This window comes from Spiribacter salilacus, assembly GCF_009649225.1.
Classification (GTDB): Bacteria; Pseudomonadota; Gammaproteobacteria; order Nitrococcales; family Nitrococcaceae; genus Spiribacter; species Spiribacter salilacus.
The window spans coordinates 109,545-223,557 of record NZ_WJPP01000004.1; the positions used below are offsets into that span (position 1 = coordinate 109,545).

The following is a 114,013-nucleotide window of genomic DNA, read 5'->3' on the forward strand; positions in this document are numbered from 1 at the left end:
GCGACGCTGGTAAACGTGCCCTAATGGGCGAGGTGGCATCGCGCTTGGCGGATCAGGTTGTCGTGACCAATGATAATCCGCGCAGCGAGCCTCCAGAGGCGATTGTCGAAGAGATCTGTGCCGGGATTTCTGATCCAGCCGGCGTACGTGTCGAATTAGATCGTGCTAGCGCCATTGCTAATGTGATTAAGCAAGCAAATGCCAAAGATGTGGTGCTTGTAGCAGGCAAAGGCCATGAGAGTGTGCAATGGCTTGGTCAACAAGCGGTGCCGTTTTCGGATCGTGAGCAGGTTGAACAGCAATTGCTACGGAGGGCTGGCTGATGGATGCCGTTGCACTCCAATCATTAGCGGCAGAGTTAGGCGGACGCTGCATTGGCCCGCGGGTTGTCGTCTCAGGCGTTGGTATCGATAGCCGGTCCTTAACCGCAGGCGATCTATTTATAGCGCTGCCGGGCAGTCAAGCGGATGGGCATGATTTTGTTTCGGCTGCTGCCGCCGCCGGTGCTGCAGCAGTCATGGTCACTCGTGAGGTAGACACAGATCTAACGCAATGGGTGGTCGAGGATACGCGCCGCTCACTGGTTGAGCTGGCGTGTTGGATTCGTTCGCAAAGCCAGGCGCTAACGATTGGCATTACCGGCAGTAATGGCAAAACAACAGTCAAAGAGATGGTTTCGGCGATCCTTAAACAGGTGGGATCGACCCATGCAAGCCAAGGGAATTTTAATAACGAGCTGGGTGTGCCGTTAACGCTTTGTGGCCTTAAGGCTGAACATCAATATGCCGTGGTTGAAATGGGTTGTGCACGGCCCGGCGATATTGGTTTGCTAGCGAGTTGGGCACGCCCCCGAGTCGGCTTAGTCAATAACGTGGGGCCGGCTCACCTAGCCGGTTTTGGCAGCGTCTCTGCGATTGCGGCAGGCAAAGGCGAGTTATTCGAAGCGCTGCCGGCTGAGGGTTGCGCCATTATTAACGCAGATGATCCGTTTGCGAGCTTTTGGGAGCAACAGGCCGCGCATTGCCACATCCTGCGTTTTTCCTTAGAGGGGCTGCCAGCCGATGTGGTGGGCTCGATTAGTGAAGACAATCAGCTACAGATTCAGTTACCGGGCCAGTCAGAACCTTTTTCGGTGCACGTTCCATTGGCGGGCCGACACAACAAGCTCAATGCCCTTGCTGCTGCCAGTGTTGCCGCCGCGATGGATATACCTGTCGATGCCATCGTTCGGGGCCTAGAGGGTGTATCTGCGGTGGCAGGCCGTTTAGTTGCACGCCCGGGAATTGCCGGGTCGGAGCTGATTGATGACACCTATAACGCGAATCCGGCTTCGCTAACGGCGGCAATGGAGACGGTGACCGCGCAATACGACGGTCCGGTTTGGCTGGTTTTAGGCGATATGGCGGAGCTTGGCCCTGATGCGGAAGCGCTGCATGCCGCCGCGGGCCGTGAAGCACGCACCTTAGGATTTGAGCGGCTATACGCATTGGGGCCGTTAAGTGCGCATGCGGCCGAGGCATTTGGATCGCAAGCGACGTGTTTTAGTGATCAAGAAGCCTTGATTAACGCCGTTGCCAACGCGTTGGAAGACGGAGTGCGGGTGCTGGTGAAAGGGTCTCGCTCGGCACGAATGGAACGAGTCATAGAGGCATTAGGGCAGTCATGTTGATCCTACTAACCGAATGGCTTACCGCGCACTTCACCGTTTTTAATGTGGTGCAGTATCAGACCTTTCGCGCCATTTTGGGCACCTTAACCGCTTTAGGTATCGGGCTGTTAGTGGGGCCTTGGTTAATTCGAACACTTGAGCGGCGTCAGGTTGGCCAGCATGTCCGCCAGGAAGGGCCAGTCAGTCATTATTCAAAAGCAGGCACGCCCACAATGGGTGGTGCGTTGATCTTGGTTGGTATTTCCGTTTCCACACTGCTTTGGGGTGATTTGAGCAATCGATTTGTTTGGGTTGTGTTACTGACGACGCTGGCGTTCGGCGCGATTGGTGGGTACGACGATTGGCTGAAAATTAGAGAAAAAAGAAGCGAAGGCTTAAGTGCAAAAATGAAGTTTGCGGCCCAATCGGTGGTGGGGCTTTTTGCTGGGCTCGTTCTTTATTTGAGCGCTGTCGCACCCGTTGAAACGGCGTTAATCGTGCCATTTTTTAAAGAATTGGTGATCCCGCTGGGGTGGTGGTTTATTCCGCTGACATGGCTGGTTGTGGTGGGCGCTTCCAACGCGGTGAACTTGACCGATGGCCTTGATGGGCTAGCAGTTATGCCAACGGTGCTGGTTGGTGGAGGCCTTGGTATTTTTGCCTACGCTAGCGGTAATGCGCTGTTTTCTGACTATTTGGGTATTCCCTTCGTGGCGGGTGCGGGGGAGTTGATTGTCTTTGTTGGTGCACTGATTGGCGCTGGGCTGGCGTTCTTATGGTTTAACACCTACCCCGCGCAGGTCTTTATGGGCGACATTGGTGCCCTTTCGCTTGGCGCTGCACTTGGCATGGTGGCCGTCGTTGTACGCCAAGAGCTCGTGCTATTCATTATGGGCGGCGTGTTCGTTGTAGAAACGCTGTCGGTCATGCTGCAGGTGTTTTGGTACCAGCGAACGGGTCGGCGCATCTTTCGGATGGCGCCTTTACACCATCATTTTGAGTTAAAGGGTTGGCCTGAGCCCAGAGTGATTGTGCGCTTTTGGATAGCCACGGTCATTTTGGTGTTGGTTGGCCTAGCGACGTTGAAGTTGCGGTGATGGAGGTGGCAGTGGTCGAAAAGCCGGCATACGACGCAGTCATCTTAGGGCTTGGACAGTCAGGAATGGCCTGTGCTCGGTATTTGCTCGCCGGAGGCCGAGATTTTGCCGTGATGGATACGCGCCCTAATCCCCCCGGCTTGGCAGAGCTACAATCGCGTAGCGCCGATGTGCCTATTGTTACTGGACGATTCGATGCGCAGATGTTGGCCAATGCTGAGCAAATAATATTGAGCCCCGGTGTTGACCCCCGGCAACCGGAGGTCCAAGCGGCAGCTCAGCGCGGCCAGTCTATTGTGGGTGAAATCGAGCTTTTCGCTCAGGCAGTCTCTGCACCGGTTATTGCGATTACCGGCTCTAATGGGAAAAGCACGGTCACCTCGATCGTTGGCGAGATGGCCAGATGTGCAGGTAAAGCCGTTGCTGTAGGCGGCAATTTAAGTCCGCCAGCGCTTGATTTGTTAATGACACAGCCCGATGCAGATCTCTATGTGCTCGAGCTGTCGAGTTTTCAGCTGGAAACCACCGCCTCGTTGGCACCCTTGGTGGGTGCGGTGCTTAATCTAACGGCTGATCACTTAGATCGATACGATGCGATGCGTGACTATGCCGCGGCAAAGGCACGCATTTTGACTCATGCGCAGCATGCGGTGCTTAACGCGCAAGATCTGGCGGTAACCGCGATGGCGCCTGCGGAATTGCCGATTACCTGGTTTGGTGAGCAAACCGGAGATTACCATCTGCTGACGCTTGAGGATGGCGACTGGCTTTGTCGAGGGGCAACACCCTTGGTGGCGGCTTCAAGCCTTCCATTGGTCGGCCGGCACAACCTGCAAAACGCGCTGGCTGCATTGGCGATTGGTTCAGCAGCCGGATGGCCTGATGCCGCCATGATCTCAGCTTTAAAAACCTTCCGTGGTCTGCCACATCGCAGCGAGAGTTTGGGCTGGCATGCCGATCGATTGTGGATTAATGACTCCAAGGCAACCAATGTGGGTGCGGCAGTTGCCGGCATTCAGGGGCTCGGTCGTCCCATGGTGTTACTGGCAGGTGGAGACGGGAAGGGGCAGGACTTTAGGCCTTTAGCGGCTGGTTTACCGTCTGAGACGCGAGCGGCTGTTGTCTATGGTGCAGCCGCCGGTGTGCTGGTGCAGGCACTTGCGCCGCATGTGGTCGTGCAGCGGGTGGAATCATTAGCCGATGCGGTAGTTGCGGCACTACGCCTTTCTGAGCGTGGCGATGTGATTGCGTTGGCGCCTGCGTGCGCAAGTTTGGATCAATTTGCCGATTATCAAGACCGCGGACGACAGTTCAGCGCCCTGGTTGAGCAGGTGGGTCAAAATGGCTGAGGCCATGCGTTATCCACGGTTAGAGGCCTTATTAGGCCGTCGGACACCATTCGGTGCCGATCATGATCGCCTTTTGATCCTCGCCATTGGGCTGTTGCTCGGCATTGGCATCGTCATGATGGGCTCGGCTTCGCTTGCCATTGGAGAAGAGGAGGCCAATCAGGCCACTTATTTTCTGGTTCGCCAGCTGTTGTTTTTATTGCCAGCCGGGTTAGCGCTAACTGCTGCGTTGTTAATGCCGTTGGATAGATTGCGGCAATGGGCGCCAGTGATATTGCTGGGGTCAATATTTTTATTGGTGTTGGTGCTGTTGCCGGGCGTTGGCAGAGAGATTAACGGGGCAACGCGCTGGTTACCCGTTGGCATCATTAATTTGCAAGTTTCAGAAGTGGCGAGAGTCGGGTTCATCGTCTATCTGGCCGCGCATTTAGTGCGTCAGGGAGAAAAAGGCGCGCTATCGGTCGGGGCATTAGTGGCTCCCGCAGTGGTAATAACAATGGCCGGAGTTCTATTGCTCGCACAGCCTGACTTTGGCGCACTGGTTGTGCTGGCCGTCACGTTGGGCAGCATGTTGTTTGTGGCTGGCGTTTCGTTAGGCGTTTTCTTGTTGTTGGCGATTGTTGTGGTTGCGCTTGGCTCGGTATTGGTGGTTTCTGCACCGTATCGTCTAGAGCGTTTGACCGCTTTCCGCGATCCTTGGGCCGATCCTTTTGATACCGGCTTTCAGTTATCGCAGTCGCTAATTGCGGTGGGCCGAGGAGAATGGTTGGGAGTGGGTCTCGGCAATAGCGTGCAAAAGCTTTTTTATCTTCCAGAGGCGCATACCGACTTTTTGTTTGCCGTGCTGGCCGAGGAATTCGGTTTGCTTGGCATGCTTGTGGTGATTGGGCTTTATGCCTTTTTGGTGGTGCGTATTTGTGCCATTGGTTCGGCCAGCTTTCAAGCAGAGCGTCCGTTTGGCGGCCTGCTTGCCTATGGGGTGGCTGTTAGTTTGGGCTTCCAAGCCTTCGTCAATATGGGCGTTAACTTGGGTTTGCTGCCAACCAAAGGCCTAACGCTCCCGCTGATGAGTTACGGGGGCAGTAGTTTGGTCATGACTGCTGCGGCCTTGGGTCTGGTTTTGCGTGTGGATTACGAGCGACGAGTCAGTCAGCGGGCGGCAAGTACTTTGAGCCGCCGGAGGTCGAGATGAACGCCCGGCCTGTCATGATTGCAGCCGGCGGCACGGGTGGCCATGTCTACCCTGGGCTGGCAGTGGCTGATGCGCTTAAAGCGCGGGACATACCCGTGATCTGGGTCGGTACGCCGTATGGCCTAGAAGCACGCGTGATACCGGAGGCCGGCGTGCCATTCGCGCCGCTAGCGATTCGGGGTTTACGGGGTAATGGTTTGTTGGGGTGGCTAATGGCGCCGTGGCGGATATCACGCGCACTGCTCGGTGCAATGCTGTTGCTTCGCCGCTATCAACCCCGTGTTGTTTTGGGATTGGGCGGCTATGTGGCAGGCCCGGTAGGTTTGGCCGCATGGTTGCTGCGCCGGCCGCTTGTGATTCATGAGCAAAATGCAATTGCAGGAATGACCAATCGCTGGTTATCACGCTTAGCTGTGCGCGTTCTAACGGGTTTAGGCGCCGAGTTTCCGAAGGCTCGTGATGTGTTGGATACCGGCAATCCAATTCGGCGTGAGTTAACACAAGATGATGACCCAGCTGTGCGCTATGCCGCTCGTAATGACCTATCGCCGCGGGTGCTGGTTTTAGGCGGCAGCCTTGGCGCGCGCAGCTTAAATCAGGTGATGCCCGCTGCGTTTGCCAAATGGCCGGCCGATCAGCGCCCTGAGATTATTCATCAAGCCGGCGAAAGAACGATTGGCGACGCACGCACGGCTTATGCAGAGGCTGGTGTAAACGCCGATGTGCGCGTGTTTATTGCAGATATGCAGACCGTTTATGCCTGGGCTGATTTGGTGGTTTGTCGCGCTGGGGCACTGACGGTCTCAGAACTGGCGGCGGTGGGCGTGCCTGCCTTGCTTGTGCCTTTCCCTTACGCGGTAGACGATCATCAAACCGCGAATGCGCAGTTTTTGGTGAATGCAAAGGCGGCGGAATTAATGCCAGATGCTGAGCTTGAGCCCGAGGCCGTGTTTAACCGGTTGCAGCCGTTGTTAGCTGATCGAAGCCAGTTAGCGGAAATGGCTGGTCGGGCAAAGCGCTTGGCGCAGCCAGCGGCGGCTGATCAGGTTGTTGAGCAATGTTTGGCGGTGGCGGCATGAAGGCGCCAATGTCTTATCAGGTTGAGCAGGGCGCCCCTGGTGCGATGGGCCAGGTGCGGCGCCTGCACTTTGTGGGTATTGGTGGTGCCGGCATGGGTGGAATTGCTGAGGTGTTATTAAACCTTGGCTACACAGTATCTGGCAGTGACCTTAAAGAAAACGCGGTGACTGAGCGGCTCAGTGAGCTAGGCGCCAAGGTATTTATTGGTCATGATGCCGCGCAGCTGGAAGGCGCAGATGCCCTTGTGATTTCTACCGCTGTGGGTGATGAAAACCCTGAAGTGGCCGCGGCGCGGGCGCAGCGAATTCCTGTGGTTCGGCGTGCTGAGATGCTGGCAGAGCTTATGCGCTTCCGCTTTGGCATTGCAGTGGCGGGCACGCATGGCAAAACGACAACAACCAGTTTAATCGCCAGCATTTTGGGTGAGGCTGATTTAGACCCCACCTTTGTTATTGGGGGCCGGCTCAATAGTGCGGCGAGTCACGCACGCCTCGGCAGCGGGCGTTATTTGGTGGCAGAGGCTGATGAAAGCGACGCCTCTTTCCTGCATCTCAACCCCATGATGGCCGTGATCACCAATGTGGATGCAGATCACCTCGATACCTATGGCGGAGACTTTGATCGCTTGCGCGCCACCTTTGTGGAATTTATTCATCACCTGCCATTTTATGGACTGGCAGTGGTGTGTGAAGACGATCCTGTCCTAAAAGCCATGCTGGGTGAGTTAGCCCGCCCCACGACAACCTATGGGTTTAGTGCTGATGCGGATATTCAAGCTACGGCGTTGAGCGCCAAAGGCTCGCAAACCCAGTTTATTGTGGTCAGCGAAGGCTATGCCGATCTGTCTGTGACGCTGAATCTGCCAGGTCGGCATAACGTGCTCAATGCATTGGCGGCGATCGGTATTGCGCGTGCGCTGGGTGTTGATGATGCACCGATCCAGCGCGCGTTAGAGTCCTTTTCGGGAATTGGCCGGCGTTTTCAGCCCATTGGCGATCTGCCTGTTGCCGGTGGGCATGCGGCTTTGCTTGATGACTACGCTCATCATCCACGCGAAATTGCCGCTGTGATTGAAGCGGTACGAAGCGGATGGCCGGGGCAGCGCTTAGTGGTTGCTTTCCAGCCCCATCGGTATACCCGCACGCGCGACTTATTTGATGATTTTGTGCGGGTGTTAAGCGATACCGATTTGCTATTGGTGACCGATGTGTATTCGGCCGGCGAGGCACCCATTCCTGGTGCGGATACGCCCGCTTTATGCCGTGCGATTCGGCAGCGCGGGCAAGTAGACCCCGTTTTAGTGCGAGGTATTGATGAGCTGCGCAGCGTGATGCCGGGCTTATTGCGCGCGAACGATATTGTGTTGTCACTGGGGGCCGGCAGCATTGGCCAGGCCTTGCCTGCTTTGCTGGCTGATTCGGAGGCGTCGCCATGACTGCTTTACGCGGCCGTTTGCAGCGCAACGTAAGCCTAGACCGGCTAACTAGCTGGCGCGTGGGTGGCCTTGCCGAACGGGTCTATGAGCCGGCTGATGTGGATGATTTAAGTGCATTCCTAATGAGCACAGAGGCGGTTGACCCATTGCTGTGGCTGGGGCTCGGCAGCAATGTCCTCATTCGTGATGGCGGCTTTCATGGATCAGTCATTCGTTTACACCGTGGCTTGGCGAATATCGTTGACCTCGGCAATGGTCGGATAAGAGTGGACGCCGGAGTGCCCTGCGCGCGCGTGGCCAAATGGTGTGGTCAGCAAGGATTGATTGGCGCGGAGTTTATGGCTGGCATTCCTGGCACCGTTGGTGGTGCGTTGGCGATGAATGCAGGTGCCTGGGGTGGTGAGACATGGCCGCTGGTTGAATCGGTGGAGGTGATGAATCGAGGCGGGCAGCGCCAGGAGCGCTTGCCGCAAGACTACCAGGTGGGCTATCGCGAGGTGACCGGTTACGACAACGAATGGTTTACCGCGGCCACGCTGCGATTAACCCCGGGTGGCGACCCCGACGCGTTACAGGCAAAAGTTCGGGGTCTGCTCGCAGAGCGGGCGGAGCGACAGCCTACCGGCATTGCTAGCGGCGGTTCTGTTTTCCGTAACCCACCTGGTGATTATGCCGCGCGGCTGATTGAGGCGGTTGGCCTAAAGGGTACCGCGCGGGGCGGTGCGCGCATTTCAGAAAAACACGCCAACTTTATCGTGAATGAAGGGCAAGCATCAGCGGCTGATATCGAGGCGCTGATTGCATTGGCGAAGCAGGCCGTCAAAGCGCAGTTTGATATTGAGCTTGAGCCAGAGGTTCGAATTATCGGGGAGGTTGGTTATGTCCATTAATTTACCAACCGACACACCCACACCGGCAGAGATGGGTCGGGTTGCCGTGCTCATGGGCGGACATTCTGCTGAGCGAGAAATCTCCTTGGCGAGTGGTCAAGCTTGCTTGCATGCCCTACATGAAAAAGGGGTGATCGCGGAAGCTTTCGATCCATCGCAGCGCGCGCTAGAAGAAATCAAAGCATTTGATCGGGCGTTTATTGCCCTGCATGGCCCGGGTGGAGAAGACGGTGCGATTCAAGGTGCGCTAGAGAGCCTTGGTGTGCCGTATACCGGCAGCGGTGTTCTTGGCTCTGCGCTTGGCATGGATAAATTGCGCAGCAAACAAATATGGCGCGCTATTGGGTTGCCGACACCTGCTTGGTATGTGCTCCGTTCACGTGATGAATTTCAGCTTGCCGTTGAGGGGTTGGGTTTTCCGCTTTTCGTGAAACCGCTCAAAGAGGGCTCTAGCTTGGGTACCCAAAGAGTCAACTCTATGGATGCGCTGGATAGTGCGTGGGCGGGAGCGAGCGCGTTTGGCGATGAGGTACTGGTTGAACGTTGCATTGAGGGCGCCGAATACACAGTAAGCATTCTTGAGGGTCAGGCATTACCGAGTATTCGAATTGAGGTGACCAGTCAGTTCTATGATTTTGCTGCGAAATATCGGGATGACAGCACCCGCATGCATATCCCAAGTGGGCTGAGTGCAGAGCGGGAGCAAACCATCAGCCAATTAGCGCTAGCTGCTTTTAATGCGATTGATGCGAGCGGTTGGGGTCGAGTGGATGTCATGGCAGATGCTGCAGGCCAGTTTTGGCTACTCGAAGTCAATACAGTCCCGGGTATGACTGATCACTCGCTGGTGCCGGCAGCGGCACAGGCTCAAGGAATAAGCATGTCAGAGCTGGTATGGCGGATATTGCTGACGAGTGGGAGGCATGATTTCAAATGATAGGCAGACTTTCATTGGGTGTGATGCTGTTCGGTCTGCTGGCCGGAGGCTACTGGCTGAGTACGCAGTGGGCCGAGTCTCCGCCGCTGCCAATTCAAACCGTCCGCTTCGATGGCGAGCTTGCACATCTGCGTCAAGAGGATTTGCGCGCTGCCGTTCTGCCCAATTTAGGGGGCGGCCTGCTGGGTTCAGACGTGCTCTCCATACGTCAGTCCTTAGAGGCCCTAGCTTGGGTACAGCAAGCGTCTGTTCGACGCGTGTGGCCGGATGCATTGGAAGTTCACATTGTCGAGCAACGCCCCATTGCGCAATGGGGCGAGGGTGCTTTGCTAAACGCGCAGGCGCGGGTGTTTCGGCCCCGCCGTTTGCCCGAGGGTCTGCCCGCCCTAGCTGGCCCGCCCAGCAGCGCCGAGCGGGTGTTAACGCGGTTTCAGGAAATACGCGCGTTACTGCAGCCGGTGGACATACAAGTCATTGGCCTGAAGTTAGACGAACGACGGGCTTGGACGGTGGTTTTAGACAACGGTGGCTTGATTCGGCTGGGCCGGCAAGACACCGAAGAGCGGTTAGCGCGCTTTATCGCAGCCTGGCCACAAGTCGAAGATTTGCCCGAGCAGATGTTGTCTGTGGCGGATCTTCGTTACCCCAATGGATTTGCTCTGCTTTGGCAGCCCGAGGAAACAGTCGATGACACGTAAACCTGAGCGCAACCTGCTGGTTGGATTGGATATTGGCACTTCAAAGGTAGTTGCCATTGTTGGTGAACTGCAAAGCGACGGTACGGTTGAGATTATCGGTATTGGTTCCAACCCATCGCGCGGCTTAAAAAAAGGGGTGGTGGTCAATATTGAGTCGACGGTCCAGTCAATTCAGCGCGCCGTTGAAGAGGCAGAGCTGATGGCAGGTTGCCAAATTCATTCGGTGTATGCGGGCATTGCCGGCAGTCACGTTCGCTCTTTGAACTCGCACGGCATCGTGGCTATTCGTGATAAAGAAGTGGCCCAGGGCGATGTGGATCGCGTGTTAGATGCGGCGCGGGCAGTGGCAATACCGGCTGATCAGAAGATCCTGCATCTCCTGCCTCAGGAATACATCATCGATAGCCAGGAAGGGATTCGCGAGCCAATTGGCATGTCAGGCGTTCGGCTTGAGGCGCGGGTTCACATGGTGACTGGCGCGGTCAGCGCGGCTCAGAACATTATTAAGTGCATTCGCCGCTGCGGGCTTGAAGTGGATGACGTCATTCTCGAGCAGCTGGCCTCTAGCCATGCCGTCTTAACCGATGATGAGAAAGAACTGGGCGTTTGCCTGGTCGATATCGGTGGCGGCACAACCGATATTGCGGTCTTTACCGAAGGCGCCATTCGACATACCGCCGTCATCCCGATTGCGGGCGATCAGGTAACCAATGACATTGCGGTTGCTCTGCGCACGCCAACGCAGCATGCCGAAGAAATTAAAATGCGTTACGCCTGTGCGCTATCGCAACTTGCCGGTACCGAAGAAACGATCGAGGTGCCGTCGGTTGGTGAGCGTGCAGCGCGAAGGCTGTCTCGCCAAACACTCGCGGAAGTCGTCGAACCCCGTTACGAGGAGCTCATGACGCTGGTGCAAGCGGAGCTTCGGCGCAGCGGTTTTGAAGACTTAACGGCGGCCGGAATCGTTCTAACGGGTGGTAGCTCCAAGATGGAAGGCGCCATTGAGCTAGCCGAAGAGATTTTCCACATGCCCGTGCGGCTGGGCATTCCGCAAAACATGACCGGGCTAACCGATGTGGTTCGTAATCCCATTTATGCCACTGGCGTGGGGTTATTGCACTTTAGTCGGTTGCACGGCAGTGAGCCGCATCAGGAATTAACGGCATCAGAGAAAAGTTTCAATGCGTTATGGGGACGCATGCGTGATTGGTTTAAAGGTAATTTTTAGGGTCTCTTGAGGAGGTTTGACAATGTTTGAGCTAATGGATTCATTCAACCAAAATGCGGTGATTAAGGTCATTGGTGTAGGCGGTGGCGGCGGTAATGCCGTTCAGCACATGGTGGCTGCCGATATCGATGGGGTCGATTTCATCTGTGCAAACACAGATGCACAGGCCCTCAAAAACAGCGCTGCTCGCACGGCGTTGCAGTTGGGTCAGGAGATCACCAAAGGGCTCGGTGCAGGCGCCAACCCTGAGGTAGGACGCGACGCGGCAGAGGACGACCGTGAGCGGATTGCCGAAGTGCTGCAAGGGGCCGATATGGTCTTTATAACAGCGGGTATGGGCGGTGGCACGGGCACTGGAGCGGCCCCTGTTGTGGCGCAGATTGCCAAGGAGCTCGGCATTCTGACTGTTGCCGTCGTCACCAAGCCATTCCCGTTTGAGGGAAGTCGACGGATGAATATCGCCGAAGAAGGTATTCGTGAACTGGCTCGGGATGTGGATTCGCTGATTACGATTCCTAACGAGAAGTTGTTGGCAGTGCTAGGGAGTGAGCTAACGCTTTTAAATGCGTTTAAGTCTGCCAACGATGTGCTGCTTGGCGCGGTTAAGGGTATTGCTGAGCTGATCACTCGGCCTGGTTTGATTAACGTCGACTTTGCTGACGTCAGAACGGTCATGTCTGAAATGGGCATGGCTGTGATGGGATCGGGTGAAGCAAGTGGTCAGAACCGTGCGCGTGACGCGGCGGAACGTGCCATCGCTTGCCCACTGCTGGAAGATGCCAACATTGCTGGTGCGCGTGGCGTGTTGGTGAATGTTACTGCCGGGCTTGATCTGTCGATTGGTGAGTTTGATGAGGTTGGCAACGCGGTGAAGGACTTTGCATCAGAAGATGCCACGGTTGTTGTCGGTACCGTTATTGATCCAGAGCTTGAAGGTGAGTTGAGGGTGACTGTTGTTGCAACCGGGCTGCCTTCAGCGCAGGCGGCGGCTGCACCGTCAGAGTCTGTGCGTACGCCACGTTTGGTGAGTCGGGGGAACCCCGCGCCCGCACCGGCTGCTGAGAGTGAGCCACGTCGGCAAGTTGCTGCGGGTGGGGCAGCGCCGGCCGTTGACAATGACATGGAATATCTGGATATTCCGGCGTTTTTGCGGCGGCAGGCAGACTAAAGGATTGTCTGCTAAACTATGGAAAGAAATGATTCGACAACGCACATTAAAGAATAGCATCCGGGCAACCGGGGTCGGCTTGCACACGGGGGAAAAGGTCTACCTAACCCTAAGGCCTGCTCCCCCAAACACCGGCATCCGGTTCTGCCGGGTCGATTTAGACCCGGTGGTAGAAATACCCGCGCATCCTGACAATGTGGGTGACACGGTGCTATCAACGTGCTTGAGTAAAGACGGTGTTCGGGTTGCAACGGTAGAGCATCTGCTCTCTGCCATGGCAGGCCTGGGCATCGATAATGCGTATGTCGATTTATCCGCACCAGAAGTACCCATCATGGATGGTAGCGCGGGGCCGTTTGTATTTTTGATTCGCTCTGCCGGTACGCTTGAGCAAGACGCGCCAAAGCGATTTGTTCGCATCATTAAGCCGTTAAAGATTGAAGATGCCGACGGTAAGTCGGTGGCTCTAGAGCCGCATGATGGGTTCAAAGTCAGCTATACGCTAGATTTTGACCACCCGGTATTTAAGTCAGGGGCACGTACGGCCGAGGTCGATTTCTCCTCAACTTCTTTTGTTAAAGAGGTTAGCCGGGCGCGCACCTTTGGTTTTATGCGAGATATTGAATATCTTCGGGCAAACAACCTTGCCTTAGGGGGTAGTCTTGATAACGCCATTGTTGTCGATGATTATCGGGTTCTAAACGAAGATGGCCTGCGTTATCAAGATGAATTTGCCAAACATAAAATCTTAGACGCCATTGGTGATCTCTATCAGCTTAATCGCAGTTTGATTGGTGCTTTTCATGGCTATAAATCCGGTCATGAAATGAACAATCGAATTTTGCTTGAGCTACTGAAACGTCAAGATGCGTGGGAAGAAGTCACCTTTGAGGATGATGAAGCGGAAGTGCCAATCGCTTACGATCAGCCGGTGCCTGCGGTTTAATTCTCTTCTCTAAAGCGTCGCCCATGTGCGGCAAGTTTACTGAGTGCTTCTTGTAACCGCGGGTCAGCCATGCCATTGGCGGCCGTCTCTAAGTAATCAATGGTTGCATCACTCATTTGCGGGGCGCTGCCTTTTGTCTGCTGGGCAGACGGCGCAACAATACGTAGCTTAAATGATTGGGGTTTTTGGCCGATAAGTGCCTCTGCCGCATTCAGTAAATTGCGTTGATGTCCGCGCAATAGGGTTCCCCATGCCGCACTGGTTGTAACGACTACGAGCTGTTGTTGGTTGAGGGCCGCTAGCGACCATTGAGACTGCAGCCGTGCGGGTAAAACGCTCTGCAGATGCTGTTCAGCTTTTTGTAGCGTGCGGGCTTGAGCCGTGATTTGTTGTAAACGATCAGGCGCTTGATCAAGAATTCGGTGCACGCGCTTTGGGTGTCCGCTCATTTTTTCTGTCATCTCGTTGCCTGCTGAATTCGTTCTGATGCGTTATAGTAACGCGTCTTCTTAATGTGGAATGCCAACCGGATCTCATCATGCTAAATGCAATTGGAAAAAAGATCTTTGGTAGCCGTAATGACCGGCTGGTAAAGAAGCTACAACGCCAGGTTTCGCGAATTAACGAGTTAGAGCCAGATCTTCAGGCTTTGTCCGATGACGCGTTTCCCGATAAAACTGCCGAGCTTCGGTCTCGTGTTGCTGCCGGTGAAACCCTAGATTCATTGCTGCCTGAAGCGTTCGCATTGGTTCGTGAGGCAGCACAGCGCACGCTAGGCATGCGCCATTTTGATGTGCAAATGATTGGCGGCATGGTGTTGCACCAAGGCCGTATTGCCGAAATGAAAACGGGTGAGGGAAAAACGCTGGTGGCAACGCTAGCGGCCTATCTCAATGCGCTGCCCGGTGAGGGTGTCCATGTTATTACCGTTAACGACTATCTGGCCCGCCGTGATGCCGAATGGATGGGGCAGGTTTATCGATTTCTTGGGTTAGAGGTGGGTGTTGTTGTGCCGGGCATGGATGGCCCGAGTAAGCGCGCTGCCTATCAGGCCGATATTACTTACGGTACCAATAATGAATTTGGTTTCGACTACTTGCGCGACAACATGGCGCTGCGTGCTGGTGATCGAATGCAACGGGGGCGGTACTTTGCCATTGTGGATGAGGTGGACTCCATCCTGATTGATGAGGCCAGAACACCACTGATTATTTCTGGGCGCGCCGAGCAATCGAGCGAGCTGTATTTGAAGATGAACCAATTAGTGCCGAAGCTGGTGGCGCAGGAAGAAGAAGAGGGGCCCGGTGATTATCATCTTGATGAAAAAGCTCGTCAGGCCTTTTTGACAGAGGATGGGCAAGAGCGTGCCGAAGACTTGCTGCGGCAGGCTGGCATGCTGGGTGAGGATGAATCCTTATACGACACGCGTAATATCGCAATGGTGCATCATCTCAATGCCGCACTGCGCGCGCATACGCTGTATCAGCGAGATGTGCATTATTTGGTGCGGGATAACCAGATCGTCATCGTCGATGAATTTACCGGTCGTGCGATGCCAGGGCGGCGCTGGTCTGAGGGTTTGCATCAGGCCATTGAGGCTAAGGAAGGCGTTGAGATTCAGGCAGAAAATCAAACGCTAGCCTCGATTACCTTCCAGAACTATTTTCGGATGTACAACAAGCTAGCGGGGATGACCGGTACCGCCGATACCGAAGCCTATGAGTTTCAGCATATCTATGGCCTGGAAGTGGCGGTAATTCCTACCCATCGTCCGATGGTGCGCGCCGATCATCACGATTTGGTCTTTTTAAATCAGGAAGATAAATACGCCGCTATCATTGAAGACATTCAAGACTGTAATAAACGCGGCCAGCCGGTGCTGGTCGGTACAACGTCTATTGAAAGCTCGGAGCGTATTTCCTCGGCGTTAACCAAAGCCAAAATTGCCCATGAAGTGCTGAATGCTAAACAGCATGAGCGCGAGGCAGGCATCATTGCAGACGCCGGCAAGCCCGGGGCGGTAACAATTGCAACCAATATGGCCGGCCGTGGCACCGATATCGTGTTGGGTGGTAATGCAGAAGGCGATGAGGAAGGTTGGCAGGCACGTCATGACGCGGTTATCGAAGCGGGTGGCTTGCACGTTATTGGTACCGAGCGGCATGAATCGCGGCGCATTGATAATCAGCTGCGGGGGCGCTCGGGGCGGCAGGGCGATCCAGGTTCTACCCGATTTTTCCTCTCCCTCGATGATAGCCTTTTGCGGATTTTTGCCTCAGATCGTGTATCAGGAATGATGCAGCGGCTGGGGATGCAACCGGGAGAAGCTATCGAAAGTGGCATGGTCTCTCGTGTAATTGAAAATGCGCAGCGTAAAGTGGAAGCGCATAACTTTGATATTCGTAAACACCTGTTGGACTTTGATGATGTCGCCAACGATCAGCGGCGGGTAATTTATGCCCAGCGTGATGAGCTGCTGGAGTCAGAGGATATCTCCGGCACCGTGGTGGATATGCAAAACGATGTGCTTGAAGCTTTAGTTGCTGAGCACATGCCGCCCGGTACGATTGAGGATCAATGGGATGTGCCGGCACTTGAAGAGTCGCTACAAGGCCAATTTGGCATAGCCCTACCGGTGGCACAATGGCTTGAAGAAGATGATGAGCTGGATCGAGATGGTGTTACTGAGCGACTCGAAACAGAAGTTGCAGCACGCTACACCGCAAAAGAAGAAGAAGTGTCTGCTATTGGTGTGAATATGCGAGAGGTTGAGAAAAGCTTCCTCTTACAAGTGCTCGATAATCAGTGGAAAGAGCATTTGGCGGCAATGGATTTCCTGCGTCAAGGCATTGGTTTGCGTGGAATGGCGCAACGTAATCCGAAGCAAGAATTTAAAAAAGAAGCGTTTGAGATGTTTAGCGAGATGCTAGATGGCATTAAGCGGGAAACCATTCGCATCTTGTTTAATGTCAATGTGCGCGGTCCGGAAGACACGCAGGCGGCTGAAGCAGAAAGAGCCGCGCAACAGGCGCGTTCGATGCAGTTCCAACATGCCTCTAGCGATGCGCTGGCACAAGATGAAAGCGCGTCGTCGCCGGCTGCAGGGGGTGGCAAGGAGCGTCAGCCATTTATTCGGGGCCAGCGAAAAGTTGGCCGCAATGAGCCTTGCCCTTGCGGATCCGGTAAAAAGTATAAAGCTTGTCATGGGCGTCTCGATGGCGGTGGGTGAATCACCGCTGCCACCGCTACATCCGGTGGCGGGGGTGCGTCTTGCAACGGTAATGGCTGGCATCCGCCGCGCTGAAGAGCCAGATTTAGTGCTAATTGAATTAGCGAAAGACTCGAGTGTGGCGGCCGTATTTACGCGCAATCGTTTCCGAGCTGCGCCCGTGCGGTTGGCAGAAACCCATTTACAGAATTCGCCAAGCCGCTACTTAGTGATTAATACCGGTAATGCTAACGCGGGCACAGGCGCAGCGGGCAATCAAGCCGCTCTAAAAACCTGTCAGGCCGTCGCAGATGTTGCGGGATGTGAGCCAGAGCAGGTCCTGCCCTATTCAACGGGTGTAATTGGTGAGCTCTTGCCTGTTACCCCCCTAATTGAGGCGCTGCCCGATGCTTATCAGAAGTTAGCCGATGATGGGTGGGCAGCGGCTGCCGATGGCATCCGTACCACCGATTTGCGCCCGAAAGGGCGTAGCGTACAAGTGGATCTTTCAGCGGGCCCCGTAACTATCACGGGTATTGCGAAGGGCTCGGGCATGATTCGGCCTGATATGGCCACGATGCTGGCTTTTGTGGCTACCGATGCAGCGGTTGAGGGCTCGCTATTGCGTCAGTTATTAACCACTGCGGTTGGTAAAAGCTTTAATCGAATTACGGTGGATGGTGATACTTCCACCAATGACGCCTGCACGTTAATGGCTACAGGCGCCTCGGGTATCGCTTTGGACTCTGCCTCGCCAGATCTGGGTTCATTTGCCGCCGCACTGAATCAACTATGTATTGAGCTGGCTCAAGAAGTTGTGGCAGATGGCGAGGGTGCAACCAAGTTAGTGAGCATTCTTGTGTCAGGGGCGCGCTCTGAGGCAGAGGCTGAGGCTGTGGGATTTGTGGTGGCAGAGTCGCCCTTGGTTAAAACTGCGTTATTTGCGAGCGATCCAAATTGGGGTCGAATTCTTGCGGCGGTGGGTCGAGCGCCTATTGATAACTTGGATGTTGGCCGAGTTGCCATTTCGATTAGTGGTTACCCAATTGCGATTGCAGGGGGGCTTGCTGATACCTACGAAGAACCCGTAGTGGCCAGGGCTATGCAAGAAGACCACCTCACCGTTGAGATCAACCTAGGCCGTGGCGATGCACAAGCGACGGTGTGGACGTGTGACCTTTCTTATGAGTATGTCCGCATTAATGCGGAGTACCGTAGCTGATAATGTCATCGCTTCCGCACTGGCTGGTTGCCGTGGGGGTGCTGCAGGATAAAACCGGCGCGGTACTCATTACCCAACGCGACCTAAAGCGACACCAAGGTGGGCGCTGGGAGTTTCCCGGTGGAAAGGTAGAGCCCGGCGAATCTGTTTTAGATGGCCTTGCCCGAGAGCTCAATGAAGAATTGGGTATTACTATTGGTCAAACCCAGCCTTTGATACGAATCCCTTTTGAATACCCTGAGTGTCGGGTCACCTTGGCGGTTATCAGGGTGCAAGAATGGCAGGGTCAGGCGCATGGTCGAGAAAATCAGCCCCTGCGGTGGTGCCCGATATCAGAACTGGATGTGCAAGCATTTCCAGCTGCTAACTCGCCCATCATTACAGCGCTAAAATTGCCGCCCTTTTACGTCATTACGCCAGATTGTGGTTCGCGTGCCGAGTGGCCAGCCTGGCTGGAGCGGTTAGAGCGTGTGCTTGCTAACGGCGCTAAGCTCATTCAGTTGCGCGTCTCTTTGCCCCCCAGTGAGCAGGCCGCATTAGCCCGTCTAGCCCTTGAATGCTGCCATCGGGCAAATGCAGAGTTGTTAATTAATCGAAATGCCGAGTTGGCGGAGCAGATTGGGGCGGACGGCGTGCATTTATCCGCAGCTCAGCTAAACACGCTGTCGCAGCGGCCGCTGCCTGATGCGGCATGGGTGGCTGCGTCTTGTCATAATACAGATGAATTGGCTGCCGCAGCAAAGCTGGGCGTGGATTTTGGTGTGCTCAGTCCTGTGCGCCCGACAAGCAGTCATCCTCATGCTCAGCCGATTGGCTGGGCCGGTTTTGGTCGATTGGCAGCTAAAGCGCCGTTTCCACTGTATGCGCTGGGCGGAATGAGCCCGAACGATCTTGCGAGTGCGAGGCAATTGGGTGGGCAGGGGGTGGCCGGTATTAGCGGCTTTGGATAACGCAGCGCTCTAGAATAAAGGGCACATCGTGGTCGACTTGTTTGGGTCGTTCTCCATGCGAGGGCTGATGTAAAAATCGAATCGTGCAAAAGTGACGGCTGCCGCTGATTTCAGGGAAGCATTGGGTCGTACGATCCATGCGCACCCGTAGCATCTGTATAGCGGTGTTGGGATCTAACTTGGCGTTATAGCTACCACCGGCGGCAACTTCATCAATAGGATCGGCACTTTGCCTTAATACTCGAAGGACCAGAGCAGAGCCTTCAGAAATAGCCTCAAAGCCACTAAGCCATTCTTTTATTAGCGCCTGCCGTTCGGTAACTGGCGACTGTAGCCAAAGATGATAGCCGGGTAGATCAAACGCACAGGTTCCACCCAGTACCCCCGCTCGCTGGCTGATTGCCGTTAGAAAGGCATTGTCACGCATCGAGGCAGGTAGCCCGGGAGGCGCCTCGCGAAGCGCTTTGCTCACACGATCTGCTTGTTCGAGCACCGTTTGCAGCTGTTGACCTTTAACACCGGGCAGACCGCGCAGTTGCGAAAGGGTTGAGCGTTGGCGCTCTAGCTCTTTTTGCAATTCGGCGCGAACATCACTGCGGGTTAGTAGATCAATAATATCAAGCAGCGCATCGACGGCCGTGCGCGCATGCCATTCGCTGTTGCCAGTTTTGCCAAACTCCACGCGCTCGAAGAGAAAATTTAGGCGCAGCAGGGTTCGAATCCGCTCGTTGAGTGGGTATTCATAGGTAATTAAATCTTTGGTCGGATTACCTGCCATAGTCTGCATTGTCACTCAGGCCTATGCCGTGAGCAAATTCCGGTTAGGTTGTAGTGAGACTCAGGTACTTGTTATGCAGCGCTAAAATCTCATTGTCTAAACTTTCTAGAGCAGCATCGTTATGGATAACGTCATCGGCTTTGGTCAGTCGGCTTGATCGGTCTGCCTGGCTGTTAATTATCGCTTGCGCTTTTTCAGCAGAAATGCCGTCGCGCTGCATTAAGCGGGCCTTTTGCGTGCTTTCGGGTGCATCAATAACCAAAACCCGATCGACAAGCCGATCCCAGCCTTTTTCAATTAACAAGGGCACTACCAAGACTACATACTTTGCGTCAGCCGCGGCAATTCGGTTAAGTGCTAAGTCACGGATGGCAGGATGAGTGATTGCTTCGAGATCAGCGCGCGCTTGAGCGTCTTCAAAAATAAGATTACGCAATGCACGGCGGTTTAATTGCCCGGTAGCGTCTAACACAGAGTTGCCAAAGCGCGCTTTAATAGCATTAAGGGCGGGCATCCCGGGCGCAACGACTTCGCGGGCAATCGCATCAGTATCGATAACAGGAACGCCGAGTTGTGAAAAACCCTCAGCGACCGAGCTCTTTCCGCTTGCGATCCCACCGGTTAGTCCAATGACAAGGGGCTTACCCATACGCTCAATTAACTCCATGAAAACGGAAAGACTAACGCGATCCAGCCGGCGCCGGCTAGCCAAGGTCCAAACGGCATTGGGTCTTTTCGGCCAGCCTTACCAAGCGCCATCCGCATAATCGCAAATAGGGCGCCTCCGCTTGCGGCTAACATAAGCACAAACGGCAACGCCCCAGCGCCTAGCCATGCCCCTAGCATGGCAAGCAGTTTAAAGTCGCCATTTCCCATACCGAATTCACCCGTTAGCAGATGGTGTAGGGCATTCATTGACCATAAAATCAGATACCCGATAGCACTGCCAAGAATGGCTTCTGTGGGTGTTAGTGAGCCTGGTCCCACTGCAAACAGCAGGCCCGCCCATAAGCCAGTTAGCGTTAAGCAGTCTGGCAAAATAAAATGCGCCTGATCAATGGCCGCTAGGGTAATTAACCCGGCGCTAACTGCCATGAGGCAGACCCCGATGATGTCAGCGTCTAATTGCCAAGCAACGATGCCAAAGCTTGTGGCGGTGAGCAGTTCAACGAATGGATAGCGCAAAGAAATTGAGCCATGGCAGCTATGACAGCGACCGTGGCGCTTTATCCATCCAATTACGGGCAGGTTGTCATGCCAACGCAGGCGATCTTTGCACTGTGGGCAGTGGGAGGCTGGCCAGAGAATGCCGGGTGGGGCATCTTTATTATCACCGCCGGCCCATTGATGTTGCAGTTGGGCGGGTAGTCGATAGATAACAACATTTAAAAAGCTGCCAATCAGTAACCCTAAAATAAAGCTGACAACGCTGCTCAAAATACCCCTCCCATCTGAAAAACGGGCAGGTACATCGCCAACACCAGCCCGCCAACAACCACACCAAGAAAAACCATGAGTAACGGTTCGATCATGGCGCCAAGAGAATCAACGGTGGCCTCTACGGCTGCTTCTTCCTGACTTGCAACGCGTTCGAGCATTTCACCAAGTGCGCCGGTTTCCTCACCAACGGCAATCATTTGAGTTACGTGAATTGGGAAGGCGTGGGTGTCTGCCAAAGCAGTGGCTAGACCCTGGCCGCCGGTAATTTGCGCTTGCACCTGTTCGGTGATTTTTAAGAAGTAGCGATTGCTGGTTGCGTCGGCAGCGCCCGGAAGCGCTTCTGAAAGAGGCATTCCGGCCTGCAACATTAGCCCAAGCGTGCGGGTGAGGCGGGCGATCAGGGCCCGTTGTTGAAAGGCACCAAAAAGCGGAATACGCAGCTTAAGCTTATCGATAACTAAAGAGAGTCCGGGCAGGTGTTTGCCTAAGCGCAAACTGAGCATGAAACAGAGTCCAATGCCAATGCCGAGCTGCCAGCCTCCCGATTTAAGCCACTCTGAGGCACTAAGCACCCGGGCGGTAACCATTGGGAGCTCTGCGCCAAAATCGCCAAACATCTCAGCAAAACGCGGTACCACAAATAGCAGCAATGCAAGGCTGACCGCACTGGCAACGGCCAAAACCAGTAAGGGGTAGCGCATGGCGCGGCTAACCTTTTGTCGCAGCAGAGCTTGTTGTTCTGCATGATGTGCCACGCGGCTGAGCAGCGGTTCTAGCGCGCTTGCCTGCTCGCCGGCGTCAATCAGATTGCAGGTAATTGCATCAAAGAGCCGGGGGTGGGCGCGCAGGCTAACGGCCAGTGGTTGACCTGAGGCAATCTGGGCAATTACCTCGTCCATTGCTTGAGCTAATCCCCGATGCTGTGTCGTACTGCGAATAATTGCCAGTGCTTGTACCAGTGGGATTGCGGCGTTGCTTAGGGTGGCAAGTTGTCGCAGCATTTGAGGGACCTGCTTGCTGCCACCCGATTCGGCATTGGCTTTAGCGAATCGTCCGAAAGCTTCAGGAATGCGTAATTGTCGATAAGGAATGACACGCGCGTTGATTAATTGGGCGCGCAGCTGATGCCCATCAGTAGCCCAATTGAGGCCGTATCGCAACTTGCCATGTTGATCGATGCCGTACCAAAGGAAATAGCAACGCATCTTTAAGACTCGTTCGTGATTCGCAGAACTTCGGAATGGTTTGTGAGTCCCTCGCTTACTTTTCGATTGCCCGCGCTACGTAGGTCTTCTGCGGGTACAGGCGCTGTGCCCGCTAAAATTGCCTGGCATGCACTCGCATCCATTGGTAAGAGTTGGTAGATCCCAATCCGACCCCGATACCCCCCGGTGCACTGAGCACAACCTGCATGCTCGGGGCCGCAGGCAGGGCAAAGCCGGCGGACGAGCCGCTGAGCGATAATTAGGTTGACCGAGGCCACGATATTCCAGGGCTCAATGCCCATGTTTAATAGGCGTGTAATGGCACTGGGGGCGTCGTTGGTATGCAAGGTTGATAGAACAAGATGCCCGGTTTGCGCTGCCTTGATGGCAATGTCTGCCGTTTCTCGATCACGAATTTCTCCTACCATAATCACGTCAGGATCTTGGCGCAGGAAAGCCCGCAACGTGCGTGGAAAATCAAGCCCTGCTTTGGGGTTAATACCGACTTGATTTACGCCGGGCAGATTAATTTCCACAGGATCTTCGACGGTCAGGATGTTGCGCTCAGAACTGTTAAGGCGCCTTAATCCGCTATAAAGCGTGACTGTCTTGCCAGAGCCAGTGGGTCCAGTCACTAAAATCATGCCATGCGGGCGATCTATAGCGGTGATGTAGGTAGCAAGTTGCTCAGGATCCAGCCCCAGAGAGTCGAGCGCAGGGGCGTTATCAGCCGTTGAAAGCAGCCTTAAAACCAGCTTTTCTCCATAAAGGGTGGGGCATATGCTAACCCGAAAGTCCACATTGTCTCCCGCATCATTTTGTAATCGCAGGCGACCATCTTGAGGCAGTCTGCGCTCAGCAATATCAAGCCTCGCCATTACCTTAATGCGGGCGGCAATACGGCCTGCCATGGTGATCGGCGGTGTTGCAACCTCGTGCAAAATGCCATCCTGACGAAAGCGGATACGGCAGACGCCCTCAAATGGTTCGATGTGAATATCAGACGCAACATCATCAATGGCCTGCTGTAGTAAGCGATTTACAAAGCGAATAACCGGCGTGTCGTCATCGCGATCATCATGAACTTCTGTTGCGATGCTGGGCGTACTGGTTTCAAAGCCATGATCAACGCGACCCAGTGCAGCGGCAATCTGTGCGCTCAGGGCGTCATCAGCCACGATCATCGGCTCAGTGGGTACGCCGGTCTGAAAGCTAATTTCGTCTAATGACGCGAGTTCGGTTGGGTCAGAGATCGCAACCTGCAGACTGCCATCAGTTTGCGTTAATGGAAGAACATGCAAGCGCCGAATGAGCGCGGGATCAACCTGATTGACTGCCTTCTGCTGGGCTTGCCATTGATATCCCGATAGTAGTGGGAGATCAAATTCTTCAGCAATGAGGCGGGCTAATGGCGCGGGTGGCAGTAATGCTTCATCAAGCAGGTAGCGGATGAAAGAGCTGCTATTGCGCTCGGCGGTAGCAAGTGCCTCGTCACAACTCGCTGCATCTAAAAGACCAGCAGCGATAAGTCGCGTGGCAAGCTGGGGGCGTTCTGGTTTTGGCATGCGCCCAGCAAAACATGCTGAGGCTATCGTTACTGTGGACTGGTTCGCAGTCTAAAGCGGGCATTCACCCATAATGAGCCACCGATGATGGCGCCACCGAGTGCTAAGCGGAGCAGATCGACGTCGCGATTCCAAATGACTAAATTCACGATCAAGCCAGCGGGAACTAAGGCATTGTTCATTACGGCAAGTGTACCCGCGTCAACTCGACGCGCGCCCTGATTCCAAAAATACAATCCGGCCCCAGAGGCGGCGATGCCGAGCCATAGCAGCACACCCCACTGAGTCAGGGTGGTTGGCATCATCTGCGTATTTCCGAAAATAAAAAAGCTGGGCCCTGCAATCAGGAGGGCGCCGATATAAAAGTAAAAAAAGTGGTGGTAGGCCGGGCCCGTGTTGGGGTGTTTTCTGAGCAAATGCTTGTAGCCCACCTGACCTGCTGCAAACGCAAAATTTGCTAATTGAATTAACACAAACCCAATAAAAAAGTCTTCGGTGATACCGTCGTAGCGAATAACCGCTGCGCCGCCCACCGCAATGAGCGCTGCCAGAAGAGAGACAGGCGAGAAACGGCGGAACAAAGAGTCGTCAATTAACGCCACATAAATGGGCGTAGTGATGGTAAATAACAAGATTTCTGGCACGCTCAAATACCCAAATGCGCGGTATAGGCAGAGGTAAGTCACGCCAAACTGCAGCACACCAACCAGTGTGACACCGCTGATGAGGGTACGCGGAAGCCCACGGAATTTGGTGAGGGGTAAAAAGAGCAGCCCTGCCAGAATAACCCGGCTCAGTACGGCAAAGTCACTATCGACATGGCCTGCTAAGTATTCCCCAATTAAGCTGAAGGAAAACGCCCAAAGCAGGGTGACAAAGATCAAGTAATTCATAAGCAGCGGTCCTCACCGACGGGCGAATAACTCTCTTGCGGCTGTTTCGCCGGCTGGTTTTAATCTCAGCAGGTTACCATTTTTTTCAATGAGGGCTTGCTCAAGCGCGCGTTTGATAACGGCATTGGCGTGAGGTTGAGGCCAGTTTAAATGTTGAGTTAGCGCAGCTTGGGTGTTCTCTTCGTCAACTTGAGCCGTATTCTGATGAGTTAGAAGGTGTGCAAGCATGACCCGGCAGTCATGCTCAAGTCGCGCTTTTCTTCGACGTAACAACTGCGCTAGCAAGCCTTGTTGCGGGGCAAGCAATAATGTGGCTGCAAACCATACCCCGGTCATGCTGGCCATCATGCCGGCAATCGAAACATTCCAGTAGACCGCCAGTGCATAGCCTGAGACGCAGGCAGCAGTGGAAAGCCCGATCGCTAGGCAAACCATTAACCACAGGCGTCGTGTAAGGAGATAAGCCGTGGCGGGTGGCACGATGACAAAGGCTACAAATAAAATAGCGCCGACGGCATCAAAGGCAGCCACCGCGGTAACGCTGGTTAAGGTCATTAATGCGTAGTAAAGGGTGCTGGGGAATAATCCAAGCGCTGCGGCGAGCGCGGGATCAAAGGTGGCAAGCTTGAGTGAATGCCAGAAAATGCCCACAAACAGCAAATTGGCAATTAATACAAGACTCAGTGTGATGATCGATAGGGGAATTTCCCAACCGGCCAGTGGAACAGTGTTTAACCAAACAAATCCAATCTCACCCAGCAAAATCGTATCGGTATGGATATGAACCTCGCGTGCGTATAACGCGATTAATAAAACACCAGCGGCAAAGAGGGCTGGAAAGACAAGACCAATGGCTGCATCCATCCTGACTAGTTGCGACTGCGCTAGCCACTGCGTTAATAAAACCGTTAGTACGCCTGCGAGTGCAGCACCTAGTATAGGGATAGGCCCAGATACCTGGCGTGTTACCAGCCAGACTAAAATAATGCCTAAAACAATCGAGTGACTAATAGCATCTGACATCATAGCGCTGCCGCGGAGCACTAAAAATGTGCCAAGCAGAGCCGCGGAGGCCGATGCGAGCACGCCCGTTAGGATAATGCTGGCCGTGATCATCCGCGTTTGACTCCGCGAATTGGAAATTTTCGGCGCTTTGCGTCATGCGGCACTGTCACCGCAGGCAGCCTTTTGGTGAGTCGACGTCGGGCCCGTGCTTGCCAGAGAATGCCGCGTTGCGGTGCGATGAGCAAAGAGATCAGCACAATGCCGGTAATGATCAAAACAACAACAGGCCCAGTAGCAAGCCCACGGCCTGTTGCGCTCACCAACGCCCCTCCAGCGCCTGCCACCGCGCCAAGCAGGCCAGCCAGCATCACCATGCTGCTTAAGGATCGGGTCCATTGCCGAGCGGCGGCGGCTGGTGCGATGAGGAGTGCCACCATCAGAATAACGCCCACCAACTGCAACCCAAGGACAACGGCAATTGCAACGATCAGGGTTAACGCGCCCTCAAGGGCCAATACAGGCAAACCCAACACCTGAGCTGATGCCGGATCGAAGCTAACTAACTTAAATTCTTTCCAAAACAGTAATACCACCCCCAGCAATAGGGTGCCGGTACCAATCATCAAGGAAATATCCCCTTTGGTGATAGCAGCGGCTTGGCCAAATAAGAAACTGCTTAACCCAGCGCTACCGACACTGCCTTGTGCCTGAATCAGGGTGAGGAGCACGGTGCCAATCGCAAAAAACACACTCAGTGCGATGCCTAGTGCAGCATCGGTTTTGAGTCGAGTGCGTTTAGTGATGAGCATGACGCTTAGGGCAGCCAGCGTTCCGGTGACTAGAGCGCCGGGTAATAGCAGGCTTAACTGCCGCTCCCCTGCAATGAGATACCCAATGCACACGCCCGGTAGGGCGGCATGACTTAAGGTGTCGCCAAGCAGGCTTTGTTGGCGCAGAACAGCAAAGCTGCCAAGAATCCCGCTCATTGCACCAAGTAGCGCGGCCCCTAAGACCACAAGCTGCACAATTTGGCTGCCCAGTAAATCTTGCAGAAAACTCATGGGCTCAAGCGACGGCCATAGGTGGCGCGGAGGTTTTCTTCAGTAAATATTTCATTAAGCGGGCCTTGAGCGACAACCTGAACATTAAGCATTACTAGCCAGTCGAAATGGGCCTGCACATTTGTTAAGTCGTGATGCACAACAATCAGTGTTTTGCCGCGATCACGCAGTCGCTTCATCAGCTCAAGAATAATATTTTCAGTGGTAACATCAACGCCCGCGGTGGGTTCATCCAAAATAATGATCGGCGTGTTTTGCACCAAAGCACGCGCAATAAAAACCCGTTGCTGCTGGCCGCCCGAAAGCTCGCTAATTTGGCGTTCAGCAAATGCCTCCATGCCTACTTCTTGTAGCGCTGCCAACGCGCGCGCGCGGTGTTCACGGTTGGGGCGTTTAAACCAGCCAAGTTCGCCATATAGGCCCATTTCTACAACATCCCCCGCTGTGGTGGGGAAATCCCAATCCACACTTTGACGTTGCGGCGAGTAAGCAATCGCTTGACGCATTTCGCTCAAAGGCCGGCCTAGGAAACGAATATGCCCCGCTACCGGTTTGAGCAAACCAAGGACGGCTTTTAACAGGGTCGATTTACCCGCCCCATTGGGGCCGATAACCGCAGCCATAACGCCCGGTGGGATATCCATATCGATATCCCAGAGAACAGGCGTTGCACCATAGGTGACCGTTAGATCCTCTACGTGCAGCGCAAACCCGGGCTCGTGTGTATCTACTTGTTCCAACGTGTTGCCCATTCAGTGAGTTCTGACGGCCAAGGGGCAAGAGTGCCGCCAAGAGCGACCGTAATTTGTTGAGTATTAGCGCGGAGCATGCCGATGTAGGTGCCTTCGGCGCTATTTGATTCACCTAATGAATCTGAGAAAAGCGTGCCGCCAATCACTACCTCATGTCCCATGGCGGTAGCTTCGGCGACTAGCGCTTCAATGGTGCGTGGGCTAATCGTGCTTTCCACAAAAACAGCCGGCACTGCATTGTCTACAACAAATTGAGCGACGGCACGAATATCGCCAATACTCGCCTCTGACTCTGTGCTAATACCTTCTATGGCCTCGCTAGCAGTAATGGAGTACGCCTCGGCATAGTAGTAAAACGCATCGTGGGCAGTCACAAGCATTCTTTGCTTCTCTGGGATGCTGCCAATGGAGGTTTTGATCCAGTCATCTAGGGCAGCGAGTTGCGTTTGGTAAGTGATGGCATTTGCCATCATCGTTTCTGCGCAATCAGGCCGCTGCTCAGCAATTGCCTCGGCGATAACCGGTGCAATTTGACCCCAGCGGTTCGCATCCATCCATAAATGGGGATCGAGTGTGCCCGGTGCTTCTAATAACAAATCTGTTGAATCGTAAGTGGCTCTGGCCAGCCCTACCGTGGGTGTGCGTCTTGAGAAATTTTCTAGAATCCCACCCAAACGCTCTTCCAGTGTTTTGTCGACGTAAAAGATGAGTTCTGCGGTATCCAGAGCTCTAACCGCGCGGGGTGTTGCCTCATAATAATGCGGGTCGGTGCCGGGTGGGAGCAATGTTTCAACTGCTGCGCAATCACCGGCGACTTGTTGTGCGATATCGCCGATCATGCCCACTGTGGCTAGGACGCGTAGTGGACGATTTTCGGTGGCTGTTGAAGTCAGGCTGAAACCCAAAAGCCCGATAACGATCGCAATAGTAAACGACAAGCGCCAAGCAGCCGCATGCATGGAGAAATCCTATAAGCTATAAAGTTAGTTTAAGCTAACTCAGTTTGCATGGGATGACAATAGTCGCTACGCTTAATTTTATGACACAGGAAAAAGTCTCTCTGCCAGATGCTCAGGCGCATGCGGCGCAATACGCTTCTGTTCGCCGCGCCCATGAAACGGAACTCATGGAAGACTATGTCGAGCTAATCAGTGAATTGCTCGAGACCATGGGGGAGGCGCGATCAGTCGATGTCGCAACGCGTATGGGTGTGAGTAAGGCGACGGTGGCTAACATGATTAAGCGTCTTATTGAGCGGGGATTGGTGGAAGCCGTCCCTTATCGATCGCTGTTCTTAACGGATGCTGGCTGGGCAATGGCTAAGCATTCGCGGGAGCGTCATGCTGTAGTATTCGGATTTTTACGCACGTTGGGCGTTAGTGAAAAAGTGGCACGTTTAGATGCAGAGGGCATTGAGCATCATGTTAGCGAGGAGACACTAGCCCTAATGCGCGAGTTTATTGCGCGGTAGCTGGATGTCATGGTTCCGTAACCTCATTGTCTTTATACTGCAAGGCGGTGGTATTGTCGTGTGAAAAGGGAGCAATTCGGTGGCAACCATTTTGCTGGTAGAAGATGAATCTGCGATTCGGGAGATGGTCGCGATGGCGCTCGAGCGCGCGGGGCATCGTGTTAGGCATGCAGAATCATCAGAAGACGCAGACGCCGCGATTCGTTTAAGCAAGCCAGACCTCATCTTGCTCGACTGGATGTTGCCAGGGGAAAGCGGTATCGATTTTGCGCGTCGCCTAAAACGTGAGCCCAACCGGCGTGAGATCCCGATCATTCTCTTAACTGCTCGTGGCGAAGAATCTGATCGCATTAAAGGGCTTGATTCTGGTGCTGACGACTACGTCGCAAAGCCATTCTCACCACGTGAACTTGTTGCTAGGGTTAAAGCGGTTTTGCGTCGCGTTCAGCCAACCACCGCTGAGGAGCCTATCGCCGTACGTGGCCTCGTACTTGACCCAGTCAGTCACCGTGTTAGCGGCAATCAAGAAAAAGTGGTGATGGGGCCTACCGAATTCCGCCTTTTGCATTTTTTTATGACGCATCCAGATCGTGTGTTCAATCGTGCTCAACTTCTCGATAATGTATGGGGTGCGAATGTTTATGTTGAGGAGCGTACGGTTGATGTTCACGTTCGTCGTTTGCGAAAGGCGCTCTCCCCAACAGGGCATGATGATCTCGTGCAAACAGTGCGCGGCGCAGGTTATCGCTTCTCTGCTAGTTAAGAGACAGATGACATGCTAATTAGTAATCCTTGGCCGGCTGTCATTGCGCGCAGTGCCGGCGGGGCAATGCTTTTTTTACTGATCGGGTTGGTAACTGGAAAGCTCCTTTGGGCAGTCGCGATCGGTGCCGTAACCCTGCTTGCCTATAATTTGCTTCAGCTCTATCGCCTTGAGTCGTGGCTGCGTTTGTCTCGCAAGCGAAGACCGCCGAGGGCAGGTGGACTTTGGGGTAATATTTTTGATGGCCTCGATCGACGCCATCAGCGCCAGCGTGAGCGTCGTTATCGGTTGGTTCGTCTGCTGCGGCGTTTCCGTGAGAGTGTGGATGCGATGCCGGATGGCACGATCGTGCTGACCGGTGCCGGCGAGATGGAATGGTGGAACCATCTCGCATCGGGCTATTTAGGTTTGCAATGGCCGCAAGACCGCGGTCAGCGAATTGCCAATTTGATTCGGCACCCCGACTTTGCCAGCTATTTGGAAAGTGGAGACTCAAGCGCGGCCGTTAAAATTCCATCGCCACAGGATTCTCGGCGGACGCTGGAAATTCGAATTGTGCCGTATGGCCAAGATCAGCAGCTGTTGTTGGCGCGGGATATCTCAGAGCTGCATCGGCTTGAGACCATGCGCCAAGATTTTGTTGCCAATATCAGTCATGAGCTACGTACGCCGTTAACCGTGCTGCGCGGGATGTCTGAGCAGCTCAGTGAGATGGACGACCTTGGGCCAGAGGATCTAGAGCGTCCGCTTGTACTCATGGAGCAGCAGATTGAGCGTATGACGCGTTTGGTAGACGATCTGCTCCTGCTTTCGCGGCTTGAGACTGAGGCTCCTTCAACACCCCGATCCTTAATTAATTTTAATGACATGCTCGAAGATTTGGTGGAAGAAGCCCGCGCGATGAGCAGTGGGGCGCATGTGATTACACTGACAGTCGATCATGGACTGACTGTGGCGGGTGATGAGGAAGAGCTGCGAAGCGCATTTTCTAATTTATTGGGCAATGCGGTGAAATACACCGAAAGTGGTGGCCGCATTGATGTGCGGTGGTTTGAAGCAGCAGGCGGTGCTTGTTTAACGGTGGCAGACACGGGTCGGGGGATTCCGTTGCATCATTTGCCACGCCTGACAGAGCGTTTTTATCGGGTTGACAGTGGTCGCGCCTCCCGTAACGGGGGGACGGGCTTGGGGCTTGCCATTGTTAAGCATGTGCTTTCACGTCATTCAGCTCGTCTTGAAGTAACGAGTGAGGTGGGCGAGGGGAGTACTTTCTCGGCAATTTTCCCGGTTTACGAACGCTTGGATGAAGCCTCCGGGGTAATGAAAACCGGTCAGCACTAATCCTCACGGTTTGGGTCATCGTCTTGTCATATTTCTCCTCTAGTCTTCGTCGAGCATTAACCTTAAAGCATTAACGAGGAGTTACCTCATGAAGACTTGGAAGACATCCGCCCTTGCCGTTGCAGCGGCTGTTGGCATGACCGCCGTCACCGCCGTTGAAGCGCGTGATCAAATTCGTATTGTTGGCTCCAGCACGGTTTATCCGTTTGCCAGCTATGTTGTTGAAGAGTTTGGTGCTACCACCAACTTCCAGACCCCTGTTATCGAGTCCACCGGTTCTGGCGGTGGTTTGCGTCTTTTCTGTGAAGGCGTTGGTGTTAACACCCCAGACATTTCAAACGCTTCACGTCGGATGAAGCCAAGCGAGTTTGATCGCTGCATGGAAAATGGTGTCACGGATATCACCGAAGCGAAAATTGGTTCTGATGGCATCGTTATTGCCCAGAGTGCTGACAACGAGAAGCTTGATCTGACTCTAGAGCACGTCCTGAAGGCCGTGGCGGCTCAGGTTCCACAGAACGGTGAAATGGTTGATAACCCCTACACCAACTGGAATCAGATTGACGCCAGCCTGCCTGATCGTCGAATTGAGATTCTTGGCCCGCCAACCACCTCTGGTACGCGTGACGCGTTTGAAGAGCTGGCAATGGAAAAAGTATCTGCCAAGTACGGCTTTCCAGAAGAGTACACCGACATTCGTGCCGACGGCGTTTACGTGGATTCTGGTGAGAACGATAACCTGATCGTGCAGCGGATTCGTGAAAACAAAGATGCGATGGGTGTCTTCGGTTACAGTTTCTTAGCTGAGAACGCCGATACGCTGAACGCTGCTTCCCTTGATGGCGTTGAGCCAACGGTGGAGAACATCTCCAGGGGCGACTATCCCGTAGCCCGTAGCCTGTGGTTCTACATTAAAGAAGCCCACGAAGGTGTGGTACCAGGCATTGATGAGTACGTCAGCCTGTTTATGGACGACATCATGATTGGGTCAGATGGCCTACTGATTGATGAGGGCTTGATTCCCCTGCCGGCCGCTGAGGCTGCCGAGTGGCGTGACCGGGTCGCAAACCGCGTTAACGTAGAGCGCAGCGACCTAGAGTAAGGCGTTGCAATCCTCACCCTGTTCGGTGACGATTCGCCTTTAATCGATAGCCGTCTCCCATGTGGAGGCGGCTATTCCTGAATTAAGAAAGTCAGAGACATCGAGGTAGCCTAGTGGGAATTGGACTCACAACGTTATTGCTGCTTGCCGCACTTATACCGCTAGGTCTGCTGGCGTATAGGCTGGGTCGAGGCAAAGCGCTAGCGACGATGGCCTCTGGCATTGCCATGCATTCTCGGCCTCAGCAGTACGGTTGGTACTCGGTGGTGTGGATGGGGCTCCCAGCGCTAGGTGTGGCTATTGCAGCGGCATTACTCAGCGTTTTCGGTTTGATTGCGCCATCCCGCGAGCTGGTTTTAATTGTTTCTCTTGCCGTTGCAGCCATCGGGCTGGCGCATGGACTGCGTGCGATTCGCCCTGAAGTTCGGGCGCGCAATGCATTGGATCGGGTAATTCGCCTGCTGCTATTGGGCGCGGCGTTAATTTCTATTATTACAACGGTCTCAATCGTTTTATCCGTGGTTTTTGAAGCGATGCGCTTCTTCCGCGAGGTGAGTGTTTGGGAATTTGTGACCGGTACGGTTTGGTCCCCTGGTGATACCTTTTTAGAAGCTGCCGGCCGGGGTGATGAAGTTGGCGAGGGTACGTCGTTCTTTGGCTCGGTACCGTTATTTGCGGGCACGTTTATGGTAACGGCCATTGCGATGGCAACCGCACTGCCCATTGGACTGTTATCCGCCATATTTATGTCGGAATATGCCACCCATCGCCAACGCGGCATGGCAAAGCCTATTCTGGAAATTTTGGCCGGTATTCCAACGGTGGTTTATGGGTTCTTTGCCGCCATTACGGTAACTCCCATCGTGGTGGATATTGCCAATTTCTTCGGCCTCGATGCCTCTTATAGCAATATCCTTTCGCCTGGGATTGTTATGGGTATCATGATCATCCCCTTTATCTCGTCACTGTCAGATGACGTCATTAATAGTATTCCGCAGACACTGCGCGAAGGCGCCTATGCGCTCGGCACAACAAAGTCTGAAACCATTCGGCAAGTGATTTTGCCGGCGGCGTTGCCAGGCGTGATTTCCGCCTTTCTGTTAGGGGTCTCGCGAGCCCTAGGAGAGACGATGATTGTGGTGATGGCCGCCGGCGTGCGACCCAACCTGACATGGAACCCGCTAGAGGATATGACAACGGTTACCGTGAGTATTGTTTACTCGCTAACCGGCGATTTGGCCTTTGATAGCCCCCAGACACTTTCGGCATTTGCTTTGGGTCTGGTGCTCTTTACCGTTACGTTAATGCTGAACTTGGTGTCCACCTATTTGGTGCGCCGATTCAAGCAGCGCTACGACTAAATGGGACGCGAAGATATGCAGCGACGACTGACTGGATCTGCTAACGACCCGCGCATTAAGGCGCGCTATCGTGGCGAGAAACGCTTTAAGGCCTATACCGTCACGGCGTTGTTTGTGGCGTTTGCCATTATTATTGCGTTTTTTACCGACATTATCAGCCAAGGCTACACGGCCTTTTGGCGCACCGAGGTTAATGTCACCATCGATTACAACGAGCGGGCTGAGCGCATCGGCCGTTTTGCGCTTGCCGAGGACATGCGTGAGATTGTCTCGCGGGGTGCAGTGCGCTCAATTCCGCTTGATATACGAAATAACCCTGAGTTAGCGGGGACGACACGCCAAGAATGGGTGCCCACGTACAGCCGCATTGATCAATATTTTAAAGGTAATGAAGAGTTGCCTCCTGAGATGGCGGCTCAAGTTGAAGAGCTGATGGAAGCCGGCGTTATTCGTACCACCTTTAACTGGGCGTTTTTTACTGCGGGTGATTCCAAGCTGCCAGAACTTGCGGGCATATTTTCGGCGGTGGTGGGCTCAATTTTTGTTTTGTTTGTCACTCTAATTTTTGCTTTCCCGATTGGGGTTATGTCGGCGATCTACTTAGAGGAATTTGCGCCTGACAACAAGCTGACGCAGCTTATTGAGGTCAATATCAATAATCTTGCGGCGGTGCCGTCTATTATCTTCGGTCTGCTCGGTTTAGCGGTGTTTATTAATACCTTTGGAGCGCCGCGCTCTTCGGCATTGGTTGGTGGCCTTACGTTGGGCTTGATGACACTGCCAATTATCATCATCAGCACGCGTGCCGCATTGCGTGCGGTGCCCGATCCGATTCGCTTAGGTGCTTTTGCGATGGGCTGTTCACGCTGGCAGGTGGTGCGAGATCATGTGTTGCCGCTGTCTCTGCCGGGCATATTGACTGGAACGATTATCGGTCTGGCGCAGGCGATGGGTGAGACAGCGCCATTGATCATCGTTGGTATGATCGCCTACATTCCCGAGGCGCCCGGCAGTATTTTTGAGTCGGCAACCGTGTTGCCAGCACAGATCTTTACGTGGGCCAGTGAGCCGCGAAAAGCCTTTGTAGAGAAAACCGCTGCGGGTATCATCGTATTACTCGCCGTGCTTCTTACACTTAACGCAGCTGCGGTATTCCTGCGGCGCAAGTTTGAACGTCGCTGGTAGCGGCGGGCGAGGGATTCATGGAAACTGAAGTCAAAACAAAAACGGCAACAGGGGCGCACACCATGGCCCAAAATGCGGATGGCAGCCCAATGACGGCAGAGCAAAAACAGCCCACAGTCAAGATGAGCGCGCGTGACCTCAACCTTTGGTACGGCGATACGCAAGCGCTGTATGACATCAATCTTGATTGTTATTCACGTGAGGTAACGGCGCTCATCGGGCCATCCGGTTGTGGTAAATCCACATTTCTGCGCTGCCTGAATCGAATGAATGATCTTATCCCGCAGGTCCGCCTGCAGGGGGATGTCACCTTAGATGGTGAGGATATTTATGATCATTCCGTCGATGTGGTTCAGTTACGGACTTTTATCGGGATGGTATTCCAAAAGCCCAATCCCTTTCCAAAGAGCATTTACGAGAATATTGCTTACGCGCCTCGTTTGCATGGTACAGGTACCTCTCGCTCTGAGCTTGATGACTTGGTGGAGTCGTCACTCAAACGCGCGGGGCTATGGAATGAGGTAGCGGATCGTTTGGATACGCCAGGCACAGAACTCTCTGGCGGTCAGCAGCAGCGCTTGTGCATTGCGCGTGCTATCGCGGTGAATCCAGAAGTGATTTTGATGGATGAGCCGGCCTCAGCGCTTGATCCGTTGGCAACCGCGACGGTTGAAGCACTGATTCATGAATTAAAAGACAACTACACCATTGTGATCGTAACGCATAACCTGCAGCAGGCAGCGCGTGTGGCGGGATACACGGCATTTTTCCACATGGGTAAAGTGGTGGAGTTTAACGATACCGATACGCTGTTCACTAACCCCAAAGAACAGCGCACTGAAGACTACATCACCGGCCGATTCGGCTAAGCTGTCAGGAGCGACAAGCGCCATGGATAAAAAAGGGTTCTCGCAACACATTTCGCGCCAGTACAACGAAGATCTCGAGCAGATCATCACGGGTGTGATGACCATGGGTGGCTTGGTTGAGCAGCAGCTAGAAGCGGCGCTTGATGCCCTAGTTAATGGCGATCAGGCGCAGGGCGAGAAAGTGGTTACGTCCGACTACCGAATCAATGCCATGGAAGTGGAGCTGGATGAGGCCTGCACCAATGTGCTAGCCCGACGTCAGCCAGCCGCAAGTGATCTTCGGTTAATTGTTGCAGTCATTAAGGCTATTACTGATTTAGAACGCATTGGTGATGAGGCCGAGCGTGTGGGGCGCATGGCGTTGCATCTGTTAGAAGAAGATCGCCAGCGCAGCCCCATGGCGGAAATTGCCGCGTTGGGGGATCAGGTTAAGACCATGCTACGTGGCGCCTTGGATGCGTTTACGCGAATGGATGCTGAACAAGCGGTTCGAGTGGCTCAAGAAGATATTAAAGCGGATGCTCAATACGACTCGATTATTCGGCATTTAATGAAATATCTAGAAGATAACCCCAAGTCTGTGCCGCCAGTATTGGATATCGTTTGGGCAACACGGTCGCTTGAGCGGATTGGTGATCGCTCACGTAATATTTGCGAGTACGTGATCTACTTTGTACGTGGCAAAGACGTGCGGCATACCAGTTTTGAGCAGATGGCTGCTGAAGCCACGGGTGACCGTCGCTAAGTTAGGAATATGGTCGGGGTGAGAGGATTCGAACCTCCGGCCCCTGCCTCCCGAAGACAGTGCTCTACCAAGCTGAGCTACACCCCGCATCTCAGAGGGAGCGAGTATAGGCAATCGCCTAGCTCTGCGCAATTAAACTAACGGTTAGTAGCTCCGGGTAACGGAGAACGTCGCCAGCGAAGCCAGTGCGGTGCTAAAACCGTTTTCTGGCAGCTTCTCCAGCGCTTGTGTGGCCAGCGCGGCCTCTTGTTCTGCGAGACCCCTCACGTACTCAATCGAACGAGTCGCAGCCAGCGCATCAGCCACACGATCAGAATAATCTTGGCCGCCGGTTTCAATGGCTTGACGTAACATTTCACGCGTTGTTACGTCACTATGCTGTAAGCAGTGGATCAGTGGCAGCGTGGGTTTGCCCTCGGCAAGGTCATCACCAATATTTTTGCCGATGGCTTGCGCATTGCCGTCGTAGTCGAGCGCGTCATCAGCAAGCTGAAAAGCGGTGCCAAGATGCCGGCCATACGCGGCCGCTGCTTGGGTGGCCTGTTGCGCTTCAGACCCCAAGGCCAGGCGCGCAGCAAGTTCGCAGCCGGCCTCAAACAGGACGGCTGTCTTTCGGTAAATCACTTCACGGTAGCGGTCTTCTGATACATCCGGGTCATGAACATGCATGAGCTGCATGACTTCACCTTCTGCAATGCGGTTTGTGGTGCGGGAGAACGTGGCCATTGTGGGCATATCATCTAATGCCACCATCATTTCGAATGCACGTGTGTAGAGAAAATCACCGACTAAAACACTCGCCTCATTGCCCCAGAGCGCATTGGCCGTTTGTCGACCTCGCCGGACCTCGGATTCGTCAACCACATCATCGTGAAGCAACGTGGCGGTATGAATCATCTCTACGATGGCGCCCAACAAGGCATGCTGATCGCTGCCTGCCGGATGGCCGCAGGCCCGCGCCATAATAAGCACCACCATGGGGCGTAACCGTTTGCCGCCGCCGCCAACAATGTAGTTACCCAATTGATTAATAAGGGCAACGTCTGATTCTAGGCGCTTACGAATGATACGATCGACAATAGCCATGTCGTCGGCAACGAGTGCGCGAAGCGGAGCGATATCCATGCCGAGTGTCTCGTCGATGGGTGAAAGCGGCATGCTAGGAACCCGTTGCTGGCATGTCAAGGTAATTTGATCGAATTACATTGACGTAAAGGGCCTATCCGGCTAGACTTTCGCGGCTTTGGATAAACCGTTTGGAGTCTTAATTAGATGTACGCAGTAATTAAAACAGGTGGCAAGCAGTATCGGGTTGCCGAAGGGGACCTACTGCGTATCGAAAAATTACCTGCCGAGGCGGGTGAAACGGTCAAATTTGACGATGTGCTCTTGGTGGCAGACGGAGATGACGTTAAAGTCGGCACGCCGCGCCTAGAGGGCAGCAGCGTATCTGCTGAGGTGGTCGCCCAAGGGCGCGCGCGCAAGGTAGAGATTATCAAGTTCAAGCGGCGTAAAGATTATCAGCGCCATCACGGGCATCGGCAGACGTTCACTGAGGTGCGCATCACCGGTATCCAGGCAAGCTGAGCTTAGGCGTTAACGGAGGCAGAACTCATGGCACATAAAAAGGCAGGCGGCAGTACTCGTAACGGTCGCGACTCGCAATCCAAGCGCCTAGGCGTTAAACGCTTTGGTGGGCAATCGGTAATCGCGGGCAACATTATTATTCGCCAACGCGGCACGCACTTCCATCCCGGCGAAAACGTAGGTATGGGCACTGACCACACCTTGTTTGCTAAGATTGATGGGCAGGTTGTGTTTCGGCGCAAGGGTCCAAATAATCGGCGCTATGTGAGCATTCAGCCAGCGGGCTGATCAACGCTCAGGCGTCTACCCCAGCCCCGCCTAGAGCGGGGTTTTTTATTTAGGCAGGCCATAAGCCATGAAATTCGTCGATGAGGCAAGCATTCGAGTCACTGCAGGTGATGGCGGTAATGGCTGTGTGAGTTTTCGTCGCGAAAAATTCATTCCCCGTGGCGGCCCCGATGGGGGAGATGGTGGCGATGGTGGCAGTGTTTGGCTAGAGGCAGACTCCGGTCTAAATACACTGGTTGATTTTCGTCATCGGCGCCGTTTTGCTGCCGAGCGTGGTCATGGGGGGCAGGGGCGACAAATGGCTGGCCGCGCGGGCGAAGATATTGTTGTGCAGGTCCCGATTGGCACGGTTATTCGTAACCTAGAAACAGGTGAAACGCTGGGCGATCTCACCGCGCATGGGCAGCGGATTTGTGTGGCGAAGGGTGGCCGTGGCGGTATCGGTAATACCCATTTTAAGAGCTCCACCAACCGTGCGCCGCGGCAATCGATACCCGGCACCCCAGGCGAGCAGCGTGAGCTGCAGCTAGAGCTCCAGCTATTAGCTGATGTTGGGCTGCTTGGGTTGCCAAACGCGGGCAAGTCTACATTTTTACGTGCAGTCTCTGCCGCTCGCCCACGCGTCGCCGACTATCCATTTACCACGTTATACCCCGGCTTAGGTGTTGTCAGCCTTGGCTTAGGAAGTAGTTTTACCGTGGCAGATATTCCAGGCCTCATTGAGGGTGCTGCTGGGGGGGCCGGTCTTGGTACTCGTTTCCTACGCCACCTTGAGCGCACGCGTTTATTGCTGCATTTAGTGGATGCGGCTGGCGTCTATGAAGAGCGTGATTTGGCTGATGAGGTAACAATGGTGGCAGGCGAGCTGAAAAATTATAGCGCTCAGTTGGCCGCACGCGAGCGGTGGTTGGTGCTCAATAAAGCTGATCTTTTCCCCACCGATGTGCGCGATGCGATGGTGAGTGATTTAAAAGCGCAACTAGACTGGCAAGGGCCGATTTATTTTATTTCGGCAGAAACTGGCGAAGGCACAGATACGCTTTGCCAAGCGGTAATGCAGCACCTTACTGAGTTAGACGAGGATAACGCCGATGAGCGCGCGTAGCGAGCTGCGCCTCACCCGTCGCTGGGTGATTAAAGTGGGTAGTGCACTGGTCACGGATAATGGGCAGGGGCTTGATCATGATCGCATTCATGATTGGGTTCGGCAGATGGTTGATGTGCAGTCTCAAGGGGTTGAAATCGTTCTTGTCTCATCCGGGTCGGTGGCAGAGGGTGTGCAGCGGTTGGGTTGGAAGAGCCGGCCTAAAGCGCTGCATCAGCTTCAGGCCGCTGCAGCCGTAGGGCAAATGGGATTGGTGCAGGCGTATGAGTCAGAGTTTCAAGGTTTTGGGCTTAAGACTGCTCAGGTGCTGTTAACGCACGAAGATCTTGCGGATCGGCAGCGCTATTTGAATGCCCGCTCCACATTGCGTGCGCTAATGGATTTAAACGTTATCCCGGTGGTAAACGAAAACGACACGATCGCAACGGATGAAATTCGCTTTGGCGATAACGACACGCTTGCAGCTTTAGTGAGTAACCTGATCGAAGCGGACTTACTCGTCATTCTGACTGATCAAGATGGTTTGTACGAGGCCGATCCGCGCACCCATCCAAATGCACCGCTTGTTACCGAAGCACAAGCCAGCGATCCGGCGCTTGAGGCGATGTGTTCCGATGCGCCCGGCGTGCTAGGCAGCGGAGGCATGCGCGCGAAAGTATTAGCAGCAAGGCGTGCGGCAAGGGCAGGGGCGGCCACCTTAATCGCCTCAGGGCGCGATACAGGCGTGTTGCAGGGCATTATGAATGGTACGGCTGCGGGTACCCTGCTCACGCCGTCTCAGGCGCGTCTAGCCGCGCGTAAGCAATGGCTGGCAGGCCAGCTTCAGGTGCGTGGGCGGCTATGGATAGACGAGGGCGCTGCGCGGGTCTTACGTGAGCGAGGCCGCAGTCTGCTGGCAGTGGGGGTAACGCGGGTGGATGGACGCTTTCGGCGCGGTGAAATGGTGGCGTGTGTAGACCCAAGTGGGCATGAGCTTGCACGCGGATTGGTTAACTACGACTCTGATGCAGCCAGCCGTATTGCGGGTTACCCAAGCGAAACCATAGAAAAGCGGCTCGGTTATGTAACCGAGCCAGAGCTTATCCACCGTGATAACTTGGTGCTAACAGAAAGTTAGCTGAGCGCCTTAATTTGTGCGGCAAGCCGGCTTTTATGACGAGCGGCCTTATTGCGGTGAATTAACCCGCGGGTTGCCATGCGGTCTAAAACCGGAACGGCGGAACCGTAGGCTGCTTCAGCTGCCGCTTTGTCGCCACTTTCAATGGCGGCAATAACTTGCTTGAGCTTGGTGCGCATCATCGAGCGCCGCGCCTGATTATGCTGGCGCTGCTTCTCGGCTTGACGGGCGCGTTTCTTGGCAGAGGCGATATTAGCCAACGTGCTGCTCCTATAGGATGTTCGCGTCTCGAAAAAGAGCGGTAATATGCGCAGAATACCGCCAATTGTCAACCATTACTGCTTAGGATAAGGCGTTTGCGCAAAGGTTTAATCCAGTCTTTGATGACCTTCGGTAGCTGGACTCTGGTCTCCAGGGTGCTGGGTCTAGTGCGCGATATCGTGCTCGGCGTGGTCTTTGGCCCGTCGGCGGCCACTGATGCGTTTTTTGTTGCCTTTAAAATCCCTAATTTTTTGCGGCGGTTATTTGCCGAGGGCGCTTTCCAGCAAGCCTTTGTGCCCGTTCTCTCCGCCACGCGGCATTCAGGGGGTGACGCTGCGGTGCGCGCGTTGTATGCCCGGGTTACCGGTTGCCTTGGCGTGGTTCTGTTGGCACTCACCCTATTAGCAATGTGGGGCTCGCCGGTACTGATTAATGTGTTTGCCCCTGGTTTTGCTGCAGATAGCGCACAGCTTGCATTAGCCGGCGATTTGTTACGCTTAACGTTTCCGTATTTGTTGCTCATTGCGCTCACCGCTGCGGCGGGGGCGGTGCTAAATACCTATGATAGTTTTGGTCCGCCCGCATTTGCCCCTGTTTTACTCAATCTTTGCTTGATTGGGGCGGCGCTTTATTTGGCGCCCCGCATGGAAATAGGCGTGATGGCCTTGGCGTTAGCCGTGCCGCTAGCGGGTTTATTGCAGTTACTCAGTCAGTTGCCATTCTTGTGGCGCCGCGGTTTGCTCGCTTGGCCGCGTATCGATTGGAACGACGCCGGTGTTCGCCGAATTCTTCGGTTAATGGGGCCTACCGTTTTTAGTACATCGGTTCAGCAAATCAACCTGTTGTTAGATACGATCCTTGCCTCATTTTTGATTGTCGGTTCAATTAGTTGGTTGTATTGGTCAGATCGTCTCATGGAGTTTCCATTGGGCGTATTTGGTATCGCGTTGGCAACGGTGATGTTACCTAGACTGTCGGCTGAGCATGCGGCCAATGATCCGGTGCGCTTTAATTTGACCCTCGATTGGGCGCTACGTGTGAGTTTTGTGCTCATGCTACCGGCTACTGCGGCACTCGTTGTACTGGCAAGCCCCATGCTCGCCACCTTGTTTCAGTACGGCCGTTTCACGCCGGCAGACGTAGCAGCGGCTAGCTGGAGTTTGATGGCCTATGGCATCGGCTTGATGGGTTTTGTTTTGGTTAAGGTGTTGGTACCCGGATATTTTTCGCGCCAAAACACCAAAGGGCCGGTGCGCTGCGCGATTATCGCAATGATCGTTAATATGGTGCTTAGCATTACGCTTGTGTGGTTGCTGTTTGATACAAAGATTGCGCATGCAGGGCTTGCGTTGGCAACGGCTATGGCGGCATGGGTCAATGCCGGTTTGCTCTATCAAGGGTTGCGTCGAGAAGGCGTGCATCAGCCTTTAGCGGGCTGGGGGCGGTTGTTGGGGCAAATTTTACTCGCCACTGGGGTAATGGTGGCGGTGCTGATTGGCCCTGCAAGCCAGCTTGAGTTTTGGTTGGATCAAGGCGTTTTGGGCCGTGTTGTTGCCCTAACAGGAATGATTATTATGGGCGTGGTTGTTTACTTCGGGAGTCTATATGCACTCGGAGTACGGCCGGCTAGCTTGAAGGCACCGAACGCGGGGCATGGCTGAAACCCTGCATGCTGCCGTATACTCTCTTAATTAGAGTTGCTGGTCATTCCGGGGTAATGGATGGAGCTCGTTAGAGGCCGTCACAATCTGCTTGCCCGTCATCGGCCTTGCGTGGCTACCATTGGAAATTTCGATGGCGTTCATCGTGGGCACGGGGCGGTACTCGATGCGCTGCATGCAGCGAGTCGTCGAACAGGGCTGCCTGCCACCGTCGTGGTTTTTGAGCCGCAACCGCGCGAATTTTTTACACCGAATTCTGCGCCAGGCCGTATCACTCGACTGCGCGATAAACTTCGACTGCTCGATGCAGCGGGGGTAGAACGTACCCTTTGCCTGCGCTTTGATGCCAAGCTTGCTCAGCTCTCCGCCGAGCATTTTATCGAAGCGTTATTGCTTGAAGAGCTGGATGTTCGCTTTTTAATGGTGGGTGATGATTTTCGGTTTGGGCACCAGCGGCGTGGAGATTTTGCCATGCTGGAGGCGGCTTCGGCAGCGCATGGGTTTGAGCTCCAGCGCATGCCTACGGTTGAGCATGCTGGAGAGCGAGTGAGCAGTACACGCATTCGTAGCGCATTAGCGGCTGGCAACCTTGACCTCGCTGAGGCCCTGCTGGGCCGGCGTCTGCGCATTTCAGGTCGTGTTGTGCGGGGTCAGGCATTAGGGCGAGAGCTAGGTTGGCCAACCGCTAACCTGCGCTTTGGTCAGCAGCCACCGCCGATGCGCGGCATTTTTAATGTGGCCGTGCATGGACTGGGGCCGGTGCGGCCCGGGGTAGCTAGTTTAGGCACACGCCCCACCGTCAACGGGGTGGAGACGTTGCTCGAAACCTACTTATTAGATTTTCAGGGCGATATTTATGGCCGCTATATTGAAGTGGAGCTGCTTGCCTGGCAGCGGCCTGAAACCCGTTTTGAGAGCTTAGAGATATTACAAGAGAAAATTGCCGCTGACGTAGAGTCAGCTCGTGCCTGGTTTCATGACCATGGCTACTTACCGATGACTAACGCAGGATGATGTCGTGAGCGACTACAAGGAAACTCTTAACCTTCCGCAAACCGATTTTCCGATGCGCGCAGGGCTGGCGAAGCAAGAGCCAGGGCGCCTACAGCGTTGGCAGGAGGAAAAAATTTATGAACGCCTGCGCGCTGCACGCAAAGGTCGGCAAAAATATATTTTGCACGACGGCCCACCCTACGCGAATGGAGACATTCATATTGGCCATGCGGTTAATAAAATCCTCAAAGACATTATCGTAAAAAGTCGCAGCCTTGATGGCTTTGACGCGGTTTATGTGCCCGGGTGGGACTGCCACGGGCTGCCGATTGAGCATAAGGTTGAGCAAAGTTTGGGTAAGGCTGGCGATGACATTTCCGCTAAAGCGTTTCGGGCAGCTTGCCGAACCTTTGCCACTGAGCAGGTTGCTGGCCAGAGCCGTGATTTTCAGCGCCTTGGCGTGCTGGGTGATTGGGAGAACCCCTATCTGACAATGGCGCCACGCACTGAGGCGGCTATTTTGCGCGCGCTGGGTAGTACCGTGCGCCGCGGGCATCTTAAGCGCGGTTATAAGCCCGTGCATTGGTGTGCGGATTGTCAGTCCGCACTGGCTGAGGCAGAGGTGGAATACGAAGACTACGTCTCTCCAGCGGTGGATGTGCGGTTTAAAGCATTGGATGGCGAGGCACTGGCTAGATACTGCGGTGCGGCGGGTGGAGATTTTGCGTCAGCGCCTGTTTCGGTGGTCATTTGGACCACCACGCCATGGACAATTCCTGCTAATCAGGCCGTCGCATTAAACCCAGAATTAGACTATGTGCTGGTCTCTGTAAATCACGGCAAAGAGTATTTGTTGCTGGCCGAGGCACTGCACGAGGTTGCTCTTGAGCGCTACGGGATTGAGCATTACGGCATTGTTGGGCGATGCGTGGGCAAAGCGCTTGAAGGGCTTACTCTGGCTCATCCCTTCCTAAACCGGCACGTGCCGATTATTTTAGGGCAGCATGTAACCACTGAGGCTGGATCAGGTGCTGTGCATACGGCACCCGCGCATGGTGCGGATGACTTTGTTGTAGGGCAGCGCTATGAGCTGCCGCTGCAAAGTTCGGTGGACGACGCAGGAGTTTTTACTGATGGTGAGTTTGCCGGGCAGACCGTTTTTAAAGCCAATAAGCCCATCATTGAGCGGCTTAAGGCAGAAGGCGCGTTGCTACACCACGAGCCATATCACCATAGCTACCCCCATTGTTGGCGGCATAAAACGCCGATTTTATTCCGCGCCACACCACAATGGTTTTTGAATTTGGAAGCGGGTAATACGCGCGAGAAAACTTTAGCCGCTTTACCCACAGTAGATTGGTTTCCTGACTGGGGTGAGGAGCGTATGGCAGCAATGGTGCGCCATCGTCCCGAGTGGTGTATTTCTCGACAGCGCAACTGGGGTGTGCCTATCGCCCTATTCATTGATCGGCAGACGGGTGAGCCACATCCCAATACCGATGCATTAATTGAAGCCGTTGCTGAGCGAATGGAATCAGACGGTATTGATGCTTGGTTTGATCTTGAGCCTGCCGATTTGCTTGGTGATGAGGCAGATCAGTATGAAAAGGTCACCGATATCCTCGACGTTTGGTTTGACTCTGGCACAACGCATGCCGCGGTGTTGCGCGAGCGTGAAGACTTAGCATGGCCGGCTGATCTGTACCTTGAGGGCAGCGATCAGTACCGCGGGTGGTTTCAGTCTTCACTGCTTACATCGATGATGATTAATGGTGAGCCGCCGTATCGCGCCGTGCTGACCCATGGATTTACGGTTGATGAGCACGGCCGGAAAATGTCGAAATCTCGCGGTAATGTTGTGGCTCCCCAAAAGGTGATGAACGCACTGGGCGCAGACATTCTGCGCTTATGGGTGGCCTCGTCTGACTATAGCGGTGAGATTGCCGTATCAGACGATATTCTCAAGCGGACGGCCGATTCTTATCGGCGTTTACGCAATACGGCACGCTTTTTGTTGGCCAACCTTGCAGGCTTCGACCCTAGCACTGATGCGGTGCCCACCGAGCAGTTGCTGCCGCTAGATCGCTGGGTGTTGGATCGTGCGTTACTTTTGCAGGCGCAAATCCAAGCGGATAGTGCGCGCTACGACTTCCACCAGCTGTATCAGCGCGTGCATCATTTTTGCGTCTTGGATTTGGGTGGCTTTTATTTGGATGTGATTAAAGACCGCCAATACACCACCCAAGCCAACAGCCTGGCGAGACGCTCTGCACAAACTGCTCTTTGGCATATTGCCGAGGCACTGGTGCGCTGGCTGATGCCGGTGCTCTCTTTCACCGCCGATGAGATTTGGGAGCACATGCCAGGTAAACGCAGCGGCAGTGTTTTTGAAGCGGAGTGGTATGAAGGGCTGGTTGCATTAGAAGATGCTGAGACGCAGCGCGCTTTTTGGGAAGAAATTTTGCAGCTGCGTGAAGTGGTCGCTAAACGCATTGAAGATTTGCGTAATGAACAAGTGTTAGGAGCCACGTTAGAAGCCGAAATCGATCTGTTCTGCCCTGAGCCATTAGGTGCCCGTTGGGCCGCATTGGGCGATGAGATGCGCTTTTTGCTTATTACCTCGGCCGCCCGGGTGCATCCATTAAATGAAGCCCCAGATGATGCGCAGAGCAATCAGCTAGACGATGGGACGGAGTTTTATTTCACGGTAACACCGAGCCAGCATGCAAAATGCGAGCGTTGCTGGCATCGGCGAGAGGACGTGGGGCAGCACTCAGCCCATCCGAGCTTGTGCGGGCGTTGTGTCAGTAACGTCGCAGGCGAAGGCGAGCAGCGGCAATTCGCATGACCGCCCAACGGGTTGGGTTAGTTTTAGCGGTAGGCATCATTCTGGCCGATCAGCTGAGCAAATGGGCTGCCTTATTTTGGTTGACCCCTTATCAGCCGGTGCCGGTGTTGCCATCGGTTAATTTGTTATTAGCCTTTAACCCCGGGGCGGCATTTAGTTTGCTTGCCCAGGGGTCGGGGTGGCAGCGCTGGCTGTTATCGGCTGTTGCCATTGGCGTTAGCGGCTACTTAGTCTATTGGTTATGGCAACTAACCCCCGCTCAGCGTTGGCAAGGTATGGCGATCGGCCTCGTGCTTGGGGGTGCAATTGGTAACTTAATTGACCGATTGCGCTTGGGGGTTGTGGTCGATTTTATCGATCTTTACTACAGCAATTGGCACTGGCCTGCCTTTAATGTGGCGGACGCTGCCATTACCATAGGTGCCATTCTTATCCTTTATATGTTGATCAGAGATTAGCTTTATGCAAGAAATCAGACTGGCTAACCCCCGCGGATTCTGTGCCGGTGTTGATCGCGCGATCAGTATTGTCGAGCAGGCCCTAGAGGCATTTGGTGCGCCGATCTATGTACGACACGAAGTTGTGCACAACCGCACGGTGGTTGATGATCTTCGCGAACGTGGTGCCATCTTTGTCGAAGAACTCGATGGCGTGCCACCCGGCGCAACCCTAATCTTTTCTGCCCATGGTGTTTCTCAAGCACTACGCGATGAGGCTGCGGCTCGAGAATTGCGCGTTTTTGATGCCACCTGTCCCTTAGTCACCAAGGTGCACATTGAAGTACGCCGACACGCTGAGGAAGGCCGAGAAGTCATTATGATCGGGCACGCCGGCCACCCCGAAGTAGACGGTACGTTGGGGCAGTACATTGGCAAAAAAGCGCATGAAGGTGGGATGCAGCTGGTCGAAACCCCTGAAGATGTTGAGCGATTAGTGGTCAAAGATGCGGAAAATTTGGCCTATGTGAGCCAAACAACGCTGTCGATGGATGATACTGCTGCCGTGATTGGTGCGTTACGAGCGCGTTTTCCCGCGATTAAAGGGCCCAGTAAAGACGATATTTGTTATGCCACGCAAAATCGCCAAGATGCAGTGCGTGAACTGGCAGATGAGGTTGACACAATGATTGTGGTGGGCTCATTTAATAGCTCCAATACACTTCGACTTACTGAACTGGCTTTACGGATGGGCATATCGGCCCATCAAATCGACAGCGCTGAAGACTTGCAGCATGACTGGGTAGCCAACGCGAAAAAAATTGGTGTAACCGCTGGCGCCTCAGCGCCTGAGTCGTTAGTGCACGATGTAATCGATCAACTCGTCGCCTGGGGTGCCGTGCGTCCAGATTTAGGCGGCAAGCATACTGAGGATGTCGTTTTTTCCATGCCCAAAGATTTGCTACGTGCCATTCCAAAGCGTGGAGAAATTCGCCCGGTGGTGGGTGCAGAAGAATCTACCGATTAATCATTCCGCCTCACAGATGCTGGCATTGAGCTGACTTTGCGATTGGATTGTTCGGGGTCGGCCCGTTGCGCTAATCACAATGGCATGTGTAGGTTTTCTGCCCTCTGTTGGGCTTGGCGCACACAGCGTAAAGGTGCCCATCTGCAGGCTACCGCTTGGCCGACGGCTTTCTCCATGCGGTAAATAACTGAGCGCCATTCCAATGCCGCTATTGGCTTTTAGCTGGTGGTCTTTTTTGATCGGTTCAGCCACATGCAAAAGCGGCTCGTTCGCTTCTTGCGTTGCGCTGTGGTTATCGTCCACAAATAAAATCCAGCCTTCACTCCAATCATTGCCGGTTGCTTTCATCGTGACGGGTTTGCCTTGCGTGATCGCGGCATGGCGCGCCGCCCAAATGGAGGCTAAGAGTCGTTCAGATTCAATGACCGGTTTAGCCCGGGTGGTGAGCTCGCTAAATTGTGGTGCTGCTAAAACAGCCGCAATACTCATAATGGCCAGGGCTAGGAGGAGGTCTAGCAAACTAAAGCCTTGGTGATGATGCATGACGATGCCTCTTTGCGCCGGTTATCCGGAAATCTATCGCAGCAATCGCAAGATGATCGCTTTGGCGCGATTAATGGCATCAATCTTCGGTTATGCGTAACAAAACGTTGGGTTTTAGTTTGGTTGAACTGCTGATGGTGACAGCGCTGATCGCCATTTTAGTCATGCTTGCACTGCCAGATTATCGAACCCCCATTACGCGTATAGAGCGTGTTGCGGCGGGTGTTTGTTTGCTTGAAATTGCCACGCGTTTTGAGGGGCAGCGGGCGAGTCAGCAGGGGCAAGCGTCGGTTGAGTTGTATGCCGATGAGGGTGGCTGTGAAGAGGCATTGGTGGGCAGTTATTTATTTGCGGTAAACGGGGCCGGAAGCGCAGATTGGCATATTTCAGCGGAAACGTTGGTAGATAACAGCACCGTTACCGAGCAATGCGAGCGGCTGGTTTTTACGCAGCAAGGCCAGCGTGGGGTGAAAGCGGCGGATGGCACACTGGATTTTAGTGAACAAGCGCTTGATTGTTGGTGATCAGCTTTGGTCTAATACACCACTTTCCTGCCCTTGCCGGCGTAGCTCAGTTGGTAGAGCAACGCATTCGTAATGCGTAGGTCCGCGGTTCGACTCCGTGCGCCGGCACCAATCCTTTACAGCTTAAGTGCCTAAGGTAAGGACCAACACAAGGGCGAGCACTAGCGCTGTCCAGAGTGCCATTGATCCGGTTGCCCAAGTACGTAACAAAGATCCATCGAGGTGTGCCTTGCCCAGTCGGGTCTGGAGTTTGGCTAAAAACCGCATAAATTCTGCGCGCACGTCATGATTTGCCTCCGCAATCATATTGCGGGTATGTATCACTAAACGCCGCCCGGGCCCGCGGTAAAGCCAATCGACATCCAGCGCAATGTAATCCTTGCCACCGGCGTAGCGGATAACCACCACAAACCCAAGCCCAACAAAGAACAAAAGCTGGAGCTCTTTGAGTAAATGGCTGAGCGTGTAGGCGTTGTAATCGACCGGAAAAGGCAAGATCGCATACAGCGCGCCCGGGAAGATGCCGATTAAAAAGCACAGTGCTGCGGCAATGCCCATGGCAATTTGCATGTTAATCGGTGGCTCTTTGGGGCGTAAACCGGAGTCTTTGCCAAAGAAGGTGAAGTAAGGGAGTTTTAGCCCTGTGCTTAAGAACGTGCCGCAGGCTGCTAAAAGCATCAGCAAATAGACAACACCACGGTAGTCAACCGCGGCTGCCTCAACAATCATGGTTTTACTGACAAACCCACTAAAAAGCGGAAATGCTGAAATTGATAAGGCACCGACCATATACAGCAAGAAGGTCATCGGCATGTATCGATACAGCCCGCCTAAATCACTCATGCGTGAACGGCCTGTCATCTGCAATACAGCGCCAGCGCCCATCAGCAATAGCGCTTTATAAAGGATATGCGTAAACGCGTGAGCCGCGGTGCCGTTTAAAGCAAGAGCCGTGCCCATGCCCACGCCGGCCACCATATACCCGACCTGACTAATGATGTGGTAAGACAAAAGTCGGCGAATATCATTAATTAAGGTGGCGTAGATCACGCCATAAAGCGTCATCGCTACGCCAAGCCAGAGTAAAAGCTCAAGCCCAGGATAACCACGCATGAGGGTATAAACGGCAGTCTTTGTGGTCAGGGCGCTAAGAAAAACTGTGCCGGTGACAGTGGCCTCAGGGTAAGCATCAGGTAACCAAGCATGCAGCGGTGGCACGGCAGCGTTAATAAGAAAGGCAATTAAGATAAGCCAGAAGGCCCAGCCATCCACATCAATTTTCTCAAACGCCACTGAGCCGGTTGCCAGGTAGTAGCCAATAACCCCAACAAAGAGCAGCATGCCACCCAGCGCATGAACAAGCAGATAGCGCATGCCCGCCTCATAGGCAATTGGCGTTTTGCGGCGCCAAATGAGCCAAACCGAGGCAATCATCATGATTTCCCAGAACACATACAGCGTGACCAGATCGCCGGCCAGAACCACACCTAGGGCCGAAGCGCCGTATAGCCCGGCGGCGATATGCTGCGCACGGTCTTCAACCTGCAAGGCAAAAATATTGCCGATAATCAGTATTATTCCAATCACATAAGCAAACACGAGGCTGAGTTTATCGACGCGAAGCGGGGTGAGTTCCAGGCCCATAAAGCTCAGGCTTAACTGGCTGCCGGCAGCCAGAGTGGTAATCAGGCCTAGGATGATGGCGGGCAGCGTGACTTGCCATATTTGTCGTGCGCGGCCACGTAGCCATATAAGCGGCAGCATGCCCAGCATTAGCAAAACGGATGGATGTAGCCAATCAATCATCCGTTGCCTCTCCATACCGGGCGTAGTAGTCACGCTTACGATAGACCAGCCAATAGCCCAGTGCTTTTGCTACACCTAAAATGACAAGGCAGGCTAAAAACCCATAAATTGCGGCAAAGCCACCAATGCCATCCCAAAAAAACCGTGAATAAGCGGGTTCTTTAAGCCAATCCACAATGATTAGGCCTGCCATAAATAGTAGTGCGGCAATGCCGAACAGCCGCCGTTTAGCAACTAAGCTTTCTAAGATTTTGGCGGTGAGACTCATGCTGGTGAACCCCTACGGAATAGCCGGTGAGAGCAGGTTGAAGGCAGCGCCCGCTGCAAAGAATAAAACGATCGTACCCAAGGCCGTTAGGCTTAACGGAATCAGGCAAAGCAGCGGTGCCTCTTTGGCTTTAGCAATCTTTTGCTCATCGGCAGGTGGTTTGAGAAACGCCCGCATCACCGGTGGCAGCAGATAGCCAATATTAAGCAAGGTACTCAGCATAAAGGCGCCCACCACCACGTAATGGCCCGCTGACCAGGCACCCGTCACCAAATAAAGCTTGCTCCAAAAGCCACCCGTGGGGGGCAGGCCAATTACGCACAGTGCGCCGATAAAAAAGGCGATCATGGTGACTGGCATGCGCCGGCCGAGTCCATCCATGGCGCTGATCGTTTTAATGCCACTGCCCAGATAAATCGCACCCGCGCAGAAAAATAGCGTGATTTTGCCAAATCCATGCATGAGCATGTGCATGCCACCACCAATGGCGGCAAGGTCTACCGCTAACAGCGCACCCGTCACAATATAGGCAAGCTGGCTGACCGTGGAATAGGCGAGCCGCGCTTTAAGATTATCTTGTTGAATGGCAACTAGTGATGCCGCCAACATCGTAAATACCGCGAGATAAAGCATGAACGGGTGGGTTGCCAGCGTGACGATGTAGTCCAATCCAAAGATATACAGAACAACGGTTAGCACACTGAACACACCCGCTTTGACAACGGCCACGGCATGCAGCAGCGCAGAGACGGGCGTTGGTGCCACCATGGCTGCCGGTAACCATCGATGAAACGGCATGAGCGCGGCTTTGCCGATGCCAAATAACAAAAGCACCAGTAATAGCGCGCCTGCGGCCGGAGAGAGCATTTCGCCGCTAAGAATCCCGCCGCTGGTAAAGCTTAACGTGCCCGTGGCCTGCCAAATCCAAACCATAGCCGGCAGCATCAGCCCAACACTGGTCACCAGTAGCAGAGCAATGTAGGTGCGCGCACCATCGCGGGAGGTTTTATCACCGCTGTGTGCCACTAGGGGATAGGTAGAAATGGAGAGAATTTCGTAAAAGATATACAACGTGAGTAGGTTCTCAGAAAACGCAATGCCTGCCGCTGCGCCAAGCGCGATGGCATAGCAGGCCATAAACCGTCCAATGTTGCTATGTCCAGCATGTTTGAGATACCCCAGCGCATAAGGCGTTGCCAACAGCCACAAGGTAGACGCCAGCAACGCAAACATCATGCCCAGGGGTTTAATGGCAAAGCCGATTTCAAGCCCGGGTAGCAGCGCAACCAAGGCCTGGGTGCCGCCAGCGCCAGCCAGAACATTAGGCAATTGGCCCAAAACCGCAATAAAAAATGGAATGGGCGTTAGCCAACAAAATAAATCGCGGAGAAAGGGACGGCTCGCCGCAAGCGCAATAAGCGCTGCGCCAATAAAGGGAATGAGCACCACGCTCAATGGCGATACGGTGGGTATCCAATCGAGCATTAGGGCAGCCCCCCCACGGGTACACCGAGTATGGCCTGCGCAGCGGCCGTGGCACCGCCAACGGTTAGCCGGGTGTCAATGCCAAAATAAAAATTAGCAAAGACCATCAGCCAAAGGGGGATAAGCAGCGCTGGCGATGCCTCTTGTACCACAGGGCTATCAGCGGGCCGGGGCTGCATCCAAAATAGCTCTATTAGCTTAGCGATGTAGACCACAGCAAGCAGAGACGAAATAAGAATCAGCACCACAATCCAGGTTTGCCCCGCGTCAATCGCGGCGCTGATCAAATACCACTTACTGACAAAGCCAACGGTGGGTGGAATACCAATCAGGCTTAGGCCAGCAAGTGCGAAGCCGGTGAGCGTCCATGGCATCACGCGGCCCAGGCCCCGCATGTCTTCAAGACGAGCGCTACCAATTTGATGGAACACAATGCCAGCCGCCATAAAGAGGGCCCCTTTAATCAAGCCATGATTAAACAGGTGCAAAAAGCTAGCGGTTACTCCAACAACGGTGACAAAGCTGGCGCCAAGCACCATGTAGCCCACTTGTGCCACCGACGAATAGGCGAGTAGGCGCTTAAGGTTTTTCTGAAAGATGGCGATCCATGATCCTGCAAACATCCCGGCAATTGCCAACACAGCAAAAGCGATGGCTAATGGCATTGCGGCATCGCTGTAGTCTGGTGCGAATACGGTAAACACAAAGCGCAGCAAAACATAGAGTGCAACTTTTGTGGCCGTTGCCGCTAAGAATGCCGTTACTAACGAGGGGGCATAGGTATAGGCATTAGGTAGCCAATGGTGCATGGGGAAGAGGGCTAACTTGATAGAAAAGCCCACCACAATAAAGGCAAGGCCCACCTGTGTGGCCCGCGAATCAGCCAGCGCAGGCAGGCGCTCGGCAAGCTCCATCATATTGAGGGTGCCGGTCATGATGTAGAGAAAGCCGATACCAATCAGTAAGAAAGTTGCACCGACTGTTCCCATCATTAAATAACGAAAAGCGGCAACCAGAGCGCGGCGGTCTTGACCGTGCGCGATGAGCGCGTAAGTGGCAAGGGATGAAATTTCAAGGAACACAAAGACGTTAAAAATATCGCCTGTTAGCGTGATACCGAGCAACCCAGCAAAAGCCAGCAAGAAGAGGGCATAAAAGCTGCTTTGCCGCTCAGGTATTTCAACATCGACGGTAGGCTTCCCCCAAGCCAGCATGATGCTGGCCATGCCAGTAATGAGCAATGCCACAAAAGCATTGGCCGCATCAACGCGGTATTCAATGCCAATGGGTGGCTGCCAATTACCAAAGGCATATCTTAGCGTGCCGTTAGTGATTACTTCGGCGAATGTAAAGCCAGCGATGATTAGTGCGGAAGCGGCTGAAAGCATGGCAAGCAGCCATGGCAGCCTTTGCCCGGGCAATAAAATGCAGATGGGCCCCGCAATCAGAGGGATCAATACGATGAACGGCATCCACTCAGTGACGTTCACTATTTATCATCCTCCAGCGTATCGATGGCGTCGTCATCAATCGTGTCAAACGCCTCGTAGATACGAACCGTTAAAGCCAGCCCCACAGCAGTAGTGGCAACGCCAACAACGATGGCGGTAAGGATAAGAACATGGGGGAGCGGATTAGAGTAAAGCGCAATGCCTTCTCGAAGAATTGGCGTTGCTCCGCCGATGACCTTGCCCGCGGAAATAAACAAAATGAAGGCGGCGGTCTGAAAGATGGCAAGCCCAATGATTTTTTTAATCATGTTGCCGCAGACAATCATTCCGTAGTAGCCAATCATCATCAGCAAAATGACCGCCCAATAATTGAAAAAACTCAAAATATTCATTCGTTTCGCTCCGCCGCATCGGTCATTGCGCGGCGCTGCGCAAACATTAAAAAGATCAGCATTACCACCGTTGCGACGGTAATACCCACCCCAAATTCAACTAAAATGATGCCCGCTTGCTGGGCGGCATGAGGGCTTTCGAGGAGCGGGTAAAAATCCAAAAACCGCCCTCCCATCACCACGCCTAGCAGGCCAATAAACGCATACAGCAGCACACCTAGGCTAGCTAGCGCATAGATAACGCGGGTGGGAATAACGCGCAAACCCGTTTCAAGCCCATAGATAAAGACAAATAAAATCCAAGCCGCTGCAAAGAGTACGCCCGCTTGAAACCCGCCGCCTGGGGAATATTCGCCATGAAATTGCACATAAAGGGCAAATAACATAATGAGCGGGATGAGAAACCGTGCCACAACCACCAAAATTGTACTGCGCTTCATGACGAGGAATCCTCTTCAGACGCACGGGTGGTTGATGATTGACGCCGCCGGCGAACCGGCACCGAGAGTAAGGCAAACACCCCAATACCAGCGGTTAAGATAACCACCGCCTCGCCCATGGTATCGATGGAGCGATAGCTGGCCAGCACCGCAGCAACCATATTAGGCACGCCCATATCCGCGTAGGTGTTTTGCGTGTAGTACTGCCCGACATGCACGTGAACCGGGTTATTCGGGTCACCAAAAACGGGCAAGTCAAACGAGGCGTAAACCAAGGCGGCTCCGGTAATAAACACGATGATGAGTGCCGGAATATTATGCCCAAAGAGCCGTTTCTCATGCCTTGGGACTAGTGCCAAAACAGCCAAAATCAAAATCGTACTAATGCCGGCGCCAACAGCAGCTTCGGTTAAAGCCACATCGCCAGCATCCAGCACCGCAAATAGGGCAGCAATGGTCAGCGAGTAGATGGCAAACAATAGGGTGGCTTTGAGCAGATCGCGGGTAAATAACACCGCAAGCGCCACCACCAACAATAAAAGCAGCAAAACGATATCGATTAGGTGTTCGATGACGCACGCTCCTTTGTGGGATCCTCGGAGCCCTGCGGTTTAATGCCTGCTGCTATGGCAGCTCGCACGGTGGCGTGTGATGCGGTGGGCGTTGTGAACAGTAAAAACAGCAGAATCAGTAGTAACTTGATCGTGAGTATCGAGACGCCAGCCTGCAAAATAAGCCCTGCAATGATTAGCAGCGGGGCGATGGTGTCGGTAATGCCCCCCGCATGCAGGCGGGTATACAGGTCGGGAAAACGCACCAGCCCAACCCCACCAACTAAGGCAAATGCTGCCCCTGTTAGTAAAAGGCCGGCTGACAACACATGAATCACGATATCAATCATCGGCCAGATCCTCGGCCGCTGCCAGGTCATGTCGATCAATCAATTTAAGTACGGCGATGACCGCGATAAAGTTGATGAGTGCATAGACCAACGCCACATCAATGAGGTCGTGATTGCCCGTAAAAAGCGTAATTAATGCAATGAGCAAAACGGTTTTTGTACCGAACGCGTTTACCGCCACAATGGTGTCGTAAACCGTTGGCCCTTTTAGGGCACGCCAGAGTGCCAAAGCCATCGTGGTGAAAATCGCTAAGATGGTGGCTAGCAGAATGGGGCTCATTGATTGGGGCCCTCTAACCACTGCACGCGTTTAAGCATATCGCCATTGCGCAGCCCATCGACTGCCTCATCTAACAAGGCATGTGCCTGAATTTCGCCACTACCATCGGTTAGCTCAGTGGTGATGGTGCCCGGGGTGAGTGTGATGGAATTACCGTAGGTAACTAAACCTACGCGAGTGCGAGTTGTAGCCGGAACTTTAATGACGCTTGGTTTGATGCGCTTAGGGTTTATAACCGCTCGCGCCACCATGAGGTTTGCCAAAATAATTTCGCCGATAAGCCAGGTCCAATAGACAGGCAGCCGCCAAGACAGCGTGCCGGGGTCATGCTCAGCGCCTAAGACCTCCATGCGCTCGGTAATCCAGACGACCAAAGCTACCGACGCTGCCCCTAAAATGAGGATAAGCGGCTTATAAACGCCAGACAGACCCAGCCAAAGCAGGGCGAGAACCGTTGCGAGTGCAATAAAGTAACGCATCGGGTGAAATGTACCAAGGTCTGAGGCGGCTCGCCATATTAGAGCGTGATTAGTAGATGCTCCAGCAGAGCCTTTTGGGCATGTAGGCGGTTTTCCGCCTCATCCCAAACGACGCTTTGCGGCCCATCAATAACCTCAGCAGTCACTTCTTCGCCTCGATGCGCCGGTAGGCAATGCATAAAAAGCGCCTTGGGCGAGGCTAGTTGCATCAGCTCAGCATTCACTTGATAAGCAGAGAAGGCCTCAAGACGGGCTTGTTGCTCATCTTCCATACCCATGCTGGCCCACACATCGGTCACGATTAGGTCCGCACCCTCTGCCGCTGCAGCAGGATCCGTTAAATGCTGGCTGCGGGGAAACTCGGCTAAGTCTGCTGGCGCATAGCCGGCTGGGCAACCAATGCGAAGGTTAAATTCCATCATCTCGGCTGCCTGCATCCAAGAGCGGCACATATTGTTGCCATCGCCCATCCAGGCGACCGTGCGCCCCGAAATATCGCGATGATGGCTCTGCCAAGTTTGTAGATCGGCCAACAGCTGGCAGGGATGATGATCATCCGTTAACCCGTTAATTACCGGCACGGCAGAGGCGGCGGCAAAGCGCTCAACATTCTCATGAGCAAAGGTTCGGATCATCACCGCGTCTACCATTCTTGAGAGCACGCGGGCAGTGTCTTCAATGGGCTCACCGCGGCCCAGCTGGCTATCACGAGGCGATAGAAAAATCGCACTACCGCCTAATTGCGCCATACCCGCCTCAAACGATACGCGTGTTCGGGTTGAGGATTTCTCAAAAATCATCCCCAATACCTTGCCGCGCAACGGTTCATGCAGCGCATGATCTCGATGCAAATCGCGCAAAGAATCCGCGCGGCGAAGCAGGGCAGCCAGTTCGTCGCGATCCAAGTCGTTAAGCGTTAAAAAATGTTTGATTGGCATGATTTAGAGTGCCTCAATTAATGGGACTAATGTCGAGACAATTTGGTCTGCCTCTGCATCCGTCAAAATCAGTGGCGGCAGCAAGCGCACCACGTTGCCTGCCGTTACGTTAATTAACAAGTGGGCCTCAAGCGCCTGAGCAACAAGCTCAGCGCAGGGCACGGTGAGTTCAATACCGATCATTAGCCCACGGCCACGAATCTCGCGTACTTTCTCAACGCCTTGTAAACCGTCAGCAAATCCGGCCCGTAAACGCTTGCCGAGTAGGGCTGCGCGCTCGGTAAGATTTTCTTCTGCAATGACTTCGCAGACCGCAAGGCCAGCCGCGCAGGATAAGGGGTTGCCACCAAAGGTAGAGCCATGGCTGCCGGGGCCGAGCACATCGGTGGCAGGCCCGCCAGCGATGCATGCGCCAATAGGCACACCATTAGCCAAGGCCTTAGCCAGTGTGACGACATCGGGCTTGATGCCGGCATGCTGATGCGCAAACCATTGGCCGGTGCGGCCGACCCCCGATTGCACTTCATCCACCATGAGTAGCCAGCCGCGCTCGTCACATAACTCGCGTAGCTTGTTTAAATAATCATCGTCTGGCACCACAATGCCGCCTTCACCTTGAATTGGTTCAACAAAGACAGCTGCGGTTTGATCGCTGCCGGCGGCGGCAACGGCGGGCACATCGTTGTAGGGCACGCGTACAAAGCCCTCAGGCATTGGCCCAAATCCTTCTTGCGCCTTGATATTGCCGGTGGCAGCGAGGGCCGCCAGTGTCCGGCCATGGAAGGCGTTTTCCGCCACAATAATTTCGGGCCGCGTTTTATCGGCAGCATGACCAAAGCGTCGCGCCAGCTTAATGGCAGCCTCATTGGCCTCAGCGCCGCTATTAGAGAAGAAGACCTGCTGTAAACCAGAAAGCGCACAGAGCTTTTCCGCCAGCGCTTCTTGATGCGGAATCCCATAAAGGTTGGAGGTGTGAATCAGTCGTGTAGACTGATCGGCCAATGCAGCAGCCACCCGCGGATGGGCATGGCCCAAGCCGCAGACAGCAATGCCCGAGAGCGCATCAAGATACTGCTCACCTGTGCTGCTCTCGACCCATGCTCCTTTGCCACGCACAAAGGACACAGGAAGGCGTTTATAGGTCGACATGATGGCCGATGACATGGCGAAGACCTCCGAAAAACAAACGGCAGCCTTCGGCTGCCGAGCCGTTCATTATAGGATGAGGCATGGGCTCTCACAAGCCAGTTGATCTACATATGCATAGTACGGCCTCAGATGGGCGGCTTTCCCCCGAGGCATTGGTGGATCGTGTTGTCTCTGCCGGCGTTGAGCTGATGGCGCTAACCGATCATGACACGCTAGAGGGCGTCTCGGCCGCGCAGACGTACGCAGCCGCGCAGGGCATCCGTTGTCTGTCGGGTATTGAGTTGTCTGCGCGCTGGGCCCGGGGAGTGGTCCATATCGTTGGGCTTAACTTTGATGCACAACAGCCTGATCTTCTCGCCGGTGTTGCTCAGCAATTGGCCGCACGCAGGCAGCGAGCTCAGCGTATTGGCGAGCGGCTGGAGCGTGCCGGTTGTAAGGGGATTCTCGCTCGAGTGGTGGATGCGGCAGGCACTAATGGCGCGCCCGGCCGGGCGCATTTTGCGCGGGATTTGGTGGCGCAGGGTTGGGTCAGCGATTTTCAATCGGCGTTTACCCGCTATCTCAAACGCGGCAGGCCGGGTTATTGCGCGGTTGAATGGGCCACGATAGACAATGTGGTGGCGTGGATTCACGCGGCTGGGGGAAAAGCGGTTTTTGCTCATCCACTGCGTTACGGGTTAAGTGGTGGCGCGCTGCGTGCGGTTATTCAGCGCTTTGTTGAATGTGGTGGTGATGCCATTGAGGTGGTGAGTGGGGGCAGTCAGCGCAACGATGTAGAGTCTGCCGCCGCTTTGGCGCGGCGTTTTAAGTTAGCCGCCTCGGTGGGGTCAGACTTTCATGATCCGGCATTTCGCTGGAGCGATGTGGGCCGACTAGCTGCATTACCAAAAGATCTTGATCCGGTGTGGTTAAGCTTATGAATACCCACCCTTTTGCCACGCTTAGCCCTGATCGGTTATTAGATTTGGTGGAGGCATTGGGTCTGCAGCCCGATGGTCGATTATTAGCCTTAAATAGCTACGAAAACCGGGTTTATCAAGTTGGCATCGAAGATAGCGATCCGCTGATTTTGAAGGTGTATCGCCCATCACGCTGGAGCACCGCCGCGCTAGAAGAGGAGCATGGCTTTGCACTGGAGCTGGCTGAACGGGATATCCCGGTGGTGCCACCGTTGATCATCAATGGCAACACGCTGCATGAGCACGCCGGCTTTCATTATGCGTTGTACCCTCGCCGTGGCGGGCATGCGCCCGAGCTTGATGATCCAGATACGCGCGAGTGGCTTGGGCGAATGTTGGGCAGGATTCATGCATTGGGCGCTGTTGAGCCGTTTGCCCATCGCTTATCGCTTGATCCGCAGCGAATGGGTCGTGAGAGTCGGGATCACATCTTGGCCCAAGGGCTAATGCCAGCGCATTTATTACCGGCGTATCAATCGCTAACTGATGATCTGCTGATCGACATTGACGCGGCATTTGCGCGCGCTCAAGGCTATGCTGTGATTCGGCTGCATGGCGATTGTCATCCCGGCAATATTTTATGGACTGACCAGGGTCCGCATTTTGTGGATTTGGATGACTGTATTAATGGGCCGGCGCTGCAGGATTTATGGATGTTGTTATCTGGCGAGCGGGCAGAGCGGGCAATGCAGCTTAGCGACGTGCTGGCCGGCTATGAAGACTTTCATCCTTTTGATTTGCGCGAGCTGCATTTGCTTGAAGCGCTGCGAACCTTGCGACTCATGAGTCATGCCGCATGGCTGGCACGCCGTTGGGATGACCCGGCTTTTCCGCCTGCTTTCCCGTGGTTTGCGTCGGGGCGATTCTGGGAAGATCATATTCTGGCGCTACGAGAGCAGGCCGCGGCCATGCAGGAGCCGCCACTAAGCGTGTAATTGGAGAGTAAGGATGTATTTGGTAATCATTGGGGCAGGTCCGGTTGGCAATAGCTTGGTTGAGCGGGCACTAGAAGCGGGGCATACGGCCGCGGTTGTGGAGCCTGATGCCACATTGGCTCAGGAATGTGCTGAGCAGCATGATGTGTTGGTGCTGGAAATGGCAATTAGCGCAGAAACTGCAGCCGCAGAAAGTCACCTTGCCGATGCAGACGCGGTGATTGCCACAACAGCGGATGACTCCACCAACCTAATGGCTATGTTGTTAGCACAGGAAGCTGGCGTAGAACGGCGTACAAGCACGGTCAACCAGCATAGTCACATGGCAATCTTCCGTCGTTTGGGTGTTCGGGTGCTTGCAGACCCCGAGCGCTTGGTGGCGGAAAACCTGCTTGATATGACGGAGCGTTAAGATTGCGCGAGGTTTTTCGCGGTACCGGCATCCTTTTGCATGTGCCAGCGCTCATGGCGTTGCTTTCTTTGCCCATTGCTTGGTGGTTTGATCAGCTTGGCGGTATTTGGCCGTTACTGATGACTGCAGGTGTGGCGGTAGCACTCGGCCAAGCGCTGGTGTTTTTGGGCCGCGGTGCGAAAACATTTCATCGCTATCAATCCATGCAAATTGCGGCATTTAGCTGGACATTGATCGCTTTGATTGGCGCTTTGCCCTTTTGGCTCGGTGCGCAGATGCCACCGACGAGTGCGCTGTTTGAGTCGATTTCTGGCTTTACCTCTACGGGCCTGACGATTATTGCCGCACCGTCTGAGCTGCCCGCTTATTTGCAATGGTGGCGAAGTTTGACGCAGTGGGTAGGGGGTATAGGCGTGATCTTGCTGCTGATCGCAGTGCTCCCTGCAGAACGCGGCGCATTGAATTTGTACTTCTCTGAAGCTCGGGAAGAGAAAATTCTACCCACCGTTAAAGCCACCGTGCGCATGATTTGGCTGATTTATATCGGCTATACAGTGGCAGGAATTTTGTTGTTATGGCTGGTTGGTGAGCCGCTGTGGCGAGCGATCAATCATGGCATGACGGCCATCGCAACCGGTGGCTTTACAATTACTGATGATAGCCTTGCTAGCACGCCGACGCTTGTTCGATTGGCCTATCTGCCACTCATGATTTTTGGTGCGATTAGCTTTTTGGTGCATTACCGGTTGCTTGTAGAGCGGCAAACGCCCGCGCAGTTATGGCGATTTGATGAAATTCGGATATTGGTTTGGGTGTTGCTACTGGGCGCGGCACTATTGATTGGGCAGCATTGGATAGCGGGTCGATCCGAAGAAACGGTGTCGCTAATCTTTATGTGGGTATCGGCAGTAACAACAGCTGGTTTTGCCACTGAGTCTTTAATGTCATGGTCCGACGCCGCATTACTGCTATTACTCGTTGCTGTTTTAATGGGTGGAATGGCGGGCTCAACGAGCGGCGGTCTTAAACTGCTGCGTGTGGGCATTCTGCTTAAAGATCTGGCCGGGCAGTTGCGTGAGTTTCGTGCCAGTGCCCACGAGGTGGTCATGGTGCGTCACAACGCAGAGCGTGTAACGCCAAAAGCGATGGGCGAGCTGGGTCGCATCGCCGCGCGGTTGGTAGGTGTGTTCATGCTGCTATGGCTGCTCAGTGTTTTTGTGATCTTGCACTTTTTGCCGGCAGGCACGCCGTTGGCATATGTTTTTTTTGAAACCGCCTCGGCATTATTTAATTCTGGATTATCCAGCGGTTTGGTGGGCCCTGAGTTGCCCGCTGCCGCGGTGGTGGTGCTCAGCGTGTTAATGCTGCTCGGTCGGCTTGAGATTTTTCCACTGCTTGTTTTGTTTGCTTGGGCCTTTGGTGGCCGAGTGATGCGCCGGGCCTAAATGTGCGTTGGCCCGCCATAGCTGCCGTGCATATAACTGGTGAGCTCTGCAAGTTCGAGTTCACGGTCTTCCACCACGGCGGCGGTGAGATCACGCACCGAAATCATACCCAGCACCTTGGCGCCGTCCATAACGGGTAAATGGCGTATATTCCGTTCGCTAACAAGCGCCATTGCATCATCAACGGCATTTTCTGGTGCAATCCAATAAACCTCTCGGGTCATCACGGCCTCTAGCGACGTGGTGTCTGGGTCAAGACGGTTCTCCAGCACTCGCCTTAGCACATCACGCTCGGTAAACACGCCGAGTAGCTCTTGCTCAGGGTTCATGACCAAAACAGCACCAATATTGGTTCGATTCATGAGTGCAACGGCATCACTAACGGTTTGATTCGGCCCCAACGCATGCAATGAGCCTGCGCGATTACCTAGTAATTGTCTGATTGTCCGCCGCATAACTGCGCCTCCTCCATGAAACGACAACATACCCTGTCATGTCTTTCACGCGCAAACCGTGTAGCATAGGCGGGATGTCTAAAGAAATCAGAAATCTCCGAAATATCGCCATCATTGCCCACGTTGATCACGGCAAAACCACGCTAGTAGATCGTTTGCTGCAGGAGTCGGGCACGCTTGCTGTGCGCGGTGCCGCGCAAGAACGGGTGATGGATTCTAATGACCTCGAGCGTGAGCGGGGCATTACCATCCTGTCAAAAAACACGGCAATTGAGTGGCAGGGTCTGCACGTGAATATTGTCGACACCCCGGGCCATGCTGACTTCGGTGGCGAAGTAGAGCGTGTGCTTTCGATGGTCGACTCGGTGCTGTTGTTGGTTGATGCCGTTGATGGCCCAATGCCACAAACGCGGTTTGTTACACAAAAGGCACTGGCGCGTGGTCTTAGACCAATTGTTGTCGTTAATAAGGTCGATCGGGATGGTGCACGACCTGACTGGGTGGTTGATCGAACCTTTGATCTTTTCGATAACTTGGGCGCCACGGATGAGCAGCTGGACTTTCCGGTGATTTACGCCTCAGCCCTCAATGGCTACGCAGGCAAAGAATCCACCGTGCGCAGCGGTGATATGACGCCGTTGTTTGAGCTAATTCGAGATACCGTTCCACCCCCCGAAGTGGATGCCGACGGACCGTTTAGAATTCAGGTGATCTCGCTGGATTACAGCAGTTACGTGGGTGTGATTGGTATTGGCCGTATTGAGCGTGGTGAAGTGCGCAGTGGCCAGAATTTGGTGTGTGTAGACCGCGATGGCAAACGCCGTCAGGTGCGCATACTACAAGTACTTGGGTTCTTGGGGCTTGATCGGGTTGAGGTCGAGTCGGCAGGGGCGGGTGACATCATTGCCTTTACCGGTGTCGAGGGAATTAATATCTCCGATACGCTTTGCGATCCCGCCGCCGTCGAGCCGCTACCAGCGCTCACGGTTGATGAACCGACTGTTTCTATGACGTTCCAAGTTAATACCTCTCCGTTTGTGGGTCGAGAAGGAAAATTTGTTACCTCACGGCAGTTACGTGAGCGCTTAATGCGCGAGCTTCAACATAACGTGGCGTTGCGCGTAGAGGATACGAAAGATCCTGAGAAATTTCGTGTCTCCGGTCGTGGTGAGCTGCATTTGGGCATTTTGATTGAGAACATGCGTCGCGAAGGCTACGAGCTGGGCGTCTCACGCCCCGAGGTCATTACCCGAGAGGTGAATGGCCAGCGAGAAGAGCCATATGAGCAGCTAACGGTGGATGTGGCTGATGACTATCAAGGTGCGGTAATGCAGCGCCTTGGAGAGCGAGGCGGTGAGTTGACCGACATGCTGCCGGATGGCCGTGGTCGGGTGCGGCTTGATTATATTATTCCGGCGCGAGGGTTAATTGGATTTAGAACCGAGTTTCTAACTGCTACCTCTGGCACTGGGTTGATGTACCACGTGTTTGATCACTACGGCCCCGTAAAAAGTGGCGATTATGGGCAGCGGGTTAATGGGGTGCTGATTGCAATGGCAACCGGCAAGGCGCTGGGGTATGCCTTATTTAACCTGCAAGAGCGCGGTAAGTTGCTTATCGGCCCTGGCGAGGAAGTCTACGAGGGCATGGTCATTGGGCTGCATAGCCGAGATAACGACTTGATTGTGAACCCGATGAAGGCTAAGCAGTTAACAAATATCCGTGCTGCAGGCTCAGATGAGAATATTATTCTCACGCCGCCCATTCGGCTCTCATTGGAGCAGGCATTAGAATTTATCGATTCTGATGAGTTGGTGGAAGTAACGCCGGCGGCCATTCGGATTCGTAAAAAGCTGCTTTTAGAGCATGAGCGCAAAAAAGCTTCAAGATCGGCCGGCTAGATTATCGATCTCGATTGACGATGTATTCAGCAAGTGCGCGCAGTAAGTCGGCCTGCGCGTCAAAGCTTTGTAACGCCTTGATGGCCTCTTCGCTAAGCGCATGAGCAAACTCCCTTGCGGGCTCTATGCCCATTAATGCCGGATAAGTGGCTTTTTTATGCTGCGCATCAGCACCACTTTGCTTGCCGAGTGCAGTCGCATTGCCTTCAACATCTAAAATGTCGTCCTGCACCTGAAAGGCAAGGCCAATACACTCGCCATAGCGGGTTAGCGCCTCTCGGCTTGCGCGATCCTGCGGGGCACCGCAAAGCGCACCGAGCTGCAGGCTGGCAAGAATTAGCGCCCCGGTTTTATTGCGATGTACATCTTCAAGTTGTGCTGTGTTGAGCGTTTGACCGGCAGCGGCAAGATCCATTGCCTGTCCACCGACCATTCCGCGTGACCCGGCAGCCTGGGCAAGTGTTTTAACCATTTCTAAGCGCACTTCTGTGGCTGGTATGCCCGCATCAGCAATCAGCTGAAATGCCAACGACTGCAGCGCATCACCCACTAAAATTGCGGTTGCTTCATCATAGGCACGATGGCAAGTGGGTTGGCCTCGGCGCAGGTCATCATCGTCCATGGCCGGCAAATCATCGTGCACTAACGAGTAGGCATGAATCATCTCTACCGCGCAGGCAGGCGCATCTAACGTAACTTCATCGGCGCCCATTAAGATGCCGGCCTGATAGACCAGAAATGGCCGAAGCCTTTTACCCGGCGTTAATACGGCATAGCGCATCGCGCTGTGGAGTAATTCAGGAACCAAGGCGGGATCGGGCAGTGCATTATCCAACGCAGTGGTGACGCGCGCTGAGTAGACGGCAAGCGCCTCAGTCAGTGTCAGCGGCATTATCGGCCTGCGCGAATGGCACGGGTTCTGCTTGAGCATTTTTTTCTAGCAGAATTTCAACGCGTTGCTCAGCAGCGGTAAGGGCTTGTTGACTCTCTCGGGTGAGCGCAACTCCTTGCTCAAAGCATTGGAGTGACTGCTCTAACGTTAATTCGCCGCGCTCCATCTGCTCGACCAACCCTTCGAGTGCTTTTAATGCCGCTTCAAAATCAATGTCTTTTTGTTCGGTCGTCTCGTTCATTCGGCAATTTTAGCGAACTGATGCGTTTAACGCACTCGCCGGTTTTCTCGGCACAAGGTAAACTGCTTGAATCATGAATAACCAATACGATGCTGCCGCCATAGAGGTGTTGACCGGGCTTGATCCCGTGCGCCGACGCCCTGGCATGTACACCGACACGACTCGGCCCAATCACTTAGCCCAAGAAGTCATCGATAACAGTGTCGATGAGGCTATTGCCGGCCATTGCCGCAATATCGATGTCACCCTCCATCGCGATGGGTCGCTATCGGTCAGCGATGATGGCCGTGGCATGCCCGTTGATCTGCATCCCGAGGAAAACGCGCCGGGTGTTGAGGTCATCCTCAGTCGCCTGCATGCGGGCGGTAAGTTCTCGCGTGATAGTTATCAGTTCTCCGGCGGGTTGCATGGCGTTGGGGTGTCGGTGGTTAATGCCCTATCTACCCGCTTAGAAGTCACTGTTCGGCGAGATGGCCATGAATGGGAAATGGCATTTGCTAATGGCGATAAAGTCAGCGATTTAACCGCTGTGGGCGAGGTCGGCAAACGCAATACGGGCACACGGCTGCACTTTTGGCCAGATGGTCGTTACTTTGACTCGGTGCGATTTTCGCTGCCACGGCTACGCCACGTTCTGCGCGCAAAAGCCGTGCTCTGCCCGGGTTTAAAAGTTCGGTTTGTTGAAGAGGCCAGCGGTGAAGAAACGGTTTGGCATTATGAGCAAGGTCTCTCCGAATATCTGGCCGGCGCCGTGGGAGATTTTGAGCGCCTTCCAGATCCGCCGTTTCCGGGTGACTTTCGCGCTCAACATGAGGCCGTGGAATGGGCGGTTTGCTGGCTACCTGATGGCGGCGATTTAGTTCAAGAAAGCTATGTCAATTTAATCCCGACGATGCAGGGCGGTACGCATGTTAACGGCCTTCGGACAGGGCTGACCGAGGCATTGCGTGAGTTTTGTGAGTTCCGTAACTTACTGCCGCGTGGTGTGCGCATTGCCCCCGAGGATGTGTGGGAGCGGGTCAGTTTTGTCTTATCGGTCAAGCTTGAAGAGCCTCAGTTTTCGGGGCAAACCAAAGAACGCCTGTCGTCTCGCGAATGCGCCACCTTTGTATCAGGCGTTGTTAAAGATGCGTTTAGCCTTTGGCTTAATGAGCATACGGGAGAAGCCGAGCGGCTGGTCGAGTTAGTGCTGGCCAGTGCCCAGCGGCGGATGCGCGCGGCGCGAACGGTGACTCGAAAGCGGGTGACCCAAGGCCCAGCGCTACCCGGCAAGCTTGCCGATTGTAGTAGCCAGGACCCGGCCTCCAGTGAGCTGTTTTTAGTGGAAGGTGACTCGGCTGGCGGCTCGGCTAAACAAGCACGAAATCGAGAATTTCAGGCGGTCATGCCACTGCGCGGCAAAATTTTGAACACCTGGGAGGTCGACCCCGCCGAGGTGATGGCTTCTCAAGAGGTGCATGACATTGCCGTTGCGCTGGGCATTGAACCTGGCTCAGACGACTTAAGCGGCCTGCGCTATGCAAAAGTCTGTGTGTTAGCAGATGCCGACCCCGATGGGGCGCATATCGCAACATTACTCTGTGCGCTATTTCTTAAACATTTTCCGGCCCTTGTGAAGGCGGGGCATGTGTTCATTGCTATGCCACCGCTGTATCGCATTGATGTGGGTAAAGAGACTTGGTATGCACTTGATGAGCAGGAGCGCCGCGGCGTGATGGATCGGATAGCCGCAGAAAAACGCAAAGGCAAAGTGTCGACCACGCGTTTTAAGGGGCTAGGAGAAATGAATCCGTTGCAACTGCGTGAAACCACCATGGCGCCCGACACACGGCGACTCGTGCAGTTAACAGTCGACTCCCCTGAGGAGACCGACACATTAATGGCCATGCTTTTGTGTAAGCGCTCGGCTTCGCAGCGCCGAGCATGGTTAGAAAGTAAGGGCGATCTTGCCGAGGCACTAATATGAGCGAACCGATACCCCTGCAGGATTTTGAAACTCGGCCCCTGCATGAATTTACCGAAAAAGCGTATCTCGATTATTCGATGTATGTCATTTTGGATCGGGCCCTGCCGCATGTGGGCGATGGCCTAAAGCCAGTCCAGCGGCGCATTGTGTATGCCATGTCTGAGCTGGGTTTATCGGCAGCCTCTAAGCACAAAAAATCGGCGCGTACCGTGGGTGATGTGTTGGGTAAATATCACCCGCATGGTGACTCAGCCTGTTATGAGGCCATGGTTTTGATGGCCCAGTCATTTTCGTATCGGTATCCCCTGGTCGACGGCCAGGGCAACTGGGGTTCACCCGATGATCCCAAGTCGTTTGCGGCCATGCGCTATACCGAGGCGCGTTTGGGCGGATATGCTCAGTTGCTGCTTCAGGAGCTAGGCCAAGGCACAGTTGATTGGCAGCCTAATTTTGATGGCACGCTTGAAGAGCCGGTAACCCTGCCCGCGCGGGTACCGAATGTTCTACTGAATGGCGGTACCGGCATTGCTGTGGGCATGGCAACCGATATCCCACCCCATAATCTGCGCGAGGTGGTTGCGGCGTGTATTCGTCTGCTCGACGAGCCGGATGCCGACGTGGCTGCTCTTTGTGAGCATGTGCAAGGGCCAGACTACCCGACTGAGGCTGAGGTCATCACGCCGGTCAGCGATATTCGCCAGATTTATAAAACAGGCCATGGCGCCCTGCGCCTTCGCGCCCGTTGGGAGAAAGAAGGGCGAGATGTTATTGTTACCGCCCTTCCGCATCAGGTCTCGGGTAGCCGCTTACTCGAGCAGATTGCAGCCCAAATGCAGGCTAAAAAATTGCCGATGGTGGAAGACCTGCGTGATGAGTCTGATCACGAAAATCCAACGCGCCTATTGATCACGTTGCGCTCTAATCGAGTGGATGCCGACGAGGTGATGCAGCATCTGTTTGCCACCACCGATTTAGAAAAGAGTTATCGCGTTAATTTAAATGTGATTGGGCTGGATGGCCGGCCGCGCGTTCGCAATTTGCGTGAGATTTTAACGGAGTGGATTGAGTATCGACGCCGCACGGTTCGTCGACGCTTGGAATGGCGGCTTGAGAAGGTAGAGGCTCGTCTGCATGTGCTCGAAGGGCTGCTCATTGCCTATCTGAATATCGATGAGGTCATTGCGATTATTCGTGAAGCCGAATCGCCCAAACCCGCGCTTGTTGAGCGTTTTGGTTTAAGTGAAACCCAGGCAGAAGCCATTTTAGAGCTGCGCTTGCGCCATCTTGCGCGGCTTGAAGAAATGAAGATCCGCGGTGAGCAGGATGAGCTGGCTAAAGAGCGTGACGGGCTTGCCGCCATTTTAGGCTCTGACAAAAAGCTCACTAAGCTGATTCAGTCAGAATTGCAGGCGGATGCAGAGCAGTACGGGGATGATCGCCGGTCACCACTCGTTCAAAGAGAATCCGCTCGTGCACTGAGCCAACAAGACCTGGTGCCCAGTGAACCCGTTACCATCGTGTTGTCTCGCAAGGGCTGGGCCCGAGCGGCAAAGGGGCATGATGTAGATCCCAGTAAGCTGTCGTATCGTGCTGGTGATGATTTTGCTGATGCTGCCGCAGGCCGCAGCAATCAGTTGGCAGTTTTCCTTGACGATCAGGGCCGCAGCTATAGTCTGCCTGCACACACTCTGCCGTCTGCACGTGGCCAAGGTGAGCCACTCACCGGCCGCTTGCAACCGCCTGAGGGCGCTCGATTTATTTTTGCGCTCTGTGGTGACCCAGCGCGCCGCTTGCTGCTCGCGGGCAGCGATGGTTATGGCTTTATTACCCAACTTTCAGCACTCCATGGTCGCCAAAAAGCCGGCAAGGCTGTGTTGAACTTAGGGACGGGCGCTGAAGTGGTAGCGCCCATGACGCTTCAGGCTGGCGCAGATCGGGTGGCCGTTGCAACCACTGCCGGGCGCTTGTTGATCTTCCCGCTTGATCAAATACCGGAACTTGCGCGCGGAAAAGGGAACAAATTGATCGATATTCCCGCGGCGCGTCGTAAAGACGGTAGCGAACGGGTTGCGGGTTTATGTACTTTAACGGCAGATCAGCCCTTGGTGGTGCAGGCCGGCAAACGCCAGCTCACCCTCAAAGGCGCCGATCTGTCGGGTTATGAAGGTGAGCGGGGGCGACGCGGCCGTGCCTTGCCCCGCGGTTTTCAGCGCGTGGATGCGGTGTATCCACAGATGAAGGAGTAAAGATTCGTGCGGCGGATACTTCTTTTTTTAGGGACTAACATTGCGATTATTGTCGTATTGGGCATCGTCTTACGCCTGCTGGGTGTGGATCGCTTGCTTGAGGCTGATGGCGGCGCTTTAAACTACCAAGCGTTGCTGGTTTTTGCAGCGGTCTTTGGCATGGGCGGTAGCTTTCTATCGCTGGCCATCTCCAAATGGATGGCAAAACGGGCGATGCGCGTTCGCGTGATTGAAAAGCCCGCCAATGCCACCGAACAGTGGCTAATCGACACGGTTCGTGCCCAAGCGCGCAAAGCCGGCATCGGCATGCCCGAGGTGGGTATTTATGATTCACCGCAAGTTAACGCCTTTGCCACCGGTATGAGCCGCAATAACGCCCTCGTTGCCGTTAGCAGCGGGCTCATGCGATCGATGGACCAAGGCGAAGTTGAAGCTGTACTTGCCCATGAAGTTAGCCACATCAGCAACGGCGACATGGTCACACTTGCGCTCATTCAGGGTGTGATTAACACCTTCGTGATTTTCTTTGCCCGCGTGATCGGCCACTTTGTTGATCGTGTGGTTTTCAAAAACGAACGTGGTCATGGCCCCGGTTTTTGGATTGTGACCATCGTTGCCGAAATCCTGCTGGCCATTCTGGCCTCCATTATTGTGATGTGGTTCTCCAGACAGCGTGAATTCCGTGCCGATGCCGGTGCTGCTGATTTGGCCAGTCGCGAAAAGATGATCGCCGCCTTGCGGCGCCTTGGTGGCACCCCACCGGCGGATGATCTGCCGGATCAAATGGCAGCGCTGGGCATTTCTGGCCGTATTGCTCCTGGCGGCATTAAGCGCTTGTTTATGTCTCATCCGCCAATTGAGGAGCGGATTGCGGCATTACGGGGGTTGTAAGCGGGGCTGCTGGGCGCAGGGTTTAGGTTTAAAGGCCGCGGTGGTACTGCGCTTAGGATTTGGGTGCAAAGGCCGCGGTGGTGCTGCCCTTAGGATTTGGGTGCAAAGGCCGTGGTGGTACTGCCCTCAAGGCTTCAGCGGCAGGCAGGCTGCTTTGACCGTGGGTTCAATAGGCAGGGCCTGCCGAGGCGCCTTGCGAGCAGCACCACCCCGGCCTTTGAATCGAGCGCCTTTAGAGCAGCACCACCCCGGCCTTTGATCATGCCGATGCACGAGCAAACTGATGCACAAACAACCCCCGGCCAGCCCATTAAGCCTCCCACCACACCACCGGCACCTTCCAAGGCGCCCCCGCTACTTCGCGAACTAGCCGAGGCAGGAGGTAGCCGGGCACCTGAGCGGCCAGCCTTTGCATGAGGCGATGGGCCTCCTGCTCGGGGAGGTCAAAGTGAGCGGCGCCCTGCACGCGATCAAGAAGGTGAAGATAGTAAGGTTGAATATTAAGCTCAAAAAGTCGTTCGCTTAGGGCGGCCAGCGTGTCGGCGTTGTCGTTGATGCCACGCAGCAAAACACTTTGATTGTAAAGCGGAATGCCTGCTTCGGTGAGGCGTTGCATGGCGTTGGCAACGGGGTCATCGAGTTCGTTAGGGTGGTTAGCGTGAATAACCATGACGGGTTTGAAGGGGTGGTTGGTTAGCCAGCCAATGAGCTCATCGGTGATTCGGCTGGGGATGACGATGGGCAGGCGGGTGTGTATGCGTAGGCGGCGGACTTGGGGCAGGGTGGCCAGCTTGTTCGCAAGCTCGCTGAGGCGGCGGTCGTTGAGGCTGAGGGGGTCGCCGCCGCTTAGCAGGACTTCGTGAATGCTGGGGTTGTTGCGCAGATAATCCAGAGCTTGTTGCCATTGGCGGGTGCTGGCATTCGATTGGGCATAGGGGAAGTGGCGGCGAAAGCAGTAGCGGCAGTTGATGGCGCAGGCGCCGGTGGTGATGAGCAGGGCGCGGCCGGTGTATTTGTGGATGACGCCGCCGTTGTGCAGGCTGGCGTTGTCGCCAACGGGGTCTGCGGTAAAGCCAGTAGACGGCAGGGTTTCGATGCCAAGCGGCAGCACCTGTTGCAGTAGTGGGTCGGCCGGATCAGCCTTTTTAATGCGCGCCAGGTAGGCGGGCGGCACGCGTAGTGGGAATAATTTGGCAGCAGCGCGCGCGGGTTCCAATAGCGCCTGATCGAGGCCTAAGTGCTTGATTAGCATGGCGGGGTCGGTGATGGCGGACTGCCATTCCTGTTGCCATTGCGTGGTGGTCATGTTCTATCCCTCGGGGTTTTCCGTTAGCATGCTGCGGCATCGATACAGGAATAGGAAGCACATGGCTAGCTACAGCACTAATCAGTTTAAATCAGGCCTTAAAATTATGCTGGACGGCGATCCGTTTAGCATTGTTGAGAATGAGTTTGTGAAACCCGGCAAAGGTCAGGCCTTTAATCGGGTGAAGGTTCGTAATCTTAAAACGGGCAAGGTCATTGATCGTACCTTCAAGTCGGGTGAAACCGTGGAAGGTGCGGATGTGATGGAAACGGAAATGCAGTTTTTGTATTCCGACGGTGAGTTCTTTCACTTTATGAACCAAGACACCTACGAGCAGCATGCTGCGCCAGCGGCGGCGGTTGGAGACTCAGCAAAGTGGTTAAAGGAGCAAGATTTGTGCAGCGTGACGTTGTACAACGGCCAACCATTGTCCGTTGAGCCGCCTCCGCATGTGGTGCTGCAGGTTGCACAGACTGACCCAGGTTTGAAAGGTGATACGAGCAGTGGCGGTAATAAGCCCGCTACGCTTGAGACAGGCGCTGTGGTTCAGGTGCCATTGTTTATTCAAGAGGGCGAGATGTTGCGGATTGATACGCGCTCTGGTGAGTACGTTTCTCGAGCACGTGACTGATTCGAGCTGGATGCCCTCGGCGTCGGTGGAGGTGCTTCGGCGCCGTGCGGCGCAGTTGGCGGCTATTAGGCAGTTTTTTGCCACGCGTGATGTGGTTGAGGTCGAAACCCCTACGCTGGCTGCTGCGGGTGTAACCGCTCCGCACATCGATGGTTTGCGTGAGGTATCCACGGGGTATTGGCTGCAGACTTCGCCAGAATACGCCATGAAACGGTTATTGGCCGCGGGTATGGGCGATTGCTATCAGTTGGCAAGAGCGTTTCGGGCGGGTGAGCAGGGTCGGTATCACAATCCAGAATTTACGCTGCTGGAGTGGTACCGCGTGGGCTGGAGCGGCACGGCCCTCATGGCAGAGGTTCAAGCGTTGGTGGATGAAGTGCTTGGTCAGGCGCCCGTCCACGCCATGGCCTATAGCGAAGCTTTTGTGGCCGCGGGCCTGCCTGATCCATTAATCGCCAGTGATGATGAGCTTGAGCAGGCGGCCTGTGCTGCGGTCGGTCAACTGCCGGATGGGCTTAATTGTGATGGCCACTTGGATTTGTTACTCGATGCAGTGGTCATCCCATCGCTGCCGTCACGCTGTTTTTTAACCCATTATCCCGCCGCTCAGGCTGCTTTAGCGCAATTAGATGAGGGCGATGCCCGCGTGGCTCATCGGTTTGAGTTTTTTTGTGATGGTGTTGAGCTGGCGAATGGATTTGTTGAGTTGACGGATGCGATCGTGCAGCGGCAGCGGTTTGTAGAAGATCAAATTCAGCGGCAGGCGGCGGGGCTTAAGGTGGTTGCCATCGATGAGCGCTTGCTGGCTGCTTTACAGGCAGGGCTGCCGGCTTGCGCGGGTGTGGCGCTGGGAGTGGATCGTTTGCTGATGCTTGCTGAGGGTGCCCATTCAATTGCTCAGGTGATGGCCTTCGATTGGGGGCGTGCCTGATTGCCCAAGCCGGCCGATAGGCATGCCGAGTCTAACCGGTGCATCAACGCTCAGCCCGGCATCCCAAATGACTTGGTTTTTCTCAAACAGCAGGATAATGGTTGAGCCTAAATTAAACCGGCCAATCTCATCGCCAGCGGCAAATCCCACCGGGTGTTGCCGATAATCCCAACTGCGAATGCGCTCACCACGTGGAGGGGTGATTTCGCCTTCCCACACCGTTTCGATACTCCCGACGCCGATGGCGCCAACGAAAATCAGCATGAACCGCCCGGCGGCGCTACTGAACTCGCAAATCACGCGTTCGTTGCGGGCAAATAGCCCGGGCAGATGTTGCACCACGGGCTTTGAGACACCGTAAAGCCGTCCGGGCACATGGAGCATACGCTGCAGGGTCCCGTTAATCGGCAGATGGACCCGATGATAATCGCTGGGAGAGAGATAAAGCGTGGCGAAGTGACCATCCACAAAGGGTTTGGCGAGGGTGTCATCGCCGGCCAGCAGTGCTTGTAGTGAGTAATCAACGCCTTTGGCCTGAAGTAACCGATTGCCGGATAAGTTGCCAAATTCGCTGACGGCACCATCGACTGGGCTGATGATGCGATCAGGCGCTGTGGCTAGGGGGCGTGCATCGTCGCGCAGTTCGCGAGTAAAAAAGGCATTAAAAGAGGGATACTCGGCCGGGTCGCTTGCGCGGGCTTCTGTTAGATCAACGGGGTAAAGCCGAATAAAGCTGCCAATTAACAGCCGTTTCCAGGGTGACCAGCGCCAACGTGCCAACGCGTGGATTACACGAGAAATGCCATGTTGCGGCAGCAGCCCGAGAACGCTAACAAATAAACGGCTGATCACTATCGTGTGGCTCCTGTAATACGCAGAAAGTCGTTAACCATTGCGCTGCGCCCATGGGGTGGGTTCCAAACCGCCTTCATGCCGCCTGAAGGGTCGATTAATAGTACCGCAGCACTATGGTCTACGGCGTATTGGCCGTCTTCATCCGGTTCATGCAACGTGTAAGAAATACCGAGGCTAGCCGTAAGCGTATCGATGGCGTCGCGAGTGCCGGTGGCACCGCGAATGTTGGGGTGAAAGTGCTCAACATATTGTTTGAGCAGAGCGGGGCTGTCGCGATTTGGGTCGACGGAAACAAAGAGCACCTCGGGCACCGCTTCGGGCGCTTGTTCTTCAAGATCCACCAACACGCCGGTGAGTTGTGCCAATGTCATGGGGCAAACATCAGGGCAAGAGGTAAAACCGAAAAAGAGCAATTGCCAGTCTTGTGCAAGCGCTTCGGTTGGCAGTGGGGCGCCATCATGGTCGACTAAGGTGACATCGGGTAACGGGCGCGACTCTGGCAGCACCGTGCCGCTATACGGAGCATTAGCGGCTTTCTGACGCGCCAACTCGTTCAGTAGCAGTTGCCCGCCACCGACCACCACCAAGGCACTCAGCACAAGTACACCAAGGAACAAAAACAGACGATTTTTTCGCATCCGCCCATTATGCCATTAGAATTGGGCAATGAAGATCGAACTCCCCCAAGAATTACTCACTTTGCTGGATATTATTCGGTGGTCGGCCAGTCAATTTGAAGCGGCCGAGCTGCATTTTGGTCATGGCACCGATAATGCGCTGGATGAGGCGGCCGCCTTGGCATTAGGTATTTTGCGCTTGCCGGCGGACTTGCCGGCGGTTTGGTTGCAAAGCCGAGTGTCGCAGGCAGAGCGTTTGGCATTAGAAAAGGCGTTAGAGGCGCGCATCTCTGAGCGTAAACCCGTGCCTTATATTCTGGGTGAGGCCTGGTTTTGTGGACTATCATTTAAAGTAGACGAGCGCGTTTTGATTCCGCGCTCCCCGGTTGCTGAGCTAATCGAGGCTGGTTTTGCGCCTTGGCTAGAGGCCGAATCAATGACTCAGGTGGTGGATGTGGGCACGGGCAGTGGCTGTATTGCAATTGCTTGTGCGCTGGCTTTGCCGAATGCACAGGTCATAGCAACGGATATTTCTGCTGATGCGCTGGCGGTGGCCAAGCAGAATGTGGCCCACCATGGGGTGGCCGATCAGCTGCAGTTATTGCATTCGAATTTGCTAGTCGAGCTTCCGGAATCGGGCACAATCGATTTGATAATCAGTAATCCGCCGTATGTTGATGCGGCGGCCATGGCAGCCTTGCCGCCAGAATACCGGCATGAGCCGGCGTCTGCACTGGCTGCAGGAGACGATGGGCTGGATATTGTGCGGCGATTGTTGCCGCAGGCAGCGCATCGATTGAACGATCACGGTATCCTGATTGTTGAAATTGGTCATGGTGCCGCTGCCTTTGAGGCGGCGTTCCCAAATTTATCCGTTACCTGGATAGATTTTGAACGGGGTGGCACTGGAGTTTTTATTGTGGATGCGGCCACATTGCGTAATGCGTTTTTGACGGAGTAAGCGAGTAAGCATGTCTGGGAATACGTTAGGTCGATTGTTTTCGGTAACCACCTTTGGCGAGAGTCATGGGCCTGCGCTGGGTGCAATTGTGGATGGCTGCCCGCCCGGGTTAGCTTTAAGCGAGCAAGACTTACAAGGTGACTTAGATCGGCGACGGCCAGGCACCTCTCGGCATACCTCGCAGCGACGTGAAACCGATGAAGTGCGGATTTTATCTGGCGTTTTTGAAGGAAAGACAACCGGCGCACCCATTGGGCTGCTCATTGAGAATATGGATCAGCGCTCACGCGATTACTCCAAAATCGCCGATGTGTTTCGCCCCGGTCATGCCGACTACACCTATTGGCAAAAGTTTGGCATCCGCGATTATCGCGGTGGCGGTCGGTCGTCTGCGCGTGAGACGGCGCTGCGGGTTGCCGCTGGTGGTATCGCTAGAAAGTTTTTACACGAGCGACTGGGCGTGCAGATTCGGGGCTGGTTAACGCAGCTGGGCCCGATTCACTTGAATTTAGAAGATTGGGGTGAGGTGGATAACAATCCGTTCTTCTGTGGCGAGCCATCACGAATTCCAGAGCTAGAAGCGTATATGGATGCGCTGCGCAAAGAGGGCGACTCGGTGGGCGCCGCCGTGGGTGTGTTGGCGCGCGGTGTGCCGCCAGGTTTGGGAGAGCCCATATTCGATCGGCTTGATGCTGATTTGGCGCATGCGCTGATGAGCATTAACGCGGTGAAGGGTGTGGAGATTGGTGCGGGGTTTGCCAGTGCCGGTCAAAAAGGCACCGAGCATCGTGATGAAATAACGCCTGAGGGGTTTTTGTCGAATAACGCGGGCGGCACTTTGGGGGGTATTTCCACCGGCCAAGATATCGTCGCTAAAATCGCACTCAAGCCCACTTCTAGCATTCGTTTGCCTGGGCAGTCAGTCGACATTCATGGCAAGGCGGTTGAAGTGGTTACCACCGGGCGGCACGATCCTTGTGTGGGTATTCGGGCAACACCGATTGCCGAGGCGATGATGGCCATCGTGCTGTTGGATCATTACTTACGGCATCGGGGTCAAAACGCAGATGTTAACTCAGGCACCCCTGTGATACCTGCGCAGCCTTCTTCGTCTAACCCCTAATGTCAGTGCGCCTGCCATACGGGCGTATTTCGGCGTTTTATTTTGCTTTTTTCGCCGTACTCGGTGTGCTGTCTCCGTATTGGGGGCCGTATCTAAAAGGGCGAGGGTTTGAAGCCGCTGAAATCGGCACGCTCATTGCCTTATTGCATGTCACTAAAATTATCGCGCCCAACTTATGGGGGTGGCTGGCAGATACTAGCGGCCGGCGTATGGCGATTATTCGTTTGTCCTGTATCGCCGCGCTGTTTGGCTTTTCGGGTGTTCTAGTACCCGGCGGGTTTTGGTGGATGGCAGCGGTGATGGTGGCGTTTAGTTTTTTTTGGAATGCCGCGTTACCGCAGTTTGAAGCCAATACGTTTAATCATTTGGGTGAGCACACGCATCAGTATGCGCGGATTCGGCTGTGGGGCACCGTTGGTTTTATGGTGGCAGTGTTGGCTGTTGGCGAGGGGATTGATCAGTACGGGATTGATATTCTCCCAAGCGTTTTGCTGGGGCTATTTTTACTGCTCGCATTAATCAGTCTGTTGGTACCGCAAGCCAGTGAGCAGCAAACCAAAACCCATTCGGGCGCATTTAAAGCGGTTTTCTTACAGCCGGCGGTTATTGGTTTGCTGGTGGCGTGTTTTTTGATGCAAGTCAGTCATGGTCCTTTTTATGCGTTTTACAGTATTTTTCTGCAGGATTATGGCTATTCCAGCACCGCTATTGGCGCATTATGGGCGGTTGCGTTAATTGCTGAGATTGGGGTGTTTTTCCTCATGCCTCGCTGGCTGCCGCACTTAAGCCCGCAGCGGGTGTTAATGTTGGTGATGGGTTTGGCTGCGGTGCGATGGCTGTTAGTGGCGTTTTTTCCAGCGTCCATCCCGCTGCAAGTGCTTGCACAGCTGATGCATGCGGGCACTTATGGTGCTTATCACGCGGTGGCGATCAGTCTGGTTAATCGTTATTTTGAAGGCGGGTTGCAGGGCCGCGGGCAAGCGCTTTATAGCAGCATGACCTTTGGTGCGGGCATTGCTGTGGGCAGCTTTGTTGGTGGGCAGTTATGGGAAGCGGTTGGTGGGGTTTGGACCTTCGCGCTATCGGCAGGGGTGGCTTTTGTTGCCATGCTGATCGTCCAGTGGGCGCTGTCCGCGTATAATCATCGTCAATACGATCGCAGGGTTAGTTAAGAGGTAACACGATAATGGCGGGCAAAACACTCTACGACAAGCTTTGGGAAGCCCATGTCGTCAGGGATAACGGCGATGGAACAGCGCTGCTGTATATCGACCGACAGTTGGTACATGAGGTGACATCACCGCAGGCATTTGCCGGCTTACGCTTGGCAAATCGGCCGGTATGGCGCGTGGCAGCTAACTTAGCCGTGGTTGATCATAATGTGCCGACCACTGATCGCGATAAGGGTATCGCCGATCCTGTTTCAGCCATTCAAATTGATACGCTCGATCAGAACTGCCGCGACTATGGCATTGTGCAGTTTGGTCTGCATGATCGGCGGCAGGGCATTGTTCATGTTATTGGGCCTGAGCAGGGTGCAACCCAGCCGGGCATGACCGTGGTGTGCGGTGATTCCCATACCTCAACGCATGGCGCCTTTGGTGCGCTTGCCTTTGGCATAGGCACTAGCGAGGTTGAGCATGCGCTGGCCACCCAAACAGTGGTTCAGGCGCGCTCAAAGCGCATGTTGATTCGCGTTGATGGTCAAGTGGGGCCAGGCGTAACGGCAAAAGACATCATGCTCGCGATTATTGGGCATATTGGCACGGCGGGCGGCACGGGCTATGCCATCGAATACGGTGGTGAGGCTATTCGTGCACTATCGATGGCTGGTCGGATGACCATTTGCAATATGTCGATCGAGGCCGGTGCGCGCTGCGGCATGGTGGCGGTGGATGACACTACCATTGAGTATTTCCGTGATCGTCCTTTCTCGCCTAAAGGTGAATTGTGGGATCAGGCCGTGGGTTATTGGCGCACATTGGTGAGTGATGATGATGCTGTGTTTGACCGCGTGGTTACCTTAAATGCGGCCGATATCAAACCGCAGGTTTCTTGGGGAACATCTCCAGAGATGGTGCTGCCGGTAGATGCCAGTGTGCCAAATCCAAAAGACGAAGCTGATGAAACACGCCGAGCAGGCATGGAAAGAGCATTAGAGTACATGGGGCTTACGCCGGGCACGCCAATCCGCGATATCAAGCTCGATAAGATCTTTATCGGCTCGTGTACAAATTCGCGTATTGAAGATTTACGGGCGGCTGCCGCTGTCGTGCGTGGTAAGCGTGTTGCGGAAAACATTCAAGAAGCGATGGTGGTGCCTGGTTCGGGGCTTGTGAAATGGCAGGCCGAGCAAGAGGGCTTGGATGAGGTGTTTAAGGCCGCGGGCTTTGAATGGCGGGATGCCGGCTGCTCGATGTGTTTGGGGATGAACCCCGACAAACTGAGCCCGGGAGAGCGCTGCGCCTCCACCTCTAATCGTAACTTTGAAGGCCGGCAGGGTCAGGGCGGGCGAACGCATTTGGTAAGCCCTGAGATGGCTGCCGCGGCGGCTGTTGCCGGGCATTTTGTAGATATTAGGGAGCTTGAGCAGTGACAATGGAACCCCTTACGCAAGTGACAGGATTAGTTGCGCCATTGGATCGGTCGAACGTCGATACGGATGCGATTATCCCCAAGCAGTTTTTGAAATCGATTGAGCGAACAGGCTTTGGCCCTAATCTGTTTGATGAGTGGCGCTATTTAGACGCTGGCGAGCCGGGGCAGGACTGCACCAATCGCCCCCTCAATCCCGATTTTGTGCTGAATCAACCGCGTTATCAGGGTGCCCGTATTCTGCTTGCGCGAGAGAATTTTGGCTGTGGCTCATCGCGCGAGCATGCGCCATGGGCGCTGGCAGGCTATGGCTTTCGGGTGCTAATTGCTCCAAGTTTTGCGGATATCTTCTACAACAACTGCTCAAAAAATGGTTTGCTGCCTGTGGTATTACCTGCCGATGTGGTGCAGCAACTCTTTGAGGCGACGTGGGAAAACGAGGGTTATTCGCTCACGGTTGATTTGCCCGCACAGCAGGTCATTACACCAGATGGCGAGCAGTATGCTTTTGAGATTGATCCGCATCGTAAGCACATGTTGGTTGAGGGGCTTGATGAGATTGGCCTGACGCTTGAGCATGCCGATGAAATTAAAGCCTATGAGGCGCGTCAGCGGCAGCGCACGCCGTGGCTCTTTACCGACTTGGAGCCGAGCTAATGCATCGCGTTTTGCTGCTGCCAGGGGATCATATTGGCCCCGAAATTATGGCTGAAGCACGTAAGGTTATTGACGTGCTGGTGGCTGAGTTTGGCTTTTCGGTGGAGTGTGAGACCGCGCATCTGGGCGGTTGCGGTGTAGATGCCGAAGGCGCGCCTTTGCCTGAAAGCACTTTGCGCTTGGCTAAAGCCTCTGATGCCATGCTACTTGGCGCCGTGGGCGGCCCGGAATGGGATGGAATCGAGCGTGAGCTCAGGCCTGAGCGGGGTTTATTAGGCATTCGCGCGGCAATGGGGCTATTTGCCAACTTACGGCCTGCTATTTTGTTTCCTGAGCTGGCTGCGGCATCTAGCTTGCGCCCAGAAGTTGTTTCAGATCTGAATATTTTAATTGTACGTGAGCTCACGGGCGGTATTTATTTCGGCTCACCGCGGGGTGTTGAGCAGCGTGCTGATGGGGTGCGCGAGGGGTTTAACACCTTGCGGTATGACGAGAATGAAATTCGTCGCATTGGCGAGGTTGCATTTGCGGCGGCACAACGTCGGGGCGGCCAAGTTTGCTCCGTAGATAAGGCCAATGTGTTGGAATCGAGCGAGCTGTGGCGAGAGGTTATGACGGATTTGGCTAGCAATTATCCGGATGTCACCTTAAGCCATATGTACGTTGATAATGCGGCGATGCAGTTAGTAAGAGCGCCAAAGCAGTTCGATGTGATGGTTACTGGCAACTTATTTGGCGATATTTTATCGGACTGTGCCGCGATGCTGACCGGATCGATCGGGATGTTGCCGTCGGCATCATTAGACGAGCAGGGCCGGGGGCTTTATGAGCCAGTGCATGGTTCAGCGCCAGATATTTCGGGTCAGGGCGTGGCTAATCCGTTAGCAACGCTATTGTCATTAGCCATGATGCTGCGGCATAGCCTTGATGAGGCAGCTCTGGCAGATCATGTCGAGCAAGCGGTACGCAGCGTGCTGCAACAGGGTTTAAGAACGGCCGATATTGCGCCGCAGGGCACCTCGGCTGTGGGTACTCGGGCCATGGGTGATGCGGTGGTTGAGGCGCTGCGCGCTCGCGCGGCTTAATTGGAGGATTTATGTTGAAGGTTGGGTTTGTTGGTTGGCGTGGCATGGTCGGCTCCGTGTTGATGGAGCGGATGCGCGCTGAGCACGATTTTAATGATATCGAGCCGTTGTTTTTCTCAACCTCGCAAACCGGAAGTGCCGGGCCGGATGTTGGCAAGCCAGTGCCGGCGTTAGCGGATGCCCATGATCTAACTAAGCTCGCTGAGATGGACGCGATCGTGACCTGTCAGGGCGGTGACTATACGGCCGCGGTGCATGATGATCTGCGTCGGCAGGGGTGGCGCGGCTACTGGATTGACGCCGCCTCAACATTGCGTATGAAAAAAGACAGTGTGATCGTGCTCGATCCAGTCAATGCATCGGTGATTAAGCAAGCACTGAGTGATGGTGTGGTTGATTTTGTGGGTGGTAATTGCACGGTTAGCCTGATGCTCATGGCCACCGGTGGGTTGTTTGCGCATGATTTGGTGGAGTGGGTTTCACCCATGACCTATCAAGCGGCCTCTGGTGCTGGTGCCAATAATATGCGCGAGCTGCTCGGGCAAATGGGGTATTTGCATCAGGCCGCGCTGGCAGGTGGGTTAGATGACCCGGCAACGGCTATTTTGGCCGTGGATCGTGCGGTGACCAACGCGCTAGGTAGCGAGGCCTATCCCGCGCAGCATTTTGGTGTGCCACTGGCGGGTAGTTTAATCCCTTGGATCGATAGCGCATTGGACTCAGGCCAAAGCCGTGAAGAATGGAAGGCCGGGGTCGAAACCAACAAAATCTTAGGCCATCAGTATGAGCAGATTCCCATCGATGGCATTTGTGTGCGAATTGGAGCGATGCGCTCACATGCGCAGGCGCTAACCATTAAGCTACGCCGCAATATCCCATTGGATGACATTGAAGGTCTGTTAGCAGAGGCCAACGACTGGGTGCAGGTCGTGCCCAATGAGCCAGAAGCCAGCAAACGCCAATTAACCCCCGCGGCCGTTAGTGGTCGTCTTGATGTACCGATTGGTCGGCTGCGTAAGTTAGCGATGGGAGACGATTATCTGGCGGCCTTTACGGTGGGCGATCAACTACTCTGGGGCGCAGCTGAACCCCTGCGGCGGATGCTGCGATTGGTGGTTGAGCGTTGAGGTGGATTGCCCGCACGGTCAGTTTGATTGCGCTGGGTTTGTGCAGCCTCATTGTTAATGCACAGGTTGATATTCCGTTAAGCGTTAATATTTCTTTGCCAGGGCTGCAGCGGCTATCTGATACAGATCCTACGATAACGATTGAACCGTTATCAGCAGATGCATCGCTGGCAGAACGTTGGCAGGCAACGCTTGGGCAAAACCCATCGGGTGCCCCAGTTATACGTGTTGAATCTGTGCAGGATGCTCCGGCTTTGCCAGTTGAGTTTCGTTTGACGGTGGAGTGGCCGCGCGGGCGGATGCAGCAGGATTATCGCCTGAGTCAAAATGGCTCAAGCCTGCAAGCAGAGCCATTGAGTTTGTTGCGATTCGGGCCAACCGATGCGCGGATGAATTTGTACCGGCTTGCTGATTTGTTAAGACCTGAGTCGATCAGTATTAATCAAATGATGCTTCGGTTGCTGGCTGACAACCCCAATGCGTTTGCGATTGAGCATGTAAATGCATTAGAGGTAAATCGCTATCTGCAGGTGCCGGCAGTGGGTTCATCGGGTTATATCAGCGTTGAGCGTGCTGATGAAATTGTCGCCCAGCAACTAGGCGAGTGGGATTCACTCGCAGTTGAGCTAGAAGAGTCCATACCCTTGATTGCTGAGGTGCAAGCCGATGTGGAGCGGCGCGATCGTATACGCCAGCAATTAGCGGAAGATAATCAGCGTTTGGGCCAGCGCATTTCGGCGCTGCAAAAAGAGGTGCTGGCGCTAACGCAAGCGAACAGAGAGCCAGTGGCAATGCCGGGCGCAGTAGCGCCAGCAGAGCAGCCCCCCGAGCCCAATCAAACACTCGATAATTGGCGGGCATGGGCAATTGTCATCGCTGGGCTTACCGTGATTTTGTTGTGGTGGCGGCGGCAACGACGCCCGGCACAGAACAACGATGCGGTGCTGGCCGAGGCTAATGAGAAGGTGCGCAACGGGCAACTCGATGCCGCCCAAGAGGTACTGGATATTGCCTTAGGTGAGGCGCCAGAGCGAATCGATTGGCGCCTTCGGTTATTAGAGATTCTTGCTGACCGTGAAGATGCGATTGGCTTTGAATCGGAAGCCTATGTTTTACATGCGCAACTGGATAACAAGAGCGACCCGCGCTGGCATGAAGTGGCGCGCCGTGGCCGGAAGTTGTTACCGGGACATGCGCTGTTTGCTGACGATTAATTATTTATGCCACGTCTAGTCCTTGGCATTGAATACGATGGCACTGCCTATAGTGGCTGGCAGGCTCAGCATCATGCGCCCTCCGTACAAGCGGCCGTGGAAGGCGCAATTGCAGAGATTGCGCAACATTCAGTGTCCATAACGGCATCCGGCAGAACGGATGCTGGCGTCCATGCATTAGCGCAGGTGGTGCATTGCGATGTGCAGGTAGAGCGACCCCTGCGTGCTTGGGTACGTGGGGTGAACGCGCATTTGCCGCCGGATATTGGTGTTCGCTGGGCGCAAACGGTGCATGCGCAATTTGATGCGCGCCGCTCGGCACAATCGCGCCGCTATCGCTACATTTTGTGCGCTCAGCCCACACGGCCTGTTTTGCACCGGCATCGGGTGGGTTGGACATACAAGCCATTAGCCGTGGCGCCCATGCAGCAGGCAGCGTCTTGTTTGATGGGTGAACATGATTTTTCCAGTTTTCGTGCCGCGGGCTGTCAGGCGAAGCATCCAGTGCGACGTATTCAATCGCTTAGCGTGTCAGCTGCGCAGCCCTTTATTCATATTGATATCGAAGCCAATGCTTTTATCCATCATATGGTGCGCAATATTGTGGGCACGCTGATTCCTATTGGGGCGGGTGAGCGACCGGTTGAGTGGCTGGCTGAAGTGCTGGCGGCATGCGACCGTACTCAGGCAGGAATTACCGCAGCGGCATCCGGGTTGTACTTAGTTGGGGCCCGGTATCCGGCCAGTGATGGTTTGCCTGATTTGCCCCCGCCGCCGTCCTTTGCGTGCTAACCCAGCGACAGTTACGATGGGTTCATGCGAACGCGAATAAAAATCTGCGGGATTACCCGTCCTGAAGATGGTGTGATGGCAGCTGAGCTGGGTGCGGATGCCATTGGGCTTGTGTTTTATCCACCAAGCCAGCGCCATGTAGACATTGCACGGGCTGCAGAAATTGCTGCAGTAGTGCCGCCCTTAGTTAGTGTGGTCGGTTTGTTTTTAGACGCCAATACCGAACAGGTAGAAGACGTGTTATCGGCCGTACCAATTGATCTGTTGCAATTTCATGGTGGTGAGTCGGCAGAGTTTTGCGCGCAGTTTGGGCGGCGCTATATTAAATCGGTAGGGATGGCAGGCGGTGATCCAGCGGAAGTAGCGGCTGCCCACCCACACGCGCTGGCGCTTTTATTGGATGGCCATGCCCCGGGTGCAGCGGGGGGAAGCGGTGATGTTTTCGATTGGGGGCGGAAACTGCCAACAAGTCACCGTATAATAGTGGCCGGAGGTCTGCGGCCTGATAACGTGGCGCAGGCGGTTAAAATGATCAAACCCTGGGGCGTTGACTGTAGTAGTGGCGTAGAATCGTCCCCAGGCATCAAAGACAGCAGCAAAATGGCTGCCTTCACTCAAGAGGTTCATCGTGGCTAACGTCATCCAGGCTATTGAAACGCCAACCGATTTTTCGCGGTTTCCGGATGCCGCGGGGCATTTTGGGCCCTACGGCGGGCGGTTTGTGCCCGAGTTGCTGATTGCGCCCCTAGAAGAGCTCACTGCAGCCTATGAGCGCTATCGCAACGATCCGCAATTCCGCGCTGAGCTAGAGTCTGATTTAAAATATTACGTGGGGCGGCCAACGCCTCTTTACTATGCGGAGCGTTGGTCCAAGCAAATCGGTGGTGCACAAATCCACTTAAAGCGTGAAGACCTAGATCACACGGGTGCCCATAAAATTAACAATACGATGGGCCAAGCACTTTTGGCCGTTCGAATGGGCAAAAAGCGTATCGTTGCCGAAACAGGGGCAGGTCAGCATGGGGTAGCAACCGCTGCTGCCTGTGCTCGGCTGGGTTTGAAGTGCGTGGTTTATATGGGTGCCGAAGATGTTCGTCGGCAGTCGGTTAATGTGTACCGAATGAAACTCATGGGCGCTGAGGTAGTGCCGGTTGAGTCAGGCACACGCACGCTAAAAGATGCCCTTAATGAGGCATTCCGTGACTGGGCCGCTAATGTGGATGATACGTTCTACATTATTGGCACCGTTGCAGGCCCGCATCCTTACCCGCAGCTAGTGCGCGATTTTCAGGCTGTGATTGGTGAGGAAACTCGCGAGCAGTGTCTGTCGATGTATAACCGGCTGCCCGATGCCTTGGTGGCATGCGTGGGCGGTGGTTCGAATGCCATTGGGCTGTTTTACCCCTTCCTTGGGGATACCGATGTTGCCATTTATGGTGTAGAAGCGGGTGGTGATGGCGTAGAAACGGGGCGGCATGCAGCGCCACTGGCCGCTGGCCGGCCTGGAGTCTTGCATGGCAATCGTACGTATTTGATGGAAAACGAAGATGGCCAGATTTTAGGCACTCATTCGGTATCGGCCGGATTGGATTATCCGGGCGTTGGCCCGGAGCATTCTTGGCTGAAAGACACCGGGCGGGTTCAGTATGTGGCCATTGATGATGACGAAGCACTGGCGGCATTCCATCAAATGGCTGAGCTTGAGGGCATTATTCCTGCGCTTGAAACCGCCCATGCCATTGCCTACGCCGGTCAGCTTGCGGCGCAAATGCGGCCTGATCAGATGATTGTTATTAACCTATCTGGCCGGGGTGATAAAGACATCAACACCGTGGCCGAAGTAGAGGGGATGGATCCATGAGCCGTATTGAACACCGCTTTGCCCAGTGCAAAGAAGCTGGCAAAACAGCGCTGGTTACCTATGTGACCGGTGGAGATCCTAACCCAGACGCTACCGTGCCTGTGATGCACGCATTAGTGCGTGCTGGGGCAGACATCATTGAAGTAGGCATGCCGTTTTCGGATCCAATGGCCGATGGGCCGGTTATTCAGGCCGCTTGTGATCGAGCATTACTGCATGGCACGGGCATTAAAGGCGTGTTGGAGATGATTCGTGAGTTTCGGCGAGAAGATCAAGACACCCCCGTGGTGCTGATGGGATATCTCAATCCGATTGAGCAGACGGGGTATGACAAGTTTTGCCGAGAGGCAGCGTCGGCCGGCGTCGATGGTGTGTTAACCGTTGATCTGCCACCAGAAGAAAGCAGTGAGCTTGGCGCTGCGTTAAGCGCGCATTCGCTCGATCCGATTTGGCTGATTGCGCCAACCACTAGCGATGCTCGCATTAAAGCGATTTGTGCTCATGCACGGGGCTTTGTTTACTACGTTTCGCTTAAAGGGGTAACGGGCGCAGCAAGCTTGGATACCGATTCCGTCGGCTCGCATGTTGATGAGATTCGGCGTGCCACCCAGCTGCCGGTAGGCGTCGGCTTTGGCGTCAGAGATGGTGCAGATGCGCAGCGGCTAGCAACGCTGGCAGATGCGGTTGTGGTGGGCAGTGCCATTGTCTCGCGCATTGCAGAGCATGCCGATGATCCGGCAGGGATGATTGCGGCCGTCGAGAGCATCACTCGGGATCTACGGGCCGGGCTGGATCAGCCACTAGTGGAGGCCTAAGCTTGAGTTGGTTCGAAAAATTGATGCCCTCGCGAATTCGAACCGAGGGCACAGCACGCGGCAAGAGTGTTCCGGAGGGGCTCTGGACTAAATGCGATGCCTGCGCGGCGGTGCTTTATCGCCCCGAGCTTGAGCGTAATTTAGAGGTTTGCCCAAAATGTGACGCCCACATGCGAATTGGCGCACGGCGGCGGTTAGCAGTGTTTCTGGATGCTGGCGACCAAGTTGAGTTGGGTGCCGACTTGCAACCCGATGATGTACTCAAATTTAAAGACTCCAAGCGTTATCGAGATCGTCTGGTTCAGGCCCAAAAGGCAACCGGCGAGCGCGATGCGCTTGTGGCGATGTCTGGTCATCTACACGGCTTGCCGGTAGTCGCTGCCGCGTTTGAGTTTCAGTTTATGGGTGGCTCAATGGGTGCCGTGGTAGGTGAGCGGTTTGTGCGAGCGGTCAATGCGGCTATTGAGAAAAAAGCACCATTAGTTTCGTTTAGCGCCAGTGGCGGTGCGCGAATGCAAGAAGCTCTTTTTTCTTTGCTGCAAATGGCCAAGACCAGTGCTGCGCTGGGGCGGCTGAGAGAAGCGCATTTGCCCTTTGTGAGTGTGCTGACCGATCCCACCATGGGTGGGGTGTCGGCAAGTCTGGCAATGTTAGGCGATGTTGTGGTGGCTGAGCCGGGGGCGCTGATTGGATTTGCGGGCCCTCGAGTTATCGAGCAGACGGTTAGAGAGACGCTGCCCGCAGGGTTTCAGCGCAGTGAGTTTTTACTAGAGCATGGTGCTATTGATTTAATTATTGATCGACGTCAGCAGCGTGCGCGGCTGGCATCGTTATTGGCCATTCTCACTCAGGCGGAATCGCCAGTGGTGGGAGTTGGCTAATTTGGCGTTATGACCCGCCAAACGCTCACTGACTGGCTTCAGTGGTTAGAGACGCTCCATCCGGTTGAAATCGATCTTGGGCTTGCTCGGATTACCCAAGTGGCTGAAATTTTGGAACTACGCCAACCCGGCGTGCCGCTCGTAACGGTTGCAGGTACTAACGGCAAGGGCAGCACGGTTGCCTGCCTAGAATCCATGTTTAACGCCGATGGTTGGCGCCCCGGGTGTTATACCTCACCGCATGTTTTGCGCTACAACGAGCGTATTCGGGTGGGTGGAACTCCGGTTGATGATGAGCTTATTCTGGCGGCTTTCGCGGCCATTGATGCGGCACGCGGTAACATTACGCTGACCTATTTTGAGTTTGCCACGCTGGCTGCGGCTTGGTGTTTCAGAGAGCGGGGCTGTGATGTTTGGGTGCTTGAAGTTGGCTTGGGTGGGCGTTTGGATGCAACCAATACCTTTGATGCCGACCTTGCCATAGTCACCACGATCGACTTGGATCACACCGAATGGTTGGGCGATACCCGCGAGGCAATTGCAGGCGAAAAGATGGGGATTGCGCGAGCAGGCAGACCGATTGTTTGTTCCGACCCCAATCCGCCTGAGCGAATAAAAGCGAAGGCGAGTCAACTTTCCGCTCCGTTGTTGCAGCTTGGGCGAGATTATTTTTTTAATCTCCAATCGCAGGGCCGACAGTGGTCTTGGTCGTCAGCTAACGATCAGCTTGCAGAGCTGCCTCGGCCCAGTTGGCTGCCGGATGCAGCTATGGTGAATGCGGCGGGCGCAGTGATGGCGGTACGAGGCGCGCTTGAGGCGGTGGCGCTTTCAGAGCAGGGAGTCAGGGAAGGGCTGCGGCAGGCCACGTTAACCGGCCGACAGCAGCTGCTCAGCCACGAGGGTTACCAGTGGTTACTCGATGTTGGCCATAACCCATCCGCTATTGGATTGTTAGCGGAGCGGCTAAAACAAGAAAAACAGGCTGGAAAAGCGGTGGGCATGGCCTTTGCTTTAATGCAACGCAAAGATCTTGAGCCGGTGCTGCAGCAGCTCATCGGCATTGTTGATCAATGGTTCATACTTGACTTGCGTGATGCCCAGAGTCATTCACCCGCTGTGGTGGATGAAACCGTTCGGGGTTTAGGTGGGGTGGTGCTGGGGCAAGGCGATGCCAAGCAGGCAATTCAATCGCTTGAGCAGTGGGCTGTCTCATTTGAAACATGCCTTGTGGGTGCGGGATCATTTCGTGTAGTTGAACTACTGATGCGGGCTGGTATTGGGGAGGAACACAATGGATAAGCGCTTTAAGCAGCGGCTAGCAGGGGCGGTGGTGCTTGTTGCCTTGGGGGTCATCTTTATTCCGATGTTGCTCAGTGGCCCTGTGCAGCAGACGCGAGTTGATATCGAGCTGGATATTCCACCTGAACCCACAACCCCACCCGTGCCAGAGTTACCTGATGTCTCTGCACCAGAGCCAGAACCAGAGCCAGAACCCGAACCCGAGCCACAGCCAGAGCCAGAGCCTGAATTGGTCGGTGAGGTTTTTGTTCAAGTTGGTAGTTTTGGTAGTCAGGAAAATGCGCAACGCTTGGTTGATACGCTGGAGGCTGATGGTTTTAGCGTTAGAATAGTGACCGGAGACACCAACCAAGAAGCCCGCCATCGCGTTCATGTGGGTCCGTTTGCAAGTCGTGAGGCCGCTGAGCAGGCCGCGCAACGTCTGGCAGAAGATCACGAGCTACCCGGGTTAATACTCGAGCAGACCGAATAATGACTGATACACTGACATGGCTAGATTACGCGCTGATCGGCTTGGTCGGCATTTCCATTCTTATCGGTGTGATTCGTGGTTTTGTCCGTGAGGTCATTTCCGTGGTGGTCTGGGTTGCTGCCTTTTGGGTGGCGATTGTCTATAGCGGGCAAGTGGCAGACCGATTAACGCCATTCATCGATTCGGCATTAGTGCGAATGGTGCTGGGGTTTTCGGCGTTATTTGTGGTCACTCTGCTGGTGGGCGCCGTGGTTAGCTACATCGGCCGGTTACTGGTTGGCCGAACCGGTTTAACGGGCACAGATCGTTTGCTTGGAATGGTGTTTGGTGGGTTGCGAGGGGGGTTGTTAGTAGGGCTTGTTGTTCTGGGAGCCGGGCTAACAGCGCTGCCCCAAGAAAACTGGTGGCAGAGCTCAAGGGTGGTTGAAATCTATCATCCATGGGTGTGCCATGACCGTGTTGGCGGTTGGGTCGAGAATGTGCCGGTTGATGGATCAGCGGTGCTGGGTTACTGGAAGGACTACTGTGTCGACGAGGAATAAGGCGATATGTGCGGTGTAATCGGTATGGTGGGCAAAAGCCCCGTTAACCAGGCGCTGTATGACGGCCTTACGGTTTTGCAGCATCGCGGGCAAGATGCTGCAGGCATTATGACCTATGACAATGGCCGTCTGCATTTGCGCAAAGACAATGGGCTTGTTCGCGATGTGTTCAGTGCCGAAGACATGCTCCAACTGCGGGGTAATGTGGGAATAGGGCATTGTCGCTATCCCACGGCGGGCTGCAGCAGCTCTGCAGAAAGCCAGCCATTTTATGTAAATTCCCCGTATGGCATTAGCATTGCTCACAATGGCAATCTGACCAATGCCAGCGATATTAAGCGCGATTTGTTTTTAGCGGATCTGCGACATATCAATACAAGCTCTGATTCTGAAGTATTGCTTAATGCCTTTGCCCATAAATTGGGCGAACTCGGCAAGCTACGTGTGAGCGAAACCGATATTTTTGATGCGGTTGCCAATATTCATGAACGCTGTCGGGGTGGTTATGCGGCAATCGCAATGATTAATGGCTATGGCATCTTGGGGTTTAGGGACCCCAACGGCATTCGCCCCTTGTGTTATGGCAGTCGAGATACCGATGCGGGTACGGAGTATATGATTGCATCGGAAAGCGTCGCCTTAGATGTGCTGGGTTTTACTTTAATTCGTGATGTTGCACCGGGCGAGGCCGTGCTAATTGATCTACAGGGCAATCTGTATACCCGGCAATGCGCTGCTGCTCCGCAGTTGGCGCCCTGCATTTTTGAATATGTTTATTTGGCCCGTCCAGACTCCATGCTTGATGATGTTTCGGTGTACAAGTCTCGCCTGCGGATGGGGCGTACGCTTGCCGGAAAAATCAGACGAGAGTGGGCGCATCACGATATCGATGTGGTGATTCCAATCCCTGATACCAGCCGCACGGCGGCGCTGGATTTAGCCAATGATCTAAATATCCTGTATCGGGAAGGGTTTATTAAAAACCGCTACATCGGCCGCACCTTCATCATGCCGGGCCAAGCCGTCCGCAAAAAATCGGTGCGGCAAAAACTCAATCCAATTGAGTTAGAGTTTCGGGGTAAGAATGTTTTATTGCTCGACGATTCTATTGTGCGGGGTACGACCTCTGAGCAAATCATCCAAATGGCGCGGGAAGCCGGTGCCAATAAAGTGTTTTTTGCATCGGCTGCGCCACCGGTACGCTATCCGAATGTGTATGGCATCGATATGCCCGCAGCGCAGGAGTTGATTGCGCATAACCGCAGCGTTGAAGAGATTCGCGCCGTGATTGGCGCTGACGATATGATCTATCAAGACTTGGATGATTTGGTGGAAGCCGTGCGCGGTAAAAATACGGGTTTGCGTGAGTTTGACTGCTCTTGTTTTGATGGTCGTTACGTAACCGGCGATATCACCGCTGAATATTTGTTAGCGCTAGAAACGGAACGCGCTGATGCAATGCGTGTTGGTGCTCCGCTGCAAAGCAATCGCTTAGCAGGTATGAATTCATGAGTTGGGGCCCAGATACCAAGGGGCTGCGTGCAGGATTAGAACGTACCGCTGAGCAAGAGCACTCAGAGGCGATCTTTCCCACCTCAAGTTTTGTTTTTGCGAATGCCGCTGAAGCAGCCGCCCGTTTTTCCGGCGAGCAGCCCGGCAATATCTACTCGCGCTTTACCAACCCCACTGTGCGTGCATTTGAAAAACGACTGGCCGCGATGGAAGGGGGCGAAGCCGCCATTGCCACTGCATCGGGCATGTCTGCGATTCTTGCGTTGATTATGGGCTTGCTTAAAGCCGGTGACCATATTGTGTGTTCAGTGGCCGTATTTGGTACCACGACATCACTTTTAGATAACCAATTACGCCGGTTTGGGGTGGAGACCGATTTTGTCCCGCTAACCGACCTGGGTGCCTGGGAAGCAGCCATTCGGCCAGAAACGCGATTACTGTTTTTGGAAACCCCATCTAATCCACTGACTGAGTTGGCAGACATTGCCAAGCTTGCTGAGTTGGCGCATGACCATGACGCACTGCTAGTAGTTGATAACTGCTTTTGTACACCCGCGTTACAACGCCCACTCGAGCTTGGCGCAGACCTTGTGACTCACTCGGCTACTAAGTATTTGGATGGGCAGGGGCGTTGCGTAGGTGGCGCCATCGTGGGTGATGCCGAGCGCTTGGGTAAGCAAATCTTTCCTTTTTTGCGATCGGCCGGACCGACCATGAGCCCATTTAATGCGTGGGTGTTTTTAAAAGGGCTGGAGACCCTGAACTTACGTATGCGGGCGCATAGTGAGCAGGCAATGCAGCTGGCCCAGTGGTTGTTAAAGCAGCCCGAAGTCAGCCATGTTTATTATCCAGGCTTGCCTGATCACCCGCAGCATGCCCTAGCAGCCAGCCAGCAGTCTGGTTTTGGTGGCATTGTGTCGTTTGAGGTACAAGGCGGTCGTGAGGCAGCTTGGCGTGTTATTGATGCCACGCAGATGCTCTCAATAACAGCCAATCTGGGGGATGTGCGCACCACGATCACCCATCCGGCAACTACAACGCATGGTCGAATGAGCGCTGATCAGCGGGCCGCTGCCGGCATTAAAGAAGGGTTGTTGCGCGTTTCTGTGGGTTTGGAGGATATTGCCGATATACAGGCAGATTTACTCCCTGGGCTGACGGGGCAACGGTGAACCAGCCGCGAGAGTTTCTTCAGCAGCTGCATGCTGCAGCCGTGGCGGCGGTTAATGGCCGTGATGCGGTGGCAAATGCATTAAAGACTAATCCGCTTGGATCCAAGCCCATTACCTTAATTGCGATTGGCAAGGCAGCGGCTTCCATGGCGCATGGCGCACTCGATGTGCTGGAAAACCAAGTTAAGCGTGGCCTGATTATTACGCGAGCGGGTTATGCCGATGCGTCACTCTTGCAGCGGGCGGCGATAGAGCAGCTCGAAACGGCTCACCCGGTGCCCGATGCGCGTAGCTTGGCGGCTGGCACACGTCTTGTTGAGTTTCTAACGGAGGCACCCGCAGAGTCTCAGTTACTGTTTTTGATCTCAGGTGGTGCATCCAGCCTCGTTGAGCGACTGCCTGAGGGGGGCAGTGCGGAAGCACTCGCTGAATTGAATTCGGCGTTGTTAGCCGGCGGCTTAGATATCGGTCAAATGAATCGAATTCGCAAAGCGTTTTCCACCATTAAAGGGGGGCGCTTAACGCAATGGCTTGGTTCGCGTGCCACCAAGGTATTACTGATTTCAGACGTGCCGGGTGATGACCCGGGCGTTATTGGGTCGGGCTTGCTCTTTGCCGATGAGCAAGGTCCCCCGCCGCCGGAGCAACTCGCTGCACTAAAAATAGAAATGGCGCCTGCACCCACGCCCCCATCTCCTCAAGACGCCGTATTTTCCAGCATTGATTGGGAGATTGTAGCCAGCAACAGCATTGCACTGAATGCCGTTGAGGCGGCAGCAACGGCGGCTGGCGTCGCTGTGAATCGGCATCCTGAATTTCTTGAAGGTGAGGCAATTACCTGTGGTAAACAATTAGCGCAGGCATTAATGGATGGGAACTCCGGTATCCATATTTGGGGTGGGGAGCCTACGGTTAATTTGCCATCAAATCCCGGGCGTGGCGGGCGTATGCAAACGCTCGCTTTAGCGGCAGCTTGTGAATTGGAAGGTACAGATAAGTTGCTGCTTGCCGCCGGTACGGATGGTGCGGATGGCCCAGGAGAAGATGCCGGCGCAGTTATTGATGGAGAAACCATCAAGCGTGGCAGCGCTGCCGGTTTGACGGCTGAAAGGTGTTTAAAGGCGGCGGATGCGGGCAATTTTCTCGCGGCCTCGAATGATCTGGTGAAAACCGGTTATACCGGCACCAATGTGATGGATGTTGTGATCGGGTGGTGTCCTAACCTTGATGTTTGACTGGGGTTTTTTGCGAAAATGGCGCCGATCGTTGCCGCAAGCTGACAGTGCAGACCCAGAGCAGCGAGTAGCGGCAATTAATCAGGGTGATGTTGGCCAAAATACCCTTCGCCGAATGGCGCTCCATGATCAAGCTGATCGGGTGCGCGCGGCTGCGGCAAAGCGTTTGCTTGATCTGGTTGTGTTGCGCCAGCTTCTTGAGCAAGAGGCATCAGCTGACGTTGCAGCGGCTGCCAGAGCCCGCTACCGGCAGCTGCTTTCGGGGGGCGATGAACTGGCACTTGAGTACCGTCTGGCAGCCGTGCAGGCCTGTAACGATCGGCAAATACTTGCTCACGTGGCAAGAAGTGCCCGTGAAGAGGTGCTGCGGCGGGCTGCCTTGTCACGCGTGAACGATCGTCAGGTGCTAGCCGAGGTGGCGCAGCACGACCCAAGCGAACAAGTCAGGCGTGCAGCGGATGATCAGCTCGCTCGGTTACGCGCTCAAAGAAAATCGTTGTAGCTCATATTGCCCATTTTCGATGCGCAAGACACTGCCTTGCTCAAACCAGTCGCCCAAGACGATTCGCACGCAGGGGGCGCCATCAACATTTAGGCTGTGCTGAGCGGGTCGATGAGTGTGGCCATGAATGAGCCGCTGGACCTTTTCTTCGCGAAGCCGTGCCTCCACCGCCGCGGGATTTACATCCATAATCGCTTGTGATTTTGCGCTCATTGCGCTGCTGCTTTGCTCACGTGCCGCTTGTGCTTGGCGAATTCGCTCAGCAATTGGTAAGGCAAGAAACCCAGATTGCCATTGAGGGTTTCGGAGTTGCTGGCGCAGCGCTTGATAATCAACATCATCGGTACAAAGCGCATCGCCATGTTCTAGGATGACGGGTTCGTTATCGATCACAATGCGCACCGGCTCTTCTAAAAGTTTTGCGCCGGCGGCTTCGGCAAACGCATGACCCAGTAAAAAGTCACGATTGCCGTGCAAAAGGTAAATAGCCACGCCTTGCGCTGCCAGCGAATGAAGCGCAGGGGCAATTGGGTCGTCGGCAGGTTGGGCATCATCGCCAATCCAGGCTTCAAACAAATCCCCTAAAATATACACTGCTTGGGCGTGACGAGCAGGGCCGGCAAGGAATTGTAAGAACGCGGCAATAGCCTGTGGGCGGCTCTGATCGAGGTGTAAATCAGCGATCATGAGGATAGGGGCTTGGTGGCTGTTATGCTCAAGTGGCTTCATGGCGATGAGAATTCCACTATTCGTGGCTGCATGCAAGCAGGGCATGGGCTAACATGATGCGCCATGACAAAACGACCTGTAAAAACACGATTTGCTCCTAGTCCTACGGGGTTGCTGCATGCCGGCAACTTACGAACGGCCATTTTTAGTGCACTGCTGGCAAAAAGCCAAAATGGCACCTTTTTATTGCGGATAGAAGATAGCGACGAAGCCAGAAATCAGGCCGACGCGCTCGCTGCTGTTATGGAAGATTTACGCTGGCTTGGCGTGCATTGGGGTGAAGGGCCAGATTGTGGGCAGCCCCCGGTTAACTGGCAGCAGTCAGCACGGGCAGAGATTCATGCCGACTATTTTGATCGGCTCTTGGATAGCGGCCATGCGTATCCGTGTTTTTGCACCGTTGAGCGGCTGGATAAGCTACGTCGCCAGCAACAAGCAGCTGGCAAACCCCCTCGGTATGACGGGCATTGCGCCGAGATTGATCCTACCGAGGCCCGTGCACGCATGCAGGCCGGAGAAGCCGCCAGTTTGCGCTTACGCGTACCCGCTGCGCGGTCGCTAAAGTATGTGGATATTGTGCGCGGTGAGCAGGCAATTTCTTCTGATCGGTTGCCGGGTGATTTTGTGATTCGGCGGGCCGATGGCACCGCGGCATTTTTGTTCGCAAACGCGCTGGATGATGCCTTGATGGGCGTTACCCATGTGCTGCGGGGCGAAGATCACATTGCTAATACACCACGGCAGTTGCTGGTCTTAGCAGCGCTTGATTTGCCGGTGCCCGCGTACGGGCATTTGGGATTGGTGGTGGGTGTTGAAGGCCGGCCTTTATCCAAGCGCAGCGGCGCAGCAAGCATTGCGGATTTACGAGCCACTGGCTATCGGCCTGAGGCTGTATTCAATTATCTAGCGCGCCTCGGATACTCAGGGGCTAGCGATCAACTTGAAACGCTGAATGACTTCGCCCAAACATTTGATCCGGGGCATTTGGCAAAAGGCCCAGCGTTATTTGATTACCGTCAGTTGGATCATTGGCAGGATCTGGCTATGGCACAAGCGCCCGTGGCTGACTTGCTGGATGCGTTTGATTCGAATTGCGTTGATGGGCCAATTGATACTGCCGCGCTGGAGCAGCTGGTAGGGCTTGTTCAGCCGAATATGCGCTTTCCACAAGAGATTAACGACTGGGCGGCACGGTTATTTGGATCTGCCTTGCTGGCATCGCACACAGAGGCCGCGCAGCAGCGGATGAGTTCGGTGGGGCCCGATTTTTTCACTCAGGCGTTAGCGGTCATTGAATCGGATCGGGGCGCTGAGTGGTCTGTTTTAAAGGCGTCGCTTGAGCAAGCAACAGGTCAGCGTGGGGGTGGGCTTATGAAGCCGTTACGCTTGGCATTGACTGGGCTTGAGTCTGGCCCGGGTTTAGGCGGCATCATTGCGCTGATGCCAGCGGCCATTGCTCGTCAGCGCCTTGAAGCTGCGGCGGCGATTGCGGTGGGAGCAGCGCGGGATGCTTGAGGTTCACAACAGCTTAAGCGGCAAAAAGGAAGTTTTTCGGCCTATCGAGCCACCGCATGTGCGCATGTACGTTTGCGGTATGACGGTCTATGACTACTGCCACCTGGGTCATGCCCGGGCGATGGTGGTGTTTGATACCGTGGTTCGGCATCTGCGCTTTAGTGGTTATCAGGTGGAGTACATCCGCAATATCACCGATGTTGACGATAAAATTATTCGTCGCGCGGCCGAGCTTGATGAGCCGATCGGCTCGTTAACGTCGCGTTTTATTGCTGCGATGCATGAAGATGCAGACGCCTTAGGCTGTTTGCGCCCTGATGCAGAGCCGCGCGCTACCGAGCATATTGCCGAGATTATTGCGTTAATTGAGCAGCTGATTGATTCAGGGCATGCCTATGCAGTGAACGGCGATGTGTATTACTCGGTGGCCAGTTTTCCTGACTATGGTGCGCTTTCGGGTAAGCGTCTTGAATCACTGAGAGCGGGCGCGCGCATCGAGCCTGGAGAGCATAAGCAAGATCCGGCTGACTTTGCATTATGGAAAGGCGCGGCAAACGATGAGCTTGGCTGGCCATCGCCTTGGGGAATGGGCCGCCCGGGTTGGCATATTGAATGCTCAGCAATGTCGATTGCCCATTTGGGTGCGCATTTCGACATTCATGGCGGGGGGGTGGATTTAAAATTTCCTCATCATGAAAATGAAATTGCCCAGTCAGAAGCGGCCACCGGCAAGCATTTTGTGAATTACTGGATGCACAACGGGCATGTGCGAGTCGATGACGAGAAGATGGCAAAGTCATTGGGCAATTTCACCACCATTCGCGATGTTTTGGCGGCACATCCTGCCGAGGTGGTTCGGCTCTTTTTGTTAAGCACTCACTATCGTAGCCCACTTAATTTTAATGATGCCGCATTGGATGCAGCTCGCGCGGGGTTAGAGCGGATGTATACCGCCCTTCGAGGGTTGCCAGCAGAGGCTAACGCCATTAACGACAGCTGGAAGGCTCGTTTTACGGCCGCCATGGATGATGATTTCAATACACCACTTGCGCTATCTGTGCTGTTTGACTTGGCGCGTGAAATTAATCGGCAGCGCGAGGCGGGTAAGCAGGAAACGGCCGCAAGCTTAGGTTGCTGTTTACGTCAATTGGGCCAAACCATTGGGTTGTTAATGGATGATCCGGAGCAGTTTTTACAAGGCGGGGCGGCTACGGTAGGGGGTGATATAGCACGTATTGATGCCTTAGTGGCTGAGCGTGAGGCGGCGCGTGCCAATCGTGACTTTGCCCGAGCTGATGAAATTAGAGCAACACTACTCGCCGAGGGTGTGGTCCTTGAAGATGGCGCGGGCGGTACAACCTGGCGTCGCTCAGCGGGCGGAGCCACGATCTGATACAGGCTTGACAGGCGGTTGCAGCCGCGCCACCTTCACCCGGTTTTCCTCCGTTTGGAGCACGGTTACCGGGTGTCGATCGATCAGAAAACTGGTGCCGGGCTCTGGAATGGTTTCTAAGTATTCCAGTATCAATCCATTGAGTGTTTTGGGGCCATCCGCGGGCACGGTCCAACCCAGTAGGCGATTGAGTTCTCGAACACTTGCGCTGCCAACCGCCAGAAAGCTGCCATCTGGCTGTGGATGAATGTCTTTAATGTTCTCAGCAGGGTCGGTGGTGAACTCGCCAACAATCTCCTCAAGAATATCGTCGATGGTTACAAGGCCAGTAAGATCGCCATATTCATCAACAATAAGCCCCATCCGCCGTTTAGCCGACTGAAAATTCAGCATTTGCACATGCAAAGGCGTGCCTTCAGGGATGAAATACGGCGTCATTAAACTTTCGCGCAACTGCTCAGGGCCCATCTCCCCAGTAACCATCGCAGCCAGACTGCGACGCACATGTAGCACGCCCTGAATATTGTCGATGGGGCCTTCATGCACCGGTAAACGTGTGTAGGCAGAGCGAATGATTTGTTCGCGAATGGTTGCCCAGTCGTCTTCTAAATTAATCGCGCTAAGTTCATTGCGCGGAATCATGATGTCTTCAACGGTTGCCTTGTCTAGATCAAGAATACTGAGCAGCATCGATTGGTGGCGCTGCGGAATCATTGCGCCCGCCTCATTAACGACGGTCCGCAGTTCTTCGCGGCTTAACGTTGAATGGCCTTCCTGGTCAGGCTTAATGCCAAATATCCGCAGGATGCTATTGGCAATTAAATTCGTTAACCAAACCAACGGGTAGAGAACGCGTAACAGGGGGCCAAGAATCCAAGCCGCGGGAAATGCAATACGCTCGGGGCGCAGTGCTGCCAGTGTTTTCGGTGCTACTTCGGCAAAAATCAAAATCACAAGGGTGAGTAAGCCGGTTGCAGCTGCTAATGCGCCCTCACCACCAAGCCGAAGCGCAATCAATGTGGCAACAGCAGAGGCGGTGATATTGACGAAGTTGTTGCCCAACAAAATGATGCCAATCAGCCGATCGGGTCGCTTTAATAGCTTTTCGGCCCGGCGAGCACCACGATGCCCGTCACGTGCTAAGTGGCGTAAGCGATATCGATTTAGCATCATCAGCGCGGTTTCAGAGCTAGAAAAACACGCCGACAAAATGATCAGTCCGATAAGGATGCCAAAGAGCGCTGAAAGGGGGATAGCGTCCATAGAGTGTATTGCTCAGCGGCCTAGAATGAGTTCGAGAACGACTTTACTGCCAAAGTAGGCAAGGGCCAAAAGCAAAAAGCCGCCTAGCGTGCCACGAACCGCTGTGCGCCCACGCCAACCGGCAAAGTAGCGGCCGACTAAAACGGCTGCAAAGACAATCCAAGCAAGCCCGGAGATCACGGTTTTGTGCACAAGGTCTTGAGCAAGGAGGTTGTCTACAAACAACCAGCCGGTGAGTAACGCAAAAGACAATAAGATAAAACCGACAATGAGCAGCTGAAAGAGCAGCGCTTCCATGACCTGAAGGGGGGGCAGAACGCCGAGCAACCCCCCTGGATGCCGCCGGCGTAGCGCATGGTCTTGCCAGGCCAGCAGCAACGCTTGAGCACTCGCTAGCGCAAAGATGCTGTAGGCCAGTACTGAGGAGATCACGTGGATATCGACGGCGGCACCGATGGGCACCAGGGCCTGAGTGCTCGGCGCGGATAAACTCGCCAACGCTAAAGTGAGCGCTGCTAACGGGAAAATAACCACGCCTAAGCTAATAACAGGTTGACGAAGGGATGCGATTAACAGAGTAATCCCGGTAAGCCAGCCCACCAGTGAGGCCGCATTCACAACCGCAAGGTTGATGCCCGCTGCTGTATAAAGGTTTTGCCAAACCAAAACGGCGTGAATTAAAGATGCGGGTACTGCCAGCAGAATAGCCAGATGCTCAGCGCGGCGCATGGGCATAAGCCCGCGGAAACCGACTACCAGAGCAATCAGTGCTGCGTTGTACAGAATTACCGCTATCGGTAACGCGACGATTTGATTCATGCGCAAAAGGCGAGCTTTGCAAAGCAAACAAGGCTTGATGATGGCATAAACTGTAGGGCCTAGTACAATTTCCTGCATCAGTTTGAAAAGAAAACGGAGACGAACCTAATGTTCAGCAACCTGAGTGATCGGTTTGAGGCCATCGGCAAGCGCCTGCGCGGCAAAGGGCGGCTGACTGAGGACAATATTCAGGAAACGCTGCGTGAGGTTCGCATGGCCTTGCTAGAGGCAGACGTGGCCCTGCCGGTTGTTAAAGATTTTATTGCGGATGTGCGTGAACGTGCGCTCGGCGCAGAGGTAATGAAAAGCCTCACACCCGGGCAGGCATTTATAAAAATTGTGCATGCAGAGCTCGTTCAATTGATGGGCGAGCAAAACGATGCGCTTGATTTAAGCACCCGCCCGCCGGCTGTTGTTATGGTGGCGGGTTTGCAGGGTTCTGGTAAAACAACCAGTATCGCCAAACTTGGCCGGCGCCTTATCGAGCAGGATAAAAAGAAAGTACTGGCCGTGTCGCTTGATGTTTATCGCCCGGCGGCTATTGATCAGCTGCAGCGCCTTGCTAGCGAGGTGGGGTTTGATTTTTACCCGACCGATACAACACAGGATCCGGTTGCCACTGCCAAGGCAGCGCTGGGGCAGGCAACCACTGGCTATTACGACGTACTGCTCGTTGATACCGCTGGTCGTTTGCATGTCGATGAAGAAATGATGAGCGAGGTGGGGCGGATTCATGCCGCAGTGCAGCCGGTGGAAACGCTGTTTGTGGTAGACAGCATGACGGGCCAAGACGCCGCCAATACGGCTCAGGCATTTAATGCAGCCTTGCCATTAACGGGCGTAATTTTAACCAAAACAGATGGTGATGCCCGCGGCGGTGCGGCGCTGTCCATTCGGCAAATCACTGGCAAGCCGATTAAGTTTTTAGGTATCGGCGAGAAAACCGATGCCCTAGAGGCGTTTCATCCCGATCGGGTGGCATCGCGCATTTTGGGCATGGGTGATGTGCTTAGCCTGGTTGAAGAAGTTGAACGCAGCGTAGATCGCGGCCAAGCCGAGCGCATGGCGGATAAGTTCAAAAAAGGCCAAGGTTTTGACTTGGAGGACTTGCGTGATCAAATGCAGCAAATTAAGCGCATGGGCGGCTTAGGCAGTTTGATGGATAAAATGCCGGGCATGGGGCAGATGAGTCAGCAGGTTGGAAATCAGTTAGATGATGGGCAAGTGCGCCGGCAGGTAGCCATCATTGATTCGATGACACCGGATGAGCGCCGCCGGCCCGATGTGATCAATGGGTCACGCAAGCGCCGGATCGCAGCAGGTGCGGGCATGCAGGTGCAAGATGTTAACCGGCTGTTGAAACAACATAAGCAAATGCAAAAGATGATGAAGCAGCTCAAAAAAGGCGGCATGAAGAAGATGATGCGCCAGTTTGGGGGTGGAATGCCTCCGGGGCTTGGCGGGCGCTAAGCAGACAGGTACAATCGCGGGTTATCCCAAGGCATGGCAAGAGGCCTAAAGCAAACATGGTTACGATTCGACTATCGCGCGGCGGCGCTAAAAAGCGTCCGTTCTATCATTTAGTGGTCACCGATCGGCGTAACGCCCGAGACGGCCGGTTTATTGAGCGGGTTGGGTTTTTTAACCCGATTGCCGCTGGGCAAGAAGTGCCGTTGCGCATCGATCTTGACCGGGTAGACGAATGGCTGGCCAAGGGCGCGCAGCCTAGTGATCGCGTTAGCCAACTGATTCGCCAGGCACGCCGTGGCGCAGCCGCTGAGGCTACCGAGGCCTGATTAATCAAGGCTGGCCGCTGAGATGAGCGGGGCTGATTGGATTGAGCTCGGCGATATTGTTGGCGTGCACGGTGTCAGGGGCGCGGTCAAAATTCGTTCTTGGACTCGGCCTCGGGAGAATATTTTTAGCTACCCGATTTGGCGGCTTGTCAGCGAGTCGGGTGAACAAACAGCAACGCTGATTAAAGGCCAAGCGCAGGGGCGTGGGCTGGTAGCGCAGCTAAAAGATGTTAATGATCGGGATCAGGCAGCAGCGTTACGCGGCGCCAAAATTCAGATCCCAAAGGCGGATTTACCGCCTCCGGCGCCAGGGGAATACTACTGGGCCGATTTAGAAGGCTTGCAGGTGCAAACAGTCACGGGAGAAGATTTAGGCACCGTGACTGGCCTGATGGAAACAGGTGCTAACGATGTGTTGGTGGTTCAAGGTGAGCGGGAACGGTTAATCCCCTTTGTTCCAGAACTCTACGTTAAGCAAGTGGATATGGCGGCGGGCCGTGTGATTGTAGATTGGGATGCAACGTTTTGACTGCATTAAGGTTTGATGTAGTTACTTTGTTTCCTGAGTTTGTTAAAGCCGTGCAAAACTACGGCGTGATTGCACGGGCGGCAGACCAAAAACTGATAGAATTAGTCACTTGGAATCCGCGCGATTACGCCACTGACCGGCATCGCACGGTAGATGATCGACCTTACGGGGGCGGCCCCGGAATGGTCATGAAGGTAGAGCCATTGCGCGCCGCAATTCAGGCAGCGCGGCAGGCTGACCAGCCAGCATCGGTTGTGTATCTGACCCCTGAGGGGGGTCAGCTTAATAATGAGATAGCGGCATCGCTGGCGCAACGGGAACGGATTATTCTGTTGTGCGGCCGTTATGAAGGAATTGATGAGCGACTCATCGAATTAGAAGTCGATGAAGAGCTTTCAATTGGTGATTATGTGGTAAGCGGTGGTGAGCTGCCTGCCATGGTCACCATTGATGCAGTTGCACGGCAACTGCCGGGTGTTCTTGGGCATTCTGAGTCGGCAGTCCAAGATGCTTTTACGGGCGGAGTCTTAGACTGCCCGCATTACACCCGACCTGAACAGATTGACGGGCGTTCAGTGCCAGAGGTGCTGTTGAGTGGCGATCATGGTGCGGTAGCCCAATGGCGGCGGCGCGAGGCACTCGGGAGAACCTGGCGTAAGCGTCCGGAGCTGATTGAACAAGTTAAGTTGAGTGCTGAAGATCAGGCACTTCTGGATTCATACAAGTCGGAGCATGGCTAAAAAATGAGCAACATTATCGAAGCGCTGGAGCGTGAACAGGTAGAAAAAACCGGGCGGTCATTGGCCGACATGAACCCGGGCGATACGGTGCTGGTTAACGTATGGGTGCGTGAAGGTAACCGTGAGCGGACGCAGCCCTTTGAAGGTGTGGTCATTGCTAAGCGCAATCGCGGCCTAAACTCTTCTTTTACGGTTCGTAAAGTCTCGCATGGCGAGGGCGTTGAGCGGGTTTTCCAGCTGCATAGCCCTCTAATCGAGAGCATTCAGGTCAAGCGCCGCGGTGATGTGCGCCGGGCTAAGCTTTACTTTCTGCGCGATCGCCGTGGCAAGGCCGCACGTATTCGCGAAAAGGTTAAGGCCAAGGGCAGCAACTAATACGGACTTTCGGCGTCGTTCATACCCATCAGGTAGAGAACGCCGTCGAGGCCAATGGTTGAAATGGCTTGCCGTGCGCTCTGCTGTACTAAGGGTTTCGCATGAAAAGCGATACCTAAGCCAGCAATCCTTAGCATTGGCAGGTCGTTTGCGCCGTCCCCCACCGCAATCACCTGTTCCAGTGCAATGCGTTCCTGCCGAGCAATATCTTGCAGCAATTCGGCCTTGCGATCACCATCAATAATAGGGCCTAGAACCTGGCCCGTTAGGCGGCCATCGACCATTTCCAAGTCATTAGCATGCACATAGTCGAGTCCAAGCTGGCTTTTTAAGTGTTGCCCAAAAAATGAAAACCCACCTGAGATCACGGCCGTTCGATAACCCAGCATTTGCAGGGTCTTAATGAGTCGTTCAGCGCCCTCGGTTAAAGTCAGCCGCTCTGCAACGCGCTCTAAAACCGTGGCATCAAGCCCCTCTAGCGCGGCAACTCGGCGTTTCAGGCTCTCGCTAAAATCAATCTCGCCACGCATCGCGGCTTCTGTAATAGCGGCAACGGCCTTGCCTGCGCCCGCTTCATGCGCTAGTTCATCGATCACTTCTTGCTGAATAAGTGTCGAATCCATATCAAACACAACGAGGCGGCGATTGCGTCGATAGAACGTATCCGCTTGAAATGAAATATCGATATCCATTTCCTGAGAAATGGAGAGAAACGCAGATTTCATGGCGTCTTCGTCACCCGGCTCACCGCGTAGCGACAACTCTAAGCAAGCCCGACTGTCGATATTTTCGTCGTGCAATGGGCTGCGGGCTGATAGCCGAACAATATCTTCGATATTCAGCCCATGAGTGGTGGTTACCGCTGCAATGCGTGCGATTTGTGCAGCAGTCACTCTTCGTCCAAGTAACGTAAGCACATAGCGTGCTTGATTTTCTCCACTCACCCAGCCTTGATACTCGGACAAGCTGACCGGCTGAAAGCGAACCCGCAAATCTAGGGTATGCGCCTCAAAGAGCAGATCTTTTAAAACATGTGCAGAATGCGCTTCGTCTGCAAGCTTAATGAGAATACCTAGAGCCAAATTCTCATGCACCATCGCCTGACTGATATCGAGCACGCGCACATCGTACTGCGCAAGCACCCTCATGAGTGCTGCGGTAATGCCTGGGCGGTCACTGCCGGAGATATTGACGAGAATAATGTTGTCAGACTGGCTCATGGGTTCGCTCGGTTAAAATGAACGCGTTATTGTAGGGCAAATCTTAAAGGAGCTGAGCCTCATGACCGATTTGAAAGAGCGTTTAACGCCAGAGCAGTATCGTGTGACCCAGCAAAAGGGCACTGAGCCACCGTTTACGGGTACTTACAACGACTTTAAAGGCGATGGTGTTTTTGGCTGTATTTGCTGTGATACGCCCTTATTCGACAGCGCGCAAAAATACGACTCAGGCTCAGGCTGGCCGAGTTTTTGGGCGCCGATAGAAGCCGCGAACATTGATGAGGAGGCTGATCAGAGTTTGGGGATGCGTCGGGTCGAGGTGCTTTGCCATCAATGTGGCGCACATTTGGGGCACGTCTTTCCTGATGGTCCAGAGCCTACGGGGCTTCGTTACTGCATTAATTCGGCGTCGCTGCACTTTAATCCCAGAAACAATACGGTATGATGACAAGGTGAACACAACTTACTGATTTTGGAAGATGATCATGCAAGAAGCAGCTCTCCCCAGCGAAGCGAAGTGCCTTGCCGACGCGAAGGAAGTTCAATCGACCCATCCGCGCGCAGGCGAGCAAATGAGCGGTGCGGAGATGGTAATCGAGGTATTGGCCCAGGAAGGCGTCGATACGGTCTTTGGTTATAGCGGTGGTGCGATTCTGCCGACTTACGATGCGGTATTTCGGTTTAACGAGCGTAACCGCACCCAGCCTGAAGAAGAACCCATGCGCTTGGTCGTGCCGGCCAACGAGCAGGGCGCAGGCTTTATGGCCGCAGGGTATGCGCGTAGCTCGGGCAAAGTGGGGGTGTTTCTGGTCACCTCCGGGCCTGGAGCCACCAACACGGTCACACCCATTCGCGATTGTATGGCTGATTCGATTCCTGTGGTGGCAATTACGGGGCAGGTACCGCGCAGTGCGATGGGTACCGATGCATTCCAAGAAGCCCCCATCGTTAACATCATGGGCGCCTGCGCCAAGCATGTTTTTTTAGTCACACGCCCTGAGCAGCTGGAAGAAACCATTCGAACGGCGTTTGAGGTGGCACGGTCTGGCCGGCCTGGTCCGGTTGTCGTTGATTTGCCTAAAGATGTGCAAAATTGGGTGGGTCATTTCAAGGGCGAGGGGGTTTTGGACATCCGCGGGTATCGCCAGCGGATGGAGGCACTCGCCACGCAGCGGTTATCTGAACAAAAGGCCAAAGATTTCTTTGCTTTGCTAGAGCAATCGCGCCGACCATTGCTTTACGTGGGTGGCGGCGCCATTCATGGTGATGGGGCTGAGGCTGTGATGGCTTTTGCCAAAGAGCATGGGATTCCCGCGGTTACTACGGTAATGGGCCTTGGCGCCGTCGATAGTACGGATGATCTGTGTCTGCACATGCTAGGCATGCATGGCACCGCGTATGCAAACTATGCGGTAGAAGACTGTGATTTTATTGTGGCCGTAGGCGCGCGGTTTGACGATCGCGTGGCCGCAAGAGCCGAATTGTTTGCACCACTTGCCGAGCATGTTGCGCATATCGACATTGATGCCGCAGAAATTGGCAAGGTTAAACGCGTCGACTGGTCGCATATCGGCGAGGCAGGGCATGCCATGCAGTCTTTGCTGGAGTACGGCCGGGCGTTTGGCTTTAAGAAAGATTACAGTCGCTGGGCTGCGCATTGCCAAGAGCTACGTAAGCGTCATCCCATGGACTACAAACAAGATGGTGACCTAATCCAACCGCAAGCGGTAATGGCCTCTTTAAACGCCATCACACGCGGCGAGGCAATTGTGAGCACGGGTGTGGGCCAGCATCAAATGTGGGCGGCTCAATATCTTGATTTTAAATACCCGCGGCTATGGATGACCTCTGGCTCTATGGGCACGATGGGGTTTGGTTTGCCAGCAGCCATTGGGGCACAGTTTGCCAATCCAAACGCAATTGTGATCGATGTTGATGGCGATGGCAGCTTGCGAATGAACTTGGGTGAGATGGAAACCGTTACCACTTACGGTTTGCCCGTTAAAATTTTGCTGCTGAATAATAACGGCGATGGCATGGTTCGGCAGTGGCAGCGGCTATACTTTAACGATCGTTTCTCCGGTAGCGATAAATCGCTGCATAAAAAAGATTTCGTTAAAGCGGCCGAAGCCGATGGCTTTGAGTTTGCCCGGCGTGTTGATAGCCGTGAAGCGCTAGATGAAGCCATGGCGGCCTTTGTTGGGTTCGATGGCCCGGCATTTCTTGAAGTTATGATTGATCCGGATGCCGGCGTTTATCCGATGGTGGGGCCGGGCATGGGTTACAAGCAAATGGTAACCGGTGATCATATTCCAGGTCGGGAAATTCCTGAGATTGGATCAGGCCGCACAGATAAGATTGACCAGTCGGAAATGTTTTAACGCAATGAGCGATACCCAAAATCCCGAAACCCATGAGTTTCAGGCAGAGGTCCAGCAATTGCTGGACCTGATGATTCACTCTCTCTACAGCAATCGTGAAATCTTTCTGCGTGAGTTGATTTCAAACGCCGCCGACGCGGCGGATCGGTTGCGATTTGAAGCCCTACAGACGCCTGAGCTTAACGAGGACGACCCCGAACCGCGAATTGAAATTCGTGTTGATGAAAAAGCGCGAACCGTTAGCGTGATCGATAATGGCACGGGTATGGATCGCACCGAGGTGATTGATCATCTCGGCACGATTGCACGATCAGGCACCCGACGTTTTCTTGAAGCAATGACCAATGATGAGCGTCAGAACGCCCAGTTAATTGGTCAGTTCGGCGTTGGTTTTTACTCCGCGTTTATTGTGGCAGATAAGGTAACAGTGCATACCCGGCGTGCCGGTTTGGCGCCTGAAGACGGCGTTTTATGGACCTCAGCGGGCAAAGGGCAGTTTGAAATTGCCTCGCTGCCGCGTGAGGCTCGAGGCACGGAAGTCACCTTACATTTGGGTGCAGAGCAAGACGAATTTCTCGACCGTTTTCGCCTAAAGTCAATTGTTCGGCGCTACTCTGATCACATCGCCATCCCAATTTTGATTGCTGAAGAAAACGGCGAACTGGAAACCATCAATCAAGCCTCTGCGCTGTGGATGCGACCGAAATCGGAGTTAAGCGATAGCGATTATCACGACTTCTACCGGCAGTTAACCTTTGATACCGAGCCCCCGTTAGCAACGCTGCATAACAAGGTTGAAGGTGCTCAGGCCTACACCTCATTGCTGTTCTTACCCAGCCAGGCACCCTTTGATTTATTCGAGCCAGAGGGGCGAAGCGGGCTACGGCTATATGTGCGTCGGGTCTTCATTATGGAAGATCGCGAACACCGATTGATGCCGCGGTATCTACGGTTTGTGCGTGGCATTATTGATTCAGATGATCTGCCGCTCAATGTCTCGCGTGAACTGCTGCAACATAATCGGTTGATTGACCGAATTCGGGCGGCTTCTATCAAACGCGTACTCGATGCTTTAGAGCGTTTGGCTAAAGAGGAATCAGAGCGCTACAACAGTTTTTGGAGCGCGTTTGGGACGGTGCTCAAAGAGGGGCCAGTCGAAGACCCTGCCAATGCGGAACGCATTGCCGGGTTGCTGCGCTTTTACTCCACACACGAAACATCCGCGCCCAGCGTGTCTTTGGCAGATTACATTGTCCGGATGAAGCCAGACCAAGACGCTATTTACTACCTAACGGGTGAATCTTTTGCTGCCGTTAGCAATAGCCCGCACCTAGAAGCCTTTCGCAAGCATGAATTAGAAGTGCTACTGCTTGCAGAGCCGGTAGATGAATGGCTCACCACCCATCTAACCGAGTTTGATGGGCATCCCTTGAAAGCCATTGCAAAAGGCCAGTTGGATCTGAATCAAGCGGAATCGACCGAGCCTCCAGCAGAATCTGTGAGCAACTTGATCGAACGGGTAAAAACTGCGCTGGGTGATCGTGTCTCAGATGTTCGAGTCAGTCATCGATTAACGGACTCGCCCGCCTGTTTAGTGGTTGACGAAGGCGAGCTGGGCATTCACATGCAGCGGATGCTAAAGGCGGCTGGCCATGACTTGCCCAGTCAGCAACCGATTCTTGAGATTAATCCCGAGCATGCCATTATCGAGCGTTTGGCGCAGATGACAGACGCGTCTATTGATGATTGGGCCGTGCTTTTATTTGAGCAATCAGTGCTGATGGAGGGGGGGCGTTTAGACGACCCCGCTAGTTTTGTTCGGCGCATGAATCGACTGCTCGACTGATGGCGATTGAAATTAAGGGCCGCATGGGCACCTTTATGGTGCTGCGCATGTTGACGTCTGATACCTCAGAGGTGTTACGCCAACTGGATGGCCGGTTGACCAATGCGCCAGATCTTTTCTCGGGTGTTCCCCTCGTTTTAGCCCCGGCAGACGGACTTAACGTAACGGTAGAAACGTTGCGCGATGTGGCAGAAGGCCTCAAAGAGCGCGGCCTTTTGCCGGTGGGCAGCATGAATGTGAGCGAGGCGCTGGCATCGGCAGCCGGTTTGGGGCTAATCCGGAATCTGGCAGCGGCAACTCGAGAGAAACCGGCTCCCGCCGCCGCGCCAGCTGGCCCTGCGCAGGTGGTTACCCAGCCGGTTCGCTCTGGCCAGCAAATTTACGCGCGCGGGGGCGATCTTGTCGTGACTGCGCCCGTTAGTGCGGGGGCTGAAATTATGGCGGATGGCCATATTCATGTTTATAACACCCTGCGAGGCCGAGCGTTAGCAGGGGTTCAGGGCGCCACTGATGCGCGCATTTTTTGTATGGATCAGCGTGCGGAGTTGCTCGCAATTGCGGGTCATTACCAGTTAAGTGATCAAATAGATCCTGCCCTAGGCGGGATATCGACAATGGCGTGGCTGGAGGGAGATAGCCTCCAAATCCAGCCCGCGTTTAACCCGGGAGGTTAGTGTGGCAAGAATTGTAGTGGTGACATCCGGTAAAGGCGGTGTAGGCAAAACGACCACCAGTGCTGCATTCGGTGCAGGATTAGCGAGAGCAGGGCATCGTACTGTCGTGGTCGACTTTGATGTGGGCCTGCGTAATTTGGATTTGATTATGGGGTGTGAGCGCCGAGTCGTTTACGACTTTGTTAATGTGATTCATGGAGAAGCCAATCTCAATCAGGCGCTCATTCGCGACAAACGAGTTGATAATCTTGCCATTCTTCCAGCCTCACAAACCCGAGACAAAGATGCACTGACCCAAGAGGGCGTTGAAAAGGTGCTCGAAGGCCTTGCTGAGGAGTTTGATTACATCGTTTGCGATTCTCCGGCAGGTATCGAGCGCGGTGCGCATCTGGCCATGTACTATGCCGACGATGCGCTGGTAGTAACCAACCCAGAAGTCTCCTCAGTCAGAGATTCAGACCGCGTACTGGGGTTGTTATCCAGTAAAACGCGACGTGCCGAGCGCGGAGAAGATCCCGTTAAAGAGCATCTGATCGTGACACGCTATTCTCCATCCCGGGTCGGTAAGGGAGAGATGTTGAGCGTTGAGGATGTCTGCGAAATTCTTTCGATTAATCTATTGGGTGTTATTCCTGAATCAACAGCAGTCCTCAACGCATCGAATGCGGGTATGCCGGTTATTCTTGATGAAAAATCGGATGCAGGCCAGGCGTATGACGATACGGTTGCGCGCTTTTTAGGTGAGAAGCGGGATCATCGCTTTTTGACCGATAAAAAGGGATTGTTTAGCAAGCTGTTTGGAGGCTGAGGCAATTATGGGCTTTCTTGATTATTTTCGATCTGAACGGCGTGCCTCAGCTTCGGTAGCCAAAGAGCGCCTGCAGGTAATCGTAGCGCGTGAGCGAAGCGGTCGTGGCGGGCCAGATTATCTCCCAGCGCTGCAAAATGAGATTCTTGAGGTTATTCAGCGCTATACGAGCGTGGATGATGATGCTGTCAAAATCCAAGTTGAACGAGACGGCGATTGCGAAGTATTAGAGGTGAATGTGACATTGCCCGCTGATCACTGAGCGGCGGTCACATCAACCTGTAGCTGAAGCCGTTGTCCAGGCTGCAACAAATTGTTGCTGCCCAAGTTGTTCCAGCGTCGTAAATCGGCAATGGTCACTCGAAAGCGCTCGGCAATTCGATACAGTGAATCGCCCTGACGAACCGTATAGTTGACCTGTTGAATCGTATCGACTGCGTTACTGGCCAGGTTGCTAGTCGGCGCCGATTCTGTTGACCAAACCGTAAGCTGCTCACCCACGCGTAGCGTGTTATCAGCGCTCAACGCATTCCAGCTGACCAATTGATCAACGCTCACCCCATAGCGGCGGCTGATGGCCCATAGCGACTCGCCTGGCTGCACCACATGGTTGAAACGTTGCTCGCTTTGCGTAGACCCCGCAATATTTTCTGTGCCGGTGGGTCGGCTTGAAACCGGCACCAAAAGATCGCTACCAGCGCGGATGATATGCCCATTAATATTGTTCGCCTCTTGCAAGGCCGATACGCTAATGCGGTAGCGTTGAGCAATTTCGCCTAGGGTTTCGCCTGGACTGACAAGGTGCCGTTGCCAGCGCATCCACTGCTCACGCGGAACTTCCGCGGCTCGCTGATTGAATTGATCAACTTGCGCTAGCGGAAGCAGAAGCCGATGTGGCCCCTCCGGCGCACTTGCCCAGCGGTTGTAGCCTGGGTTGAGTGCATAGAGCATTTCCATGTCAATGCCCGCAAGCTCTGCGGCAAGCGCTAAATCGAACTGATGCGCTAGTTCAACCACTGATATCGCCGGTTCATTATCGATAGGTACGAGCGCTACACCGTAAGCCGGTGGGTCTAGCACGATATCCCGGGCAGCCAGTAGTCGGGGCACGTACTGCATGGTTTCGCGGGGTAGGCTTAGCGACCAGTAATCGGTGGGTTTGCCGGCCGCTTCATTACGTTTAATTGCCCGGGCCACGGTGCCTTGTCCAGCGTTGTACGCGGCAAAAGCCAGTAACCAATCGCCATCAAAGAATTCATGCAGATAGGTTAAATAGGTCAGTGCGGCGTCTGTGGAGGCGAGCACATCACGGCGGCCGTCATACCACCAATTTTGATCAAGGCCAAAATGCTGCCCGGTGCTGGGTATAAACTGCCATAAACCCGCGGCTCGGCCATGAGAGTAGGCCGTGGGCTTATAGGCACTTTCTACAATTGGCAATAAGGCCACTTCCATCGGCAGCCCGCGCGTATCGATTTCTTCAGCAATGTGGAATAGATACGGACTGGCTCGCTCACTTACGGTAATCCAAAAATCTTCTAACCCAACGTAGCGCTGGCGCTCTTTGGCAACGCGCGCGGCATTACCCTCTGGTAGGGTGAAACCGGCGCGAATCCGATCCCATACATCATTGCTTTCGATGGCTTCGGAGGAGGGTTGAGTCAATGTCTCAGCTAGCATCCCCGTTTGGGTTGATGCGGAGGCCGCTGTTGGCGAGAAATAACCGCCGCTACCGCCGGGGGTGGATGATTGACTGCCAGGACCGCTGCTGTCTTGCAGAGACGCACAGCCAGAGATCGTCAGCATCAAAGCGATGGGGAAGCCCCAGCGAAGACAGCGCATGTTGTGTTCCTAAAATTGATCTTTCCATTGCCGAAGTGCCGCAAACACTTCGACCGGTTCTTTTAGCGATCGCCCCGCCCATTGGCTGGCGCTGGCAGCTACATCGGCATTATCCCAGCGTAAAAACGGGTTGGTCGCTTTTTCTTCATCCATGGTGGAAGGTAACGTGATCCCGTTTCGTGCCCGCTGACTGCGCACCTGGTCAAGACGTGACGCTAAGCGCGTATTGTTTGGTTCAACAGCGGCCGCAAATTCTAGATTTTTTAACGTGTATTCATGGCCGCAATAAATTTTTGTGTTATCTGGCAGCGCGCGCAGTGTTGCAAGATAATGCTGCATTTGCTCAGCAGACCCTTCAAAAAGCCGCCCGCAACCGCCGGCAAACAATGCATCACCGGCAAACAAAATGCCATCCCCGTAATAGACGATATGATCCAGCGTATGCCCTGGGGTGGCGATGATTTCAAGATCAATAAATAGCTCAGCGGGCTCTATATGGTCACCAGGACGTACCGGATTGGTGATACCAGCAATGTTTGAGTCAGCAGGCCCGTAAACCACAACGTTCCCTTGCGCCAAGGTTTTTACCCCACCAATGTGATCGTGATGATGGTGCGTAATTAAGATGGCAGATAGCTCGGCATCCATACCTTCGAGCGCTGAGCGCACCGGCCCGGCTTCACCTGGATCAACAACCGCTGCCTTGCCGTTCTTTGGTTGACGGACCAGCCAAGTATAATTGTCTGATAAAGTTGGGATCGGTGTAATTTCGAGCATGGCGTGCATGCTAACCCGACTCGACGCACGCCTCAAATTAGAGGCAAAATTTGAAATACAAACAAAGGGGTGCCTGAGGCGATGCACTCGCTGCACACGTGGTTTGCGTCTACGGCAGGTCAAGAATTGGCTGAGCGTGAGGTACGTTTGCTCAATCGCCGGCTTGCCGGGCTTTATGCCACTCGCGTTTTACAGGTGGGTGCTTATGGCGCGG

General features: G+C 54.3%; 116 protein-coding genes and 2 tRNA genes (2 of these 118 only partly in view). 79 read left to right on the top strand and 39 right to left on the bottom strand.

Annotation, left to right across the window (positions count from 1 at the left end; all coding sequences use genetic code 11):
- The 13 genes in view from GH984_RS08110 to lpxC are tightly spaced (at most 28 nt apart) and all read left to right on the top strand, a layout consistent with a single transcriptional unit that may run on beyond the window.
- Positions 1–323, top strand: the 3' end of a protein-coding gene (locus tag GH984_RS08110) for a UDP-N-acetylmuramoyl-L-alanyl-D-glutamate--2,6-diaminopimelate ligase (RefSeq protein ID WP_216643642.1). It extends 1,162 nt beyond the left edge of the window; only the last 323 of its 1,485 coding nucleotides appear in the window; its start codon lies off the left edge, out of view; it ends in the stop codon at positions 321–323.
- Positions 323–1,669, top strand: coding sequence for a UDP-N-acetylmuramoyl-tripeptide--D-alanyl-D-alanine ligase (locus tag GH984_RS08115; protein ID WP_153719712.1), 1,347 nt, complete (start codon positions 323–325; stop codon positions 1,667–1,669). The genes GH984_RS08110 and GH984_RS08115 overlap by 1 nt, the downstream gene beginning before the upstream one ends.
- Positions 1,663–2,745, top strand: coding sequence for a phospho-N-acetylmuramoyl-pentapeptide-transferase (gene mraY, locus GH984_RS08120; RefSeq protein WP_153719713.1), 1,083 nt, complete (start codon positions 1,663–1,665; stop codon positions 2,743–2,745). The genes GH984_RS08115 and mraY overlap by 7 nt, the downstream gene beginning before the upstream one ends.
- Positions 2,688–4,094 (top strand): UDP-N-acetylmuramoyl-L-alanine--D-glutamate ligase, encoded by a 1,407-nt coding sequence (gene murD, locus GH984_RS08125; protein WP_253939183.1) that lies wholly within the window; start codon positions 2,688–2,690, stop codon positions 4,092–4,094. The genes mraY and murD overlap by 58 nt, the downstream gene beginning before the upstream one ends.
- Entirely contained in the window at positions 4,087–5,286 is a 1,200-nt protein-coding gene (gene ftsW, locus GH984_RS08130; protein ID WP_153719714.1) for a putative lipid II flippase FtsW, read from the top strand. The genes murD and ftsW overlap by 8 nt, the downstream gene beginning before the upstream one ends.
- Entirely contained in the window at positions 5,283–6,365 is a 1,083-nt protein-coding gene (murG, locus tag GH984_RS08135) for an undecaprenyldiphospho-muramoylpentapeptide beta-N-acetylglucosaminyltransferase (RefSeq protein WP_153719715.1), read from the top strand. Before ftsW ends, murG begins: the two co-directional genes overlap by 4 nt.
- A complete protein-coding gene (gene murC, locus GH984_RS08140) occupies positions 6,362–7,801 on the top strand; it encodes a UDP-N-acetylmuramate--L-alanine ligase (protein WP_253939184.1) in 1,440 nt (479 codons plus the stop codon). The genes murG and murC overlap by 4 nt, the downstream gene beginning before the upstream one ends.
- Entirely contained in the window at positions 7,798–8,691 is an 894-nt protein-coding gene (murB, locus tag GH984_RS08145; RefSeq protein WP_153719716.1) for a UDP-N-acetylmuramate dehydrogenase, read from the top strand. Before murC ends, murB begins: the two co-directional genes overlap by 4 nt.
- Positions 8,681–9,628, top strand: a complete 948-nt coding sequence (locus GH984_RS08150) for a D-alanine--D-alanine ligase (protein ID WP_153719717.1) — start codon at positions 8,681–8,683, stop codon at positions 9,626–9,628. Before murB ends, GH984_RS08150 begins: the two co-directional genes overlap by 11 nt.
- Entirely contained in the window at positions 9,625–10,326 is a 702-nt protein-coding gene (locus tag GH984_RS08155; RefSeq protein ID WP_153719718.1) for a cell division protein FtsQ/DivIB, read from the top strand. Before GH984_RS08150 ends, GH984_RS08155 begins: the two co-directional genes overlap by 4 nt.
- Positions 10,316–11,554, top strand: coding sequence for a cell division protein FtsA (gene ftsA / locus GH984_RS08160; RefSeq protein ID WP_153719719.1), 1,239 nt, complete (start codon positions 10,316–10,318; stop codon positions 11,552–11,554). The genes GH984_RS08155 and ftsA overlap by 11 nt, the downstream gene beginning before the upstream one ends.
- A gap of 22 nt (positions 11,555–11,576) precedes the next feature.
- A complete protein-coding gene (gene ftsZ, locus GH984_RS08165) occupies positions 11,577–12,722 on the top strand; it encodes a cell division protein FtsZ (protein ID WP_153719720.1) in 1,146 nt (381 codons plus the stop codon).
- 28 nt (positions 12,723–12,750) lie between these two features.
- Entirely contained in the window at positions 12,751–13,668 is a 918-nt protein-coding gene (lpxC, locus tag GH984_RS08170) for a UDP-3-O-acyl-N-acetylglucosamine deacetylase (protein ID WP_153719721.1), read from the top strand.
- Here the strand turns inward: lpxC and GH984_RS08175 are convergent.
- Entirely contained in the window at positions 13,665–14,129 is a 465-nt protein-coding gene (locus GH984_RS08175) for a DciA family protein (protein ID WP_153719722.1), read from the bottom strand. The genes lpxC and GH984_RS08175 overlap by 4 nt on opposite strands.
- A 77-nt stretch (positions 14,130–14,206) precedes the next feature.
- Here GH984_RS08175 and secA point away from each other — a divergent pair, with 77 nt between their 5' ends.
- From secA to GH984_RS08190, 3 genes are read left to right on the top strand one after another with little or no spacing between them, the layout of a single operon-like run.
- Entirely contained in the window at positions 14,207–16,897 is a 2,691-nt protein-coding gene (secA, locus tag GH984_RS08180) for a preprotein translocase subunit SecA (protein ID WP_153719723.1), read from the top strand.
- The gene (argJ, locus tag GH984_RS08185) at positions 16,872–18,098 is read left to right on the top strand and encodes a bifunctional glutamate N-acetyltransferase/amino-acid acetyltransferase ArgJ (RefSeq protein WP_253939185.1); all 1,227 of its coding nucleotides are present in this window, start codon (positions 16,872–16,874) and stop codon (positions 18,096–18,098) included. The genes secA and argJ overlap by 26 nt, the downstream gene beginning before the upstream one ends.
- A gap of 2 nt (positions 18,099–18,100) precedes the next feature.
- On the top strand, positions 18,101–19,048 hold the full coding sequence (locus tag GH984_RS08190; RefSeq protein ID WP_153719724.1) for a Nudix family hydrolase: 948 nt from the start codon (positions 18,101–18,103) through the stop codon (positions 19,046–19,048).
- Here the strand turns inward: GH984_RS08190 and zapD are convergent.
- Genes zapD through GH984_RS08240 form a run of 10 tightly spaced genes read right to left on the bottom strand, consistent with a single transcriptional unit; the run spans position 19,032 to position 28,706 of the window.
- Positions 19,032–19,835: a cell division protein ZapD gene (zapD, locus tag GH984_RS08195; protein ID WP_253939186.1), complete on the bottom strand. Its 804-nt coding sequence runs from the start codon at positions 19,833–19,835 to the stop codon at positions 19,032–19,034. The genes GH984_RS08190 and zapD overlap by 17 nt on opposite strands.
- Positions 19,836–19,869: 34 nt before the next feature.
- Positions 19,870–20,475 carry a dephospho-CoA kinase gene (gene coaE, locus GH984_RS08200; protein WP_153719941.1) on the bottom strand — a complete coding sequence of 202 codons (606 nt, stop codon included), beginning with the start codon at positions 20,473–20,475 and terminating at the stop codon, positions 19,870–19,872.
- 8 nt (positions 20,476–20,483) lie between these two features.
- Entirely contained in the window at positions 20,484–21,263 is a 780-nt protein-coding gene (locus GH984_RS08205) for a prepilin peptidase (RefSeq protein WP_153719726.1), read from the bottom strand.
- The gene (locus GH984_RS08210; protein WP_153719727.1) at positions 21,260–22,471 is read right to left on the bottom strand and encodes a type II secretion system F family protein; all 1,212 of its coding nucleotides are present in this window, start codon (positions 22,469–22,471) and stop codon (positions 21,260–21,262) included. The genes GH984_RS08205 and GH984_RS08210 overlap by 4 nt, the downstream gene beginning before the upstream one ends.
- A gap of 2 nt (positions 22,472–22,473) precedes the next feature.
- Complete coding sequence (locus GH984_RS08215; RefSeq protein ID WP_153719728.1) at positions 22,474–24,036, bottom strand: GspE/PulE family protein; 1,563 nt, start codon at positions 24,034–24,036, stop codon at positions 22,474–22,476.
- A gap of 29 nt (positions 24,037–24,065) precedes the next feature.
- Entirely contained in the window at positions 24,066–24,929 is an 864-nt protein-coding gene (locus tag GH984_RS08220; RefSeq protein WP_153719729.1) for a carboxylate/amino acid/amine transporter, read from the bottom strand.
- Between the two features lie 12 nt (positions 24,930–24,941).
- A complete protein-coding gene (locus GH984_RS08225) occupies positions 24,942–26,045 on the bottom strand; it encodes a metal ABC transporter permease (protein ID WP_153719730.1) in 1,104 nt (367 codons plus the stop codon).
- A complete protein-coding gene (locus tag GH984_RS08230) occupies positions 26,042–26,995 on the bottom strand; it encodes a metal ABC transporter permease (protein ID WP_153719731.1) in 954 nt (317 codons plus the stop codon). The genes GH984_RS08225 and GH984_RS08230 overlap by 4 nt, the downstream gene beginning before the upstream one ends.
- The gene (locus GH984_RS08235; RefSeq protein WP_153719732.1) at positions 26,992–27,747 is read right to left on the bottom strand and encodes a metal ABC transporter ATP-binding protein; all 756 of its coding nucleotides are present in this window, start codon (positions 27,745–27,747) and stop codon (positions 26,992–26,994) included. Before GH984_RS08235 ends, GH984_RS08230 begins: the two co-directional genes overlap by 4 nt.
- Complete coding sequence (locus GH984_RS08240) at positions 27,723–28,706, bottom strand: metal ABC transporter solute-binding protein, Zn/Mn family (protein ID WP_153719733.1); 984 nt, start codon at positions 28,704–28,706, stop codon at positions 27,723–27,725. The genes GH984_RS08235 and GH984_RS08240 overlap by 25 nt, the downstream gene beginning before the upstream one ends.
- Positions 28,707–28,786: 80 nt before the next feature.
- On the opposite strand from GH984_RS08240, the gene mntR reads away from it, so the two are divergent.
- From mntR to phoU, 8 genes are all read left to right on the top strand, one after another.
- Positions 28,787–29,218 carry a manganese-binding transcriptional regulator MntR gene (gene mntR / locus GH984_RS08245; protein ID WP_153719734.1) on the top strand — a complete coding sequence of 144 codons (432 nt, stop codon included), beginning with the start codon at positions 28,787–28,789 and terminating at the stop codon, positions 29,216–29,218.
- Between the two features lie 79 nt (positions 29,219–29,297).
- Complete coding sequence (gene phoB / locus GH984_RS08250) at positions 29,298–29,981, top strand: phosphate regulon transcriptional regulator PhoB (protein WP_369692012.1); 684 nt, start codon at positions 29,298–29,300, stop codon at positions 29,979–29,981.
- Positions 29,982–29,993: 12 nt separating this feature from the next.
- The gene (phoR, locus tag GH984_RS08255) at positions 29,994–31,322 is read left to right on the top strand and encodes a phosphate regulon sensor histidine kinase PhoR (RefSeq protein WP_153719735.1); all 1,329 of its coding nucleotides are present in this window, start codon (positions 29,994–29,996) and stop codon (positions 31,320–31,322) included.
- An 88-nt stretch (positions 31,323–31,410) separates the two neighbouring features.
- Positions 31,411–32,424: a PstS family phosphate ABC transporter substrate-binding protein gene (locus tag GH984_RS08260; RefSeq protein WP_153719736.1), complete on the top strand. Its 1,014-nt coding sequence runs from the start codon at positions 31,411–31,413 to the stop codon at positions 32,422–32,424.
- A gap of 113 nt (positions 32,425–32,537) precedes the next feature.
- Positions 32,538–33,785, top strand: a complete 1,248-nt coding sequence (pstC, locus tag GH984_RS08265) for a phosphate ABC transporter permease subunit PstC (RefSeq protein ID WP_369692013.1) — start codon at positions 32,538–32,540, stop codon at positions 33,783–33,785.
- On the top strand, positions 33,786–34,970 hold the full coding sequence (gene pstA / locus GH984_RS08270) for a phosphate ABC transporter permease PstA (RefSeq protein ID WP_253939187.1): 1,185 nt from the start codon (positions 33,786–33,788) through the stop codon (positions 34,968–34,970). It abuts the gene before it with no gap.
- Between the two features lie 17 nt (positions 34,971–34,987).
- Positions 34,988–35,839 carry a phosphate ABC transporter ATP-binding protein PstB gene (gene pstB, locus GH984_RS08275; protein WP_216643643.1) on the top strand — a complete coding sequence of 284 codons (852 nt, stop codon included), beginning with the start codon at positions 34,988–34,990 and terminating at the stop codon, positions 35,837–35,839.
- A gap of 22 nt (positions 35,840–35,861) precedes the next feature.
- A complete protein-coding gene (gene phoU, locus GH984_RS08280; RefSeq protein WP_153719737.1) occupies positions 35,862–36,584 on the top strand; it encodes a phosphate signaling complex protein PhoU in 723 nt (240 codons plus the stop codon).
- Between the two features lie 10 nt (positions 36,585–36,594).
- On the opposite strand, the gene GH984_RS08285 is transcribed toward phoU, so the two are convergent.
- Together GH984_RS08285 and GH984_RS08290 are read right to left on the bottom strand one after the other, a co-directional pair.
- Positions 36,595–36,671 (bottom strand) — tRNA-Pro (locus tag GH984_RS08285).
- Between the two features lie 57 nt (positions 36,672–36,728).
- A complete protein-coding gene (locus GH984_RS08290; RefSeq protein ID WP_153719946.1) occupies positions 36,729–37,709 on the bottom strand; it encodes a polyprenyl synthetase family protein in 981 nt (326 codons plus the stop codon).
- A gap of 147 nt (positions 37,710–37,856) precedes the next feature.
- On the opposite strand from GH984_RS08290, the gene rplU reads away from it, so the two are divergent.
- The 4 genes from rplU (at position 37,857) to proB (ending at position 40,681) form a co-directional block, all read left to right on the top strand.
- Entirely contained in the window at positions 37,857–38,171 is a 315-nt protein-coding gene (gene rplU, locus GH984_RS08295) for a 50S ribosomal protein L21 (protein WP_153719738.1), read from the top strand.
- A gap of 27 nt (positions 38,172–38,198) precedes the next feature.
- A complete protein-coding gene (gene rpmA / locus GH984_RS08300) occupies positions 38,199–38,459 on the top strand; it encodes a 50S ribosomal protein L27 (protein ID WP_153719739.1) in 261 nt (86 codons plus the stop codon).
- Between the two features lie 67 nt (positions 38,460–38,526).
- The gene (gene cgtA / locus GH984_RS08305) at positions 38,527–39,564 is read left to right on the top strand and encodes an Obg family GTPase CgtA (RefSeq protein ID WP_153719740.1); all 1,038 of its coding nucleotides are present in this window, start codon (positions 38,527–38,529) and stop codon (positions 39,562–39,564) included.
- Complete coding sequence (gene proB / locus GH984_RS08310) at positions 39,551–40,681, top strand: glutamate 5-kinase (RefSeq protein ID WP_153719741.1); 1,131 nt, start codon at positions 39,551–39,553, stop codon at positions 40,679–40,681. Before cgtA ends, proB begins: the two co-directional genes overlap by 14 nt.
- On the opposite strand, the gene rpsT is transcribed toward proB, so the two are convergent.
- Positions 40,678–40,941 (bottom strand): 30S ribosomal protein S20, encoded by a 264-nt coding sequence (gene rpsT / locus GH984_RS08315; RefSeq protein ID WP_153719742.1) that lies wholly within the window; start codon positions 40,939–40,941, stop codon positions 40,678–40,680. The genes proB and rpsT overlap by 4 nt on opposite strands.
- 96 nt (positions 40,942–41,037) lie before the next feature.
- On the opposite strand from rpsT, the gene murJ reads away from it, so the two are divergent.
- From murJ to ispH, 5 genes are read left to right on the top strand one after another with little or no spacing between them, the layout of a single operon-like run.
- Positions 41,038–42,603, top strand: coding sequence for a murein biosynthesis integral membrane protein MurJ (murJ, locus tag GH984_RS08320; protein ID WP_153719743.1), 1,566 nt, complete (start codon positions 41,038–41,040; stop codon positions 42,601–42,603).
- A gap of 60 nt (positions 42,604–42,663) precedes the next feature.
- The gene (gene ribF, locus GH984_RS08325) at positions 42,664–43,617 is read left to right on the top strand and encodes a bifunctional riboflavin kinase/FAD synthetase (RefSeq protein ID WP_153719744.1); all 954 of its coding nucleotides are present in this window, start codon (positions 42,664–42,666) and stop codon (positions 43,615–43,617) included.
- Between the two features lie 4 nt (positions 43,618–43,621).
- Positions 43,622–46,444 (top strand): isoleucine--tRNA ligase, encoded by a 2,823-nt coding sequence (gene ileS / locus GH984_RS08330; protein ID WP_369692014.1) that lies wholly within the window; start codon positions 43,622–43,624, stop codon positions 46,442–46,444.
- The gene (gene lspA / locus GH984_RS08335) at positions 46,441–46,902 is read left to right on the top strand and encodes a signal peptidase II (protein ID WP_153719745.1); all 462 of its coding nucleotides are present in this window, start codon (positions 46,441–46,443) and stop codon (positions 46,900–46,902) included. The genes ileS and lspA overlap by 4 nt, the downstream gene beginning before the upstream one ends.
- A gap of 4 nt (positions 46,903–46,906) precedes the next feature.
- On the top strand, positions 46,907–47,908 hold the full coding sequence (ispH, locus tag GH984_RS08340) for a 4-hydroxy-3-methylbut-2-enyl diphosphate reductase (protein ID WP_153719746.1): 1,002 nt from the start codon (positions 46,907–46,909) through the stop codon (positions 47,906–47,908).
- On the opposite strand, the gene GH984_RS08345 is transcribed toward ispH, so the two are convergent.
- The gene (locus GH984_RS08345) at positions 47,909–48,451 is read right to left on the bottom strand and encodes a GspH/FimT family pseudopilin (protein ID WP_153719747.1); all 543 of its coding nucleotides are present in this window, start codon (positions 48,449–48,451) and stop codon (positions 47,909–47,911) included.
- 92 nt (positions 48,452–48,543) lie between these two features.
- On the opposite strand from GH984_RS08345, the gene GH984_RS08350 reads away from it, so the two are divergent.
- A complete protein-coding gene (locus tag GH984_RS08350) occupies positions 48,544–48,975 on the top strand; it encodes a type IV pilin protein (RefSeq protein ID WP_153719748.1) in 432 nt (143 codons plus the stop codon).
- A gap of 35 nt (positions 48,976–49,010) precedes the next feature.
- A tRNA-Thr gene (locus GH984_RS08355) sits at positions 49,011–49,086 on the top strand.
- A gap of 12 nt (positions 49,087–49,098) precedes the next feature.
- On the opposite strand, the gene GH984_RS08360 is transcribed toward GH984_RS08355, so the two are convergent.
- From GH984_RS08360 to GH984_RS08415, 12 genes are read right to left on the bottom strand one after another with little or no spacing between them, the layout of a single operon-like run.
- Positions 49,099–50,781, bottom strand: a complete 1,683-nt coding sequence (locus GH984_RS08360; protein ID WP_153719749.1) for a Na(+)/H(+) antiporter subunit D — start codon at positions 50,779–50,781, stop codon at positions 49,099–49,101.
- Positions 50,774–51,049, bottom strand: a complete 276-nt coding sequence (locus tag GH984_RS08365) for a hypothetical protein (RefSeq protein WP_153719750.1) — start codon at positions 51,047–51,049, stop codon at positions 50,774–50,776. Before GH984_RS08365 ends, GH984_RS08360 begins: the two co-directional genes overlap by 8 nt.
- Positions 51,050–51,061: 12 nt before the next feature.
- Positions 51,062–52,534, bottom strand: coding sequence for a proton-conducting transporter transmembrane domain-containing protein (locus GH984_RS08370; RefSeq protein WP_153719751.1), 1,473 nt, complete (start codon positions 52,532–52,534; stop codon positions 51,062–51,064).
- Positions 52,534–54,024: a monovalent cation/H+ antiporter subunit D family protein gene (locus tag GH984_RS08375; protein WP_369692015.1), complete on the bottom strand. Its 1,491-nt coding sequence runs from the start codon at positions 54,022–54,024 to the stop codon at positions 52,534–52,536. The genes GH984_RS08370 and GH984_RS08375 overlap by 1 nt, the downstream gene beginning before the upstream one ends.
- Positions 54,024–54,377 (bottom strand): cation:proton antiporter subunit C, encoded by a 354-nt coding sequence (locus GH984_RS08380; protein WP_153719752.1) that lies wholly within the window; start codon positions 54,375–54,377, stop codon positions 54,024–54,026. The genes GH984_RS08375 and GH984_RS08380 overlap by 1 nt, the downstream gene beginning before the upstream one ends.
- A complete protein-coding gene (locus GH984_RS08385) occupies positions 54,374–54,817 on the bottom strand; it encodes a Na(+)/H(+) antiporter subunit B (protein ID WP_153719753.1) in 444 nt (147 codons plus the stop codon). The genes GH984_RS08380 and GH984_RS08385 overlap by 4 nt, the downstream gene beginning before the upstream one ends.
- Positions 54,814–55,365: a DUF4040 domain-containing protein gene (locus GH984_RS08390; RefSeq protein WP_153719754.1), complete on the bottom strand. Its 552-nt coding sequence runs from the start codon at positions 55,363–55,365 to the stop codon at positions 54,814–54,816. Before GH984_RS08390 ends, GH984_RS08385 begins: the two co-directional genes overlap by 4 nt.
- Positions 55,366–55,376: 11 nt before the next feature.
- A complete protein-coding gene (mnhG, locus tag GH984_RS08395; protein ID WP_153719755.1) occupies positions 55,377–55,718 on the bottom strand; it encodes a monovalent cation/H(+) antiporter subunit G in 342 nt (113 codons plus the stop codon).
- The gene (locus GH984_RS08400; RefSeq protein WP_153719756.1) at positions 55,711–55,998 is read right to left on the bottom strand and encodes an MrpF/PhaF family protein; all 288 of its coding nucleotides are present in this window, start codon (positions 55,996–55,998) and stop codon (positions 55,711–55,713) included. Before GH984_RS08400 ends, mnhG begins: the two co-directional genes overlap by 8 nt.
- Positions 55,995–56,477, bottom strand: coding sequence for a Na+/H+ antiporter subunit E (locus GH984_RS08405; protein WP_153719757.1), 483 nt, complete (start codon positions 56,475–56,477; stop codon positions 55,995–55,997). The genes GH984_RS08400 and GH984_RS08405 overlap by 4 nt, the downstream gene beginning before the upstream one ends.
- Before the next feature lie 38 nt (positions 56,478–56,515).
- On the bottom strand, positions 56,516–57,415 hold the full coding sequence (gene argF, locus GH984_RS08410) for an ornithine carbamoyltransferase (protein ID WP_153719758.1): 900 nt from the start codon (positions 57,413–57,415) through the stop codon (positions 56,516–56,518).
- A 3-nt stretch (positions 57,416–57,418) separates the two neighbouring features.
- A complete protein-coding gene (locus GH984_RS08415; protein WP_153719759.1) occupies positions 57,419–58,579 on the bottom strand; it encodes an acetylornithine transaminase in 1,161 nt (386 codons plus the stop codon).
- Positions 58,580–58,644: 65 nt separating this feature from the next.
- Here GH984_RS08415 and GH984_RS08420 point away from each other — a divergent pair, with 65 nt between their 5' ends.
- Genes GH984_RS08420 through GH984_RS08435 form a run of 4 tightly spaced genes read left to right on the top strand, consistent with a single transcriptional unit; the run spans position 58,645 to position 62,315 of the window.
- A complete protein-coding gene (locus GH984_RS08420) occupies positions 58,645–59,484 on the top strand; it encodes a PHP domain-containing protein (protein WP_153719760.1) in 840 nt (279 codons plus the stop codon).
- Positions 59,481–60,458 carry a serine/threonine protein kinase gene (locus tag GH984_RS08425; protein WP_153719761.1) on the top strand — a complete coding sequence of 326 codons (978 nt, stop codon included), beginning with the start codon at positions 59,481–59,483 and terminating at the stop codon, positions 60,456–60,458. Before GH984_RS08420 ends, GH984_RS08425 begins: the two co-directional genes overlap by 4 nt.
- A 13-nt stretch (positions 60,459–60,471) precedes the next feature.
- The gene (locus GH984_RS08430) at positions 60,472–60,870 is read left to right on the top strand and encodes a potassium channel family protein (RefSeq protein ID WP_153719762.1); all 399 of its coding nucleotides are present in this window, start codon (positions 60,472–60,474) and stop codon (positions 60,868–60,870) included.
- Between the two features lie 2 nt (positions 60,871–60,872).
- Positions 60,873–62,315: a TrkH family potassium uptake protein gene (locus GH984_RS08435; protein WP_153719763.1), complete on the top strand. Its 1,443-nt coding sequence runs from the start codon at positions 60,873–60,875 to the stop codon at positions 62,313–62,315.
- Here the strand turns inward: GH984_RS08435 and GH984_RS08440 are convergent.
- Complete coding sequence (locus tag GH984_RS08440) at positions 62,312–62,770, bottom strand: CBS domain-containing protein (RefSeq protein ID WP_153719764.1); 459 nt, start codon at positions 62,768–62,770, stop codon at positions 62,312–62,314. The genes GH984_RS08435 and GH984_RS08440 overlap by 4 nt on opposite strands.
- 74 nt (positions 62,771–62,844) lie before the next feature.
- On the opposite strand from GH984_RS08440, the gene typA reads away from it, so the two are divergent.
- Positions 62,845–64,671, top strand: coding sequence for a translational GTPase TypA (typA, locus tag GH984_RS08445; protein WP_153719765.1), 1,827 nt, complete (start codon positions 62,845–62,847; stop codon positions 64,669–64,671).
- A gap of 1 nt (position 64,672) precedes the next feature.
- Here typA and ispA read toward each other — a convergent pair whose 3' ends face one another.
- Entirely contained in the window at positions 64,673–65,563 is an 891-nt protein-coding gene (gene ispA / locus GH984_RS08450) for a (2E,6E)-farnesyl diphosphate synthase (protein WP_153719766.1), read from the bottom strand.
- Complete coding sequence (locus GH984_RS08455; protein ID WP_153719767.1) at positions 65,544–65,804, bottom strand: exodeoxyribonuclease VII small subunit; 261 nt, start codon at positions 65,802–65,804, stop codon at positions 65,544–65,546. The genes ispA and GH984_RS08455 overlap by 20 nt, the downstream gene beginning before the upstream one ends.
- Before the next feature lie 73 nt (positions 65,805–65,877).
- Here GH984_RS08455 and parE point away from each other — a divergent pair, with 73 nt between their 5' ends.
- From parE to htpX, 3 genes are read left to right on the top strand one after another with little or no spacing between them, the layout of a single operon-like run.
- Entirely contained in the window at positions 65,878–67,770 is a 1,893-nt protein-coding gene (gene parE / locus GH984_RS08460; RefSeq protein ID WP_153719768.1) for a DNA topoisomerase IV subunit B, read from the top strand.
- Positions 67,767–70,016, top strand: coding sequence for a DNA topoisomerase IV subunit A (gene parC, locus GH984_RS08465; protein WP_153719769.1), 2,250 nt, complete (start codon positions 67,767–67,769; stop codon positions 70,014–70,016). Before parE ends, parC begins: the two co-directional genes overlap by 4 nt.
- Positions 70,017–70,022: 6 nt before the next feature.
- Positions 70,023–70,907 (top strand): protease HtpX, encoded by an 885-nt coding sequence (gene htpX / locus GH984_RS08470; protein ID WP_369692016.1) that lies wholly within the window; start codon positions 70,023–70,025, stop codon positions 70,905–70,907.
- A 310-nt stretch (positions 70,908–71,217) separates the two neighbouring features.
- Here htpX and epmB read toward each other — a convergent pair whose 3' ends face one another.
- The gene (gene epmB / locus GH984_RS08475; protein WP_153719770.1) at positions 71,218–72,213 is read right to left on the bottom strand and encodes an EF-P beta-lysylation protein EpmB; all 996 of its coding nucleotides are present in this window, start codon (positions 72,211–72,213) and stop codon (positions 71,218–71,220) included.
- A 61-nt stretch (positions 72,214–72,274) separates the two neighbouring features.
- On the opposite strand from epmB, the gene efp reads away from it, so the two are divergent.
- Positions 72,275–72,844 (top strand): elongation factor P, encoded by a 570-nt coding sequence (gene efp / locus GH984_RS08480; protein WP_153719771.1) that lies wholly within the window; start codon positions 72,275–72,277, stop codon positions 72,842–72,844.
- Positions 72,816–73,775 (top strand): EF-P lysine aminoacylase EpmA, encoded by a 960-nt coding sequence (epmA, locus tag GH984_RS08485; protein ID WP_369692017.1) that lies wholly within the window; start codon positions 72,816–72,818, stop codon positions 73,773–73,775. Before efp ends, epmA begins: the two co-directional genes overlap by 29 nt.
- On the opposite strand, the gene asd (GH984_RS08490) is transcribed toward epmA, so the two are convergent.
- Together asd (GH984_RS08490) and GH984_RS08495 are read right to left on the bottom strand one after the other, a co-directional pair.
- On the bottom strand, positions 73,734–74,627 hold the full coding sequence (gene asd, locus GH984_RS08490) for an archaetidylserine decarboxylase (protein WP_369692018.1): 894 nt from the start codon (positions 74,625–74,627) through the stop codon (positions 73,734–73,736). The two genes, epmA and asd (GH984_RS08490), sit on opposite strands and share 42 nt — an antisense overlap.
- The gene (locus tag GH984_RS08495) at positions 74,627–75,268 is read right to left on the bottom strand and encodes an SCO family protein (RefSeq protein WP_153719772.1); all 642 of its coding nucleotides are present in this window, start codon (positions 75,266–75,268) and stop codon (positions 74,627–74,629) included. The genes asd (GH984_RS08490) and GH984_RS08495 overlap by 1 nt, the downstream gene beginning before the upstream one ends.
- A gap of 34 nt (positions 75,269–75,302) precedes the next feature.
- Here GH984_RS08495 and prmB point away from each other — a divergent pair, with 34 nt between their 5' ends.
- From prmB to GH984_RS08595, 20 genes are read left to right on the top strand one after another with little or no spacing between them, the layout of a single operon-like run.
- Complete coding sequence (prmB, locus tag GH984_RS08500) at positions 75,303–76,208, top strand: 50S ribosomal protein L3 N(5)-glutamine methyltransferase (protein WP_439959286.1); 906 nt, start codon at positions 75,303–75,305, stop codon at positions 76,206–76,208.
- Between the two features lie 10 nt (positions 76,209–76,218).
- Positions 76,219–77,331, top strand: a complete 1,113-nt coding sequence (gene aroC / locus GH984_RS08505) for a chorismate synthase (protein ID WP_153719774.1) — start codon at positions 76,219–76,221, stop codon at positions 77,329–77,331.
- Complete coding sequence (locus GH984_RS08510; protein WP_153719775.1) at positions 77,331–78,503, top strand: MFS transporter; 1,173 nt, start codon at positions 77,331–77,333, stop codon at positions 78,501–78,503. Before aroC ends, GH984_RS08510 begins: the two co-directional genes overlap by 1 nt.
- A 14-nt stretch (positions 78,504–78,517) precedes the next feature.
- Positions 78,518–79,927, top strand: a complete 1,410-nt coding sequence (gene leuC / locus GH984_RS08515) for a 3-isopropylmalate dehydratase large subunit (protein WP_153719776.1) — start codon at positions 78,518–78,520, stop codon at positions 79,925–79,927.
- A gap of 2 nt (positions 79,928–79,929) precedes the next feature.
- Positions 79,930–80,583 (top strand): 3-isopropylmalate dehydratase small subunit, encoded by a 654-nt coding sequence (leuD, locus tag GH984_RS08520; protein ID WP_153719777.1) that lies wholly within the window; start codon positions 79,930–79,932, stop codon positions 80,581–80,583.
- On the top strand, positions 80,583–81,668 hold the full coding sequence (gene leuB / locus GH984_RS08525; protein ID WP_153719778.1) for a 3-isopropylmalate dehydrogenase: 1,086 nt from the start codon (positions 80,583–80,585) through the stop codon (positions 81,666–81,668). Before leuD ends, leuB begins: the two co-directional genes overlap by 1 nt.
- 11 nt (positions 81,669–81,679) lie before the next feature.
- Complete coding sequence (gene asd, locus GH984_RS08530) at positions 81,680–82,795, top strand: aspartate-semialdehyde dehydrogenase (RefSeq protein WP_153719779.1); 1,116 nt, start codon at positions 81,680–81,682, stop codon at positions 82,793–82,795.
- Complete coding sequence (locus GH984_RS08535) at positions 82,792–84,009, top strand: type IV pilus assembly protein FimV (protein WP_153719780.1); 1,218 nt, start codon at positions 82,792–82,794, stop codon at positions 84,007–84,009. The genes asd (GH984_RS08530) and GH984_RS08535 overlap by 4 nt, the downstream gene beginning before the upstream one ends.
- Positions 84,010–84,015: 6 nt before the next feature.
- Positions 84,016–84,801: a tRNA pseudouridine(38-40) synthase TruA gene (gene truA / locus GH984_RS08540; protein WP_153719781.1), complete on the top strand. Its 786-nt coding sequence runs from the start codon at positions 84,016–84,018 to the stop codon at positions 84,799–84,801.
- A gap of 24 nt (positions 84,802–84,825) precedes the next feature.
- Positions 84,826–85,437, top strand: coding sequence for a phosphoribosylanthranilate isomerase (locus GH984_RS08545; protein ID WP_153719782.1), 612 nt, complete (start codon positions 84,826–84,828; stop codon positions 85,435–85,437).
- Positions 85,430–86,662 (top strand): tryptophan synthase subunit beta, encoded by a 1,233-nt coding sequence (trpB, locus tag GH984_RS08550; protein ID WP_369692019.1) that lies wholly within the window; start codon positions 85,430–85,432, stop codon positions 86,660–86,662. Before GH984_RS08545 ends, trpB begins: the two co-directional genes overlap by 8 nt.
- Positions 86,659–87,477, top strand: coding sequence for a tryptophan synthase subunit alpha (gene trpA / locus GH984_RS08555; RefSeq protein ID WP_153719784.1), 819 nt, complete (start codon positions 86,659–86,661; stop codon positions 87,475–87,477). Before trpB ends, trpA begins: the two co-directional genes overlap by 4 nt.
- Positions 87,478–87,479: 2 nt before the next feature.
- Positions 87,480–88,358, top strand: coding sequence for an acetyl-CoA carboxylase, carboxyltransferase subunit beta (accD, locus tag GH984_RS08560; protein ID WP_153719785.1), 879 nt, complete (start codon positions 87,480–87,482; stop codon positions 88,356–88,358).
- Between the two features lie 9 nt (positions 88,359–88,367).
- Entirely contained in the window at positions 88,368–89,657 is a 1,290-nt protein-coding gene (locus GH984_RS08565) for a bifunctional folylpolyglutamate synthase/dihydrofolate synthase (protein ID WP_153719786.1), read from the top strand.
- A complete protein-coding gene (locus tag GH984_RS08570) occupies positions 89,650–90,129 on the top strand; it encodes an SPOR domain-containing protein (RefSeq protein ID WP_153719787.1) in 480 nt (159 codons plus the stop codon). The genes GH984_RS08565 and GH984_RS08570 overlap by 8 nt, the downstream gene beginning before the upstream one ends.
- Positions 90,129–90,671 carry a CvpA family protein gene (locus GH984_RS08575; RefSeq protein ID WP_253939188.1) on the top strand — a complete coding sequence of 181 codons (543 nt, stop codon included), beginning with the start codon at positions 90,129–90,131 and terminating at the stop codon, positions 90,669–90,671. The genes GH984_RS08570 and GH984_RS08575 overlap by 1 nt, the downstream gene beginning before the upstream one ends.
- Positions 90,672–90,677: 6 nt before the next feature.
- The gene (purF, locus tag GH984_RS08580; RefSeq protein ID WP_153719788.1) at positions 90,678–92,183 is read left to right on the top strand and encodes an amidophosphoribosyltransferase; all 1,506 of its coding nucleotides are present in this window, start codon (positions 90,678–90,680) and stop codon (positions 92,181–92,183) included.
- Positions 92,180–93,355, top strand: a complete 1,176-nt coding sequence (locus GH984_RS08585) for an O-succinylhomoserine sulfhydrylase (RefSeq protein ID WP_153719789.1) — start codon at positions 92,180–92,182, stop codon at positions 93,353–93,355. Before purF ends, GH984_RS08585 begins: the two co-directional genes overlap by 4 nt.
- A complete protein-coding gene (locus tag GH984_RS08590) occupies positions 93,352–94,590 on the top strand; it encodes a glycerate kinase type-2 family protein (protein ID WP_369692020.1) in 1,239 nt (412 codons plus the stop codon). Before GH984_RS08585 ends, GH984_RS08590 begins: the two co-directional genes overlap by 4 nt.
- Positions 94,591–94,621: 31 nt before the next feature.
- On the top strand, positions 94,622–95,092 hold the full coding sequence (locus GH984_RS08595; protein ID WP_153719790.1) for a hypothetical protein: 471 nt from the start codon (positions 94,622–94,624) through the stop codon (positions 95,090–95,092).
- Here the strand turns inward: GH984_RS08595 and GH984_RS08600 are convergent.
- A complete protein-coding gene (locus tag GH984_RS08600; RefSeq protein ID WP_153719791.1) occupies positions 95,066–95,821 on the bottom strand; it encodes a UDP-2,3-diacylglucosamine diphosphatase in 756 nt (251 codons plus the stop codon). The two genes, GH984_RS08595 and GH984_RS08600, sit on opposite strands and share 27 nt — an antisense overlap.
- Before the next feature lie 63 nt (positions 95,822–95,884).
- Between GH984_RS08600 and gltX the strand changes: the two genes are divergently transcribed.
- Both gltX and cysS read left to right on the top strand, forming a co-directional pair.
- Positions 95,885–97,336 carry a glutamate--tRNA ligase gene (gene gltX, locus GH984_RS08605; protein WP_153719792.1) on the top strand — a complete coding sequence of 484 codons (1,452 nt, stop codon included), beginning with the start codon at positions 95,885–95,887 and terminating at the stop codon, positions 97,334–97,336.
- A complete protein-coding gene (cysS, locus tag GH984_RS08610) occupies positions 97,329–98,729 on the top strand; it encodes a cysteine--tRNA ligase (protein WP_153719793.1) in 1,401 nt (466 codons plus the stop codon). Before gltX ends, cysS begins: the two co-directional genes overlap by 8 nt.
- Here cysS and GH984_RS08615 read toward each other — a convergent pair.
- A complete protein-coding gene (locus GH984_RS08615; RefSeq protein ID WP_153719794.1) occupies positions 98,706–99,992 on the bottom strand; it encodes an HlyC/CorC family transporter in 1,287 nt (428 codons plus the stop codon). The two genes, cysS and GH984_RS08615, sit on opposite strands and share 24 nt — an antisense overlap.
- A gap of 12 nt (positions 99,993–100,004) precedes the next feature.
- A complete protein-coding gene (locus GH984_RS08620) occupies positions 100,005–100,811 on the bottom strand; it encodes a cytochrome C assembly family protein (RefSeq protein WP_153719795.1) in 807 nt (268 codons plus the stop codon).
- A gap of 108 nt (positions 100,812–100,919) precedes the next feature.
- Between GH984_RS08620 and ffh the strand changes: the two genes are divergently transcribed.
- The 5 genes from ffh to rplS are packed head-to-tail and all read left to right on the top strand — an operon-like array spanning position 100,920 to position 104,251.
- On the top strand, positions 100,920–102,281 hold the full coding sequence (ffh, locus tag GH984_RS08625; RefSeq protein WP_153719796.1) for a signal recognition particle protein: 1,362 nt from the start codon (positions 100,920–100,922) through the stop codon (positions 102,279–102,281).
- Positions 102,282–102,337: 56 nt separating this feature from the next.
- On the top strand, positions 102,338–102,607 hold the full coding sequence (gene rpsP / locus GH984_RS08630; protein WP_153719797.1) for a 30S ribosomal protein S16: 270 nt from the start codon (positions 102,338–102,340) through the stop codon (positions 102,605–102,607).
- A gap of 22 nt (positions 102,608–102,629) precedes the next feature.
- A complete protein-coding gene (gene rimM, locus GH984_RS08635; RefSeq protein ID WP_153719798.1) occupies positions 102,630–103,136 on the top strand; it encodes a ribosome maturation factor RimM in 507 nt (168 codons plus the stop codon).
- The gene (trmD, locus tag GH984_RS08640; RefSeq protein WP_153719799.1) at positions 103,133–103,876 is read left to right on the top strand and encodes a tRNA (guanosine(37)-N1)-methyltransferase TrmD; all 744 of its coding nucleotides are present in this window, start codon (positions 103,133–103,135) and stop codon (positions 103,874–103,876) included. The genes rimM and trmD overlap by 4 nt, the downstream gene beginning before the upstream one ends.
- 3 nt (positions 103,877–103,879) lie before the next feature.
- Complete coding sequence (gene rplS, locus GH984_RS08645) at positions 103,880–104,251, top strand: 50S ribosomal protein L19 (protein WP_153719800.1); 372 nt, start codon at positions 103,880–103,882, stop codon at positions 104,249–104,251.
- Here rplS and serB read toward each other — a convergent pair.
- The gene (serB, locus tag GH984_RS08650) at positions 104,248–105,471 is read right to left on the bottom strand and encodes a phosphoserine phosphatase SerB (RefSeq protein ID WP_153719801.1); all 1,224 of its coding nucleotides are present in this window, start codon (positions 105,469–105,471) and stop codon (positions 104,248–104,250) included. The two genes, rplS and serB, sit on opposite strands and share 4 nt — an antisense overlap.
- A gap of 61 nt (positions 105,472–105,532) precedes the next feature.
- On the opposite strand from serB, the gene msrB reads away from it, so the two are divergent.
- The 6 genes from msrB to minE are packed head-to-tail and all read left to right on the top strand — an operon-like array spanning position 105,533 to position 111,442.
- Positions 105,533–105,916: a peptide-methionine (R)-S-oxide reductase MsrB gene (gene msrB, locus GH984_RS08655; protein ID WP_153719802.1), complete on the top strand. Its 384-nt coding sequence runs from the start codon at positions 105,533–105,535 to the stop codon at positions 105,914–105,916.
- Positions 105,917–105,956: 40 nt separating this feature from the next.
- The gene (gene ilvB / locus GH984_RS08660) at positions 105,957–107,852 is read left to right on the top strand and encodes a biosynthetic-type acetolactate synthase large subunit (protein WP_153719803.1); all 1,896 of its coding nucleotides are present in this window, start codon (positions 105,957–105,959) and stop codon (positions 107,850–107,852) included.
- Positions 107,853–107,856: 4 nt separating this feature from the next.
- On the top strand, positions 107,857–109,698 hold the full coding sequence (gene htpG, locus GH984_RS08665; protein ID WP_153719804.1) for a molecular chaperone HtpG: 1,842 nt from the start codon (positions 107,857–107,859) through the stop codon (positions 109,696–109,698).
- Complete coding sequence (gene minC / locus GH984_RS08670; protein ID WP_153719805.1) at positions 109,698–110,372, top strand: septum site-determining protein MinC; 675 nt, start codon at positions 109,698–109,700, stop codon at positions 110,370–110,372. Before htpG ends, minC begins: the two co-directional genes overlap by 1 nt.
- A 1-nt stretch (position 110,373) precedes the next feature.
- Complete coding sequence (gene minD, locus GH984_RS08675) at positions 110,374–111,180, top strand: septum site-determining protein MinD (RefSeq protein ID WP_369692021.1); 807 nt, start codon at positions 110,374–110,376, stop codon at positions 111,178–111,180.
- Between the two features lie 7 nt (positions 111,181–111,187).
- On the top strand, positions 111,188–111,442 hold the full coding sequence (minE, locus tag GH984_RS08680) for a cell division topological specificity factor MinE (protein WP_153719806.1): 255 nt from the start codon (positions 111,188–111,190) through the stop codon (positions 111,440–111,442).
- On the opposite strand, the gene GH984_RS08685 is transcribed toward minE, so the two are convergent.
- Together GH984_RS08685 and gloB are read right to left on the bottom strand one after the other, a co-directional pair.
- A complete protein-coding gene (locus GH984_RS08685) occupies positions 111,436–113,022 on the bottom strand; it encodes a LysM peptidoglycan-binding domain-containing protein (protein ID WP_253939189.1) in 1,587 nt (528 codons plus the stop codon). The genes minE and GH984_RS08685 overlap by 7 nt on opposite strands.
- Before the next feature lie 9 nt (positions 113,023–113,031).
- Positions 113,032–113,799: a hydroxyacylglutathione hydrolase gene (gloB, locus tag GH984_RS08690; RefSeq protein ID WP_153719807.1), complete on the bottom strand. Its 768-nt coding sequence runs from the start codon at positions 113,797–113,799 to the stop codon at positions 113,032–113,034.
- Positions 113,800–113,880: 81 nt separating this feature from the next.
- Between gloB and GH984_RS08695 the strand changes: the two genes are divergently transcribed.
- Positions 113,881–114,013: the 5' portion of a class I SAM-dependent methyltransferase gene (locus GH984_RS08695; RefSeq protein WP_153719808.1), read on the top strand. 587 nt of this gene lie beyond the right edge of the window; the window shows 133 of its 720 coding nt (coding positions 1–133); the start codon lies at positions 113,881–113,883; the stop codon falls past the right edge of the window.

Coding starts and splice junctions, on each gene's coding strand:
- GH984_RS08115 (WP_153719712.1), top strand. CDS start 323: ATGGATGCCGTTGCACTCCAATCATTAGCGGCAGAGTTAGGCGGACGC.
- mraY (WP_153719713.1), top strand. CDS start 1,663: ATGTTGATCCTACTAACCGAATGGCTTACCGCGCACTTCACCGTTTTT.
- ftsW (WP_153719714.1), top strand. CDS start 4,087: ATGGCTGAGGCCATGCGTTATCCACGGTTAGAGGCCTTATTAGGCCGT.
- murG (WP_153719715.1), top strand. CDS start 5,283: ATGAACGCCCGGCCTGTCATGATTGCAGCCGGCGGCACGGGTGGCCAT.
- murC (WP_253939184.1), top strand. CDS start 6,362: ATGAAGGCGCCAATGTCTTATCAGGTTGAGCAGGGCGCCCCTGGTGCG.
- murB (WP_153719716.1), top strand. CDS start 7,798: ATGACTGCTTTACGCGGCCGTTTGCAGCGCAACGTAAGCCTAGACCGG.
- GH984_RS08150 (WP_153719717.1), top strand. CDS start 8,681: ATGTCCATTAATTTACCAACCGACACACCCACACCGGCAGAGATGGGT.
- GH984_RS08155 (WP_153719718.1), top strand. CDS start 9,625: ATGATAGGCAGACTTTCATTGGGTGTGATGCTGTTCGGTCTGCTGGCC.
- ftsA (WP_153719719.1), top strand. CDS start 10,316: ATGACACGTAAACCTGAGCGCAACCTGCTGGTTGGATTGGATATTGGC.
- ftsZ (WP_153719720.1), top strand. CDS start 11,577: ATGTTTGAGCTAATGGATTCATTCAACCAAAATGCGGTGATTAAGGTC.
- lpxC (WP_153719721.1), top strand. CDS start 12,751: ATGATTCGACAACGCACATTAAAGAATAGCATCCGGGCAACCGGGGTC.
- GH984_RS08175 (WP_153719722.1), bottom strand. CDS start 14,129: ATGACAGAAAAAATGAGCGGACACCCAAAGCGCGTGCACCGAATTCTT.
- secA (WP_153719723.1), top strand. CDS start 14,207: ATGCTAAATGCAATTGGAAAAAAGATCTTTGGTAGCCGTAATGACCGG.
- argJ (WP_253939185.1), top strand. CDS start 16,872: ATGGGCGTCTCGATGGCGGTGGGTGAATCACCGCTGCCACCGCTACAT.
- GH984_RS08190 (WP_153719724.1), top strand. CDS start 18,101: ATGTCATCGCTTCCGCACTGGCTGGTTGCCGTGGGGGTGCTGCAGGAT.
- zapD (WP_253939186.1), bottom strand. CDS start 19,835: ATGCAGACTATGGCAGGTAATCCGACCAAAGATTTAATTACCTATGAA.
- coaE (WP_153719941.1), bottom strand. CDS start 20,475: ATGGGTAAGCCCCTTGTCATTGGACTAACCGGTGGGATCGCAAGCGGA.
- GH984_RS08210 (WP_153719727.1), bottom strand. CDS start 22,471: ATGCGTTGCTATTTCCTTTGGTACGGCATCGATCAACATGGCAAGTTG.
- GH984_RS08215 (WP_153719728.1), bottom strand. CDS start 24,036: ATGCCAAAACCAGAACGCCCCCAGCTTGCCACGCGACTTATCGCTGCT.
- GH984_RS08220 (WP_153719729.1), bottom strand. CDS start 24,929: ATGAATTACTTGATCTTTGTCACCCTGCTTTGGGCGTTTTCCTTCAGC.
- GH984_RS08225 (WP_153719730.1), bottom strand. CDS start 26,045: ATGATCACGGCCAGCATTATCCTAACGGGCGTGCTCGCATCGGCCTCC.
- GH984_RS08230 (WP_153719731.1), bottom strand. CDS start 26,995: ATGAGTTTTCTGCAAGATTTACTGGGCAGCCAAATTGTGCAGCTTGTG.
- GH984_RS08235 (WP_153719732.1), bottom strand. CDS start 27,747: ATGGGCAACACGTTGGAACAAGTAGATACACACGAGCCCGGGTTTGCG.
- GH984_RS08240 (WP_153719733.1), bottom strand. CDS start 28,706: ATGCATGCGGCTGCTTGGCGCTTGTCGTTTACTATTGCGATCGTTATC.
- mntR (WP_153719734.1), top strand. CDS start 28,787: ATGACACAGGAAAAAGTCTCTCTGCCAGATGCTCAGGCGCATGCGGCG.
- phoR (WP_153719735.1), top strand. CDS start 29,994: ATGCTAATTAGTAATCCTTGGCCGGCTGTCATTGCGCGCAGTGCCGGC.
- GH984_RS08260 (WP_153719736.1), top strand. CDS start 31,411: ATGAAGACTTGGAAGACATCCGCCCTTGCCGTTGCAGCGGCTGTTGGC.
- pstA (WP_253939187.1), top strand. CDS start 33,786: ATGGGACGCGAAGATATGCAGCGACGACTGACTGGATCTGCTAACGAC.
- pstB (WP_216643643.1), top strand. CDS start 34,988: ATGGAAACTGAAGTCAAAACAAAAACGGCAACAGGGGCGCACACCATG.
- phoU (WP_153719737.1), top strand. CDS start 35,862: ATGGATAAAAAAGGGTTCTCGCAACACATTTCGCGCCAGTACAACGAA.
- GH984_RS08290 (WP_153719946.1), bottom strand. CDS start 37,709: ATGGATATCGCTCCGCTTCGCGCACTCGTTGCCGACGACATGGCTATT.
- rplU (WP_153719738.1), top strand. CDS start 37,857: ATGTACGCAGTAATTAAAACAGGTGGCAAGCAGTATCGGGTTGCCGAA.
- rpmA (WP_153719739.1), top strand. CDS start 38,199: ATGGCACATAAAAAGGCAGGCGGCAGTACTCGTAACGGTCGCGACTCG.
- cgtA (WP_153719740.1), top strand. CDS start 38,527: ATGAAATTCGTCGATGAGGCAAGCATTCGAGTCACTGCAGGTGATGGC.
- proB (WP_153719741.1), top strand. CDS start 39,551: ATGAGCGCGCGTAGCGAGCTGCGCCTCACCCGTCGCTGGGTGATTAAA.
- ribF (WP_153719744.1), top strand. CDS start 42,664: ATGGAGCTCGTTAGAGGCCGTCACAATCTGCTTGCCCGTCATCGGCCT.
- lspA (WP_153719745.1), top strand. CDS start 46,441: ATGACCGCCCAACGGGTTGGGTTAGTTTTAGCGGTAGGCATCATTCTG.
- ispH (WP_153719746.1), top strand. CDS start 46,907: ATGCAAGAAATCAGACTGGCTAACCCCCGCGGATTCTGTGCCGGTGTT.
- GH984_RS08345 (WP_153719747.1), bottom strand. CDS start 48,451: ATGCATCATCACCAAGGCTTTAGTTTGCTAGACCTCCTCCTAGCCCTG.
- GH984_RS08350 (WP_153719748.1), top strand. CDS start 48,544: ATGCGTAACAAAACGTTGGGTTTTAGTTTGGTTGAACTGCTGATGGTG.
- GH984_RS08360 (WP_153719749.1), bottom strand. CDS start 50,781: ATGATTGATTGGCTACATCCATCCGTTTTGCTAATGCTGGGCATGCTG.
- GH984_RS08365 (WP_153719750.1), bottom strand. CDS start 51,049: ATGAGTCTCACCGCCAAAATCTTAGAAAGCTTAGTTGCTAAACGGCGG.
- GH984_RS08370 (WP_153719751.1), bottom strand. CDS start 52,534: ATGCTCGATTGGATACCCACCGTATCGCCATTGAGCGTGGTGCTCATT.
- GH984_RS08380 (WP_153719752.1), bottom strand. CDS start 54,377: ATGAATATTTTGAGTTTTTTCAATTATTGGGCGGTCATTTTGCTGATG.
- GH984_RS08385 (WP_153719753.1), bottom strand. CDS start 54,817: ATGAAGCGCAGTACAATTTTGGTGGTTGTGGCACGGTTTCTCATCCCG.
- mnhG (WP_153719755.1), bottom strand. CDS start 55,718: ATGATTGATATCGTGATTCATGTGTTGTCAGCCGGCCTTTTACTAACA.
- GH984_RS08400 (WP_153719756.1), bottom strand. CDS start 55,998: ATGAGCCCCATTCTGCTAGCCACCATCTTAGCGATTTTCACCACGATG.
- GH984_RS08405 (WP_153719757.1), bottom strand. CDS start 56,477: ATGCGTTACTTTATTGCACTCGCAACGGTTCTCGCCCTGCTTTGGCTG.
- argF (WP_153719758.1), bottom strand. CDS start 57,415: ATGCCAATCAAACATTTTTTAACGCTTAACGACTTGGATCGCGACGAA.
- GH984_RS08415 (WP_153719759.1), bottom strand. CDS start 58,579: ATGTCATCGGCCATCATGTCGACCTATAAACGCCTTCCTGTGTCCTTT.
- GH984_RS08420 (WP_153719760.1), top strand. CDS start 58,645: ATGGGCTCTCACAAGCCAGTTGATCTACATATGCATAGTACGGCCTCA.
- GH984_RS08425 (WP_153719761.1), top strand. CDS start 59,481: ATGAATACCCACCCTTTTGCCACGCTTAGCCCTGATCGGTTATTAGAT.
- GH984_RS08430 (WP_153719762.1), top strand. CDS start 60,472: ATGTATTTGGTAATCATTGGGGCAGGTCCGGTTGGCAATAGCTTGGTT.
- GH984_RS08440 (WP_153719764.1), bottom strand. CDS start 62,770: ATGCGGCGGACAATCAGACAATTACTAGGTAATCGCGCAGGCTCATTG.
- typA (WP_153719765.1), top strand. CDS start 62,845: ATGTCTAAAGAAATCAGAAATCTCCGAAATATCGCCATCATTGCCCAC.
- ispA (WP_153719766.1), bottom strand. CDS start 65,563: ATGCCGCTGACACTGACTGAGGCGCTTGCCGTCTACTCAGCGCGCGTC.
- GH984_RS08455 (WP_153719767.1), bottom strand. CDS start 65,804: ATGAACGAGACGACCGAACAAAAAGACATTGATTTTGAAGCGGCATTA.
- parE (WP_153719768.1), top strand. CDS start 65,878: ATGAATAACCAATACGATGCTGCCGCCATAGAGGTGTTGACCGGGCTT.
- parC (WP_153719769.1), top strand. CDS start 67,767: ATGAGCGAACCGATACCCCTGCAGGATTTTGAAACTCGGCCCCTGCAT.
- epmB (WP_153719770.1), bottom strand. CDS start 72,213: ATGACCACCACGCAATGGCAACAGGAATGGCAGTCCGCCATCACCGAC.
- efp (WP_153719771.1), top strand. CDS start 72,275: ATGGCTAGCTACAGCACTAATCAGTTTAAATCAGGCCTTAAAATTATG.
- GH984_RS08495 (WP_153719772.1), bottom strand. CDS start 75,268: ATGCGAAAAAATCGTCTGTTTTTGTTCCTTGGTGTACTTGTGCTGAGT.
- aroC (WP_153719774.1), top strand. CDS start 76,219: ATGTCTGGGAATACGTTAGGTCGATTGTTTTCGGTAACCACCTTTGGC.
- GH984_RS08510 (WP_153719775.1), top strand. CDS start 77,331: ATGTCAGTGCGCCTGCCATACGGGCGTATTTCGGCGTTTTATTTTGCT.
- leuC (WP_153719776.1), top strand. CDS start 78,518: ATGGCGGGCAAAACACTCTACGACAAGCTTTGGGAAGCCCATGTCGTC.
- leuD (WP_153719777.1), top strand. CDS start 79,930: ATGGAACCCCTTACGCAAGTGACAGGATTAGTTGCGCCATTGGATCGG.
- leuB (WP_153719778.1), top strand. CDS start 80,583: ATGCATCGCGTTTTGCTGCTGCCAGGGGATCATATTGGCCCCGAAATT.
- asd (WP_153719779.1), top strand. CDS start 81,680: ATGTTGAAGGTTGGGTTTGTTGGTTGGCGTGGCATGGTCGGCTCCGTG.
- truA (WP_153719781.1), top strand. CDS start 84,016: ATGCCACGTCTAGTCCTTGGCATTGAATACGATGGCACTGCCTATAGT.
- GH984_RS08545 (WP_153719782.1), top strand. CDS start 84,826: ATGCGAACGCGAATAAAAATCTGCGGGATTACCCGTCCTGAAGATGGT.
- trpA (WP_153719784.1), top strand. CDS start 86,659: ATGAGCCGTATTGAACACCGCTTTGCCCAGTGCAAAGAAGCTGGCAAA.
- GH984_RS08565 (WP_153719786.1), top strand. CDS start 88,368: ATGACCCGCCAAACGCTCACTGACTGGCTTCAGTGGTTAGAGACGCTC.
- GH984_RS08570 (WP_153719787.1), top strand. CDS start 89,650: ATGGATAAGCGCTTTAAGCAGCGGCTAGCAGGGGCGGTGGTGCTTGTT.
- GH984_RS08575 (WP_253939188.1), top strand. CDS start 90,129: ATGACTGATACACTGACATGGCTAGATTACGCGCTGATCGGCTTGGTC.
- purF (WP_153719788.1), top strand. CDS start 90,678: ATGTGCGGTGTAATCGGTATGGTGGGCAAAAGCCCCGTTAACCAGGCG.
- GH984_RS08585 (WP_153719789.1), top strand. CDS start 92,180: ATGAGTTGGGGCCCAGATACCAAGGGGCTGCGTGCAGGATTAGAACGT.
- GH984_RS08600 (WP_153719791.1), bottom strand. CDS start 95,821: ATGAAGCCACTTGAGCATAACAGCCACCAAGCCCCTATCCTCATGATC.
- gltX (WP_153719792.1), top strand. CDS start 95,885: ATGACAAAACGACCTGTAAAAACACGATTTGCTCCTAGTCCTACGGGG.
- cysS (WP_153719793.1), top strand. CDS start 97,329: ATGCTTGAGGTTCACAACAGCTTAAGCGGCAAAAAGGAAGTTTTTCGG.
- GH984_RS08615 (WP_153719794.1), bottom strand. CDS start 99,992: ATGGACGCTATCCCCCTTTCAGCGCTCTTTGGCATCCTTATCGGACTG.
- GH984_RS08620 (WP_153719795.1), bottom strand. CDS start 100,811: ATGAATCAAATCGTCGCGTTACCGATAGCGGTAATTCTGTACAACGCA.
- ffh (WP_153719796.1), top strand. CDS start 100,920: ATGTTCAGCAACCTGAGTGATCGGTTTGAGGCCATCGGCAAGCGCCTG.
- rpsP (WP_153719797.1), top strand. CDS start 102,338: ATGGTTACGATTCGACTATCGCGCGGCGGCGCTAAAAAGCGTCCGTTC.
- rimM (WP_153719798.1), top strand. CDS start 102,630: ATGAGCGGGGCTGATTGGATTGAGCTCGGCGATATTGTTGGCGTGCAC.
- rplS (WP_153719800.1), top strand. CDS start 103,880: ATGAGCAACATTATCGAAGCGCTGGAGCGTGAACAGGTAGAAAAAACC.
- serB (WP_153719801.1), bottom strand. CDS start 105,471: ATGAGCCAGTCTGACAACATTATTCTCGTCAATATCTCCGGCAGTGAC.
- msrB (WP_153719802.1), top strand. CDS start 105,533: ATGACCGATTTGAAAGAGCGTTTAACGCCAGAGCAGTATCGTGTGACC.
- ilvB (WP_153719803.1), top strand. CDS start 105,957: ATGCAAGAAGCAGCTCTCCCCAGCGAAGCGAAGTGCCTTGCCGACGCG.
- htpG (WP_153719804.1), top strand. CDS start 107,857: ATGAGCGATACCCAAAATCCCGAAACCCATGAGTTTCAGGCAGAGGTC.
- minC (WP_153719805.1), top strand. CDS start 109,698: ATGGCGATTGAAATTAAGGGCCGCATGGGCACCTTTATGGTGCTGCGC.
- minE (WP_153719806.1), top strand. CDS start 111,188: ATGGGCTTTCTTGATTATTTTCGATCTGAACGGCGTGCCTCAGCTTCG.
- GH984_RS08685 (WP_253939189.1), bottom strand. CDS start 113,022: ATGCGCTGTCTTCGCTGGGGCTTCCCCATCGCTTTGATGCTGACGATC.
- gloB (WP_153719807.1), bottom strand. CDS start 113,799: ATGCTCGAAATTACACCGATCCCAACTTTATCAGACAATTATACTTGG.